This is a genomic window from Pseudomonas sp. FH1 (genome assembly GCF_000510895.2).
Classification (GTDB): domain Bacteria; phylum Pseudomonadota; class Gammaproteobacteria; order Pseudomonadales; family Pseudomonadaceae; genus Aquipseudomonas; species Aquipseudomonas azotoformans_A.
The window spans coordinates 1-114553 of sequence record NZ_AOHM01000146.1; the positions used below are offsets into that span (position 1 = coordinate 1).

Below are 114553 nucleotides of genomic sequence, written 5' to 3' on the forward strand. Positions count from 1 at the left end.
CTCGCGGCAATCAAGGCTTCGGCGGCGGCGATCTGCGCTTCGGTGGCGGCCACCGGGCTTGGGTGGGTTTCAGCGCGTTCCAGCAAGGCGGCGGCCACGTCAACGCGGATCTGCAGATCGCCGAAGCGGCTGATCACATAGGGGTCATCGCTTTTCTGGACATGGCGGCGGGTGCTGTCCAATAGTTGGCGCGCAAGGCTCAGTGCGGTCATGGTCAATCCTCAGTTCCAGGCGTGGCGCGCGGGCTTCACGCCGTTGAGCACGAAATTGCCGATCAGGTGGTACTTCCAGCGCGCCGGGTCGTGCAGGGTGTGGGTGCGCGCGTTGCGCCAGAAGCGGTCAAGGTTGTGTTTGCCGGTGACCGAGCGGGTGCCAGCCAGTTCGAAGAGCTTGCTGCTGGCGAGCAAGGCGGTTTCGGCCGACAGCACTTTGGCCTGGGCAACCACCAAGGAGGCCTGGGCCACGCTGTCTTCACTTGGCTCGGCGAGGGCACGGTCCACCGCCAGGCCGGCCTTGGCGAGGATGGCTTCGGTGCCGTGCACGCGCCATTCCAGGTCGCCGATGGCGGCGATGGTGAACGGGTCCTGCCAGCCGTGATCCTGTTGGCTGTCGATCCACGGCCGCGCCTGGCGTGCGTAGATCTTGGCCTGTTCAAGGGCGCCCAGGGCGATGCCGGTGTCGACGGCTGCCTGGATGATCTGTGAAATCGGGCCGTTGGCGGTGGGTTGATCGAAGGCCTGGTGGGCGGGGATCACCGCGCTGACGGGGACGGTCACACCGTCGAGAGTCACGCCGCCGCTGGCGGTGGTGCGCTGGCCGAAGCCGTCCCAGCTGTCGATCACACTCAGGCCTTGGGCATCGCGTTCGATGAAGGCGATGAACGCCTGGTCTTTTTCGTTATTACCGACGGTGGGCACGATGTGGGCGAACAACGCGCCGGTGCAGTAGAACTTCTCGCCGTTGATTTGCGCGGTGTCGCCGTGGAAACGGATCTGCGTGTCGAAGGTGCCGGCGTTCTTGCTCTTGGCTTCGGAGAAGGCATTGCCGAAGCGATAGCCTTGGAGGACTTTGCCGAAGTAGTACTGCTTTTGTGCCTCCGTGGCCGTCTGCAGCAGAATGTCGACGACACCGAGGTGGTTCTGCGGAATCTGCCCCAGGGAGGGGTCGGCGGCGGAGATCAGTTTGATCACCTCGGCCACTGTCACATACGACACCTCAGCACCGCCATAAGCCTTGGGAATGGTGATGCCCCACAAGCCGCTGGCCGAGAATTCGTCGAGTTCGGCCACCGGCAGGCGACGCTCACGGTCGCGCGCGCTGGCGTCGACCGCGAACCGTGCAGCCAGGCGCGTGGCGACCTCGATGGCTTCCGCGTCCGAGCGGATGATATGGGCAGGGTGTTGAGGGTGGGCTGACATGGGCCGACTCCAGGCTCCGAGGGGATACTGGAGTGATTGCAGGAGTCGTGCCTGAATTTAATCGCCAATAAAATCAGCGATTTGCTGGTCATTCAGCGCAACAGGGCGCATTTCAAAGCAGCAAAGTGTCCATCCACTGTTGCCGGGCGAACAGTTAGATCACCACGTTGCGCACAAACCGCACAGGCACATCGCCGTCATTGCAATAGCCATGCACGTGGCGGCTGGCGAACATGTAAAACTCGCCGGCGGCGACGTGTTTTTCTTCCTCGCCCACCAGCAGGGTGAGGCAGCCTTCGAACACGAACAGTTGCACGCTCCAGCCTTCCGGGTCGGGATCGGGGCTGTAGCGATCGCCCGGTTCCAGTTGCATCTCCCACAATTCGACCTCACGCCGCGCCGTGGCCTTGGCCAGCAGCACCGCCTTGCTGCCGGGAATTTCGCCGGCCCAGGCCAGTTCGTTGATGCGGCTGTGGTCGGGGGCATCCGGCGCCTGGATCAGGTCACTGAACGCCACGTCCAACGCTTCAGCCACGCGGTCGAGGGTGGACAGGCTGACGTTCTTCTCCCCTGCCTCAATGGCCACCAGCATGCGCCGGCTGACCCCGGATTTTTCCGAAAGCGCGGTCTGGCTCAGGTCGGCGGCATGGCGCAGGCGACGAACGTTTTGGCTGACGTGCTGCAGGACCGAGGCCCGTTGTGGGTTTTCTTTGTGCACTATATTGCTCAATGGGTGGGTGTGCGCAGTATACTGCCCAGCGTGCGGCGCATTGTGCGGTCCGTGCCTTTCCCTTGCAAGACCGAGCCGCCATGACCACCCCGAACTCCCCTTCGCGTTTCAACCGTTTCAGCAAAGCCGAATGCATCCTGGTGGTGATCACCATGATCTGGGGCGGCACCTTTTTGCTGGTGCAACACGCGATGGCCGTCAGCGGGCCGATGTTTTTCGTCGGTTTGCGATTTGCCGCCGCCGCCATCGTGGTGGGGTTCTTTTCCTTGCGCACGTTGCGTGACCTGACGCTGTTCGAGTTGAAGGCCGGCGTATTCATCGGCGTAGCGATCATGTTTGGCTACGGGCTGCAAACCATTGGCTTGCAGACGATCCTGAGCAGCCAATCGGCGTTTATCACGGCGTTGTATGTACCGTTCGTGCCGTTGCTGCAGTGGATGGTGCTGGGACGCCGTCCAGGCCTGATGCCGAGCATTGGGATCATGCTGGCGTTTACCGGCTTGATGCTGCTGACCGGGCCAGCGGGCGCTTCACTGAATTTCAGCCCTGGCGAAATCGCCACCTTGATCGGCGCCGTCGCGATTGCCGCTGAAATCATCCTGATCAGCGCCTTTGCCGGGCAGGTGGATGTGCGCCGGGTGACCGTGGTGCAACTGGCCACGGCCTCGTTGCTGTCGTTCCTGATGGTGGTGCCGATGGGCGAGGCCTTGCCGGGGTTCTCGTGGCTGCTGCTGTTCAGTGCGGTGGGCCTGGGTTTGACCAGTGCAGTGATCCAGGTCGCGATGAATTGGGCCCAGCAAAGCGTTTCGCCCACCCGAGCCACGTTGATTTATGCCGGTGAGCCGGTGTGGGCAGGCGTGGTGGGACGGATCGCCGGGGAGCGCTTCCCGCCGATTGCGATGCTGGGCGCGGCGTTGATTGTGGCGGCGGTGATTGTCAGTGAAATGAAGACCAAGGCACAAAAGGCGCTTGCAGTGGACAATGAGCTGGAGCAGGAACATCAGGGCTAAGCGGGGCATTGAAACAATGCCAAATGGGAGTTTTCGGCCTACCTTGTAGGATCCTGCCACATCTTGCCGTTTGGTGATCGAGAAAGCGGCACGTATGATGCATCCCAAACTCCCGCAGATTAGAAGCCTATGTCCCTGATAGTTCTACTGCTTCTGCCGTTCGCTGGCAGCTGTCTGGCGGCCTTGCTGCCGCACAATGCACGTAACACCGAATCCCTGCTGGCCGGCCTTGTGGCCCTGGTCGGCACCATTCAAGTCGCCCTGCTCTACCCCCAGATCGCCCATGGTGGCGTGATCCGCGAAGAATTCATGTGGTTGCCCAGCCTCGGGCTGAACTTCGTGCTGCGCATGGATGGGTTTGCCTGGCTGTTCTCGATGCTGGTGCTGGGCATCGGCACGCTGGTGTCGTTGTATGCGCGCTATTACATGTCACCGGACGACCCGGTGCCGCGCTTCTTCGCGTTTTTCCTGGCGTTCATGGGCGCCATGCTCGGGCTGGTGATTTCCGGCAACCTGGTCCAGATCGTGTTCTTCTGGGAACTGACCAGCCTGTTCTCGTTCCTGCTGATCGGCTATTGGCACCACCGCGCCGACGCGCGACGCGGCGCGTACATGGCGTTGATGGTCACCGGCGCGGGCGGCTTGTGCCTGCTGGCGGGCGTGATGTTGCTGGGGCATATAGTCGGCAGCTACGACTTGGACCAGGTGCTGGCAGCGGGCGATCAGATTCGCGCGCACTCGCTGTACCCGGTCATGCTGGCTCTGGTGCTGATCGGTGCCTTGAGCAAAAGCGCGCAGTTCCCGTTCCACTTCTGGCTGCCTCACGCAATGGCGGCGCCCACGCCGGTGTCGGCGTACCTGCATTCGGCAACGATGGTGAAGGCCGGCGTGTTCCTGTTGGCCCGCCTGTGGCCGTCGCTGTCTGGCAGCGAAGAATGGTTCTATATCGTCGGCGGTGCCGGCGCGATTACCCTGCTTCTCGGCGCTTACTGCGCGATCTTTCAAAACGACCTCAAGGGCCTGCTGGCCTATTCCACCATCAGCCACCTTGGCTTGATCACCTTATTGCTGGGCCTCAACAGCCCACTGGCCGCCGTTGCAGCCGTGTTCCACATCCTCAATCACGCCACGTTCAAGGCCTCGTTGTTCATGGCCGCAGGCATCATCGACCACGAAAGCGGCACCCGCGACATTCGCAAGCTCAGTGGCCTGGTCCGCTTGATTCCCTTTACCGCGACCCTGGCGATGGTTGCCAGTGCGTCCATGGCCGGGGTGCCGTTGCTCAACGGCTTCCTGTCCAAAGAGATGTTCTTCGCCGAAACCGTGTTCATCTCCTCCACCGCCTGGGTGGAATTTGCCCTGCCGGTGATCGCGACGGTCGCCGGTACATTCAGCGTGGTCTACGCGCTGCGCTTTACCATTGATGTGTTCTTTGGCCCCACCGCCACCAACCTGCCGCACACGCCCCACGAGCCCCCTCGCTGGATGCGTGCGCCGGTGGAGCTGCTGGTGTTCACCTGCCTGCTGGTGGGGATTTTCCCGGCCCAGGTGGTCGGTTCGATCCTCGCCGCTGCCGCCTTGCCTGTCGTCGGCGGCGTGCTGCCGGAGTACAGCCTGGCGATCTGGCACGGCTGGAACGCGCCGATGATCATGAGCCTGGTGGCCATGTCCGCTGGCGTCGTTCTGTATCTGCTGCTGCGCAAGCAACTCAAGCTAGGCCGCTTCAAATACCCGCCTATCATCAGTTACTTCAACGGCAAGCGCGGCTTCGAGCGCAGCCTGGTGGTGATGATGCGCGGGGTGCGCAAGATCGAGAAACGCATCAGCACCAAGCGCCTGCAGACCCAGTTGTTCCTGCTGGTGTTGGTGGCGGTGATCGGCGGCATGATCCCGATGCTCAACAGTGGCCTCAGTTGGGGCGACCGGCCGAAGATCCCCGGTTCCATAGTATTCGTGACCCTGTGGCTGCTGGCGATTGCCTGTGCCCTCGGTGCCGCCTGGCAAGCCAAGTACCACCGGCTGGCGGCCCTGACCATGGTCAGCGTGTGCGGCCTGATGACCTGCGTGACCTTTGTGTGGTTCTCGGCGCCGGACCTGGCGCTGACCCAGTTGGTCGTCGAGGTAGTGACCACGGTGCTGATCCTGCTCGGCCTGCGCTGGCTGCCACGGCGAATCGAAGAAGTGTCGCCACTGCCAAGCTCCTTGCGCAAGGCGCGCATCCGGCGCCTGCGCGACTTCCTGTTGTCGACCGTGGTCGGCGGCGGCATGGCGCTGCTGTCCTACGCGATGCTGACGCGCCAGACGCCCAACGACATTTCCTCGTTCTACTTAAGCCGTGCCCTGCCCGAAGGCGGCGGCAGCAATGTGGTGAACGTGATGCTGGTGGACTTCCGGGGCTTCGATACCCTGGGTGAAATCACCGTGCTCGGCGCAGTGGCGCTGACGGTGTACGCCCTGTTGCGCCGCTTCCGCCCCTCCAAGGAAAGCATGCAACTGCCCGCCCAACAGCGCCAGTTGGCGCCGGACGTGGCCACCGACCTGGTCAACCCACGCCAGGCCAGCGACACCGCCCTGGGCTTCATGATGGTGCCGGCGGTGCTGGTGCGCCTGCTGCTGCCGATTGCGCTGGTGGTGTCGTTCTACCTGTTCATGCGCGGCCACAACCAACCGGGCGGCGGGTTTGTCGCCGGGCTGGTGATGTCGGTGGCGTTTATCCTGCAATACATGGTCGCGGGTACGCAGTGGGTCGAGGCACAGATGAGCCTGCGGCCGATGCGCTGGATGGGCTTCGGGCTGTTCTCGGCAACGTTGACCGGTCTCGGCGCACTGTTTGCCGGGTATCCATTCCTCACCACCCACACCTGGCATTTCAGCCTGCCGCTGCTCGGCGACATCCACATCGCCAGCGCACTGTTCTTCGACGTCGGCGTGTACGCCATGGTCGTCGGCTCGACGCTGCTGATGCTCACCGCCCTCGGTCACCAGTCCGTGCGGGCCCATAAACCGAGCAACCAGGCCAAAGTGGTTGCCGCTACGGAAGGAGCCGCCTGATGGAAGAAGTCATCGCAATTGCCATTGGGGTCCTGGCGGCCTCCGGCGTCTGGCTGATCCTGCGGCCAAGGACCTTCCAGGTGGTGATGGGCCTGTGCCTGTTGTCGTATGGGGTCAACCTGTTCATTTTCAGCATGGGCAGCCTGTTTATCGGCAAGGAGCCGATCATCAAGGACGGCGTGCCGCAAGACTTGCTCAACTACACAGATCCCCTGCCCCAGGCGTTGGTGCTGACGGCCATCGTGATCAGCTTCGCCATGACCGCCTTGTTCCTGGTGGTGCTGCTCGCCTCCCGTGGCTTGACCGGCACGGACCATGTGGACGGCCGGGAGCCCAAGGAATGACGTGGATGAATCAAATGATCGTCGCGCCGATCCTGCTGCCGTTGCTCACCGCCGCATTGATGCTGATGCTCGGCGAGAAGCACCGTCCGCTCAAGGCGCGCATCAACCTGTTCTCCAGCATGATCGGCCTGGGCATCGCCGTTTTGCTGCTGTACTGGACGCAAAAAGGCGGCCCCGGCTCGATTGGCGTGTACCTGCCCGGCAACTGGCAAGTGCCGTTTGGCATCGTGTTGGTGATGGATCAGTTGTCGGCGCTGATGCTGGTACTCACCGGCATCATCGGCGTGAGTGCGCTGCTGTTCGCCATGGCCCGCTGGGACCGCGCGGGCACCAGTTTCCATGCGTTGTTCCAGGTGCAGATGATGGGTCTATATGGCGCCTTCCTGACCGCCGACCTGTTCAACCTGTTCGTATTCTTCGAGGTGCTGCTGGCGGCGTCCTATGGCTTGATGCTGCACGGCTCGGGCCGGGCGCGAGTGTCGGCGGGGCTGCATTACATTGCGATCAACCTGCTCGCATCGTCGCTGTTTTTGATTGGCGCGGCGATGATCTACGGGGTGACTGGCACGCTGAACTTCGCTGACCTGGCGTTGAAGATCCCGCTGGTGCCGGAGGCGGATCGTGGCCTGTTGCACGCTGGTGCGGCGATCCTGGCGACGGCGTTCCTGGCCAAGGCCGGCATGTGGCCGCTGAACTTCTGGCTGGCGCCCGCCTATTCTTCGGCGAGTGCGCCGGTGGCGGCGATGTTCGCGATCATGACCAAGGTCGGCGTGTACACCGTGCTGCGCCTGTGGACCCTGCTGTTCTCCGGCCAGGCCGGAGCCTCGGCGCTGTTTGGCGGCGACTGGCTGGTGTATGGAGGCATGGCGACCATCATCTGCGCCGGGCTGGCGATGGTGGCGGCGCAGCGGTTGGAACGTATGGCCAGCTTGAGCATTCTGGTGTCGGCGGGGATCTTGCTGTCAGCCGTGGGTTTTGCTCAGCCAAGCCTGACGGCGGGGGCGCTGTTTTATCTGGTCAGCTCGACACTGGCATTGAGCGCGCTGTTCTTGCTGGCCGAACTGATCGAGCGTTCGCGCTCGGCCAACGACCTGCCGCTGGATGAAGAGATCGATGCGCTGCCCAAAGCCATGGAATCGCTGCACCCGCGCCCCGGCGTGAACCTGGATGATGAACAGCAAGCCGTGGTCGGCCAGGTGATTCCCTGGACCATGGCCTTCCTGGGCTTGAGTTTTATCGCCTGCGGACTGCTGATCATCGGCATGCCGCCGCTGTCCGGTTTTATCGGCAAGCTCAGCCTGTTGAGTGCACTGGTCAATCCGCTGGGCCTGGGCGTCAGCGTTGACGCGCCGATCCGCCCGGCAGCCTGGGGCTTGGTCGCGTTGTTGATCCTCTCGGGCCTGGCCTCGTTGATCGCCTTCGCCCGCCTCGGCATCCAGCGTTTCTGGACCCCGGAAGAGCGCCCTTCGCCGCTGCTGCGTCGCTACGAGTGCCTGCCGATCTTCTTCCTGCTGGGCCTGAGCATCCTGCTGACTTTCAAGGCCGAGCCGCTGATGCGCTACACCCAGGACACGGCCGTCAGCCTGAACAACCCGGAACACTACGTGATGGCGGTGATGGCCACGCGCCCGGTGCCGAGCCCTGAAGCCAAGGCCGCCGCGCTGGAGGTGCAGCCATGAAGCGTCTGTTCCCTGCTCCGTGGTTGTCGCTGGCGTTGTGGCTGTTGTGGCTGGTGCTCAACCTGTCCGTGAGCCCCGGCAACCTGCTGCTGGGCGCGCTGCTGGGTTTTCTGGCGCCGCTGATGATGGCGACGCTGCGGCCGTTGCCGATCCGCATTCGCCGCCCTGGGGTGATCATTCGCCTGTTCTTCCTGGTGGGCCGCGATGTGATCATCTCCAACCTGCAAGTGGCCTGGGGCGTGCTGATCTGCAGCTCCCGTCCACCGCGTTCGCGCTTCATCAAGATCCCCCTGGACCTGCGCGACGCCAACGGCCTGGCGGCGTTGTCGATGATCACCACCGTGGTGCCCGGCACCATCTGGTCGGAACTGGCGCTGGACCGTAGCATCCTGCTCTTGCACGTGTTTGACCTGGAGGATGAAGCATCCTTCATCGAGCACTTCAAGACCACCTACGAACGGCCCCTGATGGAGATCTTCGAATGAGCGCCCTGCTCTCCAATGCGATCCTGCTCAGCCTGTTCCTGTTCTCACTGGCCATGGTGCTGACGCTGATCCGTCTGTTCAAAGGCCCATCGGCCCAGGACCGGGTATTGGCGCTGGACTACCTGTACATCCTGGCGATGCTGATGATGCTGGTGTTGGGCATTCGCTACGCCAGTGACACCTACTTTGAAGCGGCGCTGCTGATTGCGCTGTTCGGCTTCGTGGGCTCGTTTGCCCTGGCGAAATTCCTGCTGCGTGGGGAGGTGATTGAATGATGCCGTTATGGATGGAAGTCATCGTGGCCGTGCTGCTGGTGTTGAGCAGTGTGTTTGCATTGATTGGCGCGATCGGCTTGCTAAGGATGAAGGACTTCTTCCAGCGCATGCACCCGCCGGCATTGGCTTCGACGTTGGGGGCGTGGTGTGTGGCGCTAGCGTCGATCATCTACTTTTCGGTGCTCAAGTCCGGCCCGGTGTTGCACGGGTGGTTGATTCCGATCTTGTTGTCGATCACGGTGCCGGTGACCACGTTGTTGCTGGCGCGTACGGCGTTGTTCCGTAAGCGCATGGCGGGGGATGATGTGCCGGCGGAGGTCAGCAGCCGTCGTAGCGAAAATCTGCAATAGGCGCGGGCTGGCCCGCGCCCACTCAGGGTCAGCTCATCAACAAGCGACCGTCGAACAGCATTTTCAGGGTCTTGGCGAACAAGATGGCCAAGGCAATCGTCAAGAAAACCACCAGCCCGTAAGCAATCACCATCAGGAACACGCTCTGCTTCGCATCGGCATATTTCAAGGCAGCATTACTCAATGCAGCGATGGGAAAACTGATCGCCCACCACGCAGGTGAGAAAGGCGCTGCGTTTCGAAACACCTTGAACGCCAGGACAACAAACAAAAACAAGCCGAAATAGAAGAGCAGGCTGGCGAAGTGATCGATCACACCGAACACGTTCACGTAGGCCAGGAACCCTACCGCAAACGGCGCCACCATCACCATCAGTGAAGGGGTCATGCCCTTGGCCATGGCGGGCTCATGAATCAGACGGGCAAAAATCTGGTTGAACAACACCACCGCCATCACACTGCCCAACGCGATCGCGAAGAGGTTGAGTTCGTTGGCCCAGGCCATGGGCATATGGGCGCCCGTCACCGCAATGTCCAATGCCGCCACACCAGGAATCAACCAGGCTGGCACGGCAAGCGAGGCATCCCGGTCACCCGCGAGCAACCGAAATACGACGATGAATGCGAGCAACACCGTCAGTACGCTGCCGAGCGTCCACATCACTTCGCTCAACAACACGCTGTAGGGTGCGGCCACTGCGCTAAGCAACAGCAGTGCAATGGTCACGGTGCCAAAGAAGTTGCCGGCGACCGGGTGGGCAAACTCAGCGCTCACCGCGTCGGGGAATTTGACCCACTTGGTGATATAGCCCAGGGCCAGTACGACAAACACCAACGCCGACAGCAAGCCAATGAACTCAGCAATGATTTCACCCGCGAAACTGGCCTGGCCCAATCCTGGGCTGGCAAGTCTCCAGGCCAGGCTCAGGCCTGCCAGGCCCATGACGCTGCCGAACAGGTTGATGGGAAGATTTTTGATGGAGCCGGCGCCTTGACTCGCCTCGACAGGCTTGGCCATGGACAGTTTGCTATAACTCATGATGCACTCAATTGACTGGAAAGACGTGGACGCTATTTTCAACCAGTCAAAAAATGGCAACAATCATCAACTGCCGACGTTTTCAGCCAAATTTACAGCCTTGACAGGCAATACAATGAAGATAGGTCTCCTGGCGCCTCCGCGCATACAAATGCTTGACCTTGTGGGCCCCACGGATGTATTCGCCGAAGCGGCAAGACAGCTGGGCAAACCTCGCGCCTATCGGATATCCGTTGTGGGTGTCCAGCCAGGCCCAATCAAGGGCACAAGCGGCCTACGCGTAGAGACGGATGGTTGCATCGACACCTACGACACCCCGGTCGATACCTTGCTTATCGCCGGCAGCCCGGCAATTGCCGACATCACCGGTGACCTGCGCGTACTGCGCTGGGTGCGTGATCAAGCAGGTAAAGCACGCCGTGTCGGCTCGGTGTGCAGCGGTGCGTTTGTGTTGGCGGCTGCAGGCTTGCTGGCCCGTCGCAGGGCCACCACCCACTGGAATTCGTGCGCGGCCCTGGCCCGCCAATACCCGGACATTGAGGTCGACGCCGACAGCATCTTCATTCGCGATGGCAACCTGTATACATCCGCAGGCATCACCGCTGGCATGGATCTGGCGCTGGCCCTGGTGGAAGAGGATCACGGCCGTGACCTGGCGTTGTGCGTGGCCAGAGAATTGGTGATGTACCTCAAGCGCCCCGGCGGGCAATCGCAGTTCAGCGCCCAATTAGCAGCCCAGTCCGCCGAGCGCAGCACAATTCGTGATATCCAGCATTACATCATCGACCATCTCGCGACTGACCTCAGCGTGCCGCTGCTGGCCCGGCAGGCAGGCATGAGCGAACGCAATTTCGCCAGGGTATTCAAGGCTGACGCGGGGCAAACCCCAGCCGAGTTCGTCGAGCGGGCCCGCATCGATGGTGCCAGGCATTTGATTGAAGGGGCCGAGGTTTCCCTGAAGCGCCTAGCCGACCAGGTCGGTTACGCCAACGTAGACGGTTTCCGGCGTGCATTCGTGAGGCGCCTGGGCGTCAGCCCGAATGAATACCGGAAGATCCACGCACCACAAAAACGCCCGACGCCTACGCCCTGAGCACTGGGTCGAAGGACCTGATATGCGCGGCTAATTCCGCCAGCTGCGCATCATCCGCCCGCCCATGATCATGGGACGAGATATAGCCTTCATACGCTTCGAAAAACTTGTCCACTTTCGAACTCAACGGTTTGAACCCGCTGTCCGAACCGGTGCCATGCATGGGAAACAACTTCGCATGCAGATGGTCCACGCCATACCCCTCCATGATCAGCCCCGTGCGCGCCACATCGGGAAACGCCCGGTCGATCTGCAACGCGGTCTTCTTCGCCGCTATCGCGAGCCCGGCCAACACATCATCCGACTGCGCAAACGCATAGCTGCCGTAATGCTGTTTGGGAATCACCACGCTGAAACCCGGCGTGTTGGGGAAGATCGACAAAAATGCCATATGCTGGTCGTCTTCCCACAGGATGTGCGCCGGGGAAGTTTTTCGAACAATGCTGCAGAAAATACATTCCATTTGAATCTCCGCCAGTTGGGTCGTGGCGACCATCTAAAGCCAGGATGGGGCGGGCGTCAAAACAAATGGAAACTTTCAGACATGTCCTAAGGACGTATGCGATGAGCAAAACCTACACCCCCGCCACCGCCGCAGCCGACGTCGAGACCACCCTCGCCTGGCTCGGCGGGCGTTGGAAATTGATCATCCTGTTTCATCTGTTCGGCGGCCAGGTGCAGCGTTATTCCGACCTTGAGCGGCTGATCCCGGAGATCTCGCAGAAGATGCTCGCCCAACAACTGCGCCAGCTTGAAGCCGATGGCCTGGTGCAGCGCACCGTCTACCCGGTGGTGCCGCCTAAAGTGGAATACCGCATGACCGAATGGGGCCAGAGCCTGTGCCCGGTGCTGGATGGCCTGCTCAAATGGCAGGCCGCCAAGCCTGCGATCTAGACCGTGGGCACGGTGCCGCCGTCGATCACGTACTCGGTGCCACTGATCGACCCGGCGCGGGGCGAGACCAGGAACGCGATCAAGTCCGCCACTTCCTGAGGCTTGGCCGGCCGGCCCAGCGGAATGCCGCCCAGCGCTTGCATGATGATCTGCTTGCCGCCTTCGTAATCCGTGCCCGCCTCATCTGCCAGACGCTCTGCCAACGCGACCGCAGCGTCTGTCTCCACCCAGCCCGGCGAAACCCGCACCACCCGCACGCCCTTGGGTGTCACTTCTTTCGACAGGCTCTTGCTGTACGTCGCCAGCGCCGCCTTGGCAGCGGCATAGGCCGTGGTCGATTCCGGCAACGGCAGCTCCCGCTGGATCGACGTGACATGAATGATCACCCCGGCCCCGCGCTCGACCATCCCCGGTAACAACGCCCGATCCACCCGCACCGCCGCCATCAGGTTCTGGCCTAGCGCATTCATCCACTGCTCATCATCGAGCACTGCAAAACCACCACCTGGCGCACTGGAACCGCCGAGGACATTGACGATGATATCCACACCGCCAAACTGCGCCTTCACCGCCTCGGTGGCGCTGGCACAACCGGCCGCAGTGCCCAGGTCGGCGGCAATGAAATGCACGCCCTCGGGTGGCGTACCCGCCGCCGAACGCGCGACTGAAATCACCTGGGCGCCCTGTTCCTGCAACACGGCAACCACCGCCGTACCGATGCCCTTGGTGCCGCCGGTGACCAGCGCGCGAAGGCCTGTCAGTCCGAGATCAAAGCTCATGAAAACTCCTCCTGAGTAAACGAAGATCCCAGGATAGGAACGTGGTGGACAGGCCACAAGAACGCACGAAAAGGTAATGGGCTCACTCAAAAGTAAGTATCTGGCTTCAGGAGGGCACAGGCGATGAGCAAGGGACAACCCAGTTAAAGATTAATTAATCCAAAAATAGCTTGGCGCGCTCTAAGAGGCTTGATAGGGTTTAGTGGATTAATTAATCCACTAATACAGGCATCACCATGACTGCTCAACTCTCTCGATTCCACAGCAAAGTCGCCTTGGTCACCGGCGGTTCCCGCGGTATCGGCGAAGCCATCGTTCGCCGTCTCGCCGCCGAAGGCGCTGCGGTGGCTTTCACTTATTCTTCTTCCAGCGCAAAGGCAGATACGCTTGTCAGCCAGATCGAAAGCCAAGGCGGCAACGCCCTGGCCATCCAGGCTGACAGCGCTGATGTGGCAGCAATCGAGCGCGCGGTGGCGCATACCATGAAGCGTTTTGGCGCCTTGAATATCCTGGTCAACAACGCCGGTATCCTGCTGCGCGGTACCGTCGATGAGTTCAGCCTGGAAGACTTCGACCGCATGTTTGCGGTGAACGTCCGTGCGGCATTTGCGGCGGCCAAAGCCAGTTCTGCGGTCATGCACAGCGGTGATCGCATCATCACCGTTGGCAGTGTAGTGGCGCAACGTTCAGGCTTTCCGGGTGCCAGTGTCTATAGCATGACGAAGGCTGCGATCGCCGGTATGATTCGCGGCCTGGCCATTGATTTTGCCCCACGTGGGATCACCGTCAATAACGTCCAGCCCGGCCCGACCAGCACCGACATGAACCCCGCCGACGGACCGCATTCCGACCTGGTCAAAAGCCTGGTCCCGCTGGGTCGCCTGGGCACCGCCGACGACATCGCTGGTATGGTTGCCTACCTCGCGTCCGAGGAAGCCGCCTTTGTCACCGGTGCCAGCCTGACCATCGACGGTGGTTACCTGGCCTGATCCTTCATTTGCAGAGGTACCCCATGGCAAGACCCAGAGCATTCGACCGCGACCAGGTGCTGCAACAGGCCATACGTGTGTTCTGCGACAAGGGCTTCGCTGCAGCGTCCACCGAGGAACTGATGCAGGCCATGGGGCTCAGTCGCCAAAGCATGTACAACACGTTCGGCGACAAACGTCAGTTGTACTTGCAGTCCATGGCCGAGTATCAGCGCAATGGTGTTGACGATCTGATCGGGCGCCTCAACCAGGGCCAGACGCCGCTGCAGGCCATTCACGACACCTTGCAATCCTTCGCCACCCGCGCCTTGCGCGAAGGCACCGCGGGCTGCATGGGAGTCAATGCCATCTGCGAATTCGGCCAGGAAGACGAAGAAATCAACCGACTCACCACCCACAGCGCCGAACGCTTGCGCGATGCGCTGGAGCGCGCCTTAGGGCGTGCACGGGAGCAGGGAGAGTTGGCCCCCGGCACCGATTTATCGGGTGCCTGCGATTTTCTGATGGCCTCCCTCAGCGGCATGAAAATCGCCGGCAAGGGCGGTGCCACCGTGGAGCAGTTGGGCAATATCGCAGTGTTTGCAATCCGAGCGCTGGCCGCGAACCCGTAGTCAGAGAATCGGCGCGCCAAATCTGTTCAGGCGTGGCATCCAGTGATCCAGGATCTGCGCTGATGCCAAAATGTGATGCGCGCGCCCGATCAACAACCGGCGCGGCACAAAACCGATATACCGGGAGTCATCGCTGTTATCGCGGTTGTCCCCCAGCATGAAGTAACTGTCAGCCGGCACAGTGACCGGGCCAAAATTGCGCAACGCCCGCACTGTCGGCATGAACTGCACCGTGCGCTGACGGTTGGCCGCCAGCTCGTTCAGCTTGATCCCTGGCACCGTATGGCCGGGCACGATGGGCTCGCTGATGTCCTGGGCATCACTGTAGGTGGCCGGCACGTCGTTGACCCACAGCACCTCGTCTTTCATTTCCAGGGTGTCACCGGGAATACCGACGATACGCTTGATCAGGCGTATGCCATCCTTGGGCGATGAAAACGTCACCACATCGCCGCGCTGGGGGTTGTCGAGCTTGGCCAGGGAAATATCGGTGAGCGGCACCTTGAGGTCATAGGCCACGCGGTTGACCAGCACCACATCGCCCTCCAGCAAGGTCGGGCGCATGGAGCCGGAGGGGATCGGATTCCAATCGGCCAGGGAGGTACGGAAAACGCCGAAGCACACCCAGAACATGATTGCGTAACGGTAACGGATCAACCAACTTCGCATACATCCTCGCACTGCAGAAAGGGCGTCAGGGTTATTTCTTCGACATTCGGTTTTTGCATGGGCGGATTAAATTAACATTAGCGTCCAAGCGCACAAAAAGGAGTTTTCGCGATGGATATCAAATGCTCAGTCTTTATCGCTGCCAGCGTCGACGGTTTCATTGCCCGCTCGGACGGTGATATCGAATGGTTGCACCAACCCGCGTATGAAACCGCCGAGTTGAAGGGTGTGACCTATGAAAGCTTCATCGCCACGGTCGATGCACTGGTAATGGGTCGCAAAACCCTGGAGAAAGTCCTGTCCTTTCCCGAGTGGCCCTATGAGGGTACGCCGGTCATTGTCCTGTCTCACCAGCAACTGGAAATCCCGGCGCATCTGGAAGGCAAGGTTGAGGTCATGGCGGGAGACGTGACCACATTAGTTGCGACGTTAGCCGAACGAGGCATGAAACATCTGTATATCGACGGTGGGCAGACAATCCAGGCGTTTCTTGAAGCCGGTCTGATCAATGAGCTGATCATTACCCGTATCCCGGTTTTGCTGGGGCAAGGTATTCCACTGTTCAGCCAGGTTGGCAGTGGGCATGAGCTGCGCCATGTCGGAACCTACGTGTCGGACAATGGGTTTGTTCAGAGCAGGTATGACGTAGATAGTAAGCATTGAGGCCAAGCCCGCGTCCAAAAAAAACGCCCCGAACCAGTCGGGGCGTTTTCATTCAGCGTTTACCGATCAAACCTGATCAGCCAACCGCCAGGTCGTCCCACCCTTCCCGTCTTCCAACACCACGCCCATGGCGGTCAGTTGGTCGCGGATGCGGTCGGATTCCGCCCAGTCTTTGTTAGCGCGAGCAGTCAGACGCGCCTGAATCAGCGCATCCACTTCAGCCGCATCCACACGCCCTTCAGCGCCGGCTTGCAGGAAGTCATCAGCTTCCATCTGCAACACGCCCAGCACGCTGGCCAGCTCTTTCAAGCGCGCCGCCAGACCCGACGCCGCGTCGAGATCGCTCTCACGCAAACGGTTGATCTCGCGCACCATCTCGAACAGCACCGCGCAGGCTTCCGGTGTGCCGAAGTCGTCATTCATGACTTCGGTAAACCGTGCCACGAAGGCCTCGCCGCCCGCTGGGGCAACCGAAGGCAGGCCTTTCAACGCATGGTAGAACCGCTCCAGGGCGCCCTTCGCGTCCTTGAGGTTGTCTTCCGAGTAGTTGATGGCGCTGCGGTAGTGGCTCGACACCAGCAGGTAACGCACAACCTCTGGATGGTACTTTTCCAGCACGTCGCGAATGGTGAAGAAGTTGTTCAAGGACTTGGACATCTTCTCGCCATTGATGCGGATCATGCCGCAGTGCATCCAGGCGTTGGCGTAGGTCTTGCCGGTGGCGGCTTCGCTCTGGGCGATTTCGTTTTCGTGGTGCGGGAACTCCAGGTCGCTGCCGCCGCCATGAATGTCGAAGGTCTCGCCCAGGCAGCAGGTGGACATCACCGAGCACTCAATGTGCCAGCCCGGACGACCGGCGCCCCATGGCGACTCCCAGCTCGGCTCGCCGGGCTTGGTGGCTTTCCACAGCACGAAGTCGAGCGGATCCTGCTTGGCTTCGTCGACTTCAATGCGTGCGCCAATGCGCAGGTCTTCGATTTTCTTGCGCGACAGTTTGCCGTAGCCCATGAACTTGGCGACGCGGTAGTACACGTCGCCATTGCCTGGGGCGTAGGCGTAACCCTTGTCGATCAGGGTCTGGATCATCGCGTGCATGCCAGGGATGTGGTCCGTGGCACGCGGCTCCATGTCCGGCTTGAGGATGTTGAGGCGGGCCTCGTCCTCGTGCATCGCGGCGATCATGCGCTCGGTCAGCGCGTCGAACGACTCGCCGTTTTCGTTGGCGCGGTTGATGATCTTGTCGTCGATGTCGGTGATGTTGCGCACGTAGGTCAAGTCATAGCCGCTGAAACGCAACCAGCGGGTCACCAGGTCGAAGGCAACCATGCTGCGGCCGTGGCCGATGTGGCAATAGTCGTACACGGTCATGCCGCACACGTACATGCGCACCTTGTTGCCATCCAGCGGCTTGAAGACTTCTTTGGTCTTGCTGAGTGTGTTGTAGATCGTTAGCACAACGGCTTCCTTAGAGAATCACTGGCCCCACGAATCACGCAAGGTCACGGTACGGTTGAATACCGGGCGACCTGGTTTCGAGTCCTTGATATCCGCGCAGAAGTAACCTTCGCGCTCGAACTGGAAACGGTCTTCCGGCTGTGCGTCGCCAAGCGATGGCTCGGCACGACAACCAGTGAGTACTTGCAGGGAGTCAGGGTTGATGTTGTCCAGGAAGCTGGCGCTGTCTTCGGCCTTTTCCGGGTTCGGCGAGCGGAACAGGCGATCGTACAGGCGCACTTCGCACTCAATGCTGGCCGCCGCTGGCACCCAGTGGATCACGCCCTTGACCTTACGGCCTTCAGGGTTCTTGCCCAGGGTGTCCGGATCGTACGAGCAACGCAGTTCGACGATGTTGCCATCGGCGTCCTTGATTGCTTCATCGGCACGGATCACGTAGCTGCCGCGCAGGCGCACTTCGCCATTGGGCTCCAGGCGCTTGTAGCCTTTTGGCGGCTCTTCCATGAAGTCATCGCGGTCGATGTAGATTTCACGGGCGAACGGCAGCTTGCGCACGCCGAGTTCTTCTTTTTGCGGATGACGCGGCAACTCAAGGTTGTCGACCTGATCTTCCGGGTAGTTGGTGATCACGACTTTCAACGGACGCAGCACGCACATGGCGCGCGGGGCGTTGGCGTCGAGGTCCTGGCGGATGCTGAATTCGAGCATGCCGAAATCGACCACGCCGTCGGAACGGTTGGTGCCGACCATGTCGCAGAAGTTGCGGATCGACGCCGGCGTGTAGCCACGGCGACGGAAGCCCGACAGCGTGGACATGCGCGGGTCATCCCAACCGTGGACGTGCTTCTCGTCAACCAGTTGCTTGAGCTTGCGCTTGCTGGTGATGGTGTAGTTCAGGTTCAGGCGGCTGAACTCATACTGGCGCGGGTGCGCCGGTACCGGCAGGCTGTCCAGGAACCATTCGTACAGCGGGCGATGGCTTTCGAACTCCAGGGTGCAGATGGAGTGCGTGATGCCTTCGATGGCGTCCGACTGACCGTGGGTGAAGTCGTAGTTCGGGTAAATGCACCACTTGTCACCGGTCTGGTGGTGATGGGCGTGGCGGATGCGGTACATGATCGGGTCGCGCAGGTTCATGTTCGGCGAGGCCATGTCGATCTTGGCGCGCAGCACGCGGGCACCGTCCGGGAACTCACCGGCGCGCATGCGGGCGAACCAGTCCAGGTTCTCTTCCACCGAACGGTCGCGGAACGGGCTGTTCTTGCCCGGCTCGGTCAGGGTGCCACGGTATTCCTTGGCCTGTTCCGGGCTCAGGTCGTCGACATAGGCCTTGCCGGCCTTGATCAGTTCGACGGCCCAGTCGAACAGCTGGTCGAAGTATTTGGAGGCATAGCGCACTTCGCCGGACCATTCGAAGCCCAGCCACTTGATGTCGCTTTCGATGGCGTCGATGTATTCCTGGTCTTCCTTGGCCGGGTTGGTGTCGTCGAAACGCAGGTGCGTGACGCCACCGAATTCCTGGGCCAGGCCGAAGTTCACACAGATCGACTTGGCGTGACCGATGTGCAGGTAGCCGTTGGGCTCTGGCGGGAAGCGGGTGACGATCTGCGTGTGCTTGCCCGAATCCAGGTCCGCCTGGATGATCGGGCGCAGGAAATTGACCGGGACGGCAGGTCCGGCCTTGGAATTCGAGGTAGGGTCGACAGTGGGCTTGCTCATAGGATCCTTGAACAGACAAGTACGTGGCCGGGCTAGGCCGACAAAACAAAGGCGATATCATAGCCGATGCTGTCAAGTACCTGACAGAGCGAGGCCAAAAACTGCTGCATTTATTGCATCGGCGGTAAAAAACCACCTCGAAATTCCTGCAGGGCACGCTAAACTGCGCGCCTTGGCCGCAGTTTAGCCATACCGGTTGTGGTGCCCAGGCACCCAAACCCACGAATTCCCTGAAAAGAGTAGTGAACATGACTCAAGTCAAACTGACCACCAACCACGGTGACATCGTCATCGAACTGAACGCCGAGAAAGCGCCGATCACCGTCGCCAACTTCATCGAGTACGTGAACGCCGGCCACTACGAAAACACCGTTTTCCACCGTGTCATCGGCAACTTCATGGTCCAGGGCGGCGGTTTCGAGCCTGGCATGAAAGAAAAGAAAGACAAGCGCCCAAGCATCCAGAACGAAGCGGACAACGGCCTTTCCAACGACAAGTACACCGTCGCCATGGCCCGTACCATGGAGCCGCATTCGGCCTCCGCGCAGTTCTTCATCAACGTCGCCGACAACGCCTTCCTGAACCACAGCGGCAAGAACGTGCAGGGTTGGGGTTACGCGGTATTCGGTAAAGTGACCGAAGGCCAGGACGTCGTTGACAAGATCAAAGGCGTGCAGACCACCGGTAAAGCCGGTCACCAGGACGTTCCGGTAGAAGACGTTATCGTCGAGAAAGCCGAGATCGTTGGGTGATATTGCTGATTTCAGATTTGCATCTGGAAGAGGAGCGCCCGGATATTACCCGGGCGTTTCTGGATCTGCTCCACACCCGCGCCCGAGGCGCCCAGGCGTTGTACATTCTGGGGGACTTCTTTGAAGCCTGGATTGGCGACGATGGGATGACGCCCTTCCAGCGCTCCATCTGCGAGGCTCTGCGCGAGCTGAGCGACAGCGGCACCCCGATTTTCATCATGCACGGCAACCGCGATTTCCTGATCGGCAAGGCGTTCTGCAAAGCCGCAGGTGCCACCTTGCTCAAGGACCCGAGTGTCGTGCAGCTCCATGGCGAGCCCGTGCTGTTGATGCACGGCGACAGCCTCTGTACCCGCGACGTCGGCTATATGAAGCTGCGGCGCATCCTGCGCAACCCCATTGTGTTGTTTATCCTGCGCCACCTTCCGTTGAGCACCCGCCACAAGTTGGCGCGCAAGCTGCGCAGCGAAAGCCGGGCGCAAACGCGCATGAAGGCCAACGATATTGTTGATGTCACCCCCGAGGAAGTGCCACGGGTGATGCAGCAGTTCGGCGTGCGCACCCTGGTCCACGGCCACACCCACCGCCCCGCCATTCATAAGTTGCAGATTGGTGACCAGGCGGCCAAGCGCATTGTGCTGGGGGATTGGGACAAGCAAGGGTGGGCATTGCAGTTGGATGAGCAAGGGTTTCAGTTGGCGGCGTTTGATTTTGTAAACCCGCAGTTGGCGCTACCCGGAGCCTGATACACCGCGTTCCGGCTCGCTCTTTTGTGGTGAGCGAGCTTGCCTCGCGCGGGGCAAGCCCGCTCACCACAAAAAAGCAGGGTCAACCTCCCAGTTAGTGGCCGGAAGCTGCCGGCCCCGCCTTCGCGGTAAACGGCGGCTTCGCCAACCACACCAGCAACATCAACCCCATGAACATCCACCCCAGCAACGTGAAGTAGTCCACGGTGGACATCATGTACGCCTGGCTGGTGAGAATCTGATCCAACTGCGCATACGCCTTGTGCCCCGCCCCGCCCAGTGCCTGCAAGGCATCGCGGGTGGCGGAGTCGTAGGTGGTCATGTTTTCGCTCATGTACGCATGGTGCTGGTCCGCCCGACGGATCCAGATCCAAGTAGTCAGCGACGCCGCAAAACTACCGCCCAACGTCCGCAGGAAGGTGGCCAGGCCAGCGCCATCGGCAATCTGGTGCGGCGGCAGGTCGGACATCAGGATGCTCAGGGTCGGCATGAAGAACAGCGCCACGCCGATGCCCATGAACAACTGCACCAGGGCGATGTGCTGGAAGTCCACTTCATTGGTGAAGCCGGCGCGCATGAAGCAACTCAGGCCAATTGCCAGGAACGCCAGGCCCGCCAGCAGGCGCAGGTCGAACTTGTGCGCGTACTTGCCCACGAACGGCGACATCAACACCGGCAGAATCCCGATCGGCGCTACCGCCAAGCCAGCCCAAGTGGCGGTGTAGCCCATCTGGGTCTGCAGCCATTGCGGCAGGATCAGGTTGATACCGAAGAAGCCTGCGTAACCCAGGATCAGCACAATGGTGCCGATGCGGAAGTTACGGTAGGCGAACAGCTTCAGGTTGACCACCGGGTGTTTGTCGGTGAGTTCCCAGATGATGAACACCGCCAGGGCAATCACCGAAATCGCCGCACCGATGATGATGAAGTTGGATTCGAACCAGTCCAGGTCATTGCCCTTGTCGAGGATGATCTGCAAGGCGCCGACGCCGACGATGAGGCTCAACAGCCCCACGTAGTCCATCGGTTGATGGCTGGTGACCACGGGGCGTTTCTTCAGCTGGGAACGCACCACCATCACCGCAAAGATGCCGATCGGTACGTTGATGAAGAAGATCCACGGCCAGCTGTAGCTGTCGGTGATCCAGCCGCCGAGGATCGGCCCGGCAATCGGCGCCACCACCGTAACCATCGCAAGCAACGCCAGGGCCATGCCGCGCCTCGCCGGGGGATAGACCGCGATCAGCAGGGTCTGGGTCATCGGGTACAACGGCCCGGCGACTAAGCCTTGCAGCACCCGAAAGCCGATCAGCTCGGGCATCGAGGTGGAAATACCGCAGAGGAACGAAGCCAGCACAAACAGGATGGTCGCCCACAGGAACAGCTTCACCTCGCCAAAGCGGCGGCTCAGCCAGCCGGTCAGTGGCAAGGCAATCGCATTGCTCACCGCGAACGAGGTGATGACCCAGGTGCCCTGCTCCGAACTCACGCCCAGGTTGCCGGAAATGGTCGGCAACGCCACGTTGGCGATAGTGGTGTCGAGCACCTGCATAAAGGTCGCCAGCGACAGGCCAATAGTGGCCATCAACAGGCTGGGTGGCGTGAAGGAGGCGTTATTGCTCATCAGCGTTGCACAGCCTTGGGCGAGGCGAGGCTGTTGTCATGGATCAACTGGGTGATCATGGCGTCGGCTTCAGCCAGTTGGCGGTCATACACGTTGGTGGTGAACGAAGCTTTCTGCGGCGCCTGTTGCGCCAGGACCGGGCCGCTCTGGTCGTGCAAATCGACGTTGACCAGGGTGCTCAAGCCCACGCGCAGCGGGTGCTTGGCCAACTCATCGGCGTTGATATGGATGCGCACCGGCACCCGTTGCACGATCTTGATCCAGTTACCGGTGGCGTTCTGCGCCGGCAACAGGGCAAATGCGCTGCCCGTGCCCGCACCGAGACTGTCGATGGTGCCGCTGAATTTCACGTCGCTGCCGTAGATGTCCGACTCGATGTCTACTGGCTGGCCGATACGCATGTCGCGCAGCTGGGTTTCCTTGAAGTTGGCGTCGATCCACAGCTGGTTCAGCGGGATCACCGCCATCAACGCGGTGCCCGGTTGCACACGCTGGCCCAGTTGCACGGTGCGCTTGGCCACGTAGCCGGTGACCGGTGCAATCAAGGTGCTGCGCGCATTGGTCAGGTAGGCCTGACGCAATTGCGCGGCGGCGGCCTGCACGTCCGGATGGGACGAGATCACGGTGTCATCCACCAATGCGTTGGTGGTTTTCAGTTGCTGCTCAAGGTTGGTCAGCGCGTTTTTAGCGGCGGTCAGGCTGTCACGGGCGTGGGACAGTTCTTCCTGGGAAATCGCCCCGCCCTGGGCCAGGGTTTTACGGCGGTTGAAGTTGTCCTGGGCGGTTTGCACATCGGCTTTTTGTGCGTTGACCTGGGCTTTCATACCGTCGACGTTGCTGTACAGGCCGCGCACCTGGCGCACGGTGCGGGCCAGGTTGGCCTGGGCACTTTGCAGGCCGACGGCGGCGTCGTTCGGGTCGAAGTTGACCAGCACCTGGCTTTCGTGGACCAGGTCGCCATCATCGGCGCCGATGCTGACCACAGTGCCGGTGACCAGCGGGGTGATCTCCACCACGTTGCCATTCACGTAGGCGTCGTCGGTGCTCTCGTTGAAGCGGCCGTAAAGTTCGTACCAGCCCCACACGCCTACCACCGCCAGGATGACGATCAGCGCCAGGCCGATCAGCATCACTTTGCGTTTGCGGGGGTTGTTGTCCTGGGGTTGTTCAGTTGCGTTAGTGTTTTCGGCAGTGGCCATGACAAATACCTCAAATTATTCCGAGCGGGCGGGGGTGGTCGCGGCCATGTTCCTGGCGTCGTATCCGCCACCCAGGGCCTGCATCAATTGAATCGACAGATCGATATGCGCGGCATTCAGCGTCGCCAGCTGACGCTGGGCCTGCAGCAATTGCTGCTCGATGCTGAGCACATCCAAGTAGTTGCCGATGCCGGAGCTGTAGCGCTGCACACCGGTGTCGTAGGACTGCTGGGCAATGTCCGCGGCATGTTGCTGGGCCTGGATCTGCCGGCCGGTGTCGCGCAGTTGTGAAAGGGTGTTGCCAATATCGCCCAGGGCTTGCACCAGGGTCTTGTTGTACTGCGCCACTGCCAGGTCGTAGTCGGCGTCGCGGGCATCGAGGTCGGCGCGCAGGCGGCCGCCGTCAAAGATCGGCAGCGAGATCGTCGGCGCAATGTTGAAGAAGCGGCTGGCCGAACCGAACATCGCATCCCCCAGCAACGACTCGGCCCCGGCGCTCGCGCTCAGGTTGAGGTTGGGGTAGAAGCGGGTCTTGCTCGCGTCGATATTCTTGCCGGCCGCTTCGACGCGCCAGCGCGCAGCGATCAGGTCTGGGCGACGGCCCAGCAGCTCGGCGGGCAGCACCGATGGCACGGCAACAGCGCTGGGTTTCAGCACGTTGGGCCGAGCGAGTTCACTGCCACGGTCCGGGCCTTTACCGAGCAACACCGCCAGGGCGATCTTGGCGCTTTGCAGCTGTTTTTCCGCGTCGATCAGTTGCGACTGCGAGCTGGCTTCCAGGCTTTCGGTCTGCTGGTACTGGTAGTGGCTGTCGATGCCCGAGTTCAGGCGGCGCTGGCCCAGGTCGAGCATCTGCCGGGTGCGCTTGAGGTCGTCGTTGGCCAAGTCCCGCACGATATGGGCCTGGCCCAGGTCGCTGTAGGCCTTGGCCACGTTGGCGGCCAGGGTCAGGCGCGCGGCCTGTTGATCGACCTGGGCGGCACGCGCCTCGCCCAACGCCGCTTCCCAGGCGGCCCGCTGGCCACCCCAGAGGTCGAAGTTGTAGTTGAAGCTGGCGCCGATGTTGCGCACGGTGGAGTAGGCATCGCCTTCGCCCCGTGGGTCCTGGTCTTTGGCCAGGCGCGAGCGTGTCACACCGGCGCTGGCATCCAGGGTCGGCATGCGCTCGGCGTTGGCGGCATAGGCAGCGGCTTCGGCCTGGTGGGCACGGGCGCTGGCGACTTGCATGTCGGGGCTGTTTTGCAGGGCTTCCTGGATCAGGCCGTCGAGCTGTGGGTCGCCGAGGCTTTTCCACCAGTCGGCGCTGGGCCAGGCCGCGCTCGACAGGGTCACGCCGCTCAACGTCTTGCCGGTTTGCAGGGTGCCAGCGTCGAGCCGTGTGCCTTGGGTATCGAGGCCGCTGTAGTTGGCGCAACCGGCCATGCTCATGGCCACCAGCACCAGGCTAAGTGCGCGTCTGTTCATTCATTACCTACCCGCTGGATGACGATGGCGTCACCGGCAGCTACCAGAATTTTCTTGAGGATGCGTTCCAGGGTCTGCAACTCGCCAGGCTCCAGGGCGCCGGCCAGTTCGTTCATCGACTGCGCGCCGATGTGCGGCAGCATGTCCGCCAGACGCTGGCCGTCTTCGGTGAGCACCAGCCGCACCTGGCGCCGGTCCTGCTCGGAACGCTGGCGTGCCAGCAGGCCCTTCTGTTCCAGGCGGTCGAGCATGCGGGTCATGGAGCCGCTGTCCAAGGACAGGTTGCGGCACAGCTCCGCCGGGGTGTCGACGTCGAACTGGGCAATAATGATCAACACCTTGAACTGCGCGGCGGTTACACCGTGCGGCTCCATATGGGTGTCGATAATGCGGTCCTTGAGCAGCGCCGCCCGGCCTAGAAGCAGGCCAAGATGGCAGTTGCGAAAACTGTCAGGGGTGAAGTGGGGCATCGAAAGTCACCTTATTACTGCCTAGGCAGTGAATGTATGACAAGATGTTACTGCTTAGGCAGCGAATGTCAAATGGAATTATTAGCTTGCTTGGTAATTGCGCGATAAGCGGTTTTGAATGCAAGCAAATGTGGGAGCAAGCCCGCTCCCACATTTTTCACCGAGTAAGGTTTAGAAATCGCGTTTGTAGAAGATATCCAGGGAACTGGCCACACCACTGGCCACTTCCAGATACACCTTCTTGCTCAACAAGTAGCGCAAGGCGATCGTACTGGCCGGTTCGAACACCCCCACCCCATACCGCAGGCTGAGTTTCTCGGTGATCTTGCCGCTGGCCACCACGGCGGTGTTGTTGCCGCTGCCCTGGGTGTCGAGCTCAAAGTCCTGGATCCCCAGGTTCTTCGCCAGGTCCGACGTCACCCCGGCGCTGCCCATCAAACCCAAGCCCAATGCGGCCTGGGCCAGCATGTTGTTATCTTCACCGGTCGTGCTTAGCGGACGCCCCAGCACCAGATAGGACAGCGCCTGTTCCTGGCTCATGGCCGGCTCCGAGAAGATTTGCGTGGTGGGCTGTTCGGCGCTGCCGCTCAGGCGGATACCGGCGATCACATCGTCGGTCTTGCGGATCGCTTCAATATCCAGGTACGGCTGGTCCAACGGCCCGGCAAACAGCAACCGCGCACGACGAACGTCCAGCTTCTGGCCGTAGGCACGGTAACGCCCATCGTTGAGCCACAGCTCGCCACGGGTGTCCATGTTGTCGCCGATATGCACCTGGCCCTGCACCTTGGCGGTGAGGCCGAAGCCTGAGAAGTTGAGCTTGTCTTCACCCACCACTACGTCGATGTCCATCGCCATCGCCATCGGCGGCTTGCCCTCTTCGGTCTGGCTGCCGATGATCACCGTGTCATCCGAGACCTTGACGGTGGACGGCGGCAGTTCGCGTACGGTGATATCGCCGCGTGGGATGTGCACTTTGCCAGCGATGGCCAGCTTGTCGTTCTTCAGGCTGATTTTCAGGTCGGGCGCCACTTCCAGCACGGCGTAGGGTTCCACCGTGACCGGCAGTTGCGAGCCTTGCAGGCTGAGGTCCACCACCAGCGCCTGGCCCCAGTCGATCTGGCCCTTGAGGCTGCCCTGCCCGGCCTTGCCACTGCGCCAGCCACCGTTGAGCTGCACGCTTTCACCGGCAATCAGCGCCTGCACGTTCAGGCCTTCCAGGCTGATGGGCAGCTCCGGACCGGAAATCTCGCCGCCCACCAGGTTCACGTTGCCGTTGACCTGGGGCGCCAACAGGCCACCGGAGATACGCCCATTGCCATTGAGCTTGCCGTTGAGGGTTTCCACCATCGGCACAAACGGCCGCGCCACGGCGAGATCGAGGCCGACCAGGCTGAAGTTGCCGGTGATCGGCTTGTTCTTCGGCAACGGGTTGATCTGCGCCTGCACCATCAATTCGCCAAGCTTGCCGCCACGGAAATTCAGCTGCGTGTCGATACGCTTGGGATTGAGGGTGGTTTCCAACTTGAGCGTGTCGTAGGGGAAGTCCAGCCATTGGTCCTTGTCCTTCACGCGCAAAGTGCCGCCACTGGCATCCACCGCGACCACGCCTTTAGGGCCGCTGTCGGGCAGGTCCAGTTGCAAGTCGGCGTTGAGCTTGCCCTGCCAGGCGAAATCCTTGGGCAGGAACGCCGCCAGGCTGTCGATGGGGAATTGCTTGAGGTGGTAACGCAGCTTCGGTTCGGGCATCAGGCGCTGGTCTTCGCCGCACAGGCTCGCCGGGCCGGACACCCAGCAGTGCGCGGCAAATGTCAGCTTGCCATCGGCCATGCGTTCGATTTTCGCCGGGGCTTGCAGCTTCCAGTCCTGGCCACCGGCTTGGACATCGCCACTGGCCAGGCGCCCGCGCCAGTTGCCTTTGTCGAGGTTGCCGTCCAACGCCAGGGCGAGCTTGACCAGCGGCCCGGCCAGGTCCAGTTGGACCTTCTGGTTCTTGATATCGCCCTGGGCGCTGGCGGTCAGGGTGCCGACTTGGGTGTCGCCGGATTGGATGCCGCTGCCTTTCAGGTCGATCTTGGCGCGCTGGGCACTGTCGAGGTTGGCGTCGAGGGTGAGGTTTTGCAGGCGGTTATCGGCAAATGCCAGTTGCTGGCCCTTGAGAGCAAGCTTGCCCTGGGGGGCGTTGAGGCTGCCGGCCACGTCGAGTCGACCGTTGACCTGCCCGCGCAATTGCGGCCAGAGCTGGGCCAGGCGTGCCAGCTTGATATCAATCTGCCCGGCCAGGCGCTGTTGCAGGCTGCCGCTGCCGTTGATGCGGTTGTCACCCAGGCGGATATCCAGGTTGGCCAGCGTCCACTGCTCGCCCGCGCCTACCGCCTTGGCCGCCAACACAGCGGTTTGCCCGCGCAGGCGACCCTTGAGGTCGAGGTCGGCGTTCAGCTTGAGTTGCTCGTGCTTGAACTCGCCCTTGCTGCGTAGCGGCCCGGCCAGGGTGCCCGGCAGTTCTGCGACCCAGTAAGCCGGATTCAGCGCCGACAGGTCGAGCGCGGTGTCCCAGGCAATGCCGTCGGCAAATTGCAGGTTCAGGTGGCCTTCGGCCTTGCCTTGGCCAGCGGTGAGTTTCAGCTCGGGCAGGAAAATTTGCTTGAGGTCGCCACTGAACGGCGTGACCACATTGAACTTGCCCGCCGGGCCGTCGAGGTCGGCCTTGAGGTTGCCCAGGTAGTTGCCGTCCTTGTAGGAAATCTCACCATTGAAAGTACGAAGCGCTACTTGCGGCTCGTCGATCACCGGGTAGAGGCGGTGCCAGGGGAAGTCCAGCCAGTCGATCTTGGCGTCGGCGCTGAAGCCCTGTTGCCAATCCACTTGGGCCGTCAGCTTGAGGCTCTGTTTGTCACCGGCATTCAGGTCCAGACCGGCGATCTGCGCGCCCTTGGCGTCGACCCGGCCTTGCAGCAGCAAGTCCACCGGGCCTTTTTCCGCTGGCAGAACGGCCTTGCCCAACAGTTGGTAGCCGCGGCTCAAGTCGCCTTTGGCGGTGAGGTCGAGTTGATTGAGTTGCAGGGTGTCGGGCAGGTCGGCGCTGGGTTTGAAACCGTCGGCGGTGATGTGCACCTGGGCTGGAAGGTTGTCCGCCAGCGGTTGCAGTTCGCCCGTGAGCTTGGCAGGCAGGTAACCGCTGCTGTCGGCGTCGAGCTTGAGGGTCTTGAGCAGGTCGCCTTCAACCTTGAGCGCCACCTTCCACGCTGCGCCGCCCGGTGCGTAGGGCAGGCTCAGGTTACCGGTGACGCTCAATGGCCAGTCGCCGGTGGGTTGCAGCAGGCCGGCGAGGTCCAGCACCAGGTCATCCCGTTGCAGGTGTACCGAGTCGATCTGCATGCCGGCCGCCGTCCAATGCGCCGCGAGTTGAAGCCCCTTGAGTTCTTCGCTGCCATTAAACAGAAGGCTGCCAACGCGAACGTCGCCCAGCTGGATGGCTAGCGGCAGTTTCAAATCCGGCAGTTGGATCGGACCGCTGCTTTCTTCGGTGCTCGGTGGAAATTGCAGGCGGACCTGTTCCACATCCAGTTGATTGATGCACAGCGTCATGCGCAACAGGCACGCCGGCGACCAATCAAAGGTGGGGGCCTTGAGTTCGACGCGGCTGCTGTCCTGCTGCCACAACAAATGGTCGGCGCTCCATTGGCCACCCAGATGCCCTTGGAAATTTTCTACCGTCAAACCCGGTACACGGCCCAACGCCCAGCGGCTGCCCGCCTGGGTGCCGAGCACCGTCCACACTGCCAACAACAGCACGGCAAGGATGGCCACCACGGCCAGCCCCGCTATTTTCACACCACGCATCACAGCTCAGGCCCCATGGAAAAGTGCAATCGAATGCCGCCCGGATCTTCGAGGGCATGGGCCAGGTCGAGGCGGATAGGGCCGACCGGCGAAACCCAGCGGAGACCCACACCGACGCCGGTTTTGAGGCTGGGCATTTCCAGGGTATTGAATGAGTTGCCCTGATCGATAAAAGTTGCGACCCGCCATTTCTCGGCGATGGAATATTGATATTCAGCGCTCAGGGCCACCATGTAACGGCCACCAATGCGATCACCGCGGTCGTTCTCGGGCGATAGCGTCTGGTACTCGTAGCCCCGCACACTCTGGTCACCACCGGCAAAGAAGCGCAGCGACGGCGGCACCGATTTGTAACCGTTGGTGGCACTGCCGCCCACCTGGGCGCGGGCGAGGAAGCGGTGGTTGTCCCACAAGGTGGTCAGGCCTTTGACCATGGCCGTGCCATAAAGCAGGTTGGTATCGGACCCCAGGCCTTCTTTGGCGACCTTGGTGTCGAATTGCAGGCGGTAGCCGTTGTGCGGGTCGATGCGGTTGTCGCTGCGCAGGTAGGAATAGCTGACGCCCGGCATCACCAGGTTACTCAGGCCGGAGTCATTGCCCAGACGGTATTCTTCGCGCTGGTACTTGAGCGAAATCACCCGGGTCCAGCCGCTGGGCAACTTGCTGTGCCATTCAGGGCCGAGGGTCAGCAATTTACTGACCGTATCAGTGTTGGCGATTTCTTCGTTCTGGTAGCCACCCGCAAAACGCAGCTTATCGGTGAGCGGTGGGTCGAGCGGGATGTCGTACCACAGGCCGACGTTCTGCCGGGGCGCCGACAGCTCGGCTTCCCAGCCATAACTGTGGCCCTGGGGGTTGACCCAGTGCCGGGTCCAGTTGGCTTTGCCGCGCGGGCCGACGTCGGTGGAAAAACCCAGGCCAAGCCCCATGGTGCGCGGCTTGCGGGTTTCCAGGCGCACGGCCACCGGGATGATGTCATTGGTTGAGGCGGCGGGAGCAGCGTCCACGCGCACACCTTCGAAGAAACCACTGCCTTGCAGGTTCTGGTTGAGTTCGGCGATCAGTTCGGAGTCATAGGGCGTGCCACTTTTGAACGGCACCATGCGTTGCAGCAGGTCTTCGTCAAATGGCGTATCGCCAGCAAAGCTGACTTTGCCAAGGGTGTAGCGCGGGCCGCTGTCGTAGATGAGTTCGATATCGGCGACGCCAGCTTGCGGGTCTACCGCGAGTTTCTGGCTGGTGAAGCGCCCACTGAAAAAACCGTAGCGTGAGGCCTGGTTCTGGATCAGACGCTTGGCGTCTTCGTAATGGCCGTGATTGAGCACGGCGCCGGATTTGAGGTCGTTGCTGACGGGCACGCGAAAGGCTTTGAGGTCGGCGGCCTGGCCGTCGACCCGAATGGTCACGTTACGCAAATGCACCGGTTCGCCGGGGTCGATGGTGAGGATCAGGCGCGGGTTCTTGCCGCCCTTCACGTCACTCTCGATCTGTGGTTGATAGAAGCCTAGGGCCTGGGCGGCTTTGCGTGCCTGCTCCTCGGCGCCACGGCTGAACCGCAGCAAGGCTTCTTCATCACGATCGCCCACCCCGCCGATATAGCCTTCGATGTTGGCTTTCAACGCGTCGTTTGAGGGTTTGATCCGCACGTCCAGTTCGCTTTGCGCCAAGGCGCCGCAGCTTGTGAACAGCAGAATCAAGCCGCTGGTAAATCTTCCTGGAAACTTCATAGGCGCGGATGCTACACGACCTGGGGAGCCTCTTTGAACTCGGAAATGTCTGAATAATTCTGTACTAAGCCGTTGCAGCATGTAACGACTGGGGATTGGGGTGAAAAAACACATGCTCCAGGACAGGTCCTACAGCGACTTCACCGATTTCCTCATAGCCCTGACGCTTATAGAACTCCAGATAACGTGAGTTGCCCGTGTCCAGCACCACGCCAGACGAATGCGGGTCTTCGGCGCACCAGTTGTGCACGGCCTCCAGCAACTGCTCGCCGTAGTGTTTGCCCTGGAATTGCGGGTGAATGCCCAGCAACGGCAGCACATGCACCGACTCACTGGGCAGGCACGCCAGCACGGCGTGATGGTAGTCGAGGTAACGTCGCGTACCGCGCACGCCCGTGCTCAACCACATGCGCAGCTGCCAGGCCCAGCTTTCGGTAATCCCCAGGCGCCGCTGCGGTGGCGCGATCAAAGCGATGCCGATCAGCCGGTCGTTGACGAACAGACCAATGGCCGGCAGTTTCTGAAAGAAGTGCTGCTTGACCAGCTCACGCACAGTGGCGCGTACCCGCTGTTCATAGCCAGGACGCTCGGCTTCGAAGATGTAGGCGAACGTCGGCTCATGCCGATAAGCCTGGTACAGCAAGGAACGGGCTTCGCGGGAATAGCCGCTGTTGAGCAGGCGAATTTCAGCAGTTGCAGTTGAAGTGTCCGGCATACCGTCAATCTCCCTGGGCGCGGCTCAAAAGGCCACGTTCTTATGGGTACGAACCTACACAGCACCAGTCGTTCCCAGACATTAGCAGTGCAACTGCCCTACCGCCACGCTGGCCCCCGTCCGACTTGTCCGCTAGCATCGCCCTTTTGCCAGGACTGGACTGCCGACCATGAAAATCGTCTCCTTCAATATCAACGGGCTGCGCGCCCGCCCCCATCAGCTGGCGGCGCTGATTGAAAAGCACCAGCCTGACGTGATCGGCCTGCAGGAAACCAAGGTCCACGATGACCAGTTCCCACTCGCCGAGGTACAGGCCCTTGGCTATCACGTGTACTACCACGGCCAAAAAGGTCACTACGGTGTGGCCCTGCTCTCGCGCCAGCCGGCGTTGAGCCTGCACAAAGGCTTCGCCAGCGACGAAGAAGACGCCCAGCGCCGGTTTATCTGGGGCACCTTCGCCGATGAGAACGGCCAACCGGTCACCATCATGAACGGTTACTTCCCACAGGGGGAAAGCCGCGACCACCCTACCAAGTTCCCGGCCAAGCAGCGTTTCTACGAAGATCTGCAACAGTTGCTGGAGAGCCAGTTCAGCAATGACCAGGCGCTGGTGGTGATGGGCGACATCAACATTTCCCCGGAAGACATCGATATCGGCATCGGTGCCGACAACGCCAAGCGCTGGCTCAAGACCGGCAAGTGCAGCTTCCTGCCGGAAGAGCGCGAGTGGATGGCCCGCCTGAAAAATTGGGGCCTGGTGGACAGCTTCCGTCACCTCAACCCGGAGGTTGCAGACCGCTTCAGCTGGTTCGACTACCGCAGCCGTGGCTTTGAGGACGAACCCAAGCGCGGCCTGCGCATCGACGTGATCCTGGCCTCCAATGGCCTGCTGTCGCGGGTCAAGGATGCCGGGGTGGACTACGAGTTGCGCGGCCTGGAAAAGCCGTCGGACCATGCGCCGATCTGGCTTGAACTGAGCTGATCCCCCTGACGGGGTCGAACCCTCGGCCCCGTCATATTTATGCAACCTGCCTGACTTATTCTCGCGGCACTCCCTTTGGCTTGAGAAGGTGCCGGCATGAGGCTGCGCGTTCTGTTCCTGCTGGTGCTGTTTCCCCTCGTCGCTGTGGCCGCTCCCCTCCCCGTTCCTGATCAAGGTCCTGCCTTGCGCATCCAAGGCTCCAATACCATTGGCGCAGCGCTTGGCCCGGCATTGGTCAAGGGCTTGATGGAGCATCAGGGGTTGCAGGCGGTGCACAGCGAACCGGCCGAGGGTGCCAATGAACAGCGCGTGATCGGCAAGACGCGCCAAGGCAAGACGGTGATCATCGAAGTCGCCGCTCACGGATCAAGTACCGGCTTCACGGCGCTAAAAAAATCCACCGCGGACTTGGCGGCTTCATCGCGCCCGATTAAAGACAGCGAACTGGTTGACCTCGAGCCCTTGGGCGACCTGAAAAGCCCTGAAGCCGAACAGGTGATCGCCATCGATGGCCTGGCCATCATCCTCCACCCGCTAAACCCGCTGAACACCCTGAATACCGAGCAACTGGCGCAGATCTTCAATGGCGAGGTCGCAACCTGGGAGGCGCTGGGTGGCGTCGGCGGGCCGATTCATCTGTATGCGCGGGATGACCAATCCGGCACCTACGACACCTTCAAGGAACTGGTACTGCGCCTGCGTGGCAAACCGCTCGCGCCAGGCGCCAAGCGTTTCGAGTCCAGCGAGCAATTGTCCGACGCGGTCAGCCAGGATCCCCAAGGCATTGGCTTTATTGGCCTGCCCTACGTCCGCCAGGCCAAGGCGGTGGCAATTGTGGATGGCGACTCGCAACCCATGTTGCCGTTGAACAGCCTGATTGCGACCGAGGATTATCCACTGTCACGTCGGCTGTTCTTTTACTGGCCGCCATCGAGTCGCAATCCCTGGGCCAAGGCGTTGGTGGACTTCAGCCAGAGCAGCAAAGGCCAGGCAATCGTGGCCGCCAATGGCTTCATCGCCCAGCAGGTGCAGGCGATAGCCGTGGAGCCACGTACGTCGATGCCTGCGGACTATCAAGCGATTGCGCGGGATGCCCAGCGCCTGACGGTGAATTTTCGTTTCGAGGAAGGCAGCGCGAGCCTGGACAACAAGGCCCGCCAGGATTTGCAGCGGGTGGTGGCGTACCTCAAAAGCCACAACAAGCTGGATAAGCAGGTGACGCTGGTGGGCTTTGGCGATGCCAAGAACGACCCGCAGCGGGCAGCGTTGCTGTCAAAGTTGCGGGCAATGGCGGTGCGCCGGGAACTGGTCAAGAACAGTGTGGTATTGCGCGATATCCGCGGGTTTGGCGCGCAGATGCCGGTGGCGGCGAATACGGCGGATGAAGGGCGGATCAAGAATCGGCGGGTGGAGGTTTGGGTGTATTGAATACCCAACCTCCCCGCCTATTGCTGTTTATTGCCCGCTGCGCATCAGCTCTTTAGGCACATACTTGCCAATCTCGAACTTACCGATCGCCGCCCGGTGCACTTCATCCGGGCCATCGGCCAGGCGCAAGGTACGTTGCATGGCGTACATGTAGGCCAGCGGGAAGTCGTTGGAAACACCTGCACCGCCATGAATCTGGATCGCGCGGTCGATCACCTTCAAGGCCACATTCGGCGCGACCACTTTGATCTGGGCGATTTCGCTTTTCGCGACTTTGTTACCCACGGTGTCCATCATGTACGCCGCCTTCAAGGTCAGCAGGCGCGCCATGTCGATTTCCATGCGCGAGTCAGCGATCTTGTCAATATTGCCGCCCAGCCGCGCCAACGGCTTACCGAATGCAGTCCGGCTGACGGAACGTTTGCACATCAATTCCAGCGCGCGCTCGGCCATGCCGACAGAGCGCATGCAGTGGTGGATACGGCCAGGGCCAAGGCGCCCTTGGGCGATTTCAAAGCCACGACCCTCACCCAGCAACACGTTTTCATACGGTACGCGCACATTGTCGAACAGCACTTCGGCATGCCCGTGGGGCGCATCGTCATAGCCGAACACCGGCAGTGGGCGCACGATCTTCACGCCGGGGGTGTCCACCGGCACCAGGATCATCGAGTGCTGCTGGTGGCGTGGTGCGTCCGGGTTGCTAAGGCCCATGAAGATCAGGATCTTGCAGCGCGGGTCGCAGGCGCCGGAGGTCCACCATTTCTTGCCATTGATCACCCACTCGTCGCCCTGGCGCTCGGCGCGGGCGGCCATGTTGGTGGCATCCGAGGACGCCACATCTGGCTCGGTCATGGCGAACGCGGAGCGGATCTCGCCGCGCAGCAGTGGCTGCAACCAGCGTTGTTTCTGTTCTTCGTTGGCGTAGCGCACCAGCACTTCCATGTTGCCGGTATCGGGGGCGGAGCAGTTGAACGGCTCCGGGCCCAACAGCGAACGGCCCATGATTTCAGCCAGCGGCGCGTATTCAAGGTTGGTCAGACCGGCGCCCAGCTCGGATTCCGGCAGGAACAGGTTCCACAGGCCTTCGGCTTTAGCCTTGGCCTTCAGCTCTTCCATGATTGCGGTGGGCTGCCAGCGGTCGCCTTCGCTGACCTGGCGTTCGAACACCGGCTCGGCCGGGTAAACGTAAGCGTCCATGAACGCAGTGACGCGTTCACGCAGTTCCTGAACCTTGGGCGAATAGGCGAAATCCATGAGCAGCTCCCTTCTCTGAGAGGTTGTTTAGGTCATGCAATCGATGCTAGAACAGCGTTGATAATTTACCTAGCCTATTCTCGGCGTGTATTAACATTCATCACCGATATATGATCGACGTATGGCCACCTAACAATAAGAGCGCTACGAAATGAATCTGAGCAAGGTCGACCTCAACTTGTTTATCGTCTTTGACGCGATCTACACCGAAGCCAACCTGACCCGCGCCGGGCAGATTGTCGGCATCACCCAGCCGGCGGTGTCCAACGCTCTGGCACGCTTGCGCGAGACATTCAACGACCCGTTGTTCGTGCGCACCGCTCAAGGCATGGTGCCCACGCCCATGGCGCAGAACATTATCGGGCCTGTGCGCAATGCGTTGTCGTTGCTGCGGGTGTCGGTACAGGAAAGCCGCATTTTCAACCCGCAACAGGCCGCCAAGACTTACCGCATCAGCATGACCGACCTCACCGAAGCGGTGATCCTGCCGCTGCTGTTCCAGCGCCTGCGCCGCCTGGCGCCCACGGTGGTGATCGAAAGTTTCCTGTCCAAACGCCGCGAAACCACCAAGGAACTGGCCGCCGGGCGCCTGGACTTTGCCGTGGACGCGCCGCTCAACACCGACCCACAAGTGCGCCACGTCAAGCTGATGGAAGACCGCTACGTGTGCGCTATGCGCAAGGGCCATCCGCTGGCGGGCAAGGACAAGCTGACTCTGGATGATTACCTGGGGCTGACGCACATCCATATCTCCAGCCGCCGTAACGGCCTGGGCCATGTGGACCTGGCGCTGGGCAAGATGGGCCTGCAGCGCAAGATCGCCCTGCGTTCCCAGCATTATTTGATGGCGTCGCAGGTTTTGCAGCAGACCGACATGGTCATGACCGTGCCCGAGCGCTTCGCCCGCCGCCACGAATTGCATTGGTTCAACCTGCCGGTCAACGACGTGCCGCCGGTGGAAACCCACCTGTACTGGCACGAAAGCACCGACCAGGACCCGGCGAATCGCTGGATGCGCGAGCAGATGATCGAGTTGTGCCAGCAAGTGACGGCCCATGAGAAGAAACTGGATGGCAAGCAGGCTTGACCTGTGGTGAGCGGGCTTGCCCGCGCTGGGTGGCGAAGCCGCCCCAATCAGCACGCCTCCCTTGACGTTAACGTCAACCAGCCATTAGCTTAGTGCCCAAGACATCTTCTCGGGCACAACCATGAGCACCACCTACAGCATCTCCGACCTCGCCCGCGAGCTCGACATCACCACCCGTGCCATTCGCTTCTATGAAGAACAAGGCCTGCTGGCCCCGGAGCGTCGGGGCCAGGAGCGCATCTACTCGGCGCGGGACAAGGTGAGCCTCAAGCTGATCTTGCGGGGCAAGCGTATCGGTTTCTCCCTGGCCGAATGCCGCGAACTCATCGAACTCTACGACCCCACCAGCGGCAACCACGTGCAACTCAACAGCATGCTGGCAAAAATCGCCGAGCGCCGTGAGCAGTTGGAACAGCAACTGCTGGATATCGAACAGATGAAGCTGGAACTGGACACCGCCGAAGAGCGCTGCACCCAGGCCCTGGCCCACACCCTGCGCCAGGTTGGCCATTGATCAGAAGGTAACTGCCATGTCCCTCCCCTCACACGTGCGCCTGGTGGAAGTCGGCCCGCGCGACGGTTTGCAGAACGAAGCCCAGCCCATCAGCGTGGCGGACAAAGTCAGGTTGGTGGACGCCCTCAGCGCGGCGGGCTTGAGCTATATCGAAGTCGGCAGTTTTGTATCACCCAAGTGGGTGCCGCAGATGGCCGGTTCCGCCGAGGTGTTCGCGCAGATCCAGCGCACACCCGGTGTGACCTATGGCGCGTTGGCGCCGAACCTGCGTGGCTTTGAGGACGCGCTGGCGGCTGGCGTGAAGGAAGTGGCGGTGTTTGCGGCCGCGTCCGAGGCGTTTTCCCAGCGCAACATCAACTGCTCCATCAGCGAAAGCCTCGAGCGCTTCGCACCGATCATGGCGGCGGCCAAGCAGCACGGTATCAGCGTGCGGGGGTATGTGTCGTGCGTGTTGGGTTGCCCGTACGAAGGTCAGATCGCGCCGGAACAAGTGGCAACAGTCGCGCGGGAGTTGTACGCCATGGGCTGCTACGAGGTGTCCCTCGGTGACACCATCGGCACCGGCACGGCAGGCGCCACGCGGCGCCTGTTCGAGGTGGTCGGCGCGCAGGTGCCTCGGGAGAAATTGGCCGGGCACTTCCATGACACCTATGGCCAGGCCATCGCAAACATCTACGCCAGCCTGCTGGAAGGAATCACGGTGTTTGACAGCTCTATCGCGGGCCTCGGCGGCTGCCCTTACGCCAAGGGCGCTAGCGGTAACGTCGCCACTGAAGATGTGCTGTACCTGCTCAAAGGCCTGGGTATCGAGACGGGTATCGACCTGGAGGCATTGATTGGCGCGGGCCAGCAAATCAGCAAGGTGCTGGGCCGGCCGACAGGGTCACGCGTAGCCAAGGCGCGTAACGCCGGTTGAGTCGCTTAGCCGTGACAATGTGTTACCGCACGCCTACACATCGAGTAACACGGGAACATATTTTGTCGTATTTTCTGCAGGCCGAATCCTACACAAATATCAAACTATTGATTTTAAAGGATTTTTAAAAGTTGGCACGGCTTCTGCTATCTCTATGGCATAACAAGAATAAAAAGCGCCAAACCTAATAAAAATAAGACGAAACGACTCTGACATAACAAAAACAACACGGCAGAGACGCAGCTAACAGATTTTTTTGGAGAAGATGTGCTTCGCAGGGTACGGCGTGCCGAAACCCGCAACCGGTTAGAGAAAAATAAAACTACCTCAGGTAGCTACCCACTGGTTGGATCGTTAACGAAGAAGCAGATCAGCGCTCAAAAAAATACGTTTGCTCTTGACCCCGGATGGGGGTCGCCAAAAACAGCGGTAAAGGGTAACGGTTGCCAAAAACAACAATAGGCCGCCCCTCAATAATAAAAAAAGAGCACGCAACGACAAATTAAAGGGGACCCTCGGGTCCCCTTTGTGCTTCCTGGGATTTACGCCTGCCCTTCCTTCAACTCCTGGATCGAAATCTCACGCATGCGGAATTTCTGGATCTTGCCGGTGACCGTCATCGGAAACTCCTCCACGAACTTGAAGTGCTTGGGCGTCTTGAAATGCGCGATGCGGCCCTTGCACCAGGTTTGCAGTTCAAGCTCATTGGCCACATGGCCGGGATGGAACTTGATCCAGGCGACAATGGCTTCACCGTAGCGCTCGTCCGGAATGCCGATCACCTGCACATCCGCCACTGCCGGGTGGGTGAAGAAAAATTCCTCCAGCTCACGCGGGTACACGTTCTCGCCGCCACGGATGATCATGTCCTTGTTGCGCCCGGCGATGCATACGTAGCCGTGAGCGTCCATGCTCGCCAGGTCGCCGGTGTGCATCCAGCCGGCGTCGTCGATGGCGTCGCGGGTGGCGTCAGGGTTGTTCCAGTAGCCGAGCATCACGCTGTAGCCGCGAGTGCAGAGTTCACCGATCTCACCGCGTGCAACGGTGTTGCCGTCGGTGTCGATGATCTTGTTTTCCAACTGCGGCTGGGTGCGCCCGACGGTAGTGACACGGCGTTCCAGGTCGTCGTCCGCCCCGGTTTGCAAGGACACCGGGCTGGTTTCCGTCATGCCGTAGGCAATCTGCACCTCGCTCATGTGCATCTCGTTGATCACCCGGCGCATCACTTCGATGGGGCATGTGGCGCCGGCCATGATGCCGGTGCGCAGGGTGGACAGGTCGAACTCGCCGAGGCGCGGGTGATCGAGCATGGCGATGAACATGGTGGGCACGCCGTACAGGCCGGTGGCGCGTTCTTCGGCTACCGAACTGAGGGTCAACAGCGGATCGAAACCGTCATTGGGATAGATCATGGTGGTGCCATGGGTGATGCAACCCAGGTTGCCCATGACCATGCCGAAGCAGTGGTACAACGGCACCGGGATCACCAGGCGGTCTTGCGCCGTAAGGCCCAGGCTTTCACCGACCATGTAGCCGTTATTGAGGATGTTGTGGTGACTGAGCGTGGCGCCCTTGGGAAAACCGGTGGTGCCAGAGGTGTACTGGATGTTCACGGGTTGGTCGAAATGCAGGCTGCCCTGGCGGCTGTGCAGCTGTTCAGGCGGGATACCTGCGCCGAGGGCCGATAGCTGCGACCAGGGCATGAATCCTGTGGGTGGGCTGGGGTCGAGGCTGATCATGCCACGCAAGTCAGGCTTCAGTTCCTGCAGCATCGCGTGGTAATCGGAGGTCTTGAACGACCCGGCGCACACCAGCCACTGACAGCCGGATTGCTTGAGCACGTAGTCCAGTTCACTGCTGCGGTAGGCCGGGTTGATGTTCACCAGAATCACGCCGAGCTTGGCGCTGGCGATCTGGCTGATGCACCACTCGGCGCAGTTGGGGGCCCAGATGCCCAGCCGATCGCCGGCCTGCATGCCCAGGGCGAGAAACGCACGGGCGTGCAAATCCACCGTTTTGGCCAGTTGCCGCCAGGTGTAGCGGCGCTGTTGATGACGCACTACCAAGGCCTCGCCCTCGGGGAATTGCGCGACGGTTCGGTCAAAGGCTTGGCCAATGGTCATGGCCAGCAAGGTCTTGTCCTGGGAGCCACGGCTGTAGCTTTGGTTCGGTTGATCCATAACGACCCCTGTTGTCTTTTTTGTAGGTTGACGTATACGTAAACTACGATTGACAGCGCCGCAACGCAAGCTTACGTTAACGTAAAGGTGAGCGCCCTCCCCTGGCGCGCCCTCCACACAAAAACAAAGCTCACATTAAGGTGCCTGTCCATGAGTTACCCGTCCCTGAACTTCGCCCTCGGTGAAACCATCGACATGCTGCGCGACCAGGTGCAGTCCTTCGTGAGCAAGGAAATCGCGCCGCGTGCGGCACAGATCGACAGCGACAACCTGTTCCCCGTCGACCTGTGGCAGAAATTCGGCGACATGGGCCTGCTGGGCATCACCGTCCCGGAGGAATACGGCGGCGCCGGCCTGGGTTACCTGGCCCACGTGGTGGCGATGGAAGAGATCAGCCGCGGCTCGGCCTCGGTGGCGTTGTCCTACGGCGCGCACTCCAACCTGTGCGTGAACCAGATCAATCGCAACGGCAATCACGCCCAGAAACTCAAGTACCTGCCCAAACTCCTCAGCGGCGAACACGTCGGCGCCCTGGCCATGAGCGAGCCGAACGCCGGTTCCGATGTGGTCTCGATGAAGCTGCGTGCCGACAAACGCGGCGATCATTACGTGCTCAACGGCAGCAAGACCTGGATCACCAACGGTCCCGACGCCAGCACTTATGTGATTTACGCCAAGACCGACCTGGAGAAAGGCCCTCACGGCATCACCGCCTTCATCGTCGAGCGTGACTGGAAAGGCTTCAGCCGTAGCAATAAGTTCGACAAGCTGGGCATGCGCGGCTCAAACACGTGCGAGCTGTTCTTCGATGACGTGGAAGTGCCCGAAGAAAATATCCTTGGCGTGCTCAACGGCGGCGTGAAAGTGCTGATGAGCGGCCTGGACTACGAACGCGTGGTGCTGTCCGGCGGCCCGACCGGGATCATGCAGGCCTGCATGGACCTGATCGTGCCCTACATCCACGATCGCAAGCAGTTCGGCCAGAGCATCGGCGAATTCCAGCTGATCCAGGGCAAGGTCGCGGACATGTACACCCAGCTCAACGCCAGCCGCGCCTATCTCTACGCGGTGGCCCAGGCCTGTGAGCGTGGCGAAACCACGCGCAAGGATGCGGCCGGGGTGATCCTCTACAGCGCCGAACGCGCCACGCAAATGGCCCTTGACGCGATCCAGATTCTGGGCGGTAACGGCTATATCAATGAATTCCCCGCCGGTCGGCTGCTGCGCGACGCCAAGCTGTATGAAATCGGCGCCGGCACCAGTGAGATCCGCCGGATGCTGATCGGTCGCGAACTCTTCAACGAGACGAAATGAATTTCGCAGCCGCAAGTTTCAAGCTACAAGCGGCAAGCAAGCGTGTTTTTCTCTTGCAGCTTAAAGCTTGAAGCTTGCCGCGCTTACGGAGTAAGCCATGCTTCTACACACCCAACTCAATCCGCGTTCGGCAGAGTTTGCCGCCAACAGCGCGGCGATGCGCCAACAGGTCGACGCCCTGCACAGCCTGCTCGCCCACGTGCAGCAAGGCGGCGGCGCCAAGGCTCAGGAGCGGCACACCTCACGCGGTAAACTGTTGCCCCGCGAGCGTATCAACCGTTTGCTCGACCCCGGTTCGCCGTTCCTCGAACTCAGCCAATTGGCCGCCCATCAGGTGTACGGCGAAGATGTGCCCGCCGCTGGCGTGATTGCCGGAATTGGCCGGGTGGAGGGCGTCGAATGCATGATCGTCGCCAACGATGCCACGGTGAAAGGCGGCTCCTACTACCCGCTCACCGTGAAAAAACACCTGCGCGCACAGACCATCGCCGAGCAGAACCGCCTGCCGTGCATCTACCTGGTGGATTCGGGCGGCGCCAACCTGCCGCGTCAGGACGAGGTGTTCCCCGACCGCGAGCACTTCGGGCGGATTTTTTTCAACCAGGCCAACATGAGCGCCCAGGGCATCCCGCAGATCGCGGTGGTGATGGGCTCATGCACTGCGGGTGGCGCCTACGTGCCGGCCATGGCCGACGAAGCAATCATGGTGCGCCAGCAAGCCACCATCTTCCTCGCCGGTCCGCCGCTGGTGAAGGCCGCGACCGGTGAAGTGGTGAGTGCCGAAGACCTCGGCGGTGCCGATGTGCATTGCAAGATCTCCGGCGTGGCCGACCACTATGCCGACAGCGATGAACACGCGCTGGCGCTGGCTCGGCGCAGCGTGGCCAACCTCAACTGGCGCAAACAAGGCGAACTGCTGCAACGCACGCCGGTCGCGCCGCTGTACAGCAGTGAAGAGTTGTACGGCGTGATCCCGGCCGACGCCAAGCAGCCGTTCGATGTGCGCGAAGTGATCGCACGGCTGGTGGACGCTTCGGTGTTCGATGAGTTTAAGGCGCTGTTCGGCACCACGCTGGTATGCGGCTTTGCACACCTGCACGGCTACCCGATTGCGATCCTGGCCAACAACGGGATTCTGTTTGCGGAAGCCGCGCAAAAAGGCGCGCACTTTATCGAGCTGGCCTGCCAGCGTGGCATTCCGCTGTTGTTCCTGCAGAACATCACAGGGTTCATGGTCGGCCAGAAATACGAAGCCGGCGGCATCGCCAAACACGGCGCCAAGCTGGTCACCGCCGTGGCCTGCGCCAAGGTGCCGAAGTTCACGGTGATCATCGGCGGCAGCTTTGGCGCCGGTAATTACGGCATGTGTGGCCGCGCCTATGATCCGCGCTTCCTGTGGATGTGGCCAAATGCACGCATCGGCGTGATGGGTGCCGAACAGGCGGCCGGCGTGCTGGTGCAGGTCAAGCGCGAGCAGGCTGAACGTGCAGGCCTCGATTTCAGTGCCGAAGAAGAGGCCGCCATCAAGCAGCCGATCCTCGACCAATACGAAACCCAGGGCCACCCCTACTACTCCAGCGCGCGCCTGTGGGACGACGGTGTGATTGACCCGTTGCAGACCCGTGACGTGCTCGCGCTGGCCTTGTCCGCTTCGCTGAATGCCCCCATCGAGCCGAGCCGCTTCGGCGTGTTCCGCATGTAAATGGAGCTGTATCCCATGAGCGACTTCAACACCCTCGAACTGATCACCGACCGCCGTGGCTTTGCCACGCTGTGGCTCAGCCGTGAAGCCAAGAACAACGCGTTCAACGCCGAAATGATCCGCGAACTGATCATCGCCCTCGACCAGGTGCAGGGTGACCCGGCCCTGCGTTTTCTGGTGCTGCGCGGGCGCGGCAAGCATTTCAGCGCCGGGGCCGACCTGGCCTGGATGCAGCAATCGGCCGAGCTGGATTACCACACCAACCTGGACGATGCCCGCGAACTGGCAGAGTTGATGTACAACCTGGCCAAGCTGAAAATCCCGACCCTGGCGGTGGTGCAAGGTGCGGCCTACGGCGGAGCGCTGGGGTTGATCAGTTGCTGTGACATGGCGATTGGCGCGGACGATGCGCAGTTCTGTCTGTCGGAAGTGCGCATTGGCCTGGCGCCGGCGGTGATCAGTCCGTTCGTGGTGCAAGCCATCGGCGAGCGTGCGGCACGGCGCTATGCGCTGACCGCCGAGCGCTTTGGTGGCCAGCGTGCGCGGGAGATAGGCCTGTTGGCGGAAAGCTATCCGATCAGCGAGTTGGATCAGCAGGTCGAACAGTGGATCGCCAACCTGCTGCAAAACAGCCCGGCGGCCATGCGCGCCAGCAAGGACTTGCTGCGCGAAGTGGGCCACGGCGCCCTCACCCCGGCCCTGCGCCGCTATTGCGAAAATGCCATCGCGCGCATTCGTGTCAGCGCCGAAGGCCAGGAAGGCCTGCGCGCCTTCCTGCAAAAACGTCCACCCAGCTGGCAAGCGCAGGAGCCGCGTTCATGAGTACGTTGACGACTCTACTGGTGGCCAACCGTGGCGAAATTGCTTGCCGGGTGATGCGCACCGCCAAGGCCATGGGCCTGACCACCGTGGCGGTGCACAGCGCCATCGACCGCGATGCGCGCCACAGCCGTGAGGCGGATATTCGCGTCGACCTGGGCGGCAGCAAAGCCACTGACAGCTACCTGCAAATCGATAAACTGATCGCGGCGGCCCAGGCCAGCGGTGCCCAGGCGATCCATCCGGGTTACGGCTTTTTGTCGGAGAACGCCGGTTTTGCCCGTGCGATTGAAGAAGCAGGTTTGATTTTCCTCGGTCCGCCCGCCTCGGGCATTGATGCCATGGGCAGCAAATCGGCCGCCAAGGCCTTGATGGAAACCGCTGGCGTGCCCCTGGTGCCGGGTTACCACGGCGAAGCTCAAGACCTGGAAACCTTCCGCGCCGCCTGCGAGCACATCGGTTACCCGGTACTGCTCAAGGCCACGGCCGGTGGTGGCGGCAAAGGCATGAAGGTGGTCGAGGATGTCAGCCAGTTGGCCGAAGCCCTGGCCTCGGCACAGCGCGAGGCGCTGTCGTCCTTTGGCAACGGGCAGATGTTGGTGGAAAAGTACCTGCTCAAGCCACGCCATGTGGAGATCCAGGTGTTTGCCGATCAACACGGGCATTGCCTGTACCTCAATGAACGTGACTGCTCGATCCAGCGTCGCCACCAGAAGGTCGTCGAAGAGGCGCCAGCACCGGGACTGAGTGTTGAACAGCGCAAGGCCATGGGCGAAGCCGCCGTGCGTGCGGCCCAGGCCATCGGCTATGTCGGCGCAGGCACCGTGGAGTTCTTGCTGGACGCGCGCGGTGAGTTCTTCTTCATGGAGATGAACACGCGGCTGCAAGTGGAGCACCCGGTGACCGAAGCGATCACCGGCCTGGACCTGGTGGCCTGGCAGATCCGTGTCGCCCAGGGCGAGGCGTTGCCGATCACCCAGGAGCAGGTGCCGCTGATCGGCCATGCCATCGAAGTGCGGCTGTATGCCGAAGACCCCGCCAATGACTTCCTGCCCGCCACCGGGCACCTGGCGCTGTACCGTGAATCCGCACCGGGCCCTGGGCGCCGCGTGGACAGCGGTGTGGAGCAGGGCGACAGTGTGTCGCCGTTCTACGACCCCATGCTCGGCAAGCTGATTGCCTGGGGTGAAGACCGTGAACAGGCGCGATTGCGGTTGCTGGCCATGCTGGACGAGTTTGCCATCGGCGGGCTGAAGACCAACCTGGGATTTTTGCGGCGCATCATCGGGCACCCGGCGTTTGCGGCGGCTGAGTTGGATACCGGGTTTATTCCGCGCTATCAGGAGGAGTTGCTACCCGCGCCTGGAGTATTGAGTGATGCGTTCTGGCAAGCGGCGGGCGCGGCCTTCATTCAGAGCTTGCCGAAGAGTGATGGGCCTTGGGCAGATTCGCGAGGATTTCGCGCCGGGTTACCTGCCGAAGTTTCGTTGCATTTGAGTTGCAATGGCCAGGATCGGTTGGTGACGCTGGCGGCTGATGCGCCACAACTGCGTGGCGAACATCTGCTGATCGAGCAACAGGGCGTGCGTCACAGCCATCTGGCAGTCCGCAACGAAAGCAGCGTGTTTTTGCGCTGGGACGGCGAGATGCAGGCCGTCACATTGTTCGACCCGATTGCGGCGGTTGAGGCCAACCAGTCACATCAAGGCGGCCTCACGGCGCCGATGAACGGCAGTATCGTGCGGGTGCTGGTGGAGATCGGTCAGCAAGTCGAAGCCGGCACGCAACTGGTGGTGCTGGAAGCCATGAAGATGGAGCACAGCATCCGCGCGCCTCACGCCGGGGTGGTCAAGGCGTTGTTCTGCCACGAAGGTGAAATGGTTGCAGAAGGTTGCGCGTTGGTGGCGCTCGAAACGGCCGTCTAGAACTTCGCCGTGGCTTGAACAACAACCCCCAGGATGTGGCAATCGTCGGTGAATGGCTGCTTGGGGTAGGTGGGATTGAGCGGTACCAGGTAAAGCTGGCCGCTTTCTTCCTGCAACTGGCGGAAGGTCGCCTGAAGGCTCCCGGCCCGTTGGGCGACCACCAGCTTGCCAGGCTCTGCCTGGATGGCCGGGTCGACCAGGATCAGCATGCCCGCACTGACGCTCAAGCCGCTGGGTGCGGTCATGGCGTCGCCTGTGACTGGCAGCCAGAACGCATCCCCCTGAGCAGGATAATCCGTGAGTTCGAAGCGCACAGCGCCATAGGTCGCACGCTCTTCGCGGACCTCGCACAACCCTTTCCAATCGCTGACCGGGTAGCGGAAATACGGATTGTAGTTCTTCTGCGCAGGCGCCTCATCGGGCCGTTCGCGAATGTCCAGCGCGACTTCCAAGTACCCCAACCCCAGCGCCGCCAACACCCGGTTCATGTCCACCACGCTGGGTGCACGGCGCTTGTTGAGCCAGTGGCCAACGCCGCCTTGGGACATGCCCAGGCGCTCAGCCAATTCACCCTGCGTGACCTTGCGGTCTTCCATGTTGGCCTTGACCAACGCTATCCAGTTATCCATGGGAGCTGACAATACGTCACGTAGTTTTCAGGGCAATAAACAGTTTGTAGTAATCCATAAAACGACATAAATACGATACGTACTATCATCGGACATAAGGTTTTCGACACCCACTACAGAGTACCGCCCCTTATGACGACCAGCCCGTATCTCCTGCCTGAGCCCTCTGAAGACACCGAAATGCACGACCTGCGCAGCAGCGGTGCCGCCCAGCGCGCGTTGGACTTTTACTTGAAAGAAGAGATGTCGGCAGCAGCCCCTGACGGCGCCCTGTTCGCCATCAAGCCGGGCATCAGCCAGGAGGAAGCCCTCGTACACGCCTCGGACCTGTTGCGCAGCGCCGCAGCCACGGCCTATGAATCCGCGAGCAGCCATCAGGGCAATCATCGCGACCTGGCGTTTTCGGTGGTGTATTTGATCGATATGGCGAAAGCGATGGTGGAGCGGTCGTTGCAGGCGCCAGCGGCTCAAGCGAACGGATAACAGGCGCAGAAGAAAAATATTTCTATCTCACGGATAAAAACATTTGACTTGCAAATGATAATGATTATTATTGGACCTAGCTGATCGCGAGATCAGTCGATAGACCAAGGGACCTTAGGTCGGACTCTTGGAATATCTCCTCATCAGGCTAATCACGGTTTTTGACCCGGCTCTTTGGCCGGGTCTTTTTTTTGCCAGTTTCCCTGGCATGGCTTCAGGCTAATGAAGACTGTGTGTTGCTCGATGGCGCGCATGGTAGCAAAAGACCATCGCCAAAAGAAAGCCAGTCGAACGCTCTAGTCCAAACCTTTGCGAAATAGCGCTTGAGAATCAATCTCATAGACTCTAAGCTGCTGCGGCGTCAAGGATGACGCCCCCTCCCCCATGCAACAATTTTGCATCCAGTCTTTACCAGACTCCTGTGTAATATAGCCGCCACAACACTCATATTCAGGCACCCAGACTATGACCGTGGCCTTGACCTCCATCAGGATCAGCACCGACTTCGACAGTGGCAATATCCAGGTACTGGATGCCCACGATTCCCACCAGTTGCTGCTGGCGATCAAACCCGATACCCGCAGCCAACATTACCAATGGTTCCACTTCAAGGCCGAAGGCATGCACGTGGGCCACACCCATACCTTCCGCTTGAGCAACGCGGGCAAGTCGTCTTACCCGCACGCGTGGAGCGGCTACAACGCCGTGGCGTCCTACGACCATATCAATTGGTTCCGGGTGCCCTCTCGCTTTGATGGTGAAATCCTGCATATCAGCCTTGAGGCCCGCGAGAAGCACGCCTGGATTGCGTACTTCGAACCCTACAGCCGTGAGCGTCACGACTGGCTGATCGAGCAGGCTGTGAGCCGCGCCGGCACTCAACTGTTGGCCACCGGTAAAAGTGTCGAAGGCCGTGATATCCAACTGCTGCGTCGCGGCAAAGGCGGCGAAAGCCGGCGCAAGGTCTGGATCATCGCCCAACAGCATCCCGGCGAACACATGGCCGAATGGTTTATGGAAGGCATCATTGAACGCCTGCAACAGGACGGTGACGCCGAGCTGAAAAAACTGCTGAAAGTTGCTGACCTGTACCTGGTGCCCAACATGAACCCGGACGGCGCGTTCCATGGCCACCTGCGCACCAACGCCGCAGGCCAGGACCTCAACCGCGCCTGGCAGAGCGCGAGCCAGGAGTTCAGCCCGGAAGTGTTGTTCGTGCAACAACAGATGGAAAAGTACGGCGTCGACCTGTTCCTCGATATCCACGGCGACGAGGAAATCCCCTACGTCTTCACCGCCGGCTGCGAAGGCAACCCCGGCTACACGCCGCGCATCGAAGCCCTGGAAAAACACTTCCGCAGCCACTTGAGCGGCCTGACCCGCGATTTCCAGACCACCCACGGCTACACCCGCGACCTGCCGGGCGAAGCCAATATGACCCTGGCGTGCAATGCCGTCGGCCAGCAGTTCGACTGCCTGTCCCTGACCCTGGAAATGCCCTTCAAGGACAACGACGACGCCCCCAACCCACTCACCGGCTGGTCAGGTAAACGCTCGATGCAACTGGGCAAGGATGTGTTGAGCAGCGTGGCCGATATCGTCGACGTCTTGCGCTAAACCGAGTCGGTGGGCACCCGCCGACAATCCTCAGGCCCCAGCAACCGCCCATCCGCCGAGCGCAACTCCAGCGCTCGCAGCGGCTCGCCGTTGGCGCTGTCCACCATCACCGAGTGCGCCTCGCCTGCCCCATAGAAAAACCCCTCGCCCCACTGCCGCAACCCGATGATCACGTTGAACAGGCCCCGCCCCTTTTCCGTCAGAACGTACTCTTGGTACGCACTGCCATCCGACGCCGGCACGATTTCCAACACCCCATGGGCCACCAAACTGCGCAAACGCGTGGACAAGATGTTCTTGGCCATTCCCAGGCTGCGCTGGAACTCACCAAAACGGCGAATCCCATCAAACGCATCGCGAATGATCAGCAGCGACCAGCCATCGCCAATTGCATCCAGTGAGCGCGCCACCGGGCATTCGGCGCTTTCAAAGCGGGTGAGCTTGACCATCGGGGCTGCCTGTCGTCGACTAAAAATGTAGTTGCAATATAAAACCTGAATCCTTACGGCACAACTGGTTTCATTTTAAAACCATAAAGGATATCCCCATGCCTTCCTCCCCCTTGAGTAACAAAGTGGTGGTGCTGTTCGCCATCGCCTGCGGCCTGTCAGTGGCCAATGTCTATTACGCACAGCCGTTGCTCGACGCCATGGCCGAGACCTTCGCCATGGACCACGCCACTGTCGGCATCATCATTGCCCTCACCCAGGTCGGTTATGGCGTGGGCCTGTTATTGCTGGTGCCACTCGGGGATTTGCTCAACCGGCGCAAGCTCATCGTCAGCCAACTGCTGCTCTCCACGCTGGCCGTGCTGGTGGTGGGATTGTCCTCAAACAGTTTCTGGCTGTTGGCCGGCATGGCACTGACCGGCCTGTTGGCGGTGGTCGCTCAAGTGCTGGTGGCATTGGCTGCTCATCTGGCGTCGCCCGAACAGCGCGGGCAGGTGGTGGGGTTGGTCACCAGCGGTATCGTGGTCGGTTTGCTGCTGGCCCGCACGGTGTCTGGCGCGATGGCCGACCTGGCGGGATGGCGCTCGGTTTACTTGCTGTCGGCGGGCTTGACGCTGGTGATGGCGATCTTGCTGTGGCGCGTATTGCCAAGCACCGAACAACCGCGCGCCACCGGCACTTATGGTGCGCTGCTCCGCTCGGTCTTCAGCCTGTTCAAGGAGGAAAAGGTCCTGCGTGACCGCGCCGTGCTGGCGATGTTGATTTTCGCCGCCGGCACCGTCTTGTGGACGCCACTGGTACTGCCCTTGAGCGCCCCGCCGCTGTCGCTTTCCCATACGCAGATTGGCCTGTTCGGACTCGCCGGCGCCGCCGGAGCACTTGGCGCTGCCCGCGCCGGTCGCTTGGCCGACAAAGGCTTTGCCCAGTGGACCAGCGGCACGGCATTGCTGCTGATGCTGCTGTCCTGGGTCGCCATCGGTTTTACCCAATCATCGTTGTGGGCATTGGTGCTCGGCGTGATTGTGTTCGACCTGGGCCTGCAAGCCGTGCATGTCACCAGCCAGAGCCTGATCTACGCCGTGCGCCCCGACGCCCAGAGCCGGCTGGTGGCCGGCTACATGCTGTTTTACTCAGTGGGCAGTGCACTGGGCTCCATCAGCGCAACCGCACTGTATGCCTGGGGCGGTTGGATTGGGGTGTGTGGCCTCGGCGCCGCCATCAACCTGCTGGCGCTGATCTACTGGCTGGCCACACTGCCCCCTGGGCCTGTTTCAGTCCTTGCTGCCGGTCATGCTTTGCAGCACGCCGTCACGGCGGATCACCCCATGGAACAACGCCGCCGCCAGGTGCAACAGCACGGTCAGGAATAGCAGATAGGCCAGGAACCCATGGGCCCTGCGCAGCACCGCGAACAACGGCGCGTTCGCCCCCACCAGCGCCGGCAACTGCACCGAACTGCTAAGCATTACCGGGTCGCCCGCCGCCGAAATCATCGCCCAGCCCAGCAGTGGCAATACCAGCATCAACGCATACAACACCAGATGGGACGCCTTGGCCGCCAGCGCTTGCCACAGCGGCAAGTCAGCAGGCAACGGCGGTTGGCGCGTGGAGAAGCGCACGACCAAACGCACGATCACCAAGGCCAGAATCGCGATCCCCAGCGGCTTGTGCAGGTGGATCAACCACTCATGCCGCTCCGAAACCGAGGCCGCCAGGCCCGCGCCGATAAACAGCATGGCGATGACCATCAGCGCCATCAGCCAATGCAGCAGGCGCGCCAGGGGCGCGAAAAACCGGGGTTGGGCATTCATGGCTTCGACTCCTGAGGGGCGCTGTGCAACGGGCTGACTTCACCGGCGCGACGCAGGTACGAGCTGGCGTACGCCGCCGAACGGGCCGCCAGCAACGGGTCATTGGAGGCTTCGATACCGCTGGGCAGAATCAGTGGATCAAAGTTGATATCGCGGCAATCGCCATTAGCCTGCGGCTGGCTGCTTTGCAGCACCAGGGTGCCGGCATTGATGATTTTATGCTCGCCGGTCCAGGCCTTGCTCGCATCGTCCACGGGATCGCCGGGGTTGGCCAGGGTCATGTTCAACTGCCAGCGCAGCGGCCCGGTCGCCAGGCGCTGGACCAGGTCCTTTTCCAGGAAATCACCGCCCGCAGGCGCGGTATCGCCCGCCGCATCCTGACTCTGCGGCACCACGCCCCAACGCACGGCCTGGCGCTTGCCATCGGCCCCTACCAGGAAGAACGCGTTAATGCCGTTGTAGGTTTCGGTCGCATAACTGGCCGAAGGCTTGGCGGTCTTGACCCACGCCAGGAACGGCGCCGTCTCGGGATGAGCAGCAAAAAATGCCGGCATGCTCGCAGGGTCGGGCTTGCCGGTGGCAGGCTGCGGCGCACCGGCCTTGAGCATTTGGTAGAACGCCTCGGGCGTGCCCACAGGGAACACCGGCATGCTGTTCATGCCGGTGCGCCATTGCTGGCCGTTGGCCTGGCTGAACTGCACGGCAAAACTGCGGATCGGCACACTGCTGTCCGGCGCGTAGGGGTTACCGCTGGGCAAGGCGAACCGTCCGATCAACGGCGTCTTGGCCTCGCTGAACACCTGGGCGCTGGAGTAGGCGCGGGCTTCTGCACTGCTCTCGAAATACCCGGCCACGCACACGCCCTTGGCGTGGTTACGCCGAAAGCCTGGGTGCACGCCGTTGTTGGTTTCCAGGGCATTGACCAGGGTTTTCGGGCGCAAGCGCTGTGGGTCGAGGGTGCCGTTGACGTAGGCAAAAGCCCCCGCCATAACCGCAACCACGGCACCGATACCTGCCAGGCGCGCGATCAGGCTCGCAGTGCTCAGCGGAGGACGGGGCGGTGATGAGTGATCTACCATGAAGGAACTCCAGGGCCAAAGGCCTTAGGGGTAAATATAAGGTCGGAGTATTAAGACGAACGCCGATCGGCTCTATTCCCTGGCCTTTGATTTATTTCCCTGGATCGGGAATAACCTTCAACGCCGTACGTCTCTCTAGTCCCAGCGTAGTGACCAGCCAGATTCCCATGCATGAACTCGACGAACAGTTACGTGAACTCATCCCAAGGCTACGGCGCTTTGCCGTGTCCCTGACCCGTAACGCCAGCAGCGCCGACGACTTGGTGCAGTCGACCCTGGAACGGGCGATCATCAGTTGGGCCGACAAACGCGTCGAAGGCGACTTGCGCGCCTGGCTGTTTTCGATCCTCTACCGGCAGTTCCTCGACGCCCACCGCCGCACCCGTCGCTATGCGCGCATGCTGGAGTTCTTCACCGGGCGTGACGATGCACAGCCGTCGGTGGAACGCACGGTGATCGCCCAATCGACCCTGCAAGCCTTCGATCAACTCAACACCGAGCAGCGCGCGCTGCTGCTGTGGGTTTCGGTCGAAGGCCTGAGCTACAAGGAAATCGCCGAGATTCTCGAGGTGCCCATCGGCACCGTGATGTCGCGCCTGTCACGGGCGCGCCAAGCCCTACGTCAACTCAGTGATGGCGAAATTGCCAGCCCTTCCCTGCGGATACTCAAATGATCAGCCTGCCCCCCAGCGAACGCGATTTGCATGCCTACGTCGATCACCAACTGCTGGAGAGTGATCGCCGCGTGCTTGAAACCTACTTGGCCGCCCACCCGGATGTCGCCGCCCAGGTCCACGCCTGGCAACACGATGCGCAGTTGCTGCGTGCCGCGTTGGGCGGCGCCCTGCAACAGCCGGCCAACCCAGACCTGGACCCGGCACTGATCCGTCAGCGCATCAAGCGTCAATCACGGCGCCACTTTGCTACGGCCGCCGTGCTCCTGATCGCCGTCAGCCTCGGCGGTGTCGGTGGCTGGCACGCCCGTGAAGTCACCCAGCCGGTCCAACTGCCGATGGCCGATGCGATGCAGGCATTCCGCCTGTTTGCCCAGGACGGCATCATGCCCGCCGACTACAAGGTGCAGGGCGGCGGCACGATGCAAGCTTGGCTCGACCGCTACTTCAACCAGGCGCACCGCCTGCCGGACTTGAGTGCTTCCGGGTTCACGCCGGTCAGCGGGCGCCTGCTCACCACTGAGCAAGGCGCCGCGGCCATGGTGCTGTACGAGGACCCGCAAGGCCGGCGCATCAGTTTCTATATCCGCCCACCGGGACCGGAAAACGGTTTCCTGCCAAGAGGCAGTCGCAGTGCCGATGGCTTGCAGGCGCAATACTGGTCGGGTGCCGGCTACAACTATGCGGTGGTCAGCCCGGTGGATCAGCCTAGCCCGCCGCTGCTGAAGTTCTAGAAACCGACGTCAAGCACCACGTTGTCCAGGTAGGTGCCGGCCGGAGGCGTGGACTGATCGGTGTAGATCCTGGCGTTGTAGTTGAACACCTGGCTGCCGATGCCCAGGCCGTTGCCGGGGTTGATCTCGGCGGTGGAGCTGTCGCGACGCGCTGCGCCCACACTGCCCCAGCGCGTGGTGCCGGCGCTTTTGAAGATGTCATAGGACAGGTAGTTGCTGCCCGAGATCATCCGCCGCCGACCGCCCACGCTGACGGCGTTCTGGCCGTCGCTCAAGCCGACGTTGTAGGCACTGCCTTTGGTGCAGGAAATACTGATGGTCTGGCCGGTGACGGCGGTAAACCCGCTGATGACAGGCGCGCTGCCAAAACTGATGTTGGGCGCGGTGATCTGGCAGTCGTTGGTGACCGTCATGCTCACCGTCAATGACGCGGTACCACTGCCAATATCCCGGCCGGCGCAGATGCCGCCGATGCCAATACCCGAACAATAGTTCCAGCTCCAGGCGATGCTCAGGGTCTCGGTGTACAGGCCTGCGGCGACGTTACTGCCGGTAATGCTGCTCACGTACAGCGGCAGGGTTTTCGCGCCGGGGCCCGCAATCAAGCCAAAACTCTGAGCGATCCCGCCGGCGCCGCCGAAGTCAAATTGCGCCCCGCGCGTGATCGGAAAGCTGGTGGTGTTGTTACCGTAGATCGTGTAGCCGATGACATCACCGGTAGGCCCGACCATCCCGGTCTTGGATGAAGTAATCGTCGCGTAAAAATGATCGGTGGACACCAGCAGCGAAATCAACGCCGAGGTGCAGCTCAACCCTGAATTGGTCGTCGAGCTGGCCTGTACGGCTGTGCGCACCGCCATGGAACTCATAGGACCGAAACTCGCCGGTGCCGTGGTCACCACGGAACACGCCGCCATGGCCGGTCCAGCAAACATCAAGCCCATCAGACACAGCCAGCCCGTACGTTTCATTGGCACACCAACGGCCCGATCAACGGCACGCCCTGTTGCTGCTCCTCCATCTCAAAACGCGCCTGGCACGTACGCCCCTCGCCTAGCGTGACCTGCAAGGTGTTATGGGCCGAGAGGTTTTCCAGGTACACCAGGCCATCCCAACCCACCACCGCCTGCTGGCCGCTTTGTTCATGCACCACCAGGCTGCCCAGGGGCAATTCCTGATGTTGGGTGTCCACCAGCGTGACACTGGCCGCGAGCACCCGACGCAATGGAAACTCCAGCAGGTAGCCGCTGCCACGACGCACCGACACACGCTGCTCCACATTCGGGCTCTGCACGTTGAGCGGGAGGTTCAACGGATCGATTTCATATTTGCCGCGGTAATACGCACTGCTCCAGGGCACCAGCAGATGGCCGTTGCGGTCGGTCTCGCCGACCAACTGGTTTTCATAGCGCACCGGAATCCCGGCGAAACCCTGGGTACTCACCACCACAAAAGCGTCGTTGATACGGTTGGCGGCAAACATATCGCCGCCCATCCACACCAGCGAGCCACTGGCATCCGCCCAGCGCGTCTCGGCGTCGCTGCTGCCGTACACACCGGCCTGCAACTGCACCGACTGCAAGCGCCAGGTCAGGTCGGCCTGCCGGTACGCCGGGCCATCGCCCTGGGCATAACCGAGGTTGTAGCCCACCCCACCTTCGCTCGGCACCGCACGGCTGTAGTTGAGGCGCTGGCGGCTGGCGCCATCTTTGCTGCGCTCGGTACTCACGGCCAGGCTGCCGTTGAGGTCGAACGGGATGACAAGTTGCGCCTGCATCGCCCAGTTGCTGTCGCCGATCTCACGGTTGGCCGACAGGTAGAAACTGGTGTTGTGCCACAGCGGCTTGCTCCAGCTGAGGTTGAGCAGGCGCGTGCGCGAGTCGTCCGCTGCCTGTACGTCGAAATAACCTACGCCCAGGCTGCCGAAACGCTCAAGGTTGAGGCTCAGGGTCACCTGCTCACTGCGTTTGCTGAGGCTGGCGTAGGGGGTGTCGACCAGGGTCAGGTCAGCGTACTCATCGCGCCGCTCGACCCGTTGGTACGAAAGGCTGTAGCGCGTGCTGTTGTATGAATACCCCAGGCTCAGTTGCTGGCCGCTGCGTCCTTCGAACTGGCTTTGGCTGACGGCGGTGTTGAGCACGCCGAAGTTGCCCAGCCGCAGGTTGCCACCCAGGCCGCCGAGGGTCAGGTCACTGGACGCCTCGGCATGGCTTTCCAGGGTCAGGTTGTCGGAAACACCATAACGAAAGGTGCCGCTGGCGACGCCAGGCCCGTAGGCGAAATCTTTCAAGGTGTATTCCCGGCGCAAGGAACCGGCGGCCACCGAAAAATCCGTCAGGCCTTTTTGCAGCAGCGAACTCGTCACATAAAACGGCACCGTGGTCGACACCTGGCGACCCAGCGCGTCGGTGGTCACCACCACCGCCTCACCCGCACCATTGATAAACGGCACATTGGTCAAGGTGTAAGGCCCGGGTTGCAGCAGCGCACTGTCGGATTTGTAGCCGTTGATAAACAGGTCCACCGAAGACGGCACGGCGGCTTCACCGGCAAATTGCGGCAAAGGGTAGGTCACCAGGTCCGGGCGCACGGCGAAGTCCCGTGAAAACTGCACACCGCCCAGGCGTACCGAGCTGCTCCAGGGCAAAGCACCGCTGATCACGTCACCGGCCTCGTAGGTCAGTAGTCGCTCATCATCGGAGAAACGCCAGGTGGTGTCATAGCGCCGGTAGCCATTGTTGAAGGTACTGCTGCTGATCCCATCGGCCAGAGTCTGGCGATACTGCCCGGTGTTGGACAAGGTTCCCCAGTTGTCGAACAGTCGCACTTCGTTCCAGGCGGCGAGGTAGCTGCCACCTTCGTCAGTGTCGTTGAAGTACAGGTCATAGTTGAGCAAGGCACCGAAACTGCTCATCGCCTGGGTGCGCGGGTAGGTGTTGCGGTTGCCGATAAACTGTTCCTTCAACCACGCCGGCGGCACATCCAACAGCAGGCGCTGGCCATTGCTGTCGTAGTCACTGTGCAGGCCTGGGATCATGTCCAAACCTACGCTGCCACTCAGTTCACCGGGCAGCTTCATGCCCACATCCTGCAGCGCACTGGCGGGTACGTAGAGTTGCCCGGCGCGTTGATCGACCGCGATGACGCGACCGGTGTCCATCTGGTTGACCACCAGCTCCAGAAACAACTGTGCATCGGCGACAGCCTCCATACTGCTCGGCGGCGGTGGCAGGTCGCCAGCCACGCTTTGGGGCGCAACCATTGCAGCCCATAGCCCGCTTACCACTGCTACCGACGGCCATAGACGACGAGTCCGACCACGACTCACACATGGCGTTGTGTCCTTCAATGGACATCTCCATCCGTTTAAAACCCGGAGCGTCCCGCCCCGCTACACTCGGTTACCGCTTCGGCGCGAGGCTCTCCAACTGTTGCGCACCGTTGATCCTGACCTGCAGGGGCTGATCAGCCGACAGCGCATCCGGCACCGGCCAGCGCATGGTCGCGCCCGGCAACACGTAGCCCAATAAGCCATCGACCAGGGGTTTGGTCTGCCCGCCCTGTTTGAATGAAGCATCGGTAAGGCGCGCATGCACGGCGCCTTGGTTACGCACCTCGATATAGTTGCGCCCTGCCACCGTGACCTTGTGCCAGCTCAAGTCCGGCTTGCCGGCGCCGTTGGGGTCGCGCTGGCGCGTACTGTCTTCCTTGCTCCACAGGCCCGCGCCATAGGCGAACAGCGGCACCGAGTAGCGCATCTGGAAGCGAATCGCCGCTGCAGTGTTCTTGCCCTCTGGCGGCGTCGGCACCTGCAAGGGCGAAGGGATTTCATCGATGATGATGCGGTAGGCCAACTCTTGCCCTGGTGGCACTTCTCGGGTGCGAGTCAGGCGTACCAGTTGTTTTTGCCCCGGCTCGATTCGCGCCACCGGCGGGCTGCCGATCACATCGCGCTGGTTCTGGTATTGCTCGTCGAAGCCGCTCTGGCTCCACGCAAACACACGAATCTGCAGGCTCGCAGTTTCGCTCCCACGGTTTTCCAGCCATAGCGCACTGGCCTGTTGATCGGCCTCCAGCACCGGGTCGATGGGCCAGATCAGCACAGAACTGGCCGCCTGTACGAACCCCGCCGTGCACGCGGCACTCAAGGCAATACCCGCGGCCCACAGCCGCCGGGAAGGTGAACGCATAACCCCACTCCTTATACCGATAGCCTTACCACGTCAGCTGCACCTGCAGCGTGTCGCTGTATGTCCCCCCAGGCTGATTGCCCGGCAATTGCACCCGCCCGTAAATGGGCAGGTTGATGTTATTGGCATCGCTGTAAACCACATTGACGCTCTGGCCGATCCCCAGGCTCTGGCTGAACGCCGCATCCCGAAACAGCTGGTAAGCCACCCGCGCGCTGCCGCTGTTGAGCTGCAAATTGCGCCCGGTGCTACTGTGCAGGCCGCCGTCGACACTCATGCTCAGCGTCACCCCCGGCGTACATTGCAAGGTGACGCCCCCGGTCAACGCCGCCGTGACCGTGCTGGTGGCCAGGGCCGAATAACTGCCGTAGGTCAGCGCGCCGTAATTGGAGCCCCCGCCCACAATCAGGCAACCCGGTGTGATGGTCGCGCTCACCTGGAAGCTCTGGCTGGTCACCGCCGACAACGGCAGCGGCACCGCCAGCGCACAGGCCAGCAACGCTCTGAGCCACATCGCTAGAACGTCAGTTCCACGGCCACGGTGTCGGTGTAGGTGCCGGCTGGCAGCCCCGCCTTGCCCACCGCCCGACCGTAGAGGTTGACGGTCTGCGCCACGCCGGTACTGGTGGCGAGGGTGATCACGCCGTCGATTGCCAACAGCGCGGAGTGACCGCTGTCGGTGTAGAAGTCGTAGGGCACGAAGTTGCCCGCACCGTCGGCCAATGCACGGCTGCCACCGGGAGAGGCACCGTCATGCGCACCCGCGCGCACCTTGACCGCTGGCGTAGTGCCGCTGGAACACAGGATCGACAGCGCCCCGCCGGTGCCGGTGCCACCGAGCAACTGGGCATCGGCGTTGGTGAACAGGCTGTTGGTGGTGCCGAAGTTCAAGCTACCGAAGTTCAGCCCGGTCGCTGCGCCGGAACCGTTGACTTGGCAACTGGCGATCAATATCAGGCTTGAGGTGATCTGCCCGGTGACCGTGGTTGCCGCATTGAGGTTGGAGGCCATCGCCAGCCCCAGCGCGCAAGCGCCTAATCGCGAAACAAGTACATGCATGGTTTTCATCCTCTAGAGTTACCAGTCCAGTGTCACCGTCAACGTGTCGGTGTAGATCCCTGCCGGTAAGGCACTGGTATTTGCCACCACGGAGCCAAACACCGGGATCGGTATCTGGGTGCCCTTGGCCACGACAAAATTGCGTTGCTGGCCGATGCTGTAGGTGCTGCGGCCCTGGGGATCGGCGGACAGCCGATACGGAATCATCTGACGCCCATTGCTCAGGCGCCGCGTGGTGCCATCGCCGTTGGTGCCGCCGTCGATAGTCACGGTAAAGCTCGAGACGGACGGGTTGCACGACACCGCCAACGGCGCTTTTTCGCCATCGATGACGCCTGCGCCCAGCGTGTTGTTCCAGGTCGGGCCCTGGCTGCCGAAGTCGAGCATCGCCGTACCGCCCGTGGGGTTGACCGGCGCGCTCTCGACGCCTTTGCTCACTTCGCAACTGGCAGTGATCACCAGCCGCGCCTGGATAAATCCGGTCGCGACAGCCGCCTGCGCGTCATCCGCCAGCACCAGCAGGCCGCCCATGGCCACAACGGCCAGATAGCGGCTTACCATGTGACCGTGACCTTGAGCAGGTCGGTGTAGCGGCCGACGGCGGGGATGTCCTTGAGCGGCTCGATGCGGCCATACAGCGGCAGATCAACGAAGCCTACGTCCGGCACGCGACCACTGATCGGCACATCCACCGGCAACGGCACGCGCCGCGCCGCGTCGGCATAAATACGATAGGGAATGGGTTTGATCGAAGGGGTGGCGCTGAGGTAGCGCACGTCACCGGTGCCGCCGTGCAGGCCGCCATCCACACGCACCTGATACGGCGTGTCGGGGTTGCACTCCAGGCGCGGCTGGCGCTGGCTGATCAGTGCCGCACTCAGGGGCCCGGCCGGGTCGTCCAGACGCGCGCCGCTGCCGAAATCCAATACGCCAAGTTGCTCGATGCCAGCACTGCGGGTGGTGCCCACCAGCTGGCAGCCCCGCTGCACCTCGATACGCACCTCCACCTGGAGTTGTGCACCGAAAGCCGTGCTGCAGAGCATCGCGCCCATGACTGCCAATACTGCTCGTCCCTTCACTGCCCCAAATCCTTGTACAGGGGTGACTGCTGTGTAGGAGGTTAGTCACTCAGCGAGAAACTGCCAGTCTGGGCAGGTTTACAACCGTGACATGCCTTTTCGAGATGGCATGCAGCGCCCTTCTCTATTGGTCAAAACGCAGCCATCGCCCTAAAGTGGGCGACCACCGAAACACAGAGTGATTTGCATTGGCCGCGTTTTCCCTGATCCGTCGCCTGCTCGGTAAGAAAACCGACGCCCTCGACGCCTCGCCCATCCCCGCGTTCTTCCAGCAAAAAGCCGAGCATCAGGGGTATACCCTCAGCGCCGGGCAAACCCGAGCCATCGCTGCCCTGGCCCGAGAAACCCGCCTCCTGCTCGCCGGCCAGCCTACCCGCAGCTTGTACCTGCACGGGCCGGTGGGACGCGGCAAAAGCTGGTTGCTGGACGGGTTCTTCCAGGCGCTGCCAATGGCCGAGAAGCAGCGCGTGCACTTCCATGATTTTTTCGCCCAACTGCATCGCGGCATGTTCACGCATCGTGAGCAGAACGATGCGCTGGCCGTGACCCTCGATGAACTGCTGACGGATTGCCGAGTGCTGTGTTTCGACGAGTTTCACGTCCACGATATCGGCGACGCCATGCTGATCACTCGGCTGTTCAAAGCCTTGTTCCAACGCGGCGTGCTGGTGCTGGTAACGTCCAACTATGCGCCGCAGGGGCTGCTGCCCAACCCGCTGTACCACGAGCGTTTCAAGCCGGTGATCGACCTGATCGATGCACGCATGGAGGTGTTGGAAGTCAGTTCGCCCCAGGATTTTCGCAGCCTGCCTCAAGCCCAAAGCGCACAACGCTTTACCAGCGGTCAGTACGTTTGGCCGGGGACTGCGCACCAGCGCGAAGCCTTGGGTCTTCCCGCTGCCGACTGCCCGCCACAGCCCCTGGCCGTCGGCAACCGGACCTTGATCTGCCGTCACCACGCAGGCCGATCCATCGCGTTCACCTTCAGCGATCTTTGCGAGCAATTGACCGCAGTCATGGATTACCTGCTGCTGTGCCAGGACTACGATCACTGGATCATCGACGGCCTGCCACAACTGGCGGACTGCCCGATCGCCGTGCAGCAACGCTTCATCAACCTGGTGGATGTGCTTTATGACCGCGACAAGCACCTGATCCTGATCGGCGAGCAGCCCCTCGCGATTGCCCTGGGCGGCCAGGCTATCGACCTCGCCCGCACCGCCAGCCGTCTGGGACAATTGCAACAGGCTGACCCGCAACCCGCGCACGAACCGGTATCATGAGCGTCATTTACGCCTTCTAGCCGAGTGACCGCGCCGTTCATGCATACCCTCGCCCAACTCAAGGCCGGCCAATTGGCCGGTATCACCCGCCTGGACCTGTCCTGCGGGCTGACTGAATTCCCTCGGGAAATCTTCGAACTGGCCGACTCCCTGGAGATCCTCAACCTCAGCGGTAACGCCCTGAGCCAACTGCCCGACGACTTGCACCGCCTGCCCCACCTGCGCGTGCTGTTCTGCTCGGACAACCGGTTCACCGAGTTGCCGGCTAGTCTCGGACAGTGCGCCAAACTGAGCATGATCGGCTTCAAGGCCAACCAGATCAGTCATGTGCCCGCCGCCGCGTTGCCGCCGTTGTTGCGCTGGTTGATCCTGACCGATAACCGCATCAGCCAGTTGCCCGACGAACTGGGCAAGCGACCACTCCTGCAAAAGCTGATGCTGGCCGGCAACCAACTGGCGCACCTGCCGGAAAGTCTGGCCAACTGCCACAATCTCGAATTGCTGCGCATCGCCTCCAACCGCTTCACCCAATTGCCGGATTGGCTGCTGGCACTGCCGAGCCTGACCTGGCTGGCCTATGCCGGCAACCCCGTTGAAATGGCCGTGGACGTAACGGCCGATGACGCCACGCCGAATATTCCCTGGTCCGAACTGGAACTGGCCGAAGTCCTCGGCGAAGGCGCTTCCGGCATTATTCGCAAGGCCCTGTGGAAACCGTCAGGCCAGCCCGTTGCGGTCAAACTCTACAAAGGCACCATCACCAGCGATGGCTCGCCGCTGCATGAAATGCAGGCCTGCATCGCCGCCGGGCTGCACCCCAACCTGATCAAGGTACAGGGCCGCGTGGTCGGCCACCCGGATGAGCCGGCTGCACTGGTCATGGACCTGATCGACCCGAGCTACCGCAACCTCGCGGCCCTGCCGAGCTTGGCGTCGTGCACCCGCGACATCTATGAACCGGATACGCGCTTCAGCCTGGAAGTGGCACTGCGCATGGCGCGAGGTATCGCGTCGGTCGCCGCGCACCTGCACCGGCACGGCATCACCCATGGCGACCTGTATGGCCACAACATTTTGTGGAATGCAGCCGGCGACTGCTTGCTGGGGGATTTCGGCGCGGCATCGTTCCATGCCACGGCGGATAGCGTGGAAACCAGGGCGTTGCAGCAGATTGAAGTGCGGGCGTTTGGGATTTTGCTGGGGGAGTTGTTGGAGCGGGTTGATGAACAGGTCAGTGACGAGCTGGTCGCGCTGCAAATACGCTGCTGTCAGCCCGATGTGTTGGCGCGGCCGGGGTTCGACGAAATAACGCTGACCCTGTAGGAGCCCGGCGGGCCGGACTCCCGAGAGGATTTTTTAGCCTGCCAACCCGACAAACATATCCTGCACGTCATCATGGTTGTCCAAGCCTTCGAGGAAGGCTTCAACCTCGGCCATCTGCTCATCGCTCAAACCGCTCACCGGGTTTTTCGAGAGGTAGCCCAGCTTGGCCGACAGCACGGTGAAACCCTGCTCCGGCAAGGCTTTTTGTACGGCGTCGAGGTCGGTGGTCTCGGTGATGAACAGGGTAGTGCCTTCTTCTTCACCCTCTTCGAAATCCTGGGCACCGGCTTCGATGGCGGCCATTTCCGGATCGGCGTCCGGGCTGTCCGGCGAGGCTTCGATCAGGCCGACGTGGTTGAAGTCCCAGGCCACGGAGCCGGAAGCGCCCAGTTGGCCCTTGCGGAAGGCCACGCGGATTTCCGCCACGGTACGGTTGATGTTGTCGGTCACGCACTCGACGATCAGCGGCACCTGGTGCGGCGCGAAGCCTTCATAGGTGACGCGGTGGTATTGCACGGTTTCGCCGAGCAGACCGGCGCCTTTCTTGATGGCGCGGTCCAGGGTTTCCTTGGGCATCGAGGCCTTTTTGGCCTGTTCCACCACCAGACGCAGGTGGGCGTTGGTGGAGGTGTCGGCGCCGTTGCGGGCGGCGATGGTGATTTCTTTCACCAGCTTGCCGAAGATCTTGCCCTTGGCATTGGCTGCCGCTTCTTTATGTTTGACTTTCCACTGTGCGCCCATGACTCACTCTCTTTTGTCCATCGCGCCCAAACGTCTACTGGCCGGCGCTTTGGGGGCAGAGTTTATAGCGCAAAAACGCAACGTTCCACCAAAAAACCGTCAGGGCGCCAACTCGAAAAACGCCTGAATCAGGCGCAGCGAGCGGCGCCGCTCCATGCAGCCGAGCATGTGCCGGTTCACCAGCCCATCGCCCTGGACCGGCACCGCACGCACGCGCGGGTCCGGACTGACCTCCATGGACGACACCACGCCTACGCCCAACTCAGCGGCGACGGCTTCGGTCACCGCTTCACGGCTGTCCAACTCCAGCAGCACCTTGGGCTGTACGCCGGTTGCGGCACAGGCGTCATCGAACGTGCGCCGGGTGATGGAACTGGGCTCGCGCAGCACCATGATCACCTCGTTGAGCTGCTCCAGGCGGATACCTTCGGGCAGCGCCGCCCACGGGTGACTGGCCGGCACCAGCGCGCAAATCCGCGATTCGTTCAAGGGTTGCAGATGCAGGCCGTTGCGCGGCTCCACCTCGGTAAGCACCGCCACATCCGCGTGCTCGGACAACAGCGCCGCCAAGGTTTCCTGGGCATTGCCCAAGCGCAGGTTCACGGTGATGCCGGGGTAGCGCGCGCGCAGGCTGGCGATCATCGGCATCACCAGGTGCGGGCCGTCGGCCGCGACTTCCAGGCGCCCGGTGAGCAATTGGCGATTGGCCTCCAGCATCGTCTGCGCTTCGTCCACCAAGCCGAAGATGGCCCGAGTGATCGCCGCCAACCGCGCGCCCTCCTCCGTCAACTCCACGCGCCTGGCGGTGCGACGCAGCAACGGGATCTGGTAGTGCTCTTCCAGCGCCTTGATATGCCCGGTCACCGCCGGCTGGCTGATGAACAGCCGCGCCGCCGCACGGGTAAAACTGCCCTCGCGGGCCACGGCATCGAACGCACGCAATTGAAACAGGTTCATAGATATCGGCCTCACTGATAGCTCGCATAACAACAAACAATTTGATTGATGACAAGCCAAACTGCAATTTAGGCGCCGTAGATTCATCCGATGCTTCGCGAGGACTAATAATGACGACGCCCATCCTGCTCACGCCCGGCCCGCTGACCACCTCCGCCCGCACCCGCCAGGCCATGATGGTGGATTGGGGTTCATGGGACGACCGCTTCAACCAGCTCACCGCCAGCGTCTGTGAACAGTTGCTGGCAATCATCGACGGCGCGGCCAGCCACCACTGCGTGCCGTTGCAAGGCAGCGGCACCTTCGCCGTCGAAGCCGCCATCGGCACCCTGGTGCCGCGCAACGGCAAGGTGTTGGTACTGATCAACGGTGCCTACGGCAAGCGACTGGCGAAAATCTGTGAAGTGTTGGGCCGCGAGTTCAGCACCTTTGAAACCGCCGAAGACCAACCCACCACCGCTGCCGATGTGGACCGCCTGCTGCAAGCCGACAAGGCCATTACCCACGTCGCACTGATCCATTGCGAAACCAGCACCGGCATCCTCAACCCCCTGGCCGAGATCGCCCAGGTCGTGAAAACCCAGGGCAAGCGCCTGATCATCGATGCCATGAGTTCCTTTGGTGCGCTGCCGATCGATGCTCGCGACGTGCCGTTCGATGCGCTGATCGCCGCGTCAGGCAAGTGCCTGGAAGGCGTACCAGGAATGGGTTTTGTCTTCACCGATAAACAGGCACTGGCTGCAGCCCAAGGCAACTGCCACTCCCTGGCGATGGACCTGTTCGACCAGCACGCCTACATGGCCAAGACCGGCCAATGGCGTTTCACCCCGCCGACCCACGTGGTGGCGGCCCTGCACGAAGCGCTGCTGCAATACGCCGAGGAAGGCGGCTTGCCCGCCCGTCATCAACGCTATGCACGCAACTGCCAGGCACTGCTCGACGGCATGGCCGAATTGGGCCTGCGCAGCTTCCTGCCGGCGCAAATCCAGGCGCCGATCATCGTCACCTTCCACGCCCCATACGACCCGCGCTACCAGTTCAAGGACTTCTACGAACGGGTCAAGGCCAAGGGCTTCATCCTGTATCCGGGCAAGTTGACTCAGGTGGAAACCTTCCGCGTGGGCTGCATCGGGCATGTGGATGCAGCCGACATGCACGCCGCCGTCACCGCCATCGCCGACGTACTGCACGCCATGGGCATCACCCTTTATTCTTCCGGAGCACACGCATGAACTATCAGAACCCCAACACCCTGCAAGCGGTGATCCTCGACTGGGCCGGCACCGTGGTCGACTTCGGCTCTTTCGCTCCCACGCAGATCTTCGTCGAGGCCTTTGCCGAGTTCGACGTGCAGGTCTCCATCGAAGAAGCCCGTGGCCCGATGGGCATGGGCAAGTGGGACCACATCCGCACCCTTTGCGACCAACCGCAGGTTGCCGAACGCTACCGCAAGGCGTTCGGCCGCACGCCAACCGATGACGACGTAACCGCCATCTACCAGCGCTTCATGCCGTTGCAGATCGAGAAAATCGCCGAACACTCGGCGCTGATCCCCGGCGCCCTCGACACCATTGCCCGGCTGCGTGTGCAAGGCATCAAGATCGGCTCCTGCTCCGGCTACCCCAAGCAAGTCATGGATAAAGTCGTCGCCCTGGCTGCCACCAACGGCTACATCGCCGACCACGTGGTCGCCACCGACGAAGTGCCCAACGGTCGCCCCTGGCCGGCCCAGGCCCTGGCCAACGTGATCGCGCTGGGTATCGATGATGTGGCGGCGTGCGTGAAGGTCGACGACACCGTGCCGGGTATCCTCGAAGGCCGTCGCGCCGGCATGTGGACCGTGGCCCTGACCTGCTCCGGCAATGCGCTGGGCCTGACCTACGAACAGTTCCGCAGCTTGGACGCCGCGACCCTGGCCAGCGAGCGCCAACGCATCGAGGCGATGTTCGAAGGCTCGCGCCCGCACTACCTGATCGACACCCTCAATGACCTGCCTGCGGTCATCAGCGACATCAACGCACGGCTGGCCCGTGGGGAAATGCCGCAGAGCCACTGACCGAGGTCAAAACCACGACACTTACGCCAGGCAAACCGCTCAAAACCGGCATACAGTTAAAGGACTCCATCACCAAAGAATGGAGGTTTGCCCTGATGAGTGAGGAAACCAGCGATGCCGTGGAAAAACTCCGATACACGTTACAGCACCATGTCGATCGCGTTGCACTGGTTGATGGTGGTGCTGCTGGCGGTGGTCTACGCCTGCATTGAATTACGCGGCCAGTTTCCTAAAGGTAGCGGTGCGCGGACGTTGATCGTCGAGATGCACTTTATGTTTGGCCTCACGGTGTTTGTGCTGGTGTGGTTGCGGTTGTTCGCACGCAGCCTTGGCGTGGCGCCGAAGATCGTACCGGCACCGCCGCAATGGCAGAGCCTGTTGGCGACCCTGATGCACGTCGCGCTCTACGCGTTGATGATCGGCATGCCGATTGCCGGCTGGCTGATCGTCAGTGCCGAAGGGCATTCGGTGATGTTCTACGGGATGGAATTGCCGCCGTTGATTGGCGAGAACAAGGCACTGGCCAAGGAGATCGAAGGCTGGCATGTGTGGTTCGGCAAGGTCGGTTATTGGCTGATCGGGCTGCATGCGCTGGCGGGGATTGCCCACCACTACATCCTGCGGGACAACACGGCGTTACGCATGATGCCAGGCAAGCGCGCTAACCCATGAAGCCCCGGTTGCCCTGAAGGCCACCGGTGTGGACGAAGATCAGGCGAGTACCGGGGGTGAAGCGCCCGGCCTCGATCTGTTGCTTCAATGCGAGTAAGGCCTTGCCGGTGTAGAGCGGCTCCAAGGGCAAGCCGCAGGTTTGTTGCGTGGCGTCGATGAAGTCGAGCAGCACCGGGTCGACGTTGGCGAAGCCACCTCGGCTGGCGTCCAGCAGTTCATAGCCGTCCTGCACAAGGGCGTCGACGTTCTGTGCCACGCCGTGGTCATCCGGCACCGCCATGGCGCCATACACCGGGTGTGCGCCCGCTTCCGCCAGCACCAAACCGGCCAAGGTCGTCCCCGTACCCGCCGCCAACCACCACGCGTCGTAATCCGCCCAGCCCAGCGTGGGCAACTGCGCGCGAACCTGCTCGACCAGCACACCACAGCCAATCGCACCGGCAAGCCCGCCACCGCCTTCAGGCACGGGATGGAGATCGGGATACTGCTCACGCCAAGGTTGCCAAAAGCCCGGCTCATGCCGCGCACGATAGCCGCCATACCCCAGCCAATGCAGCTGCATGCCGAAGGCTTCCAGGTCTTGGATTGTGGGAGTGTCTTGAGGATGCCCGCGCAGCAGGCCAACCGTGGGAAAACCGAAGCGTTTGCCCGCCGCCGCCAGAGCATGCAAATGGTTGGAGTAGGCACCGCCCAGGCTGATGATGCCGCGAGCGTTTTGCGCCTGCGCCAAGTGCCCAGTGAGCTTGAACCACTTATTGCCGCTGATCAGCGGGTCGATGCGGTCCAGGCGCAACACGGCCAGCTCGACACCTTTCAGCCAATCCAGGCGCAAAGGTTCAAGCGGTGCGTGGGGCAGCCAATCGAAGGGACCCATTGGGAGGGACCTGCATGAAAAACGGGGCGGTAGTCTAACACCGCCCCGCTTCGGGTCTTACAGCTCGGCGGCGAGGCGCGAGCCCTGGTTGATGGCGCGCTTGGCGTCCAGCTCGGCCGCCACGTCGGCGCCGCCGATCAGGTGCACGTTCTGACCGGCCTCGACCAGGCCGTCCTGCAATTCGCGCAACGGGTCCTGGCCGGCGCAGATGACGATGTTGTCCACCGCCAGCACCTGGGGTTCGCCCTCGGCGCCGATACGGATGTGCAGGCCTTCATCATCGATCTTCAGGTACTCGACACTGTTGAGCATCTGCACCTGTTTGTTCTTCAAGCCGGTGCGGTGGATCCAACCGGTGGTCTTGCCCAGGCCGTCGCCGACCTTGGAGGTCTTGCGCTGCAGCAGGAACACTTCACGCGCCGGGGCATGCACCTGGGCCTTGATCCCCGCCACGCCGCCTCGGGCTTGCAGCTGGGTGTCGATGCCCCATTCCTTCCAGAACGCTTCGCGGTCCAGGCTGGTGGACACGCCCTGGTGCACAAGGAATTCCGAGACGTCGAACCCGATACCGCCCGCACCGATCACCGCGACGCGCTTGCCCACCGGCTTGCGCTCCAGGATCACGTCCAGGTAGCTCAGCACCTTGGCATTGTCGATGCCTGGAATCGCCGGGGTACGCGGCGCAATGCCGGTGGCGAGGATGATCTCGTCATAACCGCCTGCCGTGAGTTGCGCCACATCGACGCGGGTGTCAAGGCACAGTTCGACGTGGGTGGTCTGCAATTTGCGCTTGAAGTAGCGCAGGGTTTCGAAGAACTCTTCCTTGCCCGGCACACGCTTGGCAATGTTGAACTGGCCGCCGATTTCACTGGCGGAATCGAACAGGGTCACTTGATGACCGCGCTCTGCCGCCACCGTGGCAGCCGCCAGGCCCGCAGGACCGGCGCCCACTACAGCGATCTTCTTGATCTGTTTGACCGGCAGGTAATTGAGTTCCGTCTCGTAGCACGCCCGAGGGTTGACCAGGCAGGTGGTCAACTTGCCGCCGAAGGTGTGATCCAGGCAGGCCTGGTTGCAGCCAATGCACGTGTTGATCTCATCGGCACGCCCGGCGGCAGCCTTGTTGACGAAGTCTGGGTCAGCCAGAAACGGCCGCGCCATGGAGACCATGTCGGCGTCGCCCTCTGCCAGAATCTGCTCAGCGATTTCCGGCGTGTTTATGCGGTTGGTGGTGATCAGCGGAATCTGCACCGCACCGCGCAGCTTGGCGGTGACTTTGCTGAACGCACCACGGGGCACCTTGGTGGCGATGGTCGGGATGCGTGCTTCGTGCCAGCCGATCCCGGTGTTGATGATCGTCGCGCCAGCACCTTCGATCGCCTTGGCCAACTGCACGATTTCTTCCCAAGTGCTGCCGCCTTCCACCAGGTCGAGCATCGACAGGCGGAAGATAATGATGAAGTTCGGGCCCACGGCCTCACGCACACGGCGCACGATTTCCACGGCCAGGCGCATACGGTTTTCGTAGCTGCCACCCCAACGGTCGGTACGGTGGTTGGTGTGAGCCGCGAGGAATTGGTTAATGAAATAACCTTCGGAACCCATGATTTCCACGCCGTCGTACTCAGCCACCTGGGCCAGCAGCGAGCAGGTGACGAAATCCTGGATCTGCTTTTCGATGCCCTCTTCGTCCAGCTCCTTGGGCTTGAACGGGTTGATCGGCGCCTGGATCGCGCTCGGGGCGACCTGCTTGGGGCTGTAGGCATAGCGGCCGGCGTGGAGGATCTGCATGCAGATCTTGCCGCCCGCCTCGTGCACGGCCTGGGTCACGATCTTGTGTTTCTGCGCTTCTTCGTCGGTGGTCAGCTTGGCCGCGCCAGCGTAAACACCACCCTCGTCATTCGGGCCGATGCCACCGGTCACCATCAAGCCCACGCCGCCACGGGCGCGCTCGGAAAAATAGGCCGCCATGCGCTCGAAACCGCCGGGTTTTTCTTCCAGGCCGGTGTGCATCGACCCCATCAGGGTGCGGTTGCGCAAGGTGGTAAAACCCAGGTCCAACGGGGCCAGCAGGTGCGGGTAGGCAGCAGCGGTCATGGTCAAGCTCCACAACGGATCATCACGGGACGTGGCAGGCTCGAATGGCCTGCCATCGGTTTATGTCCCACAGACTAAGAGGCAGTGGACGACGGCTCAATGACTGAAACTGACAAGTTATTGATCCAAATGCACAGCGCCCCTTGGCAAGCCCGCTCATGGGCCCTACCCTAGTCGCGAACCCTACACACGGTCTGTTGTCTGTTCCCCCATGCGTAAACTTCTCGCTTTTACCGTCACCATGGCCCTGGTTGCCGCCGTCGCCGCGTATCTGGTCTGGACCCAGGAGCGCCCCGTGGCGCATTACCTGTCGGACCTGCGCATCACCCTCGCCGTCAACGAAGGCCTGCCGGCCGACCGGGGCAACCTGCTGGGCATCCAGCCGGAGCTGTTCCCCGCCGACTACCAGAGCCTGGAACGCCTGCACTTGAAGCTCGCGGCCTACCTGCAAAAAGCCCGCGACCAGGGGCTGATCAACGACAAGACCATCGTCGTGCTACCGGAACACATCGGTACCTGGCTGATGCTCACCGGCGAAAAGAACGAGGTGTATCAGGCTCTCCACGTCAAGGATGCGATGAATTGGTTGTCGGTGAGCAACCCGCTGCTGTTCGCCCGCGCCTGGATCAGCGCCACCGGCGACAACCGCACCGACGACGCCTACCTGCGCATGAAAGCCGACGGCATGGCGCGGGACTATCAAGTGCTGTTCGGTGGCCTGGCCAAGGAGTTCGGTGTCACCTTGGTGGCCGGCTCCATCACCCTGCCCAACCCTAGTGTCAGCCAGGGCCAACTGCGCGTCGGCCATGGCGCCTTGTACAACGCCAGCGTGGTGTTTGCCGCCGATGGCTTGCCGATCGGCGATCCGCAGCGCCAGCTCTACCCGATCTATGACGAGCGCGGCTTTATCGAGCCGGGTGATGAAAACGTCGTCAGTGTGGTCGACACTCCGGCCGGCCGCTTGGGCGTACTGGTGGGCAGCGACAGCTGGTACCCGGACAACTACCGCAAACTCAACGAACGAGGCGCCCAGTTGATCGCCGTGCCGGCCTTTGTGCTGGGCCGCGATACCTGGGACCGCCCTTGGCGCGGCTTCAAAAGCGTGTCCACGCCGACCGAAATCAGCCTCAAGCCCGAAGAACTCAGTGAGGGCGAAGCCTGGCGTCGCCTGACCCTGATCAGCCAGACACCGGTCAGCCAGGCCAGCGCCGGCATGAGTGTGTTCCTGCGGGGCCAGTTCTGGGACCTGGGCACGGCCGGGCACAGTTTTCTCAGCAGCAACGGGCAAGTCAACGCCGATGGCGAAGCCCGTGGCGCGCGCCTGTTGAATATCTGGCTGTGAAGCCCGTACGGCTGGGTGATCTGTCGGTGGGCTTCGTGCACACCCTGGCCGATGCCATTCACAGCCACGGCCTGGACCCGCAACCGCTGCTGCTGCAATACGGCCTCGACCCGGCGCGCCTCGCCGAAGCGGGTGCACGGTTGTCGATCCCGCGCTATATGCGCCTGGGCCATGCCGCCATCCAACTGACCGGCGACGCGGGCCTGGGCCTGCGCATGGGCCAGCTCAGCCGTTTGAGCCAGGCCGGGCTGGCGGGCGTCACTGCCGCGCAAGCGCCCAACGTACGCGAGGCGGCGCGCGCATTGACTCGCTTTGAAGCGCTGTACGGCTCCAATTATCGCGGGCAGTCGAGCTTTGCCGAAGATGCCGAAGGCGCCTGGTTGCGGTTCTACTCCATCAGCCCCTACAACGCCTACAACCGCTTTGTGGTGGACTCGATCATCGCCGGCTGGCTGCATCAACTGTCGAGCCTGGCCCAGCAACCGGTGCAGGCGCAGCGTATCGACATCGAGTTCGAGGCACCGGAATACAGCGATCAGTACAGCGTGCTGGGAGACATCCACTTCGGTGCCGAGGCCAACCAACTGCGCCTCAACCAGCAGACTTTGGCCCTGCGCAACCCACAGCATTGCCCCAGCACCTGGAACCTGTTGTTACAACTTTGTGAGAGAGAGTTGGAGCAATTGACCCGCACCCGCAGCCTGCGCGAGCGCATTACCCGCTTGCTCGGACCCATGCTCAATGGCGGCCGGGAACCCGACCTGGAAGAAGTGGCGGCACGCTTGAAGCTGCCCACCTGGACACTGCGCCGCAAACTGGCCGACGAAGGCACTCAGTTCCGCGCGATTCTCAATGACACCCGCCGCGACCTGGCCATGACCTACATCCGCGATACGGAACTGGCGTTCGGCGAGATCGCCTACTTGCTCGGTTTTGCCTCGGCCCAGGCGTTTCAACGGGCCTTCAGGCGATGGAACAACCAGACCCCAGGGGAATTTCGCCGCAGTCAGCGGCATTCCGCCTGAAGTCGGTATTACAGCTCTGTAGCGTCGTCAGCCGGTTCCAGCGGGTCCAACTCAATCGCGTGGTACTCCAGCAGTTCTTCCTGGTAATCGTCCATGGTGGGCTCCTTCTTGAGTTAAGAGTGACTGCAGGTAAATGACCTGCATCACCAGCCTAAAGTGCCGTCATGACGAAAAAATGTCGGCGTCATGACGTTCCTGCACCTAAGGATTAAACGTAGCAGCGTTACCGGGATTTAGCACCTGGGCCATGAGAAACCATTGCAATGATTGCAATTGCAATCAAATACAAATTTCCTTTAGGGTAATGGCATTCGTCGCCAGGTGACCCTCCCCATGTCCGCCACTACTGCACACGCCGCGCAACTCTGTATCGACGCACTGAACATCACCGACACCGTCCACCGCTCACCGCTGTATACCGTGATGAGCATGGCCAACACCCTGGAATTCAGCCGGCAAGCCTGGGTGATTCGCGGCCAGTCACACTCCCGGCGTGTGGGTAACTGGCCCAGTTGGTTTGCACGCAATACCGCCGAAAAACCCTTGCTCTACCTGCACAGCGCGCATTCGTCGGCGCAGTTGAGTGCGTTGTCGGACGCCACACAACAGCGCGGCATCCTGTGCAACGACACTGAAAACCAGCCTTCCGCCTGGCCCAAAGGTACACAACCTTCCCTGCCACTGTGGCTCGCCACCCATCCACGTTGCACACCCTACGACCCCGCTTCCGGCGAGGAAGCCCGGACGATTGTGCTGGCAGGCTTGCACACCTTGTATGTCGAGGGTGAGCCGGGGTTTTATTACCTCGCGTTGCATGATCAGCAAAGCGTAGCGGTGCTGAGCACGCAGGATCGCCAGGACGCGCTCAAGGGCATGTACCCCATCACGCGTGACCACACGGGCGACGTACGTTTGCTCGGTGCGGGCAGCGCACTGGAAGACGTGCTGCACGCCGCACGATTATTGAAGCAGGACTGGGACATCACTGCGCAGGTCTGGAGCTGCCCCAGTTACACACGACTGGCGCGCGAGGCTGCAGTAGCTGAACGCTGGAATCGGCTGCACCCTACAGCGCCCAAGCGCAGTTGCCATTTACGTGAATGCCTGGCCGCAAATGCAGCGCCGGTGATTGCTGTCACGGGGTATCCGCAGGCGATTGTCGATCAATTAGCGGGGTATGTGGATGCGCGGTTTGTGCCGCTGGGAGCGGGGTCAGTGCAAGCGGCGGCACCGAGTCGGTATTGGATCGTGGTCATGGCGCTGCGGGCATTGGCGGATGAGGGCCGTATTGCTCTTCAGCAGGTGGAAACAGCGATGGCCCGGTACCCACTCCAATGAACTGGAACGCCGCCAACTGTGGGAGCTGGCTTGCCCGCTCCCACATTGGATCTGCACTGAGTTTCAGGTTTTGCGCCGGCTGCGGGTCTGCCCCCCGGCCTCCATCGCCAGCCCTGCCGTGCGCTCCAATGCATCCGCAAATCCCTGGCGCTGCTCCGGCTCGATCTGCGACAGAAACAACTCATCCACCGTGCTTTCGTAGATCCTCCACATCTTTTTACGCAACACCCGGCCGGCGTCGGTGATCGAGGCAAACGCCGCGCGACCGTCGCCATCGGAGCGCGAGCGCACGACCAGTCCGTCCTTTTCCAAGCGATCAACCAGGCGCGTGAGGTTATAGCGCTCAATGGCCAGCACATCAGCCAGTTCGTGCATACGGCGGGTGCCGTCGGGGCCGCTTTCCAAGCCCCACAGCGCGTCATACCAAGCATACGGCGGCAGGTCCGCCTCGGCCAGGCGCCGCTCGATTTCACGGATGACCGTCCTGTGGGCCCTGACAAAACGGAACCATACATCCGGTTCTTTCGACGACATCCAACACCATCCGGGAGATTTCAAGAAGGTTGCAATAGTAGCTCATCCCGCGCTAGATTCGGCCATGTAGTTGCAATTGCAATTACTTTTTCGGCACTCCCATAAGGAGCCCGCCACTTGAAACCCGCCTACCCTGGAGCCTCACATGACCCCGAACAACGCAGTCAGACGCGACGACGATCCACAGGAAACACGCGAGTGGCTGGAGTCCATCGAATCGGTGCTGTCCACCGAAGGTCGCCCGCGCGCCCACTACCTGATCGATCAGTTGCTGGATTTCGATGTGGCGCGGCATGGCGACTTCTACGGGCGGGTCACCACGCCCTACGTCAATACCATCCCGTTGGACCGCCAACTGCCCTACCCTGGCAACCTGGCCATTGAGCGTCGCACCAACGCGTTTATCCGCTGGAACGCCATGGCAATGGTGCTGCGAGCAGGCAAGCACTCAGGTGTGGGTGGGCACATCGCAACCTATGCGTCAGCGGCCGTGCTGTATGACGTAGGCTTCGACCACTTTTTCCGTGGGCGTACCGATACCTTTGATGGCGACCTGGTGTACATCCAGGGCCACTCCTCCCCTGGCATCTACGGCCGCGCCTACCTGGAGGGCCGCATCAGCGAAGCACAACTCGACAACTTTCGACGTGAGGCCGGTGGCGAGGGCATTTCATCCTATCCGCACCCACGGCTGATGCCTGACTTCTGGCAGTTCCCCACCGTGTCCATGGGACTCGGCCCGATCACTGCCGCTTACCAGGCGCGCTTTATGCGTTATCTGGAATTGCGTGGCCTCAAGCAACATCAGGGCCGCAAGGTCTGGGCCTTCCTCGGCGATGGCGAAATGGACCAGCCGGAATCCCTGGCCGCCATTTCCCTGGCCGGGCGTGAGAAACTCGATAACCTGATCTTTGTGGTCAACTGCAACCTGCAACGCCTGGACGGCCCGGTGCGCGGCAATGCCAAGGTGATCCAGGAATTCGAAAGCCTGTACCGCGCCGCCGGCTGGAACGTGATCAAAGTGATCTGGGGCGGTGGCTGGGACGTGCTGCTGGAAAGAGACCAGAGCGGGCTGCTGCGCCAACGCATGATGGAATGCGTGGACGGCGACTATCAGAACTACAAATCACAGAACGGCGCCTACGTTCGCGAACATTTCTTCGGCAAATATCCGGAGCTGCTGGCGTTGGTTGCAGACATGTCTGACGACGATATCTGGAAACTCTCACGGGGCGGACATGACCCGGACAAGGTCTACAACGCCTATGCCGCTGCCGTGCGCCACAGTGGCCGACCTACGGTGATCCTGGCGAAGACCGTCAAGGGGTTTGGCATGGGCGAAGCCGGCGAAGGCCAGAACATCAACCACCAACTCAAGAAAATGGGCGCCGACGCTATAAGAGCCTTCCGCGACCGCTTCGCCCTCGAAGTGGCCGACGACCAACTCGCCGACATCCCTTACATCAAACCCGCCGCCGACAGCGAAGAAGCCCGCTACTTCGTTGCACGTCGCCAGGCGCTCGGCGGTTATGTACCGGCGCGGCACAGTGCGGTCGAATCGTTGCAAATCCCTGAATTGAGCGCGTTCGCCACCCAGCTCAAAGACACGGGCGAGCGCGCGATTTCCACCACCATGGCCTTCGTGCGCATCCTCGGCACCCTGCTCAAAGACCCGCACCTGGGCAAGCTGATCGTGCCCATCGTGCCGGATGAATCGCGCACCTTCGGCATGGAGAGCCTGTTCCGTCAGATCGGTATCCATTCCGCCGTCGGCCAGCTCTATACCCCACAGGACGCAGGACAACTGAGCTACTACAAGGAAAGCAAGGACGGACAGATCATGCAGGAAGGCCTGAATGAATCCGGCGCCATTTCCTCTTGGATCGCAGCGAGTACGTCCTACAGCAACCACGGCCTGATGACGGTGCCGTTCTATATCTTCTATTCGATGTTCGGGTTCCAGCGGGTCGGAGACCTCGCCTGGGCGGCCGGCGATGCGCGGGCCCGCGGTTTCCTGTTAGGGGCCACGGCCGGCCGCACCACGTTGATGGGCGAAGGCTTGCAGCATGACGATGGGCACAGCCATATCCTGTCGTCGGTGATTCCGTGCTGTGTGTCCTACGACCCGACGTTTGCCTACGAGCTGGCGGTGATCATTCGCGAAGGCATGCGGCGGATGTATGTCGAACAAGAGGACATTTACTACTACATCACCCTGCTCAACGAAAACTACCCGCACCCGGCGATGCCTGATGGCGTGGAAGATGGAATTCTCAAGGGTATGTATAGGCTGGGTGCCAGCAAGCAGGCGCAAGTCCAACTGATGGGCAGCGGCTCAATCCTGCGGGAGGTCATGGCGGCGGCTGAACTGCTGGAGAAAGACTTCGGCGTACGCAGCGATGTGTGGAGCGTGACCAGCCTCACCGAATTGCGCCGTGACGGGCATGAGGCCGAGCGCTGGAACCTGCTGCACCCAGAGTGCGAGCCAAGGGTGAGTTACGTGGAGCAATGCCTGGTCGGGCACATGGGGCCGGTGGTGGTGGCGACGGACTATGTAAAGCTGTTCGCCGATCAGATCCGCCCCTTCGTACCCGGTCGACGTTTTGTGGCGCTGGGCACCGACGGCTTCGGGCAATCGGATACCCGCGAAAACCTACGCGCACTCTTCGAAGTGGACCGGCACTTCATCGTACTGGCCGCCTTGAAGGCATTGGCGGACGACGGCGTGATCGCGCGTGAAAAAGTCAGTGAAGCCATCAGCCGCTACGGGATCAACGTCGACAAAACGAACCCCGTAGCAGTCTGATTTACTGCGCAGGCGTCGGCAGGGGCGGAATCGCTTCTGTCGGCGGTGGCAGGTCCGGGTTGCTGGTGGCCGGTGCAGGCTCGGCTTGCGGCGCAATCGGCGCAGCTTCGACGGGTGGCGCTACCGGCTGTGAAACGGCGGGTTCTTCCTTCGCAGGCTCGACCTTCTCGGCGGCGGGTGCGGCTTTAGGTTCCGGCACGCCGAGCTCAGCCTTGGGCTTCTCGGGAATGTTCTCGGCCTTCTTCACCTCTTGCGGCAGGAACACGTCCACCAGCGCGAAGTAACGCTCGTAGAACTTCGGCGCGGACACCGTCTCGCTGGCCACCTTCACCATCGAGTCATCGGTGGAGCCGATCGGCATCGACACCGAACCCAGCACGCCCACCCCCAGGCTTGCGGAGTTGTTGACCTTCTTCAGCGCATAGCGATCCTGAAGGGCGTTGGCAAACATCGTCGAATGGTTGGTGCCTTTGCCATCATCGGCACACACCACGTTGAAGCTGATCTGCAGATGGGTCTCGCCGGTCTGCTGGAAGCTCTTGTTGCCCACCACCAGTTTCGGATCGCTGCTGGTGATGATGTAGCCCTGGCTCAGCAAGGCACGCCGCGCGGCTTCGCACGCTGCAACGTCAGTGACCGGGTAATCCCGGGAAAACGTACCGGAGTCGTCGAAATTCTCATGTTCATAAATGGCGGTCTTGGGTGACGAGCAGCCCGCGGCGCCCGCCAGCACCAGCGCCAGCCCGAGGCTACGCAAGTGAAATGATGTCGACATTGAAAATCCTGAGGAAAACGGTCCGGGCGGTATTGTGCAACAGAACGCTGCCTTGGCGCGCGCATTCCTGTCGGTAAAACGTCACAGCCTTACGCGACGCCGCCCGTAGGAAACAGCCCGGCACACATATGATCAATAAACACGCGCAGTTTGGCCGAGGCATGGCGACTTGATGGCCATAACATCCAGAAGCTCCCCCGGTGCTCCAGATAATCATCCAGCACCCGCTGCAGACGTCCTTCGTTCACCGCCTGATTGACCATGTAGTCCGGCAGACAGGCGATACCCAGGCCTTCGTGCACCACGTGGTTGAGGGATTCGATCGTGGTGCTTACCAGCGGGGCGCGCAAAACGGGATCCGAGGTGCCGGGGTCAAGTCGCAGCGGCCAGTGCTCCAGTTTGCCGGTCGCGCAAAACTTGTGGCGCAGGCAGGCATGCTCGCTCAACTGTTGCGGCTGCTGCGGTGTACCGTGCTGGCGAAAATACCCTGGTGTTCCCACCAGCACCAGTTGGTAATGCCCCAGGTGGCGGGCCATCAAGCGCGAATCTTCTGGCTTGCCGGTGCGAATCACCGCGTCGAACCCTTCCTCGATCACATCCACCATGCGGTCGGAAAAATCCACATCCAGTTCGATGTCCGGGTAGGCGCGCATGAAGTCGCTGATCACCGGCATCAACAGGCCACGCACTTGCGGCACGCTGATCCGCAACTTGCCGCGCGGTGTGGCACTGGCTTCGGTCAGCTCCCGTTCGGCGGCCTCGACCTCAGCCAGGATGCGCCGCGAGCGCTCAAGGAACAGCGCACCTTCGCTGGTCAAGGTGATGCTGCGAGTGCTGCGGTGAAACAACCGCACGCCTAGGCGCTCTTCCATCCGCGCGATGCTTTTGCCGATGGCTGAAGACGATACGCCCAGCACACGCCCGGCAGCGGTGAAGCTGCGGGTCTCCGCCACCTGCACGAAAACGGAAAGGCTGCCCAGGCTGTCCATGAAAAAATCCTCGATGATTGCGGACGTTGAAGTCCGATAAGTTCGGAACCTTAGCCTGTTTTTCCGCCGACCACAGCCCCCTACCCTGCTTGCTTGCCCTTTTGCATGGATAGAGCACGATGACCTCCCTTACCGATTCCCCCATGAAAGTCCAGCGGGACACGCTGCCATTGGGTGGTTTGCTGGCCTTGGCCAGTGCCGGTTTTATCACCATCCTCACCGAAGCCATGCCCGCCGGTCTCTTGCCACAAATGGGCGAAGGCTTGGACGTGTCACCCGCACTGGTTGGCCAATTGGTCACGCTGTACGCCCTCGGATCACTGCTGGCGGCCATCCCCCTGACGCTGTTGACCCGAGGCTTGCGACGCCGCCCTCTGCTGCTTATCGCGATTGGCGGCTTTGCTTTGGTCAACAGCGTGACCGCCCTTTCCAGCCACTACGGGCTGACCCTCGTCGCACGCTTCTTCGCCGGCGTGTTTGCCGGGCTGCTGTGGGCACTTCTGGCGGGTTATGCCAGCCGGATGGTGGCACCTCATCTGCAAGGCCGCGCGATTGCGGTGGCCATGCTTGGGGCACCGTTGGCGCTGTCATTGGGTGTGCCCGCCGGCACCTTTCTGGGCGCCGTGGTCGGCTGGCGGCTGAGCTTTGCGATCATGACCGGGCTGACATTGGTGCTCTTGGTATGGGCGCGTTGGCAACTGCCGGATTTCGCTGGCGAACCGGCTGGAAAACGCCTGGGCCTGCATCAAGTGCTGGCCTTGCCGGGGATTCGTCCGGTGCTGTGGGTGACCTTGACCTACGTGTTGGCCCACAACGTTCTGTACACCTATATCGCTCCGCTGCTGGTGCCAGCCGGCATTGCTGCGGATATCGACCGAGTGCTGTTGGTGTTCGGCCTCGCCGCTTTGTTGAGCATCTGGCTGGCCGGCGTGCTGATTGATCGTTGGCTGCGCGCACTGCTGCTGATCAGTTGCGCACTGTTTGGCGTGATTGCCTTGGCACTGGCCTTCTGGATGAACGTGCCCGCGGTCATCTATCTCGCCGTTGCGTTGTGGGGCCTGGCGTTCGGCGGGCTGCCTGCATTGCTGCAAACAGCGCTAGCCAAATCAGCGGGTGAGTCGGCGGACGCCGCCCAGTCGATGCTGGTGACCGTGTGGAACCTCGGGATAGCAGGTGGTGGGCTGGCGGGCGGTGTATTGCTTCAGGGCTGGGGCGTCACCGCGTTTCCATGGGCAATTGTGCTACTGATGCTACTGGCGCTGATCGGGGCCTCACAGGTTGCGTCCCAACAACTGGCCCGGCCATCCTTCCAGCTCGAACGTTGAGAGACGCTGATACCCGCACGCTTCATAAAACCGCACAAGATCACCGGTGCCACCGGCATAGCAGTCCACTCGCAGGCGCCTCGCTCCAGCAGCACGGGCTTGGTCGTCGGCGAAGGCCAGCAGCCGTCGACCCAGCCCACGGGCATGCACGTCACGCGCGGCGATCAGCAATCGCACATAGACTTCCGGCTCGCAGGCTGCCGGCACGTAAGGCATCGACTCACCCAGCACCAGTGCCGCCAGGATAAGCCCGTCTGGCGCCTCGACTACCCAAGCACCCGGCAACACGCAAGCCTGCGTGACTTGCTCGACTCGCCGTGGCAATGCCGACCAGGGCTCAATACCCCATTGAGCCGTATTGCCCCTACTCACGAACCAGGCGATCACACCATCAAACACCTGCAACACTGCCGGGACATCCGCTGCACTCGCGCGACGGATCACCCACGCTTCTACTCCTTGAATGGACACGCTTGAAACTCCCTGGCTGGCGTTAACGAGCAACCAGTCTAGCGCACATAAAAAAGCCCCCGGTCTTTTCAGGCCGGGGGCTTCTCGTTCAAACCGACATCAGAACTTCTTGATGTCAGCCTTGGTTTCCAACTGCTTGCGGTAGGCCGCGAAGTCCTGCTGGCCGACACGGGAGGCGAGGAAGCGGCGGTATTGCGCCTTTTCTTCGTCCGTTGGGGCAGCAGCTTCGTTGACACCGTTCAAGCGCACGATCACCAGGCTACCATCCGCCAAGGTCACGGTGGTGAAGGTCGGCTTGTCCTTGGCCGCAGGCTTGGGCATGCGGAACAGGGCTTGCAGCACGGCAGGGTCGATCGCTTCCTGGCCACGGGTGGCCGCTTCAGTGACTTTCCACGCCTGGCCGTCGACCGGCTGGTTCAGCGGAGTCTTGCCATCACGCAGACTGGCGATCAACTCGTCAGCATGAGCTTTGGCAGCTGCGCTGGCGCGCTCCTTGGCCATCTGCGTGCGAATCGCCGCATTGACGCTTTCCAGCGGCAGTTGCGAAGGCTTCAGATGCTCCTTGGCACGCAGCACGATGATGGTTTCCGGGTCCAGTTCGATGGCGGTGCTGTTGGCACCTTCATCCAGTACTTCCGGGCTGAACGCTGCGGTGACCACGGCACGGTTGGCCGCAACACCTTCGCCACCTTCACGACCAAACGGCGCGGAGGTGTGAACGGTCAGCTTCAGGTCGGACGCCGGCTGGGCCAAGTCGGAGGCTTCGAATGCTGCGTCTTCCAATTGCTTGGTCGCTTCGACAAAGCGCTGCTCAACCTGCTGGGTCTTGAGCTCTTTGGTCAGTTTGTCCTTCAGGCTGGCAAACGTCGGCACTTGCGGTGCCTCAACGCCCAACAGCTTGATCAAGTGCCAACCGAAGGTGCTGCGTACCGGTGCCGAGACTTGGTCTTTGTTCAACGCGTACAAGGCAGTTTCGAAGTCCGGGTCGTAAACGCCAGGGCCGGCAAAACCGAGGTCACCGCCACTGTTGGCCGAACCCGGATCCTGGGAGAACTCCTTGGCCAGGGCTTCGAACTTCTCACCCTTGGCCAGGCGTGCCTGGATTTCTTCGATCTTGGCCTTGGCTTGCGCGTCGGTGACCTTGTCGTTGACTTCGATCAGGATGTGCGCGGCACGACGCTGTTCAGCGAGGTTGGCGGTTTCTTTCTGATAGGCCGCCTGCAGCTCTTCGTCCTTCACGCTGACCTGGTCGAAGAAGGAAGACTTCTTCAGTTCCAGGTAGTCGATGACCACCTGGTCCGGGGTCATGAACTCTTTGGCGTGCTGGTCGTAGTAAGCCTTGACCTCGTCGTCGGTGAGTTTCACCGCGGCAGGGTTGGCCTTGATGTTGACGGTGGCGAAGTCGCGGGTCTGTTTTTCCAGACGCGCAAATGCCAGCACTTCGGCATCGGTGACGAAACCGCTGCCAGCAATACCTGCGCGAACCTGACCGATCAGCATTTCCTGGGTCAGCATCTGACGGAATTGCATACGGCTGTAGCCCAGTTGACGAATCACCTGGTCAAAGCGTTCGGCGTTGAACTTGCCGTCCACCTGGAATTCCGGTGTCTGCAGGATTACCTGGTCCAGCGCAGCTTCAGAGAAGCCAAACTTGGAGTCAGCCGCACCTTGCAGCAACAGCTTGCGATCGATCAGACCCTTGAGGGCCGCTTCGCGCAGCAGTTTTTCATCCAGCAGGGAGGCATCGAAATCCTTGCCCAGCTGTTGCATCAGCTGGCGACGTTGCATGTCGACGGCCTGGCTCAGTTCGGTCTGGGTGATTTCTTCACCGTTGACCTTGGCCACGTCCTGCTTACTGTTACCCGAAGCCTGGAAAATGGCCTCGATACCGGTGAACGCCATCAATGCGACGATGATCCCGATAATGGTCTTGGCAATCCAGCCTTGTGAATTGTCCCTGATATTTTGCAGCATGCGTCCCCCAGAAACGGTTGAACTTCAAGAATAGGCAACCGTGGAGCGTGGGTAGAGTACGGATATAAGAAAGGCGCATCCAAGGATGCGCCTTCTCGCAACTGGCGGAGCGGACGGGGGCTTTGGTTCTCCCCCCGGCTTCGCGACCCTATGCATACGTGGGTCTGCCGCCGCTCCGCTCCCAGGTCGAACCTACGTTCGTCCCGGGTAGGTAAAGGCTGGATCGAAGCTTAGTTAACAGCTTCTTTCAGGGCTTTACCGGCTTTGAAACCTGGTTTCTTGGCAGCAGCGATCTGCAGTGCTTTGCCAGTCTGTGGGTTACGGCCAGTGCGAGCTGGGCGGTCAGTCACAGAGAAAGTACCGAAGCCTACCAGGACCACGGAGTCGCCGGCCTTCAGAGCGCCAGTGACGGATTCGATTACTGCATCCAGCGCACGGCCAGCAGCAGCTTTCGGGATATCAGCGGATGCAGCGATAGCATCAATCAGTTCCGACTTGTTCACTCTAAGTCCCCTTATATATCTATTGAGTATGATTCTAAGTTTTTTGGTGAAAGCAAAAACCAGTGCTGAATGGCCTACAGACACTTAAGAGCCGCTTTATAACAAGGGCTCTAAAAAGCTGTCAAGGAAGCCCCCCAGGCTTTAACACATTAATGCGTGCTAATTCTTTCCTTGGAATCAGACTCGCGTTTTTCGTCCTTGGCAACTATCTCCGGAGCCACATCCGGCAAGGGCTCCGGCGCGTATTGCAGCGCAATTTGCAGGACCTCGTCAATCCATTTAACCGGTTTAATCTGCAGATCCTGCTTGATGTTGTCAGGAATTTCCTTCAAGTCGCGAACATTCTCTTCAGGAATGATCACCGTCTTGATACCACCCCGGTGTGCAGCAAGCAATTTCTCTTTCAGGCCACCGATGGCCAATACCTGACCACGCAGGGTGATTTCCCCGGTCATGGCGACATCGGCGCGCACCGGAATGCCCGTCAATGCCGACACCAAGGCCGTGCACATGCCTACGCCAGCGCTAGGGCCGTCTTTCGGGGTCGCCCCTTCCGGCATGTGGATGTGCGTGTCGTGCTTCTCGTGGAAGTCCAGGGGGATCCCCAGGCTCTTGGCGCGGCTGCGCACCACGGTCTGCGCGGCAGTGATGGATTCAACCATCACGTCACCCAGGGAACCGGTCTTGATCAGTTGACCTTTACCAGGAATGACAGCGGCTTCGATGGTCAGCAATTCGCCGCCCACCTGGGTCCACGCCAGGCCAGTCACCTGCCCTACCTGATCCTGCTGCTCAGCCAGGCCGTAGCGGAATTTCTTCACGCCCAGGAAGTGCTCCAGGGAGTCGGCAACTACCTTCACCGAGAAGCGTTTTTCCAATGCATGCTCTTTGACCGCCTTGCGGCAAATCTTCGCAATCTGGCGCTCCAAGCCCCGCACACCGGCCTCGCGAGTGTAGTAACGCACGATGTCGCGGATCGCCTCGACCTCGAATTCGATCTCGCCCTTCTTCAGGCCGTTGGCCGAAATCTGCTTGGGCGCGAGGTATTTGACGGCGATGTTGATCTTCTCGTCCTCGGTGTAGCCCGGCAGACGAATCACCTCCATCCGGTCCAGCAGCGCCGGCGGGATGTTCATGGAGTTGGAGGTGCACAGGAACATTACGTCGGACAGGTCGTAGTCGACTTCCAGGTAATGGTCGTTGAAATTGTGGTTTTGCTCGGGGTCGAGCACTTCCAGCAACGCCGAAGCTGGATCGCCACGCATGTCGCTGCCCATTTTGTCGATTTCATCGAGCAGGAACAGCGGGTTGCGCACGCCCACTTTTGTCATCTTTTGAATCAATCTTCCTGGCATCGAACCGATGTAAGTGCGGCGATGACCACGGATTTCCGCTTCATCACGCACACCACCGAGGGCCATGCGCACGAATTTACGGTTGGTGGCATTGGCAATCGACTCAGCCAGCGAGGTTTTACCCACGCCAGGCGGACCCACCAGGCACAACACCGGACCGCGAATCTTCTTCACGCGCTTTTGCACAGCGAGGTATTCGAGGATGCGTTCTTTGACTTCTTCGAGGCCATAGTGGTCGGCATCGAGAATGTCTTCGGCACGCGCCAGGTCCAGGCGCACTTTGGTCTGGGCCTTCCACGGGACTTGCACGAGCCAGTCGATGTAGGAGCGCACCACGGTGGCTTCGGCCGACATCGGTGACATCTGCTTGAGCTTGTTCAACTCGGCAGTGGCTTTGGTCAGGGCGTCTTTCGGCAGGCCAGCGGCATCGATGCGCTTTTTCAGCTCTTCGATTTCGTTGTGGCCTTCCTCGCTGTCGCCGAGCTCTTTCTGAATGGCCTTCATCTGCTCATTCAGGTAGTACTCGCGCTGGCTGCGCTCCATTTGTTTCTTCACGCGACCACGGATGCGCTTCTCGACCTGCAACAGGTCGATTTCGGCATCCAGCAGCGCCAGCACGTGTTCGACACGCGCCGACAGGTCGATGATTTCAAGGATGTCTTGCTTCTGCTCGATCTTCAGCGCCATGTGCGCGGCCATGGTGTCGACCAGGCGACTTGGCTCATCGATGCTGTTGAGGGAAGACAGGACTTCAGCCGGGACTTTCTTGCCCAACTGCACATACTGCTCGAATTGCGAGAGCAGGCTGCGTACAAACACTTCGGACTCGCGCTCAGGGGCCTCGACTTCGTCGATCAGCGCCACTTCAGCGCGCAGGTGGCCATCCACCTCCATGAAACGCTCGACCGCACCACGCTGCTCACCTTCCACCAGCACCTTGACGGTTCCATCTGGCAGCTTGAGCAGTTGCAGCACGGTCGCAATGGTACCGACGCGATACAGGGCATCTTCGCCTGGATCATCGTCAGCAGGATTCTTCTGGGCCAACAGCAGGATTTGCTTGTCGCCCGTCATCGCGGCCTCGAGGGCTTCGATAGACTTCTCGCGCCCCACGAACAGCGGGATAACCATGTGCGGATAGACGACGACATCACGCAACGGCAGGAGAGGCAATTCAATGGTGGTCTTCATGATTTCGCCTCTATGACAGATGAAAAATAAGCTTGAAACCAAGATGGGGGCTGCATGCAAAAAAAACAAGCTTATTGCCAGCAGTTAAACGCAGTAAACGCTTTGGGGTAAAAACGCCGTAAAAACAAAGGGGCCCCTGGAGGCCCCTTGTTTATACCGAAACCGCGGAACGCTTACGCGTCAGGCGCAGCCTTGGCAGCCGGCTCACTGTTTTCGTAGATATACAGTGGCTTGGACTTACCTTCTATAACGCTTTCGTCGATCACCACTTTACTCACCTCGGACTGCGAGGGGATTTCGTACATGGTGTCGAGCAACACGCCTTCCAGAATCGAACGCAGGCCACGTGCACCGGTCTTGCGTTCCAGTGCCCGCTTGGCCACCGATTTGAGGGCGTCGGTACGGAACTCGAGGTCCACACCTTCCATCTCGAACAACTTGGCGTACTGCTTGGTCAGGGCGTTTTTCGGCTCGGTGAGGATCTGAATCAGAGCAGCCTCATCCAGTTCGTCCAACGTCGCCAGGACTGGCAGACGACCCACGAATTCCGGGATCAGACCGAACTTGACCAGATCGTCAGGCTCGACTTCACGCAGGGACTCGCCAACCTTCTTGCCTTCTTCCTTGCTGCGCACTTCGGCACTGAAGCCGATGCCGCCACGGGTCGAACGCTGCTGGATGACTTTTTCCAGGCCGGAGAACGCACCACCACAGATAAACAGGATATTGCGCGTATCAACCTGAAGAAATTCCTGCTGCGGGTGCTTGCGGCCGCCTTGTGGCGGTACGGAAGCGACCGTGCCTTCGATCAGTTTCAACAAGGCTTGCTGCACGCCTTCACCGGAAACGTCTCGCGTGATCGACGGGTTGTCCGACTTGCGCGAAATCTTGTCGATTTCGTCGATGTAGACAATACCCATCTGGGCTTTCTCTACGTCGTAGTCGCACTTCTGCAGCAGTTTCTGAATGATGTTCTCGACGTCTTCACCCACGTAGCCAGCCTCGGTGAGGGTGGTGGCGTCGGCGATGGTGAACGGAACGTTCAGCAGGCGAGCGAGGGTCTCTGCCAGCAGGGTTTTACCCGAGCCTGTAGGACCGATCAGCAAGATGTTGCTCTTGCCGAGTTCAACTTCGTCGCCTTTCTTGTCACGCTGGTTCAAGCGTTTGTAGTGGTTGTACACCGCTACGGCCAGAACCTTCTTTGCACGCTCTTGACCAATCACGTACTGGTCAAGGATGCCGCTGATTTCTTTAGGCGAAGGCAATTTATGCGCGCTACTTTCGGCCTGGGCTTCCTGCACCTCCTCACGGATGATGTCATTGCACAGGTCGACGCACTCGTCGCAGATAAAGACCGAGGGGCCGGCAATCAATTTGCGCACTTCATGCTGGCTTTTGCCACAGAAGGAGCAATAGAGCAGCTTGCCGTTGTCCTCGCCGTTGCGGGTGTCAGTCATTCGTTCGATCCAAATCCGATAGGCTTGCAACACAAGATGAAGGCTTATGTGGGCTTTTTCAAGCCCGCCAGTGGTCGGACATGCCGACCAGCCCTATTTTGAGCAGCTTATATTAAGCGGGGCGCTGGCTGATCACGTCGTCGATCAACCCGTATGCTTTCGCAGCTTCGGCACTCATGAAGTTGTCGCGGTTGGTATCGCGCTCGATTTCTTCCAGGGTGTGCCCGCTGTGCTTGGCCATCAACGTATTGAGGCGCTCGCGAATAAACAGGATTTCCTTGGCGTGGATTTCGATGTCCGACGCCTGGCCCTGGAAACCGCCCAGTGGCTGGTGAATCATCACGCGCGAGTTCGGCAGGCAGAAACGCTTGCCTTCGGCACCGGCGGTCAGCAGGAATGCACCCATGCTGCAGGCCTGGCCAATGCACGTGGTCGAGACGTTCGGCTTGATGAACTGCATGGTGTCGTAGATCGACATACCTGCTGTCACCGATCCGCCCGGCGAGTTGATATAGAGATGGATGTCCTTGTCCGGGTTTTCCGCTTCAAGGAACAGCAGCTGCGCACAAATCAGGTTGGCCATGTAGTCCTCTACGGGGCCCACCAGAAAGATCACTCGCTCCTTGAGCAGGCGCGAGTAGATGTCGTAGGCGCGTTCGCCACGAGCGGACTGCTCGACAACCATCGGGACCAGGCCGCCAGCGGCCTGGACATCAGAGTTCTGCTGAATATAGGAATTACGGAACATGCTCTGCAGTTACTCCCAAATAGTCATGTCTTGAAAACGCATAAGCCAGCGCGAGGCTGGCTTATGGTTGTATTTCCAACGAGTTGGACAATCAGTCGGCTTGTGCTGCTTCCGCCGGTTTGACTGCTTCTTCGTAAGAGACCGCTTTATCGGTCACCTTAGCCTTCTGCAGAACAGTATCCACAACTTGTTCTTCCAGCACAACCGAACGCACTTCGTTCAGTTGCTGATCGTTCTTGTAGTACCAAGCCACGACCTGCTCAGGCTCCTGGTAGGCCGAAGCCATTTCCTGGATCATTTCGCGAACGCGGTCTTCGTCAGGCTTGAGGTCAAACTGCTTGACCACTTCAGCCACGATCAGGCCCAGCACGACGCGGCGCTTGGCTTGTTCTTCGAACAGCTCGGCCGGCAGTTGGTCAGGCTTGATGTTGCCACCAAACTGCTGGACAGCTTGAACGCGCAAGCGATCCACTTCGTTGGACAGCAGGGCCTTAGGCACTTCGATCGGGTTGGCGGCCAGCAGACCGTCCATGACCTGGTTCTTGACCTTGGACTTGATGGCCTGACGCAGCTCGCGCTCCATGTTCTTGCGAACTTCGGTGCGGAAGCCTTCGATACCGGTTTCCTTGATGCCGAATTGAGCGAAGAACTCTTCGTTCAGCTCTGGCAGCTTAGGCTCGGAAACGCTGTTGACGGTCACGGTGAACTCGGCGGCTTTGCCAGCCAGGTCCAGGTTCTGGTAGTCAGCAGGGAAGGTCAGGTTCAGAGCGCGCTCTTCGCCGGCTTTGGCGCCAACCAGGCCGTCTTCGAAGCCCGGGATCATGCGGTTGGAACCCAGCACCAGCTGAGTACCCTTGGCGGAGCCGCCAGCGAAGACTTCGCCGTCAACCTTGCCAACGAAATCGATGTTCAGCTGGTCTTCGTTCTGGGCAGCGCGGTCGGCCACTTCGAAACGGGTGTTCTGCTTGCGCAGGATTTCCAGCATGTTGTCCAGGTCCGAATCAGCCACTTCGGCGCTCAGACGCTCGATTTCGATACCTTCGAAACCGGCCACTTCAAATTCAGGGAACACTTCGAATACAGCAACGTATTCCAGGTCCTTGCCAGCTTCCAGGGACTTAGGCTCGATCGACGGCGAACCCGCTGGGTTCAGCTTGTGCTCGACAACAGCTTCGTAGAACGAAGCCTGGATCACGTCACCGACAGCTTCCTGGCGCGCATCGGCACCAAAACGGCGCTTGATTTCGCTCATTGGCACTTTGCCTGGACGGAAACCAGCGATCTTGGCCTTCTGGGCAGTCTGCTGCAGACGCTTGTTGACCGCAGTTTCGATGCGCTCAGCCGGCACGGTGATGCTCAGGCGACGCTCGATAGCAGTAGTATTTTCAACAGAAACTTGCATGGATATTCCTCGTTGCACAGACGTTAGCCGGCCATTTCCGACCCCAATCAAGGGCATGCATTCTAGTGGGTCAAACTCAAGAAGTCACCCTACTGCAAATACGCCCGAAAACAGCCGGCAATTTATCGGTACGAAGGCACGGATGCACCTCGCCCCGGTGACAAATACAACCCATCACGCCAGGGCTCTGCGCCGCCCCTTCTATATATAGAAGAAGTCGTCATCCATCTCCCTGACGGCCAACCCCGCAAACAGGGCTGGCAGGCAGCGCAGCATCATCGAGATACATAAATACGACGAAACGCGCTGCCATCGCGCCCCATTACCTGCAGCCGCTGGATATTTCGAACCGCTGAAACCAAAAAAGGCGCCAGACTGTTAAATCTGGCGCCTTTCGAATATGGGGTGGACGAAGGGGATCGAACCCTCGACAACGGGAGTCACAATCCCGTGCTCTACCAACTGAGCTACGCCCACCATATTGCGTTAACAAAGAAACCAAACTACTTCTTTGTCGAGCCCTGCCCTGCCTTTCGACGGGACCAAGCTTTATTTGGTGCGGATGAAGAGACTCGAACTCTTACGCCTCGCGGCGCTGGAACCTAAATCCAGTGTGTCTACCAATTCCACCACATCCGCGCTTGAAGCTCTTAAAGCAAAGGCGCCAGACGATTAATCTGGCGCCTTTTAAAATATGGGGTGGACGAAGGGGATCGAACCCTCGACAACGGGAGTCACAATCCCGTGCTCTACCAACTGAGCTACGCCCACCATATAGCGCTACTTGTGCCAAAGCTGCCTAATGGCGCACCCGGCAGGACTCGAACCTGCGACCATCCGCTTAGAAGGCGGATGCTCTATCCAGCTGAGCTACGGGCGCCTGATTAATCTGTACTCTTGGAGGATTACAAACTAAGTGCTTCCAGCCTTACAGAACAACACGCTATTCTGATCGACCTTCTTAACCAGTGCTAGGCTGTGCCCGACAAGTGCGACGAATAGTATAGACGCCCTCGAAACCCGTCAAATCTTTTTTGAAAAAAACTGATTTTATTTAAGGGGTTAGGGCAATTTGCAGACCAAGCGCCTTTGCCCTCACGTCCTGGCATGCGAGAATGCGCGCACTTTTCTTCCCCCTCTCGATGGTTAATCACGCGTAATGACTGCACAACTTATCGACGGCAAACCAATCGCCGCCAGCCTGCGCCAGCAGATCGCCAAACGAGTCACCGAGCGCAGCCAGCAAGGCCTGCGCACGCCTGGCCTCGCGGTGATCCTGGTCGGCAGCGATCCTGCCTCTCAGGTTTATGTCTCGCACAAGCGTAAAGACTGTGAAGAGGTCGGCTTTATTTCCAAGGCCTACGACTTGCCTTCCGAAACCACCCAGCAGGCCCTGACCGACCTGATCGACAGCCTCAACGACGACCCGAAGATCGATGGCATCCTGCTGCAACTGCCATTGCCCGAGCATCTGGACGCCTCCAAATTGCTGGAGCGCATTCGCCCCGACAAAGACGTCGACGGTTTCCACCCTTATAACGTCGGCCGCCTGGCCCAGCGCATCCCACTGCTGCGCCCGTGCACGCCAAAAGGCATCATGACCCTGCTGGAAAGCACCGGTGTCGACCTGTACGGCCTCGATGCAGTCGTGGTCGGCGCCTCCAACATCGTCGGCCGCCCGATGGCCATGGAATTGTTGCTGGCCGGTTGCACTGTGACCGTCACCCACCGTTTCACCAAAGACCTCGCCGGCCACGTCGGCCGCGCCGACCTGGTTGTGGTTGCTGCCGGCAAGCCAGGACTGGTCAAAGGTGAATGGATCAAGGAAGGCGCCATCGTCATCGACGTGGGCATCAACCGCCAGGACGACGGCAAGCTGGTGGGCGATGTGGTGTACGAAACCGCCCTGCCCCGCGCCGGCTGGATCACCCCAGTGCCAGGCGGCGTCGGCCCGATGACCCGCGCTTGCCTGCTGGAAAATACCCTGTACGCCGCAGAGACCCTGCACGCTTAATAACCAGGCGTACTTAAAAAGCCCTGCTTTAGCGCAGGGCTTTTTATTGCCCGCGATAAACCCTGTTTTTTCTTAGTTTTTAAGAACTTTCATCGGGTTCTAGAAGAACATTCGACAGTTTCTGATCCATACTCCTAAAATGTAACGGCATTTATCAAAAACCCGTTCCCGAACGGTATTTTCTTACTTTTTTAGCGAGTTCACCCGCGTGAAAATTCGTCTCTCTATTGTCAGCCTATTTTTTGCTTTCACAGGCACCTTCGCGCACGCCGCCGAAACCACCCAGGCCCCGCGTGACACGTCCAAACTGCAAATCGCTTCCGGCAGCGCCATGCTGGTGGACCTGCAGACCAATAAAGTCATTTATTCCAGCAACCCCGACGTGGTGGTGCCCATCGCCTCGGTGAGCAAGTTGATGACCGGCCTGATCGTGCTGGAAGCCAAGCAGAACATGGATGAGTACATCGATATCAACATCAAGGACACGCCGGAAATGAAAGGCGTGTTCTCCCGCGTGAAAATCGGCAGTGAAATGCCGCGCAAAGAGATGCTGCTGATCGCCCTGATGTCCTCGGAAAACCGCGCTGCCGCCAGCCTGGCGCACCACTACCCAGGCGGCTACCCGGCGTTTATCGCGGCGATGAACGCCAAGGCCAAGGCGCTGGGCATGACCAGCACTCACTATGTAGAACCCACGGGCCTGTCGATCCACAACGTGTCCACCGCCCGTGACCTGAGCAAGCTGCTGGCCGCCGCGCGTCACTACCCGTTGCTGAGCCAGTTGAGCACCACCAAGGAAAAGACCGTGTCGTTCCGCAAGCCCAACTACACCCTGGGCTTCTCCAACACCGACCACCTGATCAACCGCGCCAACTGGGATATCAAGCTGACCAAGACCGGTTTCACCAACCAGGCCGGCCACTGTCTGGTGCTGGTGACTAGCATGGGCAACCGTCCGGTGTCGTTGGTGATCCTGGATGCTTTCGGCAAATTCACCCACTTTGCCGATGCCAGCCGTATCCGCAATTGGGTCGAGACCGGCAAGAGCGGTTCAGTGCCGGATGTGGCGCTGCGCTACAAGGCCGACAAGAACCTGAAGAATCGCCCCAACGCTGCGGAAGCCCGTCGCTAAGCGATATAAAAAACGGCGCTTTGATAGCGCCGTTTGTTTATTTGCGTTCCGCCAACACCTTCAGCGCCTGCGCCGCCGCCCGCTCCTGCCCGGCCTGGGCCGTCGCATTCGCCGAGTCCCGCCACCGTTGTGCATCCACATTCGCCGGCAACTGGCTCGGGCGCTGGGTGAGGATTGCCCAACTGCCGGCGCTTTTCCATTTGGACTCAAAGTCGCTGAAGCTCATCAGCAAGCGCCGATCCATCCCCGAGCGCAACAACACCGTGCTTTTCTGCTGGTTGAACCCCACCACGACCACGTAGTGCGCATCCGACCACAGCCCGCCGCCAATCCGCGCCATCACCGGATAACCCGCCGCCACCTGGGCCAGCACTGCCGTCAGCTTGGCCTCCAGCGGATACACCATCAGCCCGTACTCACGCGCCAGCACCTGCATGTTGCGCTCAAGGTCGGCTTCGCCGCCCGGCAGATGCAACGGTTTATCCAACAGCCCCGGTGTCATGACAATGCCTTGTTGCGACAGCATGCTGGCTAAAGACGTAGGACCGCTCTGGTAGGCCTCGCTGCGAAAGGTCGGCACGCCATTGAGTTCGACGCGCTCCGGCAGGCCGGCCAGTCTCGACGGGGTGGAGGAACACGCCGCAAGGCCCAAGGCACACGCGAGGAACAAGGATGTTTTCAGGTTCGACCGTAACCGCAATTTTCTACTCTCTTGATCAACTGCCGGTAAGGGCCCTGATCATAGGACGCTCTGCTACGCGGGTATAGCCCGCAGCTTTAGTAAAGGACGCGGATAGAGCAAAGAAGTTGGACAGACACGACCATTGGTCAATAGCAGGCAACCGCCAGGTAGCTAGACTGTCCATTGAGAAGACTGTGTGTGCCCCCTGCGGGGCGAAAGGAGGCCCGAATGAGCCTTGCAACAACGATTGTCCTGTTGATCTGCGGTTGGCTGGCGGTAGCCGGCGCCATGTTGTGGGGGGTGTTGCGCATCACCCGTCGGCACCATCACCCCCACGTCAAACCCGCTGCACCCGCCAAGCCCCATAAGGTAGCGGTACATCACGCCTAGCCCGGCATGCAATTGAAGTCCTGAGTCGCCGCGACTTCCTTGCCGTGACCATCCATCAAGGATGCGCGCACGGTGGTGCCCAGGCTCGACTCCACCAGGGTGTAGTGCTCACCTGCCTTGAAATCCTTGTACTCGACCCGGCCCTGGCAGTCCTGCTGGTTGTCGTCGCCGGGCTCTTCTTCGAACAGCGTCACATCCAGGCGATGGTCTCCAGGCGTCACTTCAAAGAAACGTCCGTCATCCACGCGCTTGCCGTCAACGCGTTCGGCCATCAGGTCGTTGGGGGCCTCTTCTTTCAGGCCGATCCACGCTTCGCTCGGGTCGGCCTTGGGGATCGGGCCGGCGCACGCCGACAACAACAGCACGGCACCGAGGGCGGGAATCAATAACAGAGGTTTGAGTGACATGGCAGGGCTCCAACAAATAGGGACGATGTGTCCGATGGGCTACAAGCTTGAGGAGCCACCCTTTGTAGAACAAATGAATACATATGAAACGATCTTCAGCCCCTTCCTAAATGTTCCTTCACCTGGCTGAAAGGTGCGTGTTAGGTGGGTCGGGCAAGACTGCCGGGGTTTGCAATCCTGCTCCCTCCGGAGGTTTCACGCATGCTCGGGCTGGTAAAGACCGCACTGCAAAAGCCGTACACGTTTATCGTGTTGGCCATATTCATCTGCATCATCGGGCCGATGGCGGCCCTGCGTACCCCCACTGACGTTTTCCCGGACATCGGCATCCCCGTGGTTGCCGTGGTCTGGCAGTACAACGGCCTGTCGCCGGACGCCATGGCCGGTCGGGTGATCTACACCTATGAACGCTCCCTGAGCACCACCGTCAACGACATCGAGCATATCGAATCGCAATCCCTGCCCGGCATGGGCATCGTCAAGATCTTCTTCCAGCCCGGCGTGGATATCCGCACCGCCAACGCCCAGGTGACAGCGGTGTCACAAACCGTGCTCAAGCAGATGCCGCCGGGCATCACGCCGCCGCTGATCCTCAACTACAGCGCCTCCACGGTGCCGATTTTGCAGATGGCGTTCTCCAGCCCCAGCCTCTCGGAAGCCAAGATCCGCGACTTGGTGCAGAACAACATCCGCCTGCCCCTGAGCGCCCTGCCCGGATTGGCCATGCCGACGCCCATGGGCGGCAAGCAGCGCCAGATCACGCTGGACCTCGACCCACAGGCGCTGGCCGCCAAAGGCTTGTCGGCCCAGGACGTGGGCAACGCCTTGGCCCTGCAGAACCAGATCATCCCGGTGGGCACCGCCAAACTCGGCCCCAACGAATACACGATCCTGCTCAACAACAGCCCCAAGGCCATCGATGAGCTGAATGACCTGCCGATCAAGACCGTCGATGGCGCCTTGATCACCATCGGCCAAGTCGCCCACGTGCGCGACGGCTCGCCGCCGCAGACCAATATCGTGCGCGTCGACGGCCACCGTGCGGTCCTCATGCCAGCGCTGAAAAACGGCAGCATCTCCACCCTGTCGATCATCGACGGCATCCGCCAGATGCTACCGCGCATCAACGAAACCCTGCCGCCGTCGCTGAAGACCTCGCTGCTGGGGGACGCCTCGGTGTTCGTCAAACAGTCGGTGGGCAGCGTGGCCCAGGAAGGCATCATTGCCGCACTGCTGACCAGTGCGATGATCCTGCTGTTCCTCGGCAGTTGGCGTTCCACGATCATTATTGCCGCCTCGATTCCCCTGGCCGTGCTGTCGGCGATTGCACTGCTGGCGATCAGCGGGCAAACCCTCAACGTGATGACCCTCGGCGGGCTGGCGTTGGCGGTGGGGATCCTGGTGGACGACGCCACGGTGACCATCGAAAACATCAACTGGCACCTGGAACAAGGCAAGGCGGTGAAGACCGCGATCCTCGACGGCGCCGCACAGATCGTCGGCCCGGCGTTCGTCTCGCTGCTGTGTATCTGCATCGTGTTCGTGCCGATGTTTTTGCTGCAAGGCATCGCCGGTTACCTGTTCCGGCCGATGGCCCTGGCGGTGATCTTTGCCATGGCCAGCTCGTTCATTCTTTCGCGTACGCTGGTGCCGACCCTGGCGATGTTCCTGCTCAAGCCGCACACGCCGGAGCCAGGCGCCGGGCATCATCCGGAAGATGCATTCATCAACCATCACGAGGGCGAGCAGCACAAGAAACCACGCAATCGCGTGCTGCAATCGGTGCTGAATTTCCAGCAGGGCTTTGAACGGCACTTCTCGAACATCCGTGACACCTACCATGGTCTGCTGACCTTGGCCTTGGGTAATCGCAAGGGCTTTATCGTCGGTTTCCTGGCTTGCGTGCTGGCGTCGTTCCTGTTGCTGCCGAGCCTCGGCCAGGACTTCTTCCCGGCCACCGACGCGGGCGCATTGGCCCTGCACGTGCGCCTGCCACTGGGCACGCGCATCGAAGAAAGCGCCGCCGCCTTCGACCGTATCGAAGCGCGGATTCGCGAGGTGATTCCCGCCGAAGAACTCGACACCATCGTCGACAACATTGGCATCCCGCTGAGCGGCATCGACATGGCCTACAGCAGCAGCGGCACCATCGGCCCGCAGGACGGCGACATCCAGGTCACCCTGAAAAAAGACCACGCGCCCACCGCCGATTACGTGAAGAAACTGCGCGAAACCCTGCCGGAAAGTTTCCCCGGTAGCCACTTCGCATTCCTGCCAGCCGACATCAGCAGCCAGATCCTCAACTTCGGCGCCCCGGCCCCGCTGGACGTGAAAATCTCCGGGCGCAGCGATGAAGAAAACCGCGCCTATGCGGTGGAACTGGAGCGGCGCCTGCAACACGTACCCGGCATCGCTGACCTGCGCATCCAGCAGTCCACCGGCTACCCGTCCTTGCAGGTCAACGTCGACCGCCTGCGCGCCAACGGCCTGGGCATTACCGAACGTGACGTGACCAACAGCATGGTCGCCTCCCTCGCCGGCAGTTCCCAAGTGGCACCGACCTTCTGGCTCAACCCCGCCAACGGCGTGTCCTACTCGATCGTCGCCGCCACCCCGCAATATCGCCTCGACAGCCTGCCTTCGCTGGAAGCGCTGCCGGTGACCGGCGCCGATGGCCAGTCGCAGATCCTTGGCGGCGTGGCCACCATCTCCCGTGTGCAAAGCCCGGCGGTGGTGACCCATTACAACATCGAACCGACCCTGGACCTGTACGCCAACGTGCAAGGTCGCGACCTCGGCGGCGTGGCCCGCGATGTGCAGAAAGTGCTGGATGACACCGCGTCCATGCGCCCCAAAGGCGCGGTGATCAGCCTGCACGGGCAAATCGATGCGTTGCACGAAGCCTTCAGCGGCTTGAGCTTTGGCTTGCTTGGCGCGGTGGTGCTGATCTACCTGCTGATCGTGGTCAACTTCCAGTCGTGGGTCGATCCGTTCGTGATCATCACCGCCTTGCCGGCCGCACTGGCGGGGATCGTGTGGATGCTGTTCCTCAGCGGCACCTCGTTGTCGGTGCCCGCCTTGACCGGCGCGATCCTGTGCATGGGCGTAGCCACCGCCAACTCGATCCTGGTGGTGAGCTTCTGCCGTGAACGCCTGGCCGAACATGGCGATGCGCTCAAGGCCGCGCTGGAAGCCGGTTACACGCGCTTTCGCCCGGTGTGCATGACCGCCCTGGCGATGATCATCGGCATGTTGCCCCTGGCGATTTCCGAGGAGCAAAACGCCCCGCTCGGCCGGGCGGTGATCGGTGGCCTGATCCTCGCCACCACCGCCACTCTGTTATTTGTCCCCGTGGTCTTTAGCCTGGTCCACGGCCGTCACCCTACTCGCGCCACTGCTGGAGAAACGTCTCATGTCGTCTGATCACAAACCCTCGCGCAAGCGTCTGATGCTCATGGGTGTCGGCGGCCTGACCCTGGCCGCCCTGTTGGTCGCCAACGGCCTGCACGCCCGCACGCTGCACGAACAATCGGTCACGGCCTGGACCGAAACCGCCGCCGTCCCGCAGGTGATGGTGTTCCAACCGCAGCAGAATGCCGCCGGCGACACCCTGCGCTTGCCGGCGCACCTGGAAGCCTGGAGCAAGGCGCCGATTCACGCCCGCGTCAGCGGCTACTTGAAAGACTGGAAAGCCGACATCGGCACCCAGGTCAAAGCCGGGCAAATCCTTGCCGAGATCGACAGCCCCGACCTGGACCAGCAACTGGTGCAAACCCATGCACGGCTGATACAGGAACAGGCCAACGCACGCCTGGCCGAAACCACCGCGACGCGCTGGCAAAACCTGCTCGCCAGCCATTCGGTATCGCGCCAGGAGGCCGATGAAAAAACCTCCAACGCCGCCGCCGCAAAAGCCAACGCCGACGCCGACGCCGCCGCTGCCGACTATGCCCGGCTGTCCGCATTGGAAAGCTACAAGACGATCCGCGCGCCGTTCGCCGGCACCATCACCGCACGCAACACCGATATCGGCCAATTGATCAAGGCCGACACCGACAGCGATCCCGAGCTGTTCAACATCGCCGACACCCATCAATTGCGCCTGTATGTGCCCGTGCCGCAGAACTACGCGGCGGTCATCCACCCCGGCCTTGAAGCCGAGCTGACTGTGCCCGAGCACCCCGGTGAGCACTTCAAGGCGCGCCTGATCGGTGATTCCACCGCCATCGACCGCCGCTCCGGCACCCTGCTTGCGCAGTTCGTGGCAGACAACCCTAATGGCGAATTGCTCCCCGGTGACTACGCCGAAGCCACCTTGCCGATTCCGGCGGATACCCACGGCGTGAGCATTCCGGCCAGCGCGTTGATCTTCCGTGCCCAAGGCACACAGGTGGCGGTGCTGGATGCGCAGAATCACGTACACCTGCAGGACATTCACATCGGCCTGGACCTGGGCGAACGCCTGGTCATCGACCAAGGCCTGAAACCCGCCGACCGCGTCGTCGACAACCCTCCAGACGCCCTGCGTGAGGGCGACCCGGTACAACTGGCCGCCGCCGGAGGTGCGCATGCGCCTAAGGCTTAAACCCCTGGCAGCGCTGATGCTGCTGGCGTTGCAGGGCTGCTCGATGGCGCCGACCTACAAGGTGCCTACTGTTGACCTGCCGGCCGGGTATCGCGAACAGACCAGCGAGGGTCCCTGGCACAGCGCGCAACCGTCCGATCAATTGGCCCCCGAATGGTGGACGCTCTACCAGGATTCGCGCCTGAACGACCTGCAACAGCAACTGCTCAAGGCCAACCCCGACTTGGCGGCGGCACTCGCGCACTTCGATGCGTCCCAGGCCTATGCCAGCCAATTGCATGCGGGGTTGTTCCCGCAGATCACCGCCAGCGCGCAGCCATTGCGCCAGCGGCAATCGGACTCGCGGCCGCTGCGAGGGGATACGCAGCCATCGGTGTACAACAGCAACACCGCAGGGTTTTCACTGAGCTACGACCTGGACCTGTGGGGCAAAATCCGCAACCAGGTGGCGGCCGGAGATGCACAGGCACAGGCGTCCGGCGATGATTTGGCGGTGGCGCGCTTGAGCCTGCAACATCAGTTGGCGACCTTGTACGTGCAGCTCAACGGGCTGGATGCCCAGGCGCGGATTCTCAAGAGTTCGCTGGATGATTTCAGCCAGGCATTGCAACTGACTCGCAGCCGATATGAAGGCCAGATTGCGTCGGAGCTCGACCTGACGCGCGCACAGAATCAGTTGGCCGAAGCCAAGGCGCAATGGGATGAAGTACAGGGCCAACGCAACCTCACCGAACATGCGATAGGCGAATTGGTGGGCGTGGCCGCCAGTAATTTCAGTTTGTCGCCAAGCGAGAGGTTGATCGCGCTGCCGGGGATTCCTTCGCAGCTACCGAGCCACCTGCTGCAACGTCGGCCGGATATCGCGGCGGCGGAACGCCGGGTGTTTGCAGCCAATGCCAATATCGGCGTAGCCAAGGCCGCGTGGTACCCGGACTTCAGCCTGACCGGGCTGATCGGTGGGCAGACGCAAGGCGTCGGTAACCTGCTGTCGGCGGGCAATCGCTATTGGGCGCTGGGCCCACTGGTGAACTTGCCGATCTTTGATGGCGGCCGCTTGAGCGCCAATGAACGCCAAGCCAAAGCCGAGTTTGAAGAAGCCTCGGCGCAATACCGCAGCCATGTCTTGAAAGCGGTGCGCGAAGTCGAGGACAACCTGGCGCAGCTACGAGACCTGCAACAGGAAGCCCAGGATGAGCAGGCGGCGGCGGATGCGGCGCAACACACACAAACGCTGGCGATGAACAGCTACGAGGCCGGCGCAGTAAGCTACCTGGACGTGGTCACCGCACAGACGGCAGCCTTGCAGGCACAACGCACGTTGCAGGCAGTACAGACCCGTCAGTTGCAGGCGAGCGTGGGGTTGGTCACCGCGCTCGGTGGGGGTTGGCAATCTGGCGACCCGGTTTTGCACCAATCAACTTTGCCTGCCCGTCCTTCTGCTTCCCCGTCCGCGCCTCGGTGATCAAACCCGGAATCAACTTGCCCTCGGGCAGGTTTTTCCAGAACCGGCTCGGCAGATGCCCTTCCATCACCTTGGGGTTCAAGCGCGCCGGGTTGAAGATGTGGCTGTAATAGGTCAGCCACATCGCACTGTGGGGGTCCTCGACATTCTGTGCCAGCTGGCGCCAAGCCTCGGGGCACTCGCGCTGATGAACAAGCTGCTCGCCGTCGTAATACACCCCATCCAACGGCGTGGCGATCATCCAGCGATGACGCCCCATCCGTCCTACAAAATGCTGACTGGCGGACTTCAGGATGTCGTGGGCCGGCTCATGCCAGGCCACATATTCCGGCAACTCCAGCCCCGCCCCGGCCGGTAGCGCGACAAATCGCACAAACGCGTGCAAATGATGCGCCTCGCGACTGACCTGCTTGATCCGCCGCTGCAACTCACTGCCCAGCTTGTCCCCCGCCAGCATCGCCGTGCGGTCACCATGACTGACGCGCCACAACACTTCATACAACAGGCTCCAGCGCTGGTCGCCGTGGTAACAGGCGGCCGACTCCAGCAATTCCAGCAGGGCCTTGGGCACCCGCGTCTGGTAAGGCCCCAAGCCTTCGGGAATCGGTTCGTCGGTGGCAAACAGGTCCGCCACCTCCGCCTCGCCCCAGCTCACCTGGCTGGGGTCAACTTGATGGCTCAGCAGCCAGCGCGCCTGCTCGCGCCAGGTGCTGAACAGGTTGTTGCACTCCAGGCTGATCATCCCCACAAGCCCATTTGCTGCGGCTGCGGACGGTCGCGCAATTGCTCGCGCAGCAACACGCTGGTGCTGTCGGCCTGTTGCGGGTGGTAGTCGCTGGTGATGAAAAACGGCTTGGCCTTGGCCAGCACACACCGCATGCGCGCCAGGTCTTCGAAGCGGATCTTGCGCTCGCGGCGCAGGTCCACCAGGCGCTGGGTAGTGCGCAGGCCAATGCCTGGGATACGCGCGATCAAGGTCGGTTCGGCGCGGTTCAGGTCCTGGGGGAACACCTCACGGTTTTCCAGGGCCCAGGCCAGCTTGGGGTCGATATCCAGGGCCAGGTGGCCGGGGCCTTGGAAAAGCTCGTTGGCGCTGAAGCCATAACTGCGCAACAGGAAGTCCGCCTGGTACAAGCGGTGCTCGCGCATCAAGGGCGGTGCTGCCAAAGGCACGCTTTTCGGACTGTTGGGAATGGGGCTGAACGCCGAGTAATACACGCGGCGCAGCTTGAAATTACCGTACAACGCCTCGGCGCCGTGGAGGATGGTGCTGTCATCGGTGTCGTCGGCGCCGACAATCAGTTGCGTGCTCTGCCCGGCCGGGGCAAAACGCGGCGCGCGCGGTTCGTTGCGGACCGTCTGCTCGCCGGTGTAGATGGTCTGCATGGCCTGCTTGATCGACACGATCTTTTTTTCCGGCGCCAGGGTCTGCAGGCTGGCCTCGGTGGGCAATTCGATGTTCACGCTCAGGCGATCGGCATACTTCCCGGCTTCGGCGATCAGCGCCGGGTCGGCGTCAGGAATGGTCTTGAGATGGATATAGCCGCGAAAGTCATGCTCTTCGCGCAGCAATTTGGCGACCCGCACCAACTGCTCCATGGTGTAGTCGGACGAACGGATGATGCCGGAACTGAGAAACAGCCCGCTGACGCAATTGCGCCGGTAGAAGTCCAGGGTCAGGGTAACCACCTCCTCCGGGCTGAAACGCGCGCGGGGCACGTCGCTGGAGCGGCGGTTGACGCAGTACTGGCAGTCGTAAAGACAGAAGTTGGTGAGCAACACCTTGAGCAGCGACACACAACGCCCGTCCGGCGTGTAGCTATGGCAAATACCCATGCCATCGGTGGAACCCAGCCCCGCCTTGCCCTCGGAGCTGCGCTTGGGCGCGCCACTGCTGGCGCACGAAGCATCGTACTTGGCGGCGTCGGCGAGAATGCTGAGTTTTTCGATCAACTGCATGGAGGGTTACCGATACTGGTTTTTTGTACAGTATCAGGGGAAAGCTGCAAGCTGCAAGCTGCAAGCTGCAAGCTTGGAGCTTGCAGCTAGACACTTGCAGCTTGAACTCAGCTTGCCGTGGCGAGCAACAGGTCCTGCACCGAGCGCCCCTTGCCGCGCCCACGGTCCAGCGCATACAACGACGCCGCAATCTCATCCGCACGAATCGGCAATACCGACAGCAAAGTATCGCTCAAGCCGTGGCTGGCCTGGCTGAAGCCTTGGATGTAGATACCGGCGTTGCAACGCTCATCAGTGACGATGCGGTAGTCACGCGCCACCTCGAAGTCACCCAGGTAGTCTTCCAGCGGCGCGAGCAAGGCGCGGTGCGTCTGGCGCTCGTAGCCGGTGGCCAGGATCACCGCGTCGTAGTGATTGATGCTGGTGTCGCCGTTGGCGTTGTTGCGCAGCACCAGTTCGATGCCCAGCGGGCCTGGGGTGGCCTTCTCGACCACGGTCATGGTGCGGAACGCCTGGCGCGCGATGCCGGAGACTTTCTGGCGGTAGAAGATGCCGTAGATACGCTCGATCAGGTCCAGGTCCACCACCGAATAGTTGGTGTTCTGGTATTCGGCGACCAAACGCTCACGCTCGGCACCCTCTTGCTGGAACACCAGGTCGGTGAAGGCCGGGGAGAACACTTCGTTGACGAACGGGCTGTCGTCGGCGGGCTTGAGCGCCGAACCGCGCAGGATCATGTCGACCTGCACCGTCGGGAAACTGTCATTCAAGTCGATGAAGGCTTCTGCCGCACTCTGGCCACCGCCGATGATGGCGATGCGCATGGCCTTGCCCTCGACACACGGCTGACTGGCCATGCGCTCCAGGTATTGGGAATGGTGGAACACCCGGCTGTCGCCCTTCAGCGCCTTGAACGCTTCAGGAATGCGCGGCGTGCCGCCGGCGCTGACCACCACCGAACGGGTGGTGCGCACATGCTGCTCACCCAGCGCATCGCGGGAAATCACGCGCAGCGCTTCAACCTGCTGCTGGTGCAGGATCGGCTCGATGGCCAGCACTTCCTCGCCATAGCGCGCCTGGGCCTGGAACTGCCCGGCGACCCAGCGCAGGTAGTCGTTGTACTCCATGCGGCACGGGTAGAAGGTGCCCAGGTTGATGAAGTCCACCAGGCGGTCGTGGGCTTTGAGGTAGTTAACGAAGGAATACGGGCTGGTGGGATTGCGCAGGGTCACCAGGTCCTTGAGGAACGAGATCTGCAGTTCGCTCTGGGTCACCAGGGTATTGCCGTGCCAGCGGTAGTCAGCCTGTTTGTCGAGAAACAGCACGTCCAGTTTGCCCTGGGCCTTTTCGCGCTCCTGCAGGGCGATGGCCAGCGCCAGGTTCGAAGGGCCGAAACCGATACCGATCAGGTCGTGAACCGCGGGCGAAGCAATTGCCTGTGTCATTCCAGTGTCCTCTGGATAAGCCCCTTGGCGGTGGGGCGGGAATACCTTCAAGACCTGAACAACAGGCCGTGTGTTGATAGGAAACGAGGACAGTGAAATAAAATTTAACTGATCATTGATCAGTGCGCTTCCCACTCGCGCATCCGCACCCGGCAGTGCTTCATGGCGTTGACGATGTGTTTTTCCACCAGGGCGCGGGAAATGCACAGGCGTTCGGCGATCTGCAGGTGGGTCAGGCCTTCGAGCTTGCGCAGCAGGAAGCTGTCGCGACAGGCCGCCGGCAGCTCGGCCAGGGCGCGTTCGAGCAGTTCCAGGCGCTGGCCGTGGTCGTGACTGGTATGGGGCGAACTGCTGGCGAAGCACTCTTGCGCATCCAGCACGTCCAGGGGTTCGACCTGGCGCAAGGCGTTGCGCCGATGGCCGTCGATCACCAGGTTGAGCGCGGTGCGGTACAAAAAGGCACGGGGTTGTTCGATCGGCGTGTCGCTGGAACGCTCCAGCACCCGGACATAAGCGTCATGCACCACATCTTCGGCCACCTGACGGTTGCCCAGCTTGGCGTTGAGGAAACACACCAGCTCGCGATAGTAGTTTTCCAACATGACTCCCGACCGCCGGGTGGCGGCATTAGGTCCTTGGGTGCAAATAAAGACAGCCTTCAGGTGATGGCAGTTTGAGTGCGTGCAATTTATAGTAATTCTCATCTACTTTTAAAGCAGACTTGCATCAACGGACGATTTTTTTCTTCAAAGGAGCTGTAACTGCTTATGTAACTGCCTAAATCCCCGCGCAATTCCCTCGTTTACTTGTCAGCTCCCCGCAACTGCGGTCCGAACTTTCCTGGCTGGAACCAAAGCATGAAACGCCCTCGACCTGCCCGACGCGCCTTGCTTGTTATCGCGTGCCTGATCCCCATTATCGCTGTCGCGGCCTGGCAAGTGCTGCCGCCGGGGCGTGACACCCTCACCACCGTCACCGTCACCCGCGGCAGTATCGAAAACAGTGTGACCGCCCTGGGCACCCTGCAGCCGCGCCGTTACGTGGACGTGGGCGCCCAGGCCTCCGGACAGATCCGCAAGATCCACGTCGAGGCCGGCGACCAGGTCGAGGAAGGCCAGTTGCTGGTGGAGATCGACCCTTCCACGCAAAAAGCCAAGCTGGACGCCAGCCGCTACGCCATCGAAAACCTCAAGGCCCAATTGCAGGAGCAAAAGGCCCAGCACGAATTGGCACGCCAGAAGCACCAGCGCCAGCAACGCCTGGCCGCCGGCAACGCCACCCGTGAAGAAGACGTGCAAACCGCCAAGGCCGAACTGAGCGCCACCCAGGCGCGGGTCGACATGTTCCAGGCGCAGATTCAGCAAGCCCAGGCCAGCCTGCGCAGTGACGAAGCGGAATTGGGCTACACACGCATCTACGCGCCCATGGCCGGCACCGTGGTGGCGGTAGACGCGCGGGTCGGCCAGACCCTCAACGCCCAACAGCAGACGCCGTTGATCCTGCGCATCGCCAAGTTGTCGCCGATGACCGTGTGGGCGGAAGTCTCGGAAGCCGATATCGGCCACGTCAAACCGGGCATGACCGCCTATTTCACTACCCTGAGCGGCGGTAACCGGCGCTGGACCAGCACCGTGCGCCAGATCCTGCCGATCCCGCCCAAGCCGTTGAATGAAACCCAGGGCAGCGGCAGCCCCAACAGCACCAGCAAAAGCGGCAGCGGCCGCGTGGTGCTGTACACCGTGCTGCTGGACGTGGACAACAGCGACAACGCGCTGATGGCGGAAATGACCACCCAGGTATTTTTCGTCGCCAGCCAGGTCAAGGACGCCCTCACCGCGCCGGTCGCCGCGTTATCGGGCACGGCCAATGCCAACCGGCAGATCGCCCAGGTCGTGGGCAAGAATGGCCGCATCGAACAACGCCAGGTGCAGGTGGGCATCAGCGACCGCCTGCGCGTCCAGGTGCTCGACGGCTTGAGCGAAGGCGATCAACTGCTGATCGGCCCGGCCGACGGCAACGGGGGTTGAGTTGACCACACCCCTGATCGAACTCAAGAACATCCGCAAGTCCTACGGCGGCGGCGACAGCCCGCAAGTCGACGTGTTGCGCGGCATCGACCTGTCGATCCATGCCGGGGAATTCGTCGCCATCGTTGGCGCCTCGGGCTCCGGCAAGTCCACGTTGATGAACATCCTTGGCTGCCTCGACCGTCCAAGCACAGGCGACTACCTGTTCGCCGGGGAAAACGTCGCCCACTTGGACAGCGACGAACTCGCCTGGCTGCGCCGCGAAGCCTTCGGCTTCGTGTTCCAGGGCTACCACCTGATCCCTTCCGGCTCGGCCCAGGAAAACGTCGAGATGCCGGCGATCTATGCCGGTATCAGCGCCGCCGAGCGCCATGCCCGCGCCCATGCCCTGCTCACCCGCCTGGGCCTGGCTGAGCGCACCGGCAACCGTCCACACCAGCTTTCCGGCGGTCAGCAACAGCGGGTCTCCATCGCCCGCGCGTTGATGAACGGCGGGCATATCATCCTCGCCGACGAACCCACCGGCGCCCTCGACAGCCACAGCGGCGCCGAGGTCATGACCCTGCTCGACGAACTCGCCAGCCAAGGCCACGTGGTGATCCTGATTACCCACGACCGCGAAGTGGCGGCGCGGGCCAACCGCATCATCGAGATTCGCGATGGCCTGATCATCAGCGATTCGGCCGACGGCAACGACGTTGCACCGGCATTGGCGAACGGCGCCCTGCAAGCCGTGGACCTGCGCCAGCGCCTGGCCGACGGCGCCGAGCACAATGGCGCGTGGAAAGCCGAGCTGGTAGACGCGGTGCAAGCCGCCTGGCGGGTGATGTGGATCAACCGCTTCCGCACCGCGCTGACCCTGCTGGGGATCATTATCGGCGTAGCCTCGGTGGTGGTGATGCTGGCGGTGGGCGAAGGCAGCAAGCGCCAGGTCATGGCGCAAATGGGCGCGTTCGGCTCCAACATCATTTACCTCAGTGGCTCGTCGCCGAACCCGCGTACGCCGCTGGGCATTGTCACCCTCGATGACGTCCACGCGCTGGCGGCCCTGCCCCAGGTCCAGCGCATCATGCCGGTCAACGGCAGCGAAGCCGGGGTGCGTTACGGCAACGTGGACTACATGGCCTACGTGGGCGGCAATGACACCAATTTCCCGGAGATTTTCAATTGGCCGGTGGTCGAGGGCAGTTACTTCACGGCCGCCGACGAGCGCGCCGCCGCCACCGTGGCGGTGATCGGCCATCGCGTGCGCGAGAAGCTGTTCAAGGGCGAGGTCAACCCGATCGGCCAGTACATCCTGATTGAAAACGTGCCGTTCCAGGTGATCGGTGTGCTGGCGGAAAAAGGTGCCGCCTCCGGCAACAAGGACAGTGACGACCGCGTCGCCATCCCTTACACCGCCGCCAGCGTGCGCCTGTTCGGCAGCTACAACCCCGAGTATGTGGTGATCGCGGCGGCAGATGCGCGCAAGGTCCACGAAGCCGAGGTCGCCATTGATCAGTTGATGCAAAAACTGCACAACGGCAAGCGCGACTACGAGCTGACCAACAACGCCGCGATGATCCAGGCCGAGGCCCGCACGCAGAACACGCTGTCATTGATGCTCGGTTCGATTGCGGCGATTTCCCTGTTGGTGGGCGGCATCGGCGTGATGAACATCATGTTGATGACCGTGCGCGAACGCACCCGTGAAATCGGCATCCGCATGGCCACCGGCGCACGCCAGCGCGACATCCTGCGCCAGTTCCTCACGGAAGCGGTGATGCTCTCGGTGGTCGGCGGTTTGTGTGGCATCGCCCTCGCCTTGTTGGTCGGCGGCGTGTTGGTACTGGCCAAGGTGGCGGTGCAGTTCTCCCTCTTGGCGGTGTTTGGCGCATTTGGTTGCGCACTCGTCACCGGCGTCGTATTCGGCTTCATGCCGGCCCGTAAAGCTGCCCGGCTCGATCCGGTTAAGGCGTTGACCAGTGAATAAACAGTCCTTCTACCTGCCTGCCTTGTGCGTGCTACTCAGCGCCTGCACCGGCAACCCGCCCGCGCTCGACAGCGGGATTGCAGCGCCTGCCGCCTGGCAATTTGCCGAACGCGACGCTGCCCAAGCCACCAACCAGCAATGGTGGACGCAGTTTGGCAGCCCGCAGCTCAACCGTCTGGTCGAACAGGCCCGGCGTGACAGTTTCGACGTGGCCGCCGCCACCGCGCGCGTGCGCCAGGCCCAAGCCAGTGCAGTGATTGCCGGCGCGCCGCTGTTGCCGGAAGTGAAGCTCAACCTCACCACCAGCCGCCAGAAGCTGTTGCGTGGCCCGGGTGGACCGGACCTTGACGCAACGCAAAGCGATGACGCCGTCGACAACTTTGGCGCCAACCTCAGCGCCAGCTACGAAGTGGACTTCTGGGGTGGCCGCGCCGCTGCCCGCGACAGCGCCCTGCATAGCCTGCGCGCCAGCGAATTTGACCAGGCCACCGTGGAGCTGACCTTGCTCAGCAGCGTGGCCGACCGCTACGCGCAAACCCTGGCCGCGCAGCAGCGCCAGCAAATCGCCGAGCTGAACCTGGCCAATGCGCGCAACGTGCTCGACCTGGTGCAGACCCGCTATGACGCCGGCTCCGCCACCGCCCTGGAACTGGCCCAGCAAAAAAGCCTGGTGGCCAGCCAGCAACGCCAACTGCCGCTGATCCAGCAACTGGCCGAAGAGTCGCGGATCACGCTGGCCGCCCTCCTCGGCCAACCGGTCCAGACGTTGGATCTGGGCGCAGAGCCATTCCAGGCACTCACTTGGCCAACGATCGGTGCCGGTATGCCGAGCCAATTGCTCAGCCGCCGTCCTGATATCGCCAAGGCCGAGGCGCAGTTGGCGGCCGCACAGGCCGACGTCACCGTGGCCCGCGCGGCCATGCTGCCCGCCATCACCCTCGGCGCAACCCTGGGCTCCGACGCCTACAAGGCCGTGGATGTCCTGCGCAGCCCCTACTACACGCTGACCGCCGGGCTGGTGGCGCCGATCTTCAACAACGGCCGTTTAAGTGCTGAACGCGACAAGGCCCGCGCGCGCCAGGATGAACTGCTGCAAACCTATCGCGGTGCGATCATCAACGGCTTTGCCGACGTAGAAAAAGCCCTCAGCAGCATCACGCGTCTCGACCAGCAGCGCGAATGGCAAAGCGAAGAACTGCAACAGGCCCAGACCGCCTTCCAGATCGCTGAAAGCCGCTACCAGGCTGGCGCCGAAGACCTGCTCACGGTACTGGAAACCCAACGCACCCTGTACGCGGCCCAGGACCAGAATGTGCAACTGCGGCTGTCGCGCCTGCAGGCCAGCATCGCGTTGTACAAGGCATTGGGCGGCGGCTGGCAGACACAGATCCGATAAACAAAACTCCGCTTTCGTACATCAGCTGTCTTCTCGCCCTACATTCTTCGACCAAAGGTCCTTGGTAAAAAAACCGCTCTCACACGGTTGCCCAGGACCTCTTGATGACTGTCGCAAAATACCTGACGTGCGCCTGTCTCTGGGTAACAGCCAGTGCTGCCCAAGAACTGATTCCCCCCACCGCCATTGATTGGCTGCTGGATTGCCCACTGCCCACCGTTGAACGCCTGGACCCTGAAGTGCTGCAACGCACCCAATGCGGGGTCGTGAGCGTGCCGCGCAATTACGCCGCGCCTCGGCAAGGCAATCTGCGTCTCTACCTGACCCGCGTCGGCGCCCGTGACCCGCTGAACCGCGAAGGCGTGGTGTTCGCCCAAGCTGGCGATGCCCCCAAAAGGAACCAGGGCGGCACCTTTGTCATTCACCTGACCAGCCTCTGGGGCTCCTACTCCAACCCGGCGTATCGCACGCTGGTCAACCGCTACGACGTCATCGAACTCAGCCCCCGCGACCTCGGCAACGACAATGGCGTCGAACAGGCCGCCCAGGACCTGGAGTTTGTTCGCACCCAACTGGGCGACGCCCAACTGCTCTACCTGGGCAATGCCGATGCGGCCCGCCTGGGCAACCGGTACGCGGCGCTGTTTCCCGAACGGGTGGCGCGCATGGTGCTGGTCAATGCGCAGCCGTCTGAATCGGCAGCGCCCCAGGTCGAACAATTACGCTTGAAAGAAATGGCCAAACAGGATGCCAGCAGCTGCATCAACCGCTGGGTGGGCGACTTCCTGGTCTTCGGCAAGCAGCCTCCGCCATCCACACGTTGCCTGGATTCGGGCAACAGCGAGTAACCACCCGATTGCGACCTGTTGCCATCGAAAACGACACCCGCCGTTGACGCTGCATCCCGATCGTTATTAAGTGCTATTAATCCGCATTAATACGATAAATCGAACTTATGCTAAGCCGCCCGCTACGACGCAAACGCCAGAAGCTGTCCGATGTGATTGTCGAGTCGGTCAAGCGCTCCATCGTCACCGACGCCTTGAAGCCCGGCGACCGCCTGCCCACCGAACGCGAGCTGATGGAAAGCTTCCAGTGCTCCAAAGGTTCGGCCCGCGAAGCGCTCAAGGCGCTGGAAGTCGAAGGCCTGGTGAGCACCCGCACCGGGCCCAGCGGCGGCGCCTACCTGAACCAGGCCGGCACCGAACCGGCCAGCCGCGCGTTGCGCAACTACCTGCACTTCCAGCATCTGGACGGCGAACAGGTGTACCAACTGCGCAAAGTCATCGAAGTGGAACTGGCGGTATCGGTGCTCGGGCGCTTGAGCGAAGAGGACTACCAGGCCCTGCAAGACAACGTGGATTTTTGCAGCGCCCCCGAAGACAGTGAAGCCGGCCAGCGTGAACAGCGCCTGGCGGAGCTGGAGTTCCATAACCTGCTGGCCAAGGCCTGCCCCAACCCGTTGCTGAGTTTCATGGCGCAGTTCCTCAACGATCTGCTGCGCGACCTGGTGGTGCTGAAAAAAGCCTACAAGCCCAAGCGCAAGCAGTTCGACGCCGCCAACCTCGACTATCACAAGCAGTTGCTGATCGCCTTTCGTGCCGGGGATGAAAGCGCGGTGCGCAGCTTGATGCATGAACACATGTGCGATGCCGAACACCACATGACCGCCCTTGAAGGCCAGGTCAGCCCGCACTTTTTGCTGGAGTTCGATCACACCCACTGACAGCCCCCCCTCCAATAACAGGCCTGCCCACAGGCCCTTGCTCCACCGTATCGCCATTGCCACTCCTGCCAATAACTAAACCAGGGAGTCACCCCATGCAGCGTCGTACGTTGTTGAAAGCCAGTCTTACCGCAGCCGCCGCCCTCAGCCTCCCGCTGAGCATCCGGTCTGCATTCGCCGCCGAGCCTTTTACCTTTTACGGCCTCAAGTCCATGTCTGGCGCCTTTGCCAGCTATGGCAAGTTTGCCGACATGGGTTCGCGCCTGGCGGTGGAACAACACCCCGAGCTGCTCGGCCGCCCGCTGAACTACAAGGTGATCGACACCGAGGGCAATGCCGGCAAGGCTGTGCGCAAGGTGCAGGAAGCCATCCAGCAGGATGGCGCGCGGTTCTTCCAGGGCTGCACCCTGTCGTCCTCGGCACTGGCGGTGGCCAAGGAAGTGGACAAGGTCGGCGGTGTGTTCATGACCCCGGTGGGCGCCGATGAAGTCACCGGCAAGGACTGCAACAAGGCAACCTTCCGCTGGTCGGTGCCTACCTACGGCGCGATCCGCGAAACCATGGTGCCGCTGATCAAGCTGCTGCCGGACGCCAAGCGCTGGTACACCATCACCCCGCAGTACGTGTTCGGCGAAGCGCTGCTCGAAGGCGCGAAGAATGTGCTCAAGGAAAACGGCCTTGAACACATCGGCAACAGCTACCACTCGTTGCAGGAGCAGGAATTTTCCGGCTACCTGACCAATGCCATCGCCGCCAAACCCGATGTGCTAGTGCTGCTCAACTTCGGCAGCCAGTCGTCCAACACGCTGCGCCAGGCGGTGAACTTCGGTATCAAGGAACGCATGAAAGTCCTGCTGGTGTGGTCCGCCGGCCTCGACCAGTTCCAGGAACTGGGCAGCGACGTGCTGGAAGGCGTGTACCTCGGCGCGCAGTACTGGCACCAGGTCGACACCCCGCTCAACCGTGAACTGGTCAAGCTCACCCAAGCCAAATACGGCATCAACCCTACCTACCCGCTGGCCGCCGATTACATCAGCACCAAGGTCATGCTCGAAGCCATTATTTCTACCGGCAGCTTCGACGGGCCGACCGTGGCCAAGGCCCTGCAAGGCCTGAGCTACGAAGGGCCCACCGGCAAGGAATCGATCCGCGCCGGCGACCACCAGGTGATCAAGGATTACTACCTGCTGATCGGCAAGGCCACCGCCGACATGGCCGACAAGGATGACCTGGCCAAGGTGCTCAGCGCCGGCCAGTCGTTCCCGCCGGTGGAAGCCACGGGCTGCACGCTCGGCTGATCCCCCTGAATTTGGTAGCGCAGGGCCGTGCAAGCGGCTTCCTGCAGAGGGTTCCTGCATGCTTAATCTTTACCTGTTCCAGATCCTCAACGGCCTTGGGCTGGGGATGATCTACTTCCTGATCGCGGTCGGGCTGACGATCATTTTCGGCCTGCTCAACTTCGTCAACTTCGCCCACGGCGCGTTTTTCCTGCTGGGTGCCTACATCTGCTACACCGCCGTGAGCCTCACCGGCAACTTCTGGCTGGCGTTGCTGATTGCGCCGCTGGTGGTGGCCGCGCTGGCCTGGGCCATCGAACGGTTGTTGATCCAGCGCATCTATCACTTACCGCACATGTTCCAGATCCTGGTGACCTTGGGGATCGCGCTGATCATCCAGGAGGCCAGCGTGATGATCTGGGGCCCGGTCGGCAAAAGCGTCGCCGTGCCGGAACTACTGCGCGGCGTGCTGGTGGTGGGTGACTTCGTCTACCCCTACTACCGCCTCTTTCTCATCGTGTTTTCCGGGCTGGTCGGCCTGGGCCTGTGGCTGCTGCTGGAACGCACGCGTTTCGGCGCCCTGGTGCGGGCCGGCAGTGAAAGCACCGAAACCGTGTCGCTGCTGGGCACCAACATCTTCCGGCTGTTCTCCATGACCTTCGCCCTCGGCGTGGCCCTGGCCGGTGTCGCGGGCGTGCTGTTCGCCCCGTTGCGCGGCGCGCAGCCCTTTGTCGGCCCGGAAATTCTCGGCGTGGCCTTCGTGGTGGTGGTGATCGGCGGCATGGGCTCGTTCAGCGGTGCGCTGGTCGGCGGTTTGCTGGTGGGCGTGGTGCAAAGCCTGATGACCACACTCTGGCCCCAGGGCGCGAGCTTGATGATCTACGGCGCCATGGCCGTGGTGATTCTGGTCCGTCCCTACGGCCTGTTTGGGAGAGCCTGACATGAGCGAGAAAAATCCCCTACCGTTTGCCAAGACGCAATCGCGCGCGATGTTGCTGTGGGTGTTGGCGGTGCTGATCGGCCTGCCCTTGATACTGCCGTCGGCGACCCTGGCCACCGAGATCCTGATCTTTGCCATGGCGGCCCTGGCCTGCAACCTGCTGCTGGGCTACACCGGCCTGCTCTCCTTCGGCCAAGGCATCTTCTTCGGGGCCGGCGCGTATTGCGCGGCGTTGCTAATGATCCATCTGCAATTAGGCCTGTTCACCGCGTTGCTCGGTGCCGCCGTGGCCGGTGGTTTCCTGGCGTTGCTGGTGGGCGCCCTGGCCATCCGTCGCACCGGCATCTACTTCGTGATGCTGACCCTGGCGTTCAGCCAGATGGCCTACTTTGTCGCCTACACCCTCAGCGACTGGACCGGTGGCGACAACGGCCTGCTCAGTGTGCCGCGCCCGGAGATCCGCATAGGTGAAACCGTGCTGCTGTCACTGGCCGACGCCCGCGCCTTTTACGGCTTTGTCGCGGTGCTGTTCCTGTTGATCTTCATCGGCGCCCGCCGGGTGATCGCCTCGCCATTCGGCAGCACCTTGATGGCGATCCGCGAAAACGAAACCCGCGCCTCGGCCATCGGCTACGACACGCGGCACTTCAAGATCCTGGTGTTTGTGCTGTCCGGCGCCGTTACCGGGATTGCCGGCGCGCTGTACGCCATGCTGCTGCACTTTGTGCCGCTGTCGAATATCGACCTGGCGATGTCCGAGAACATCCTGATCATGACCATCGTCGGCGGCACCGGCTCATTGTTCGGCTCGCTGCTCGGCGCCGGTTCCATCGTGCTGCTCGGGGATTTCCTCTCCGACCTGTGGCCACGCTGGCTGATGCTGCTGGGGGTGATCCTGATCCTGGTGGTGATCTTCATGCGCGGTGGTTTGTGGGGCGGCCTGGCGTCGCTGTTCGACAAGGTACGCGGCCATCGCAACACGGCCGCTGTCGCCAAGGAGGAAGGGCTATGAGCATCCTTTTGGAAACCAGAGACCTGGAACTGGCCTATGGCGCGTTCCACGCGGTGAACGGCGTGAATCTCAAGGTCGAGGCCGGCACCATCCACACCATCATCGGCCCTAACGGCGCGGGCAAGACCAGCCTGTTCCACTGCCTCACCGGCGAACGCCAGGCCACCGCCGGGGCGATTCATTTCGACGGCAGGAACCTGATGCGCAAGCCTGCTCACGGCCGCGTCGGCCTGGGTATGGCGCGCTCGTTCCAGCTCACCAGCCTGTTCCAGAACCTCAGCGTGCGCGAAAACCTGCGCCTGGCCGCCCAAGGCCGTGACGGCGCGCTCGCGTTGAATTTCTGGCGCCGCGTCGACAGCAAGCGCGAACACCTGGAGATGGCCGACCAGGTGCTGGAACGCCTGCAACTCACCGCCCGCGCCAACACCCTGGCCGGTGAGTTGTCCCACGGCCAGCAGCGGGTGCTGGAGGTGGGCATGTCGATCTGCTCCAAACCGAAACTGTTGATGCTCGACGAGCCCACCTCGGGCATGGGCATCGATGACATCCCGATCATGACCCAGTTGATCAGCGACCTCGGCCGCGACCACACGGTGCTGCTGATCGAACACAACATGAGCATCGTCATGTCCATCAGCCAACGCATCACGGTGATGAGCCACGGCCAGATCCTGGTGGAAGGCACGCCCGAATCCGTGCGCGCCGATGAACGCGTGCGCACCGCTTACCTTGGGGAGGCTGCCTGATGCTGATCGTCGAGAACATCCATTCCTACTACGACAAGAGCCATGTGCTGGAAGGTGTGTCGCTGACCGTCAACCCTGGCGAACTGGTGACGCTGCTGGGGCGCAATGGCGCTGGCAAGACCACCACCTTGCGCAGCATCCTCGGCATCATCTGCCCGCGCCAGGGCCAGATCCATTTCAACGGCCAGGCATTGGTGGGCCAGAAGATCTTCGAAATTGCCCGCCAGGGCCTGGCGCTGGTGCCGGAGAACCGTGGGATTTTCCGCCTGCTCACCGTCGAGGAAAACCTGCGCATCGCCGCACGCAAGACCAGCCGCTGGCAGCTCGACGACGTGTACGCCATGTTTCCGCGCCTCAAGGAGCGCCGCAAAAACGCCGGCCACGCGTTGTCCGGCGGCGAGCAGCAGATGCTCGCCATCGCC

The 114553-nt window shown here is 61.4% G+C and carries 101 protein-coding genes, 4 tRNA genes and 2 pseudogenes (1 of these 107 cut by a window edge); 54 read left to right on the forward strand and 53 right to left on the reverse strand.

From position 1 onward, the window contains the following. The 3 genes and pseudogenes from H096_RS31840 to H096_RS31850 all read right to left on the reverse strand — a co-directional run. Positions 1 to 212, reverse strand: a pseudogene (locus H096_RS31840) (acyl-CoA dehydrogenase); the annotation flags it as partial. A gap of 9 nt (positions 213 to 221) precedes the next feature. Then, the gene (locus tag H096_RS31845) at positions 222 to 1418 is read right to left on the reverse strand and encodes an SfnB family sulfur acquisition oxidoreductase (protein WP_033903201.1); all 1197 of its coding nucleotides are present in this window, start codon (positions 1416 to 1418) and stop codon (positions 222 to 224) included. Positions 1419 to 1572: 154 nt separating this feature from the next. Beyond that, positions 1573 to 2136 carry an XRE family transcriptional regulator gene (locus H096_RS31850; protein ID WP_033903202.1) on the reverse strand — a complete coding sequence of 188 codons (564 nt, stop codon included), beginning with the start codon at positions 2134 to 2136 and terminating at the stop codon, positions 1573 to 1575. A gap of 92 nt (positions 2137 to 2228) precedes the next feature. Between H096_RS31850 and H096_RS31855 the strand changes: the two genes are divergently transcribed. From H096_RS31855 to H096_RS31885, 7 genes are all read left to right on the forward strand, one after another. Continuing rightward, a complete protein-coding gene (locus tag H096_RS31855) occupies positions 2229 to 3158 on the forward strand; it encodes a DMT family transporter (protein WP_033903203.1) in 930 nt (309 codons plus the stop codon). A gap of 129 nt (positions 3159 to 3287) precedes the next feature. Beyond that, positions 3288 to 6209 carry a monovalent cation/H+ antiporter subunit A gene (locus tag H096_RS31860; protein WP_033903205.1) on the forward strand — a complete coding sequence of 974 codons (2922 nt, stop codon included), beginning with the start codon at positions 3288 to 3290 and terminating at the stop codon, positions 6207 to 6209. Then, entirely contained in the window at positions 6209 to 6553 is a 345-nt protein-coding gene (locus H096_RS31865; protein ID WP_003192163.1) for a Na+/H+ antiporter subunit C, read from the forward strand. The genes H096_RS31860 and H096_RS31865 overlap by 1 nt, the downstream gene beginning before the upstream one ends. Continuing rightward, positions 6550 to 8232, forward strand: a complete 1683-nt coding sequence (locus H096_RS31870) for a monovalent cation/H+ antiporter subunit D (RefSeq protein WP_033903206.1) — start codon at positions 6550 to 6552, stop codon at positions 8230 to 8232. Before H096_RS31865 ends, H096_RS31870 begins: the two co-directional genes overlap by 4 nt. Further along, on the forward strand, positions 8229 to 8717 hold the full coding sequence (locus H096_RS31875) for a Na+/H+ antiporter subunit E (protein WP_033903207.1): 489 nt from the start codon (positions 8229 to 8231) through the stop codon (positions 8715 to 8717). The genes H096_RS31870 and H096_RS31875 overlap by 4 nt, the downstream gene beginning before the upstream one ends. Then, the gene (locus H096_RS31880; RefSeq protein ID WP_010209507.1) at positions 8714 to 8992 is read left to right on the forward strand and encodes a K+/H+ antiporter subunit F; all 279 of its coding nucleotides are present in this window, start codon (positions 8714 to 8716) and stop codon (positions 8990 to 8992) included. The genes H096_RS31875 and H096_RS31880 overlap by 4 nt, the downstream gene beginning before the upstream one ends. Continuing rightward, positions 8989 to 9342 (forward strand): Na+/H+ antiporter subunit G, encoded by a 354-nt coding sequence (locus tag H096_RS31885; protein ID WP_033903208.1) that lies wholly within the window; start codon positions 8989 to 8991, stop codon positions 9340 to 9342. The genes H096_RS31880 and H096_RS31885 overlap by 4 nt, the downstream gene beginning before the upstream one ends. Before the next feature lie 28 nt (positions 9343 to 9370). On the opposite strand, the gene H096_RS31890 is transcribed toward H096_RS31885, so the two are convergent. Further along, positions 9371 to 10381, reverse strand: coding sequence for an SLAC1 anion channel family protein (locus H096_RS31890; protein WP_033903209.1), 1011 nt, complete (start codon positions 10379 to 10381; stop codon positions 9371 to 9373). Between the two features lie 115 nt (positions 10382 to 10496). Here H096_RS31890 and H096_RS31895 point away from each other — a divergent pair, with 115 nt between their 5' ends. Further along, positions 10497 to 11474 (forward strand): DJ-1/PfpI family protein, encoded by a 978-nt coding sequence (locus tag H096_RS31895; protein WP_033903318.1) that lies wholly within the window; start codon positions 10497 to 10499, stop codon positions 11472 to 11474. Here the strand turns inward: H096_RS31895 and H096_RS31900 are convergent. After that, a complete protein-coding gene (locus H096_RS31900; protein WP_033903319.1) occupies positions 11464 to 11937 on the reverse strand; it encodes an HIT family protein in 474 nt (157 codons plus the stop codon). The genes H096_RS31895 and H096_RS31900 overlap by 11 nt on opposite strands. Before the next feature lie 101 nt (positions 11938 to 12038). Here H096_RS31900 and H096_RS31905 point away from each other — a divergent pair, with 101 nt between their 5' ends. Next, the gene (locus tag H096_RS31905) at positions 12039 to 12368 is read left to right on the forward strand and encodes a helix-turn-helix domain-containing protein (RefSeq protein ID WP_033903210.1); all 330 of its coding nucleotides are present in this window, start codon (positions 12039 to 12041) and stop codon (positions 12366 to 12368) included. Here the strand turns inward: H096_RS31905 and H096_RS31910 are convergent. Further along, positions 12365 to 13147 (reverse strand): SDR family oxidoreductase, encoded by a 783-nt coding sequence (locus H096_RS31910; protein WP_033903211.1) that lies wholly within the window; start codon positions 13145 to 13147, stop codon positions 12365 to 12367. The two genes, H096_RS31905 and H096_RS31910, sit on opposite strands and share 4 nt — an antisense overlap. A 236-nt stretch (positions 13148 to 13383) precedes the next feature. Here H096_RS31910 and H096_RS31915 point away from each other — a divergent pair, with 236 nt between their 5' ends. Then, positions 13384 to 14136, forward strand: coding sequence for a 3-oxoacyl-ACP reductase family protein (locus H096_RS31915; protein ID WP_033903212.1), 753 nt, complete (start codon positions 13384 to 13386; stop codon positions 14134 to 14136). Positions 14137 to 14159: 23 nt separating this feature from the next. Then, a complete protein-coding gene (locus tag H096_RS31920) occupies positions 14160 to 14747 on the forward strand; it encodes a TetR/AcrR family transcriptional regulator (protein ID WP_033903213.1) in 588 nt (195 codons plus the stop codon). Here the strand turns inward: H096_RS31920 and lepB are convergent, their stop codons facing one another. Continuing rightward, on the reverse strand, positions 14748 to 15416 hold the full coding sequence (lepB, locus tag H096_RS31925; RefSeq protein ID WP_033903214.1) for a signal peptidase I: 669 nt from the start codon (positions 15414 to 15416) through the stop codon (positions 14748 to 14750). A 111-nt stretch (positions 15417 to 15527) separates the two neighbouring features. Here lepB and H096_RS31930 point away from each other — a divergent pair, with 111 nt between their 5' ends. Then, a complete protein-coding gene (locus tag H096_RS31930) occupies positions 15528 to 16079 on the forward strand; it encodes a dihydrofolate reductase family protein (protein ID WP_033903215.1) in 552 nt (183 codons plus the stop codon). 66 nt (positions 16080 to 16145) lie between these two features. Here H096_RS31930 and cysS read toward each other — a convergent pair whose 3' ends face one another. Together cysS and H096_RS31940 are read right to left on the reverse strand one after the other, a co-directional pair. Then, positions 16146 to 17534: a cysteine--tRNA ligase gene (cysS, locus tag H096_RS31935; RefSeq protein ID WP_033903216.1), complete on the reverse strand. Its 1389-nt coding sequence runs from the start codon at positions 17532 to 17534 to the stop codon at positions 16146 to 16148. An 18-nt stretch (positions 17535 to 17552) separates the two neighbouring features. Next, positions 17553 to 19253, reverse strand: coding sequence for a glutamine--tRNA ligase/YqeY domain fusion protein (locus tag H096_RS31940; RefSeq protein WP_033903217.1), 1701 nt, complete (start codon positions 19251 to 19253; stop codon positions 17553 to 17555). A gap of 248 nt (positions 19254 to 19501) precedes the next feature. Here H096_RS31940 and H096_RS31945 point away from each other — a divergent pair, with 248 nt between their 5' ends. Both H096_RS31945 and lpxH read left to right on the forward strand, forming a co-directional pair. After that, the gene (locus H096_RS31945) at positions 19502 to 20005 is read left to right on the forward strand and encodes a peptidylprolyl isomerase (RefSeq protein ID WP_016977438.1); all 504 of its coding nucleotides are present in this window, start codon (positions 19502 to 19504) and stop codon (positions 20003 to 20005) included. After that, entirely contained in the window at positions 20002 to 20751 is a 750-nt protein-coding gene (gene lpxH / locus H096_RS31950; protein ID WP_033903218.1) for a UDP-2,3-diacylglucosamine diphosphatase, read from the forward strand. The genes H096_RS31945 and lpxH overlap by 4 nt, the downstream gene beginning before the upstream one ends. Positions 20752 to 20845: 94 nt before the next feature. Here lpxH and H096_RS31955 read toward each other — a convergent pair whose 3' ends face one another. The 7 genes from H096_RS31955 to H096_RS31985 all read right to left on the reverse strand — a co-directional run bounded on the left by H096_RS31955 (position 20846) and on the right by H096_RS31985 (position 31793). Next, the gene (locus H096_RS31955) at positions 20846 to 22375 is read right to left on the reverse strand and encodes a DHA2 family efflux MFS transporter permease subunit (protein WP_033903219.1); all 1530 of its coding nucleotides are present in this window, start codon (positions 22373 to 22375) and stop codon (positions 20846 to 20848) included. Beyond that, complete coding sequence (locus H096_RS31960) at positions 22375 to 23574, reverse strand: efflux RND transporter periplasmic adaptor subunit (protein ID WP_033903220.1); 1200 nt, start codon at positions 23572 to 23574, stop codon at positions 22375 to 22377. The genes H096_RS31955 and H096_RS31960 overlap by 1 nt, the downstream gene beginning before the upstream one ends. Positions 23575 to 23589: 15 nt before the next feature. Further along, entirely contained in the window at positions 23590 to 25038 is a 1449-nt protein-coding gene (locus H096_RS31965) for an efflux transporter outer membrane subunit (protein ID WP_033903221.1), read from the reverse strand. Then, positions 25035 to 25508, reverse strand: a complete 474-nt coding sequence (locus H096_RS31970) for a MarR family transcriptional regulator (protein WP_033903222.1) — start codon at positions 25506 to 25508, stop codon at positions 25035 to 25037. The genes H096_RS31965 and H096_RS31970 overlap by 4 nt, the downstream gene beginning before the upstream one ends. Positions 25509 to 25679: 171 nt before the next feature. Further along, the gene (locus H096_RS31975; RefSeq protein WP_033903223.1) at positions 25680 to 29351 is read right to left on the reverse strand and encodes a translocation/assembly module TamB domain-containing protein; all 3672 of its coding nucleotides are present in this window, start codon (positions 29349 to 29351) and stop codon (positions 25680 to 25682) included. Continuing rightward, positions 29351 to 31078 carry an autotransporter assembly complex family protein gene (locus tag H096_RS31980; RefSeq protein WP_033903224.1) on the reverse strand — a complete coding sequence of 576 codons (1728 nt, stop codon included), beginning with the start codon at positions 31076 to 31078 and terminating at the stop codon, positions 29351 to 29353. The genes H096_RS31975 and H096_RS31980 overlap by 1 nt, the downstream gene beginning before the upstream one ends. Before the next feature lie 64 nt (positions 31079 to 31142). Beyond that, positions 31143 to 31793, reverse strand: a complete 651-nt coding sequence (locus H096_RS31985; protein WP_016977423.1) for a GNAT family N-acetyltransferase — start codon at positions 31791 to 31793, stop codon at positions 31143 to 31145. 169 nt (positions 31794 to 31962) lie between these two features. Here H096_RS31985 and xthA point away from each other — a divergent pair, with 169 nt between their 5' ends. Then, positions 31963 to 32775: an exodeoxyribonuclease III gene (xthA, locus tag H096_RS31990; RefSeq protein ID WP_016977422.1), complete on the forward strand. Its 813-nt coding sequence runs from the start codon at positions 31963 to 31965 to the stop codon at positions 32773 to 32775. 96 nt (positions 32776 to 32871) lie between these two features. Beyond that, on the forward strand, positions 32872 to 34203 hold the full coding sequence (locus tag H096_RS31995) for a phosphate ABC transporter substrate-binding/OmpA family protein (RefSeq protein ID WP_033903226.1): 1332 nt from the start codon (positions 32872 to 32874) through the stop codon (positions 34201 to 34203). A 27-nt stretch (positions 34204 to 34230) separates the two neighbouring features. On the opposite strand, the gene H096_RS32000 is transcribed toward H096_RS31995, so the two are convergent. Next, positions 34231 to 35460, reverse strand: coding sequence for an acyl-CoA dehydrogenase (locus H096_RS32000; RefSeq protein WP_033903227.1), 1230 nt, complete (start codon positions 35458 to 35460; stop codon positions 34231 to 34233). Positions 35461 to 35611: 151 nt separating this feature from the next. Here H096_RS32000 and H096_RS32005 point away from each other — a divergent pair, with 151 nt between their 5' ends. The 3 genes from H096_RS32005 to H096_RS32015 all read left to right on the forward strand — a co-directional run bounded on the left by H096_RS32005 (position 35612) and on the right by H096_RS32015 (position 37977). Next, on the forward strand, positions 35612 to 36547 hold the full coding sequence (locus H096_RS32005; RefSeq protein ID WP_016974062.1) for a LysR family transcriptional regulator: 936 nt from the start codon (positions 35612 to 35614) through the stop codon (positions 36545 to 36547). A gap of 121 nt (positions 36548 to 36668) precedes the next feature. Next, on the forward strand, positions 36669 to 37061 hold the full coding sequence (locus H096_RS32010; protein WP_016977418.1) for a MerR family DNA-binding transcriptional regulator: 393 nt from the start codon (positions 36669 to 36671) through the stop codon (positions 37059 to 37061). A 16-nt stretch (positions 37062 to 37077) separates the two neighbouring features. Beyond that, a complete protein-coding gene (locus H096_RS32015; RefSeq protein ID WP_033903228.1) occupies positions 37078 to 37977 on the forward strand; it encodes a hydroxymethylglutaryl-CoA lyase in 900 nt (299 codons plus the stop codon). A gap of 542 nt (positions 37978 to 38519) precedes the next feature. Here H096_RS32015 and H096_RS32020 read toward each other — a convergent pair. Further along, complete coding sequence (locus H096_RS32020) at positions 38520 to 40157, reverse strand: AMP-binding protein (RefSeq protein ID WP_033903229.1); 1638 nt, start codon at positions 40155 to 40157, stop codon at positions 38520 to 38522. A 150-nt stretch (positions 40158 to 40307) separates the two neighbouring features. Here H096_RS32020 and H096_RS32025 point away from each other — a divergent pair, with 150 nt between their 5' ends. The 4 genes from H096_RS32025 (at position 40308) to H096_RS32040 (ending at position 45917) form a co-directional block, all read left to right on the forward strand. Then, entirely contained in the window at positions 40308 to 41471 is a 1164-nt protein-coding gene (locus H096_RS32025; RefSeq protein WP_033903230.1) for an isovaleryl-CoA dehydrogenase, read from the forward strand. 97 nt (positions 41472 to 41568) lie between these two features. Then, entirely contained in the window at positions 41569 to 43173 is a 1605-nt protein-coding gene (locus H096_RS32030; RefSeq protein ID WP_033903231.1) for a carboxyl transferase domain-containing protein, read from the forward strand. A 15-nt stretch (positions 43174 to 43188) separates the two neighbouring features. Then, the gene (locus H096_RS32035; protein ID WP_033903232.1) at positions 43189 to 43995 is read left to right on the forward strand and encodes a gamma-carboxygeranoyl-CoA hydratase; all 807 of its coding nucleotides are present in this window, start codon (positions 43189 to 43191) and stop codon (positions 43993 to 43995) included. Further along, on the forward strand, positions 43992 to 45917 hold the full coding sequence (locus H096_RS32040; protein WP_033903233.1) for an acetyl/propionyl/methylcrotonyl-CoA carboxylase subunit alpha: 1926 nt from the start codon (positions 43992 to 43994) through the stop codon (positions 45915 to 45917). Before H096_RS32035 ends, H096_RS32040 begins: the two co-directional genes overlap by 4 nt. Here the strand turns inward: H096_RS32040 and H096_RS32045 are convergent. Further along, the gene (locus tag H096_RS32045) at positions 45914 to 46546 is read right to left on the reverse strand and encodes a S24 family peptidase (protein WP_033903234.1); all 633 of its coding nucleotides are present in this window, start codon (positions 46544 to 46546) and stop codon (positions 45914 to 45916) included. The genes H096_RS32040 and H096_RS32045 overlap by 4 nt on opposite strands. A gap of 132 nt (positions 46547 to 46678) precedes the next feature. On the opposite strand from H096_RS32045, the gene H096_RS32050 reads away from it, so the two are divergent. Continuing rightward, the gene (locus H096_RS32050; protein ID WP_033903235.1) at positions 46679 to 47029 is read left to right on the forward strand and encodes a DUF3077 domain-containing protein; all 351 of its coding nucleotides are present in this window, start codon (positions 46679 to 46681) and stop codon (positions 47027 to 47029) included. A 465-nt stretch (positions 47030 to 47494) separates the two neighbouring features. Next, entirely contained in the window at positions 47495 to 48646 is a 1152-nt protein-coding gene (locus H096_RS32055) for a M14-type cytosolic carboxypeptidase (protein ID WP_033903237.1), read from the forward strand. On the opposite strand, the gene H096_RS32060 is transcribed toward H096_RS32055, so the two are convergent. Then, positions 48643 to 49095, reverse strand: coding sequence for a helix-turn-helix domain-containing protein (locus tag H096_RS32060; protein WP_033903238.1), 453 nt, complete (start codon positions 49093 to 49095; stop codon positions 48643 to 48645). The two genes, H096_RS32055 and H096_RS32060, sit on opposite strands and share 4 nt — an antisense overlap. A gap of 98 nt (positions 49096 to 49193) precedes the next feature. Here H096_RS32060 and H096_RS32065 point away from each other — a divergent pair, with 98 nt between their 5' ends. Beyond that, the gene (locus tag H096_RS32065) at positions 49194 to 50465 is read left to right on the forward strand and encodes an MFS transporter (RefSeq protein WP_033903239.1); all 1272 of its coding nucleotides are present in this window, start codon (positions 49194 to 49196) and stop codon (positions 50463 to 50465) included. On the opposite strand, the gene H096_RS33785 is transcribed toward H096_RS32065, so the two are convergent. Next, positions 50367 to 50906: a cytochrome b gene (locus H096_RS33785; RefSeq protein WP_082462001.1), complete on the reverse strand. Its 540-nt coding sequence runs from the start codon at positions 50904 to 50906 to the stop codon at positions 50367 to 50369. The two genes, H096_RS32065 and H096_RS33785, sit on opposite strands and share 99 nt — an antisense overlap. Beyond that, positions 50903 to 51985 carry a catalase family peroxidase gene (locus tag H096_RS32075; RefSeq protein ID WP_033903241.1) on the reverse strand — a complete coding sequence of 361 codons (1083 nt, stop codon included), beginning with the start codon at positions 51983 to 51985 and terminating at the stop codon, positions 50903 to 50905. The genes H096_RS33785 and H096_RS32075 overlap by 4 nt, the downstream gene beginning before the upstream one ends. Positions 51986 to 52152: 167 nt before the next feature. Between H096_RS32075 and H096_RS32080 the strand changes: the two genes are divergently transcribed. Together H096_RS32080 and H096_RS32085 are read left to right on the forward strand one after the other, a co-directional pair. Continuing rightward, a complete protein-coding gene (locus tag H096_RS32080) occupies positions 52153 to 52659 on the forward strand; it encodes a sigma-70 family RNA polymerase sigma factor (RefSeq protein ID WP_016976147.1) in 507 nt (168 codons plus the stop codon). Next, a complete protein-coding gene (locus H096_RS32085; RefSeq protein ID WP_033903242.1) occupies positions 52656 to 53393 on the forward strand; it encodes an anti-sigma factor in 738 nt (245 codons plus the stop codon). Before H096_RS32080 ends, H096_RS32085 begins: the two co-directional genes overlap by 4 nt. Here the strand turns inward: H096_RS32085 and H096_RS32090 are convergent. From H096_RS32090 to H096_RS32120, 7 genes are all read right to left on the reverse strand, one after another. After that, on the reverse strand, positions 53390 to 54364 hold the full coding sequence (locus H096_RS32090) for a spore coat U domain-containing protein (protein ID WP_191983034.1): 975 nt from the start codon (positions 54362 to 54364) through the stop codon (positions 53390 to 53392). The two genes, H096_RS32085 and H096_RS32090, sit on opposite strands and share 4 nt — an antisense overlap. Further along, entirely contained in the window at positions 54361 to 56655 is a 2295-nt protein-coding gene (locus H096_RS32095) for a fimbria/pilus outer membrane usher protein (protein WP_156487833.1), read from the reverse strand. Before H096_RS32095 ends, H096_RS32090 begins: the two co-directional genes overlap by 4 nt. 139 nt (positions 56656 to 56794) lie before the next feature. After that, positions 56795 to 57583, reverse strand: coding sequence for a molecular chaperone (locus tag H096_RS32100; protein ID WP_033903246.1), 789 nt, complete (start codon positions 57581 to 57583; stop codon positions 56795 to 56797). Positions 57584 to 57608: 25 nt separating this feature from the next. After that, complete coding sequence (locus tag H096_RS32105; RefSeq protein ID WP_033903247.1) at positions 57609 to 58097, reverse strand: spore coat U domain-containing protein; 489 nt, start codon at positions 58095 to 58097, stop codon at positions 57609 to 57611. 2 nt (positions 58098 to 58099) lie between these two features. Next, positions 58100 to 58642, reverse strand: a complete 543-nt coding sequence (locus H096_RS32110; RefSeq protein ID WP_025999725.1) for a spore coat protein U domain-containing protein — start codon at positions 58640 to 58642, stop codon at positions 58100 to 58102. An 18-nt stretch (positions 58643 to 58660) separates the two neighbouring features. After that, positions 58661 to 59203, reverse strand: a complete 543-nt coding sequence (locus tag H096_RS32115) for a spore coat protein U domain-containing protein (RefSeq protein ID WP_033903248.1) — start codon at positions 59201 to 59203, stop codon at positions 58661 to 58663. Then, on the reverse strand, positions 59197 to 59685 hold the full coding sequence (locus H096_RS32120) for a spore coat U domain-containing protein (RefSeq protein WP_191983035.1): 489 nt from the start codon (positions 59683 to 59685) through the stop codon (positions 59197 to 59199). Before H096_RS32120 ends, H096_RS32115 begins: the two co-directional genes overlap by 7 nt. Positions 59686 to 59909: 224 nt before the next feature. On the opposite strand from H096_RS32120, the gene zapE reads away from it, so the two are divergent. Beyond that, entirely contained in the window at positions 59910 to 61004 is a 1095-nt protein-coding gene (gene zapE, locus H096_RS32125) for a cell division protein ZapE (protein ID WP_033903250.1), read from the forward strand. Between the two features lie 39 nt (positions 61005 to 61043). After that, on the forward strand, positions 61044 to 62327 hold the full coding sequence (locus H096_RS32130) for a protein kinase (protein ID WP_033903320.1): 1284 nt from the start codon (positions 61044 to 61046) through the stop codon (positions 62325 to 62327). A gap of 33 nt (positions 62328 to 62360) precedes the next feature. On the opposite strand, the gene H096_RS32135 is transcribed toward H096_RS32130, so the two are convergent. Both H096_RS32135 and H096_RS32140 read right to left on the reverse strand, forming a co-directional pair. Then, complete coding sequence (locus H096_RS32135; protein WP_016976136.1) at positions 62361 to 63068, reverse strand: YebC/PmpR family DNA-binding transcriptional regulator; 708 nt, start codon at positions 63066 to 63068, stop codon at positions 62361 to 62363. A gap of 99 nt (positions 63069 to 63167) precedes the next feature. After that, a complete protein-coding gene (locus H096_RS32140) occupies positions 63168 to 64025 on the reverse strand; it encodes a LysR substrate-binding domain-containing protein (RefSeq protein WP_033903251.1) in 858 nt (285 codons plus the stop codon). A gap of 110 nt (positions 64026 to 64135) precedes the next feature. Here H096_RS32140 and H096_RS32145 point away from each other — a divergent pair, with 110 nt between their 5' ends. From H096_RS32145 to H096_RS32155, 3 genes are all read left to right on the forward strand, one after another. Then, the gene (locus tag H096_RS32145) at positions 64136 to 65257 is read left to right on the forward strand and encodes a 2-aminoethylphosphonate--pyruvate transaminase (RefSeq protein WP_033903252.1); all 1122 of its coding nucleotides are present in this window, start codon (positions 64136 to 64138) and stop codon (positions 65255 to 65257) included. Continuing rightward, on the forward strand, positions 65254 to 66081 hold the full coding sequence (gene phnX, locus H096_RS32150) for a phosphonoacetaldehyde hydrolase (RefSeq protein ID WP_033903254.1): 828 nt from the start codon (positions 65254 to 65256) through the stop codon (positions 66079 to 66081). Before H096_RS32145 ends, phnX begins: the two co-directional genes overlap by 4 nt. A 114-nt stretch (positions 66082 to 66195) precedes the next feature. Then, positions 66196 to 66753, forward strand: coding sequence for a cytochrome b (locus H096_RS32155; RefSeq protein WP_016976132.1), 558 nt, complete (start codon positions 66196 to 66198; stop codon positions 66751 to 66753). On the opposite strand, the gene H096_RS32160 is transcribed toward H096_RS32155, so the two are convergent. Continuing rightward, on the reverse strand, positions 66743 to 67627 hold the full coding sequence (locus H096_RS32160; RefSeq protein WP_033903255.1) for a pyridoxal-phosphate dependent enzyme: 885 nt from the start codon (positions 67625 to 67627) through the stop codon (positions 66743 to 66745). The two genes, H096_RS32155 and H096_RS32160, sit on opposite strands and share 11 nt — an antisense overlap. A 57-nt stretch (positions 67628 to 67684) precedes the next feature. Continuing rightward, positions 67685 to 69724 carry an NADPH-dependent 2,4-dienoyl-CoA reductase gene (locus H096_RS32165; RefSeq protein WP_033903256.1) on the reverse strand — a complete coding sequence of 680 codons (2040 nt, stop codon included), beginning with the start codon at positions 69722 to 69724 and terminating at the stop codon, positions 67685 to 67687. Positions 69725 to 69935: 211 nt separating this feature from the next. Here H096_RS32165 and H096_RS32170 point away from each other — a divergent pair, with 211 nt between their 5' ends. From H096_RS32170 to H096_RS32180, 3 genes are all read left to right on the forward strand, one after another. Further along, positions 69936 to 71066 carry a carbon-nitrogen hydrolase family protein gene (locus H096_RS32170; protein ID WP_033903257.1) on the forward strand — a complete coding sequence of 377 codons (1131 nt, stop codon included), beginning with the start codon at positions 69936 to 69938 and terminating at the stop codon, positions 71064 to 71066. Beyond that, positions 71063 to 72091: an AraC family transcriptional regulator gene (locus H096_RS32175; protein WP_033903258.1), complete on the forward strand. Its 1029-nt coding sequence runs from the start codon at positions 71063 to 71065 to the stop codon at positions 72089 to 72091. Before H096_RS32170 ends, H096_RS32175 begins: the two co-directional genes overlap by 4 nt. A 333-nt stretch (positions 72092 to 72424) precedes the next feature. Next, positions 72425 to 73429, forward strand: a complete 1005-nt coding sequence (locus H096_RS32180; protein ID WP_033903259.1) for a pyruvate dehydrogenase — start codon at positions 72425 to 72427, stop codon at positions 73427 to 73429. A gap of 63 nt (positions 73430 to 73492) precedes the next feature. On the opposite strand, the gene H096_RS32185 is transcribed toward H096_RS32180, so the two are convergent. Then, positions 73493 to 73963 (reverse strand): MarR family transcriptional regulator, encoded by a 471-nt coding sequence (locus tag H096_RS32185; protein WP_033903260.1) that lies wholly within the window; start codon positions 73961 to 73963, stop codon positions 73493 to 73495. Positions 73964 to 74108: 145 nt separating this feature from the next. Here H096_RS32185 and aceE point away from each other — a divergent pair, with 145 nt between their 5' ends. After that, on the forward strand, positions 74109 to 76769 hold the full coding sequence (gene aceE, locus H096_RS32190; protein WP_033903261.1) for a pyruvate dehydrogenase (acetyl-transferring), homodimeric type: 2661 nt from the start codon (positions 74109 to 74111) through the stop codon (positions 76767 to 76769). A 1-nt stretch (position 76770) separates the two neighbouring features. On the opposite strand, the gene H096_RS32195 is transcribed toward aceE, so the two are convergent. Next, positions 76771 to 77544 carry a DUF2242 domain-containing protein gene (locus H096_RS32195; protein WP_033903262.1) on the reverse strand — a complete coding sequence of 258 codons (774 nt, stop codon included), beginning with the start codon at positions 77542 to 77544 and terminating at the stop codon, positions 76771 to 76773. An 89-nt stretch (positions 77545 to 77633) separates the two neighbouring features. Continuing rightward, positions 77634 to 78533: a LysR substrate-binding domain-containing protein gene (locus tag H096_RS32200; protein WP_033903264.1), complete on the reverse strand. Its 900-nt coding sequence runs from the start codon at positions 78531 to 78533 to the stop codon at positions 77634 to 77636. Between the two features lie 119 nt (positions 78534 to 78652). Between H096_RS32200 and H096_RS32205 the strand changes: the two genes are divergently transcribed. Further along, positions 78653 to 79858: an MFS transporter gene (locus H096_RS32205; RefSeq protein WP_033903266.1), complete on the forward strand. Its 1206-nt coding sequence runs from the start codon at positions 78653 to 78655 to the stop codon at positions 79856 to 79858. Here the strand turns inward: H096_RS32205 and H096_RS33790 are convergent. The 11 genes from H096_RS33790 to H096_RS32255 all read right to left on the reverse strand — a co-directional run bounded on the left by H096_RS33790 (position 79805) and on the right by H096_RS32255 (position 89839). Further along, on the reverse strand, positions 79805 to 80329 hold the full coding sequence (locus H096_RS33790; protein ID WP_082462003.1) for a GNAT family N-acetyltransferase: 525 nt from the start codon (positions 80327 to 80329) through the stop codon (positions 79805 to 79807). The genes H096_RS32205 and H096_RS33790 overlap by 54 nt on opposite strands. A gap of 99 nt (positions 80330 to 80428) precedes the next feature. Beyond that, on the reverse strand, positions 80429 to 82303 hold the full coding sequence (locus H096_RS32210; protein WP_033903267.1) for a SurA N-terminal domain-containing protein: 1875 nt from the start codon (positions 82301 to 82303) through the stop codon (positions 80429 to 80431). Between the two features lie 230 nt (positions 82304 to 82533). Continuing rightward, positions 82534 to 82806: an HU family DNA-binding protein gene (locus tag H096_RS32215; protein WP_003174819.1), complete on the reverse strand. Its 273-nt coding sequence runs from the start codon at positions 82804 to 82806 to the stop codon at positions 82534 to 82536. Positions 82807 to 82955: 149 nt separating this feature from the next. After that, complete coding sequence (gene lon, locus H096_RS32220) at positions 82956 to 85352, reverse strand: endopeptidase La (RefSeq protein WP_033903268.1); 2397 nt, start codon at positions 85350 to 85352, stop codon at positions 82956 to 82958. A 173-nt stretch (positions 85353 to 85525) separates the two neighbouring features. Then, positions 85526 to 86809, reverse strand: coding sequence for an ATP-dependent Clp protease ATP-binding subunit ClpX (clpX, locus tag H096_RS32225; protein ID WP_010209414.1), 1284 nt, complete (start codon positions 86807 to 86809; stop codon positions 85526 to 85528). Positions 86810 to 86921: 112 nt separating this feature from the next. Beyond that, entirely contained in the window at positions 86922 to 87557 is a 636-nt protein-coding gene (gene clpP / locus H096_RS32230) for an ATP-dependent Clp endopeptidase proteolytic subunit ClpP (RefSeq protein WP_033903269.1), read from the reverse strand. 91 nt (positions 87558 to 87648) lie between these two features. After that, positions 87649 to 88959, reverse strand: a complete 1311-nt coding sequence (tig, locus tag H096_RS32235; protein WP_033903270.1) for a trigger factor — start codon at positions 88957 to 88959, stop codon at positions 87649 to 87651. Between the two features lie 401 nt (positions 88960 to 89360). Next, positions 89361 to 89436, reverse strand: a tRNA-His gene (locus H096_RS32240). Between the two features lie 77 nt (positions 89437 to 89513). Then, positions 89514 to 89598 (reverse strand) — tRNA-Leu (locus H096_RS32245). A gap of 56 nt (positions 89599 to 89654) precedes the next feature. Beyond that, a tRNA-His gene (locus H096_RS32250) sits at positions 89655 to 89730 on the reverse strand. Between the two features lie 32 nt (positions 89731 to 89762). Continuing rightward, a tRNA-Arg gene (locus H096_RS32255) sits at positions 89763 to 89839 on the reverse strand. 279 nt (positions 89840 to 90118) lie between these two features. On the opposite strand from H096_RS32255, the gene folD reads away from it, so the two are divergent. Together folD and pbpG are read left to right on the forward strand one after the other, a co-directional pair. Then, a complete protein-coding gene (gene folD / locus H096_RS32260; RefSeq protein WP_033903271.1) occupies positions 90119 to 90973 on the forward strand; it encodes a bifunctional methylenetetrahydrofolate dehydrogenase/methenyltetrahydrofolate cyclohydrolase FolD in 855 nt (284 codons plus the stop codon). A 208-nt stretch (positions 90974 to 91181) separates the two neighbouring features. Continuing rightward, positions 91182 to 92105, forward strand: a complete 924-nt coding sequence (pbpG, locus tag H096_RS32265) for a D-alanyl-D-alanine endopeptidase (RefSeq protein WP_033903272.1) — start codon at positions 91182 to 91184, stop codon at positions 92103 to 92105. A gap of 37 nt (positions 92106 to 92142) precedes the next feature. Here pbpG and H096_RS32270 read toward each other — a convergent pair whose 3' ends face one another. Then, positions 92143 to 92805: a C39 family peptidase gene (locus H096_RS32270; protein WP_033903273.1), complete on the reverse strand. Its 663-nt coding sequence runs from the start codon at positions 92803 to 92805 to the stop codon at positions 92143 to 92145. A gap of 210 nt (positions 92806 to 93015) precedes the next feature. On the opposite strand from H096_RS32270, the gene H096_RS34330 reads away from it, so the two are divergent. Further along, positions 93016 to 93177 carry a hypothetical protein gene (locus tag H096_RS34330; protein WP_016978011.1) on the forward strand — a complete coding sequence of 54 codons (162 nt, stop codon included), beginning with the start codon at positions 93016 to 93018 and terminating at the stop codon, positions 93175 to 93177. Here the strand turns inward: H096_RS34330 and H096_RS32275 are convergent. After that, positions 93174 to 93584: a hypothetical protein gene (locus H096_RS32275; protein ID WP_016978010.1), complete on the reverse strand. Its 411-nt coding sequence runs from the start codon at positions 93582 to 93584 to the stop codon at positions 93174 to 93176. The genes H096_RS34330 and H096_RS32275 overlap by 4 nt on opposite strands. 201 nt (positions 93585 to 93785) lie before the next feature. Between H096_RS32275 and H096_RS32280 the strand changes: the two genes are divergently transcribed. The 3 genes and pseudogenes from H096_RS32280 to H096_RS32290 form a co-directional block, all read left to right on the forward strand. Further along, positions 93786 to 97007 carry an efflux RND transporter permease subunit gene (locus tag H096_RS32280; protein ID WP_033903274.1) on the forward strand — a complete coding sequence of 1074 codons (3222 nt, stop codon included), beginning with the start codon at positions 93786 to 93788 and terminating at the stop codon, positions 97005 to 97007. Next, on the forward strand, positions 96997 to 98169 hold the full coding sequence (locus H096_RS32285; protein WP_033903275.1) for an efflux RND transporter periplasmic adaptor subunit: 1173 nt from the start codon (positions 96997 to 96999) through the stop codon (positions 98167 to 98169). Before H096_RS32280 ends, H096_RS32285 begins: the two co-directional genes overlap by 11 nt. Next, a pseudogene (locus H096_RS32290) lies at positions 98153 to 99559 on the forward strand (efflux transporter outer membrane subunit); the annotation flags it as partial. The gene H096_RS32285 and the pseudogene H096_RS32290, both read left to right, overlap by 17 nt. Here the strand turns inward: H096_RS32290 and H096_RS32295 are convergent. The 4 genes from H096_RS32295 to H096_RS32310 form a co-directional block, all read right to left on the reverse strand. Continuing rightward, positions 99534 to 100373, reverse strand: a complete 840-nt coding sequence (locus H096_RS32295; RefSeq protein ID WP_033903276.1) for a TIGR03915 family putative DNA repair protein — start codon at positions 100371 to 100373, stop codon at positions 99534 to 99536. The pseudogene H096_RS32290 and the gene H096_RS32295 overlap by 26 nt on opposite strands. Continuing rightward, positions 100370 to 101590: a putative DNA modification/repair radical SAM protein gene (locus H096_RS32300; RefSeq protein WP_033903277.1), complete on the reverse strand. Its 1221-nt coding sequence runs from the start codon at positions 101588 to 101590 to the stop codon at positions 100370 to 100372. Before H096_RS32300 ends, H096_RS32295 begins: the two co-directional genes overlap by 4 nt. A gap of 107 nt (positions 101591 to 101697) precedes the next feature. Continuing rightward, positions 101698 to 103035 carry a SidA/IucD/PvdA family monooxygenase gene (locus H096_RS32305; RefSeq protein WP_033903278.1) on the reverse strand — a complete coding sequence of 446 codons (1338 nt, stop codon included), beginning with the start codon at positions 103033 to 103035 and terminating at the stop codon, positions 101698 to 101700. 119 nt (positions 103036 to 103154) lie between these two features. Then, on the reverse strand, positions 103155 to 103637 hold the full coding sequence (locus tag H096_RS32310) for a sigma-70 family RNA polymerase sigma factor (protein ID WP_033903279.1): 483 nt from the start codon (positions 103635 to 103637) through the stop codon (positions 103155 to 103157). 255 nt (positions 103638 to 103892) lie between these two features. Here H096_RS32310 and H096_RS32315 point away from each other — a divergent pair, with 255 nt between their 5' ends. The 10 genes from H096_RS32315 to H096_RS32360 form a co-directional block, all read left to right on the forward strand. Next, positions 103893 to 105062, forward strand: a complete 1170-nt coding sequence (locus tag H096_RS32315) for an efflux RND transporter periplasmic adaptor subunit (RefSeq protein WP_033903280.1) — start codon at positions 103893 to 103895, stop codon at positions 105060 to 105062. Between the two features lies 1 nt (position 105063). Continuing rightward, entirely contained in the window at positions 105064 to 107034 is a 1971-nt protein-coding gene (locus tag H096_RS32320) for a MacB family efflux pump subunit (protein WP_033903281.1), read from the forward strand. Next, entirely contained in the window at positions 107027 to 108430 is a 1404-nt protein-coding gene (locus tag H096_RS32325; RefSeq protein ID WP_033903282.1) for an efflux transporter outer membrane subunit, read from the forward strand. Before H096_RS32320 ends, H096_RS32325 begins: the two co-directional genes overlap by 8 nt. Before the next feature lie 104 nt (positions 108431 to 108534). Continuing rightward, positions 108535 to 109278, forward strand: a complete 744-nt coding sequence (locus H096_RS32330; protein WP_033903283.1) for an alpha/beta fold hydrolase — start codon at positions 108535 to 108537, stop codon at positions 109276 to 109278. A gap of 107 nt (positions 109279 to 109385) precedes the next feature. Beyond that, entirely contained in the window at positions 109386 to 110156 is a 771-nt protein-coding gene (locus H096_RS32335; protein WP_033903284.1) for an FCD domain-containing protein, read from the forward strand. 95 nt (positions 110157 to 110251) lie between these two features. Further along, positions 110252 to 111454: an ABC transporter substrate-binding protein gene (locus H096_RS32340; RefSeq protein ID WP_033903285.1), complete on the forward strand. Its 1203-nt coding sequence runs from the start codon at positions 110252 to 110254 to the stop codon at positions 111452 to 111454. Between the two features lie 58 nt (positions 111455 to 111512). Continuing rightward, positions 111513 to 112373 carry a branched-chain amino acid ABC transporter permease gene (locus H096_RS32345; RefSeq protein WP_016974865.1) on the forward strand — a complete coding sequence of 287 codons (861 nt, stop codon included), beginning with the start codon at positions 111513 to 111515 and terminating at the stop codon, positions 112371 to 112373. A gap of 1 nt (position 112374) precedes the next feature. Next, positions 112375 to 113385, forward strand: a complete 1011-nt coding sequence (locus H096_RS32350; protein ID WP_033903287.1) for a branched-chain amino acid ABC transporter permease — start codon at positions 112375 to 112377, stop codon at positions 113383 to 113385. Continuing rightward, on the forward strand, positions 113382 to 114131 hold the full coding sequence (locus H096_RS32355; RefSeq protein WP_033903288.1) for an ABC transporter ATP-binding protein: 750 nt from the start codon (positions 113382 to 113384) through the stop codon (positions 114129 to 114131). The genes H096_RS32350 and H096_RS32355 overlap by 4 nt, the downstream gene beginning before the upstream one ends. Next, on the forward strand, positions 114131 to 114553 hold the 5' portion of the coding sequence (locus tag H096_RS32360; protein ID WP_033903291.1) for an ABC transporter ATP-binding protein. It continues 273 nt past the right edge of the window; only the first 423 of its 696 coding nucleotides appear in the window; the start codon lies at positions 114131 to 114133; its stop codon lies off the right edge, out of view. The genes H096_RS32355 and H096_RS32360 overlap by 1 nt, the downstream gene beginning before the upstream one ends.

Coding starts and splice junctions, on each gene's coding strand:
- H096_RS31845 (WP_033903201.1), bottom strand. CDS start 1,418: ATGTCAGCCCACCCTCAACACCCTGCCCATATCATCCGCTCGGACGCG.
- H096_RS31855 (WP_033903203.1), top strand. CDS start 2,229: ATGACCACCCCGAACTCCCCTTCGCGTTTCAACCGTTTCAGCAAAGCC.
- H096_RS31860 (WP_033903205.1), top strand. CDS start 3,288: ATGTCCCTGATAGTTCTACTGCTTCTGCCGTTCGCTGGCAGCTGTCTG.
- H096_RS31865 (WP_003192163.1), top strand. CDS start 6,209: ATGGAAGAAGTCATCGCAATTGCCATTGGGGTCCTGGCGGCCTCCGGC.
- H096_RS31870 (WP_033903206.1), top strand. CDS start 6,550: ATGACGTGGATGAATCAAATGATCGTCGCGCCGATCCTGCTGCCGTTG.
- H096_RS31875 (WP_033903207.1), top strand. CDS start 8,229: ATGAAGCGTCTGTTCCCTGCTCCGTGGTTGTCGCTGGCGTTGTGGCTG.
- H096_RS31880 (WP_010209507.1), top strand. CDS start 8,714: ATGAGCGCCCTGCTCTCCAATGCGATCCTGCTCAGCCTGTTCCTGTTC.
- H096_RS31885 (WP_033903208.1), top strand. CDS start 8,989: ATGATGCCGTTATGGATGGAAGTCATCGTGGCCGTGCTGCTGGTGTTG.
- H096_RS31890 (WP_033903209.1), bottom strand. CDS start 10,381: ATGAGTTATAGCAAACTGTCCATGGCCAAGCCTGTCGAGGCGAGTCAA.
- H096_RS31895 (WP_033903318.1), top strand. CDS start 10,497: ATGAAGATAGGTCTCCTGGCGCCTCCGCGCATACAAATGCTTGACCTT.
- H096_RS31900 (WP_033903319.1), bottom strand. CDS start 11,937: ATGGAATGTATTTTCTGCAGCATTGTTCGAAAAACTTCCCCGGCGCAC.
- H096_RS31905 (WP_033903210.1), top strand. CDS start 12,039: ATGAGCAAAACCTACACCCCCGCCACCGCCGCAGCCGACGTCGAGACC.
- H096_RS31910 (WP_033903211.1), bottom strand. CDS start 13,147: ATGAGCTTTGATCTCGGACTGACAGGCCTTCGCGCGCTGGTCACCGGC.
- H096_RS31915 (WP_033903212.1), top strand. CDS start 13,384: ATGACTGCTCAACTCTCTCGATTCCACAGCAAAGTCGCCTTGGTCACC.
- H096_RS31920 (WP_033903213.1), top strand. CDS start 14,160: ATGGCAAGACCCAGAGCATTCGACCGCGACCAGGTGCTGCAACAGGCC.
- lepB (WP_033903214.1), bottom strand. CDS start 15,416: ATGCGAAGTTGGTTGATCCGTTACCGTTACGCAATCATGTTCTGGGTG.
- H096_RS31930 (WP_033903215.1), top strand. CDS start 15,528: ATGGATATCAAATGCTCAGTCTTTATCGCTGCCAGCGTCGACGGTTTC.
- H096_RS31940 (WP_033903217.1), bottom strand. CDS start 19,253: ATGAGCAAGCCCACTGTCGACCCTACCTCGAATTCCAAGGCCGGACCT.
- H096_RS31945 (WP_016977438.1), top strand. CDS start 19,502: ATGACTCAAGTCAAACTGACCACCAACCACGGTGACATCGTCATCGAA.
- H096_RS31955 (WP_033903219.1), bottom strand. CDS start 22,375: ATGAGCAATAACGCCTCCTTCACGCCACCCAGCCTGTTGATGGCCACT.
- H096_RS31960 (WP_033903220.1), bottom strand. CDS start 23,574: ATGGCCACTGCCGAAAACACTAACGCAACTGAACAACCCCAGGACAAC.
- H096_RS31965 (WP_033903221.1), bottom strand. CDS start 25,038: ATGAACAGACGCGCACTTAGCCTGGTGCTGGTGGCCATGAGCATGGCC.
- H096_RS31970 (WP_033903222.1), bottom strand. CDS start 25,508: ATGCCCCACTTCACCCCTGACAGTTTTCGCAACTGCCATCTTGGCCTG.
- H096_RS31975 (WP_033903223.1), bottom strand. CDS start 29,351: ATGCGTGGTGTGAAAATAGCGGGGCTGGCCGTGGTGGCCATCCTTGCC.
- H096_RS31980 (WP_033903224.1), bottom strand. CDS start 31,078: ATGAAGTTTCCAGGAAGATTTACCAGCGGCTTGATTCTGCTGTTCACA.
- H096_RS31985 (WP_016977423.1), bottom strand. CDS start 31,793: ATGCCGGACACTTCAACTGCAACTGCTGAAATTCGCCTGCTCAACAGC.
- xthA (WP_016977422.1), top strand. CDS start 31,963: ATGAAAATCGTCTCCTTCAATATCAACGGGCTGCGCGCCCGCCCCCAT.
- H096_RS31995 (WP_033903226.1), top strand. CDS start 32,872: ATGAGGCTGCGCGTTCTGTTCCTGCTGGTGCTGTTTCCCCTCGTCGCT.
- H096_RS32000 (WP_033903227.1), bottom strand. CDS start 35,460: ATGGATTTCGCCTATTCGCCCAAGGTTCAGGAACTGCGTGAACGCGTC.
- H096_RS32005 (WP_016974062.1), top strand. CDS start 35,612: ATGAATCTGAGCAAGGTCGACCTCAACTTGTTTATCGTCTTTGACGCG.
- H096_RS32010 (WP_016977418.1), top strand. CDS start 36,669: ATGAGCACCACCTACAGCATCTCCGACCTCGCCCGCGAGCTCGACATC.
- H096_RS32015 (WP_033903228.1), top strand. CDS start 37,078: ATGTCCCTCCCCTCACACGTGCGCCTGGTGGAAGTCGGCCCGCGCGAC.
- H096_RS32020 (WP_033903229.1), bottom strand. CDS start 40,157: ATGGATCAACCGAACCAAAGCTACAGCCGTGGCTCCCAGGACAAGACC.
- H096_RS32025 (WP_033903230.1), top strand. CDS start 40,308: ATGAGTTACCCGTCCCTGAACTTCGCCCTCGGTGAAACCATCGACATG.
- H096_RS32030 (WP_033903231.1), top strand. CDS start 41,569: ATGCTTCTACACACCCAACTCAATCCGCGTTCGGCAGAGTTTGCCGCC.
- H096_RS32035 (WP_033903232.1), top strand. CDS start 43,189: ATGAGCGACTTCAACACCCTCGAACTGATCACCGACCGCCGTGGCTTT.
- H096_RS32040 (WP_033903233.1), top strand. CDS start 43,992: ATGAGTACGTTGACGACTCTACTGGTGGCCAACCGTGGCGAAATTGCT.
- H096_RS32045 (WP_033903234.1), bottom strand. CDS start 46,546: ATGGATAACTGGATAGCGTTGGTCAAGGCCAACATGGAAGACCGCAAG.
- H096_RS32050 (WP_033903235.1), top strand. CDS start 46,679: ATGACGACCAGCCCGTATCTCCTGCCTGAGCCCTCTGAAGACACCGAA.
- H096_RS32055 (WP_033903237.1), top strand. CDS start 47,495: ATGACCGTGGCCTTGACCTCCATCAGGATCAGCACCGACTTCGACAGT.
- H096_RS32060 (WP_033903238.1), bottom strand. CDS start 49,095: ATGGTCAAGCTCACCCGCTTTGAAAGCGCCGAATGCCCGGTGGCGCGC.
- H096_RS32065 (WP_033903239.1), top strand. CDS start 49,194: ATGCCTTCCTCCCCCTTGAGTAACAAAGTGGTGGTGCTGTTCGCCATC.
- H096_RS33785 (WP_082462001.1), bottom strand. CDS start 50,906: ATGAATGCCCAACCCCGGTTTTTCGCGCCCCTGGCGCGCCTGCTGCAT.
- H096_RS32075 (WP_033903241.1), bottom strand. CDS start 51,985: ATGGTAGATCACTCATCACCGCCCCGTCCTCCGCTGAGCACTGCGAGC.
- H096_RS32080 (WP_016976147.1), top strand. CDS start 52,153: ATGCATGAACTCGACGAACAGTTACGTGAACTCATCCCAAGGCTACGG.
- H096_RS32085 (WP_033903242.1), top strand. CDS start 52,656: ATGATCAGCCTGCCCCCCAGCGAACGCGATTTGCATGCCTACGTCGAT.
- H096_RS32090 (WP_191983034.1), bottom strand. CDS start 54,364: ATGAAACGTACGGGCTGGCTGTGTCTGATGGGCTTGATGTTTGCTGGA.
- H096_RS32095 (WP_156487833.1), bottom strand. CDS start 56,655: ATGGTTGCGCCCCAAAGCGTGGCTGGCGACCTGCCACCGCCGCCGAGC.
- H096_RS32100 (WP_033903246.1), bottom strand. CDS start 57,583: ATGCGTTCACCTTCCCGGCGGCTGTGGGCCGCGGGTATTGCCTTGAGT.
- H096_RS32105 (WP_033903247.1), bottom strand. CDS start 58,097: ATGTGGCTCAGAGCGTTGCTGGCCTGTGCGCTGGCGGTGCCGCTGCCG.
- H096_RS32110 (WP_025999725.1), bottom strand. CDS start 58,642: ATGCATGTACTTGTTTCGCGATTAGGCGCTTGCGCGCTGGGGCTGGCG.
- H096_RS32115 (WP_033903248.1), bottom strand. CDS start 59,203: ATGGTAAGCCGCTATCTGGCCGTTGTGGCCATGGGCGGCCTGCTGGTG.
- H096_RS32120 (WP_191983035.1), bottom strand. CDS start 59,685: ATGCTCTGCAGCACGGCTTTCGGTGCACAACTCCAGGTGGAGGTGCGT.
- H096_RS32130 (WP_033903320.1), top strand. CDS start 61,044: ATGCATACCCTCGCCCAACTCAAGGCCGGCCAATTGGCCGGTATCACC.
- H096_RS32135 (WP_016976136.1), bottom strand. CDS start 63,068: ATGGGCGCACAGTGGAAAGTCAAACATAAAGAAGCGGCAGCCAATGCC.
- H096_RS32140 (WP_033903251.1), bottom strand. CDS start 64,025: ATGAACCTGTTTCAATTGCGTGCGTTCGATGCCGTGGCCCGCGAGGGC.
- H096_RS32145 (WP_033903252.1), top strand. CDS start 64,136: ATGACGACGCCCATCCTGCTCACGCCCGGCCCGCTGACCACCTCCGCC.
- phnX (WP_033903254.1), top strand. CDS start 65,254: ATGAACTATCAGAACCCCAACACCCTGCAAGCGGTGATCCTCGACTGG.
- H096_RS32155 (WP_016976132.1), top strand. CDS start 66,196: ATGCCGTGGAAAAACTCCGATACACGTTACAGCACCATGTCGATCGCG.
- H096_RS32160 (WP_033903255.1), bottom strand. CDS start 67,627: ATGGGTCCCTTCGATTGGCTGCCCCACGCACCGCTTGAACCTTTGCGC.
- H096_RS32165 (WP_033903256.1), bottom strand. CDS start 69,724: ATGACCGCTGCTGCCTACCCGCACCTGCTGGCCCCGTTGGACCTGGGT.
- H096_RS32170 (WP_033903257.1), top strand. CDS start 69,936: ATGCGTAAACTTCTCGCTTTTACCGTCACCATGGCCCTGGTTGCCGCC.
- H096_RS32180 (WP_033903259.1), top strand. CDS start 72,425: ATGTCCGCCACTACTGCACACGCCGCGCAACTCTGTATCGACGCACTG.
- H096_RS32185 (WP_033903260.1), bottom strand. CDS start 73,963: ATGTCGTCGAAAGAACCGGATGTATGGTTCCGTTTTGTCAGGGCCCAC.
- aceE (WP_033903261.1), top strand. CDS start 74,109: ATGACCCCGAACAACGCAGTCAGACGCGACGACGATCCACAGGAAACA.
- H096_RS32195 (WP_033903262.1), bottom strand. CDS start 77,544: ATGTCGACATCATTTCACTTGCGTAGCCTCGGGCTGGCGCTGGTGCTG.
- H096_RS32200 (WP_033903264.1), bottom strand. CDS start 78,533: ATGGACAGCCTGGGCAGCCTTTCCGTTTTCGTGCAGGTGGCGGAGACC.
- H096_RS32205 (WP_033903266.1), top strand. CDS start 78,653: ATGACCTCCCTTACCGATTCCCCCATGAAAGTCCAGCGGGACACGCTG.
- H096_RS32210 (WP_033903267.1), bottom strand. CDS start 82,303: ATGCTGCAAAATATCAGGGACAATTCACAAGGCTGGATTGCCAAGACC.
- lon (WP_033903268.1), bottom strand. CDS start 85,352: ATGAAGACCACCATTGAATTGCCTCTCCTGCCGTTGCGTGATGTCGTC.
- clpX (WP_010209414.1), bottom strand. CDS start 86,809: ATGACTGACACCCGCAACGGCGAGGACAACGGCAAGCTGCTCTATTGC.
- clpP (WP_033903269.1), bottom strand. CDS start 87,557: ATGTTCCGTAATTCCTATATTCAGCAGAACTCTGATGTCCAGGCCGCT.
- tig (WP_033903270.1), bottom strand. CDS start 88,959: ATGCAAGTTTCTGTTGAAAATACTACTGCTATCGAGCGTCGCCTGAGC.
- folD (WP_033903271.1), top strand. CDS start 90,119: ATGACTGCACAACTTATCGACGGCAAACCAATCGCCGCCAGCCTGCGC.
- H096_RS34330 (WP_016978011.1), top strand. CDS start 93,016: ATGAGCCTTGCAACAACGATTGTCCTGTTGATCTGCGGTTGGCTGGCG.
- H096_RS32275 (WP_016978010.1), bottom strand. CDS start 93,584: ATGTCACTCAAACCTCTGTTATTGATTCCCGCCCTCGGTGCCGTGCTG.
- H096_RS32280 (WP_033903274.1), top strand. CDS start 93,786: ATGCTCGGGCTGGTAAAGACCGCACTGCAAAAGCCGTACACGTTTATC.
- H096_RS32285 (WP_033903275.1), top strand. CDS start 96,997: ATGTCGTCTGATCACAAACCCTCGCGCAAGCGTCTGATGCTCATGGGT.
- H096_RS32295 (WP_033903276.1), bottom strand. CDS start 100,373: ATGATCAGCCTGGAGTGCAACAACCTGTTCAGCACCTGGCGCGAGCAG.
- H096_RS32300 (WP_033903277.1), bottom strand. CDS start 101,590: ATGCAGTTGATCGAAAAACTCAGCATTCTCGCCGACGCCGCCAAGTAC.
- H096_RS32305 (WP_033903278.1), bottom strand. CDS start 103,035: ATGACACAGGCAATTGCTTCGCCCGCGGTTCACGACCTGATCGGTATC.
- H096_RS32310 (WP_033903279.1), bottom strand. CDS start 103,637: ATGTTGGAAAACTACTATCGCGAGCTGGTGTGTTTCCTCAACGCCAAG.
- H096_RS32315 (WP_033903280.1), top strand. CDS start 103,893: ATGAAACGCCCTCGACCTGCCCGACGCGCCTTGCTTGTTATCGCGTGC.
- H096_RS32330 (WP_033903283.1), top strand. CDS start 108,535: ATGACTGTCGCAAAATACCTGACGTGCGCCTGTCTCTGGGTAACAGCC.
- H096_RS32335 (WP_033903284.1), top strand. CDS start 109,386: ATGCTAAGCCGCCCGCTACGACGCAAACGCCAGAAGCTGTCCGATGTG.
- H096_RS32340 (WP_033903285.1), top strand. CDS start 110,252: ATGCAGCGTCGTACGTTGTTGAAAGCCAGTCTTACCGCAGCCGCCGCC.
- H096_RS32345 (WP_016974865.1), top strand. CDS start 111,513: ATGCTTAATCTTTACCTGTTCCAGATCCTCAACGGCCTTGGGCTGGGG.
- H096_RS32350 (WP_033903287.1), top strand. CDS start 112,375: ATGAGCGAGAAAAATCCCCTACCGTTTGCCAAGACGCAATCGCGCGCG.
- H096_RS32355 (WP_033903288.1), top strand. CDS start 113,382: ATGAGCATCCTTTTGGAAACCAGAGACCTGGAACTGGCCTATGGCGCG.